Consider the following 115,343-nt stretch of genomic DNA (forward strand, 5'->3'; position numbering starts at 1 on the left):
CTATCCATGAAGGAACTGTTACGGTAACTGTAATAAAATCAATGAAAAAATGTATTGTTTATCACGGAGACGTGCTGAATACTTGTGCCAGAATCATGAGCCTTTGTAGCCAATATAACGTTGACATATTGGTTTCGGAAAATATAAAAAAATGGTCAAATACGCATAAAAAGTACGAAATTGCCCTTGCCGATAAGGTGGTTTTAAGAGGAAAAGAACAAGAAACAGAGCTATATACTGTTAGACGTAATTCATAGTTTTTATATTTATTTAAACAAATTTCTTATGGTTGTATAAACCTTATCTACTCATCCCCAAATGAGTATTGCTTATTTCAAAACCTATTAGACTCCTGCTTTCATATTTAATGTATTTATTGTCCAGCATTACCCTTAAAACAAATATTTTCTAAAATTATTAATATTTTTTCAATTAAAAAGAGTATAACAAATCCTATACCTACTATTTCAGTATGTATAGAAAAAGTATAAAACATTTCAGAAGAAAAGATGAGACATTAAAAAAAAAATTAAAACTACATGCAAATGCTTAATCGATTAAACAATTTATTAAATAAAAGAAAATTCAACCCTAACACAATAGTATATGATATTAAGCTTCAGCAAGCCATAGGAATAAAGATATACTATTCTCATTTTATCAATCATCTTCTTTCCTAAAAAAGCTTTCTTACTTACAAGGTATTGTATTGACAAAGTTCAAATAGGCTTTGAAACAGTGTATGAAAAATAAATTAAAATTCTAGAAAACGAAATTCAAAAACTAGAACTCTAAACTTAATGAAGTCTCATTCTACCTCTAAAAAACATTTTAAATATGTTTTTTACAACCATTATAATGACAGTAAAAATAATAAATGCTAACAAATGTATAAAATTTAAAAACCTTTTTGATTATGAAAAAAAGTAAATGCTTAATTGTCTTACTGACAATGATTATTATGCGTATAACTACGCTGAATGCTCAGACATTTGTGCATCCAGGTGGAGTACACACTATGGCTGATTTGGATAGAATAAAAACAAAGGTATTAGCCCAAGAACACCCGTGGATTGATGGCTGGAATAATATGATTCAGGATGCTAAGGCACAAAAAACCTATGTTGCCAACCCTTCTACTACTATTGGAGGCTCAAATGGTATTCGTCAGCAAGCTGCTAGAGATGCAACAGCAGCATATTATAATTTATTACGATGGCATGTAACAGGTGATACTACCTATGCTCGATGTGCTGTGAATATATTAAATGCTTGGTCGAACAAAATCAATGCTGTTGTAACAGGCGAACTATTTCAATTACCAATCATGACGATGGTACAAGCAGCAGAAATAGCTCGTACTTATCCGGGTTGGGCTCAGGCCGATATTGATAAATTTAAGTACATGTGTCTTAATTATTTTTATCCAGCTTGTCACAATTTTATTGGAGGTTGTGGTAGTTGGTCTAGTTGGGATTTACCGGCTGCTGCCAATATTCTTTATATTGGTATTTTTTGTGATGACCAAGCTAAATTCAACGAAGCTGTTGATTATTACAAAAATGGCACAGGCGGTGGGAGTATTCTCAATATGGTTCCATCAGTTACTGGACAAGTTGTCGAGATGGGGCGTGACCAACCCCATGCCGAAATTGGACCTGGTTGTGCTGCAGAGTTTTGTCAATCAGCCTATAATCAAGGTATTGACCTATTCAGTTATGCTGACAATAGATTATTAGCAGCCTCTGAATACTATAGTAAATATAATTTGAATTATCCAGTAGTCTGGACAGAATATAACGATTGTTCCAATAATCATTTTTATTATCTCGCTCCTTTTGGGTCTAGCAGGATTTCGGGTAATCCCCAATTAGAGATAATATACAATCATTTTGCTGTTAACAAAGGGCTTAATGTTCCTTATACTAAAGCATTGCTTAAACTTCGTGGCATTCAGCCCACATCAGGAGAATACTCTGGGTACAATGCTTTGTCATTCACATTAGATGCTACGCTGTCTCCTTTTACACCACTTTCCATTCCAGCATCGCCTACAAATCTAACGGCTAAAACGAGTATATCTCGGGTAGAATTATCTTGGAATCAACCTGCTGGAGATGTCGCAAGTGGTTATGTTATACAACGCTCAACCAGTTCTGGTAGCGGGTTTCAAACCATAGCTACTAATAATTTCGATATAAAATTATTTTATGTAGATGAAAGTGTAACAAATGGTACAACTTACTATTATAGAGTCGCTGCCATCAATAGTGCAGGAACTGGCAGCTATTCTTCTGAAATAAGCGTTACACCTGTAAACGGTAGTTCTACAATGCCACAAGATTGGGCAATAAGAGATATTGGGACAGTACCAGTAACTGCCACTGCAACCTATAATGCAGTAAACAATAAAACCTTTATTATAAAAGGAACAGGGTCTTCTTTTGGAGGAACTTCAGATAGCCATGGGTTTGTATATGTAAATGTCTCTGGAGATTTTACTATTTCTGGTCGTTTACACGATGTCGATTTATCAGGAAGCAGTGCTGATAGAGTTGGTATCGTCATGCGTGAATCTTTTAGTCCGAATGCTACAATGGCATCTATTGGACTTCATGATAATGGTTTTAGAAAAGTATGGTTTACTCGCCGTACTTCAACAGGAAGCAATGGCTCTTGGACAAACGGTAATATGTTTACTTCACTTACGGTCTGGTTTAAATTAAAACGTACAGGTAACATCTTTACAGCATATCAATCACGAGATGGCGTGACATGGTATGAAGTAGGCTCAGCTACAATTCCTATGGCAAGCTCATCCTATTACGCAGGATTATTTGTAAGTAATGGATGGACAAGCACAGTACCAACAACGGCATATTTTGATAATGTTACCACTACAGGAACTATATTAGCTGGCAACAATACCCCCATAACACCCACAGGGTTAAACCTGAATCGTTCAAACAATAAAGTATCTTTAAATTGGAATGCTGTTGATGGAGCAACTTCTTATAATATCAAAAGAGCCAATTCTAGTTCAGGTGCCTATACAACCATTGGTACTGCTACCACAAATACTTATGGAGACTCCAGTAATACGTATTGTACTGCCAATAATGTTTTTTACGTGGTTTCAGCAGTTAACCAGTTTGGTGAAAGTTCAAATGGAACAGCCAATAGTTTATCCATTCCGAATAAACTTTCAGGCACAATAATAGGAACAGCAGGTTCATGGGGAAATGTAGCTACAGCCACCAAAGAAGCCGCTGTAGATGGAAACATCAATACATTTTTTGATGCCCCTGTAGGTACTGCTTGGATTGGGTACGATTTAGGCATTTGGGGCTCTATCAATAAGGTTCGATATGCTCCACGGTCAACCAATGCAAACCGTATGATTGGGGGTGTTTTTCAAGGCTCAAATACTGCAGACTTTAGTAACCCTACTACTTTATACACAGTAACCACAGCGCCAACTGTTGGAGTAATAACAGAACAGACTATTAGCAACAATACTCCGTTTAGATATATACGTTATTTGTCGCCCAATAATGGCTTTGGTAATGTTGCAGAGGTTGAGTTTTATGGAATACTTGGCTCGGCACCACAAATAACTGGTATAACCAATGCTGTTACTTCTGTAGACTCTGTATTTAATTATACTATTGGTGCTAATAACAATCCCACACTAACTTCTACTACTAGTTTACCATCTGGGCTTACCTTAAACGCCTGTACGGGCTTAATAACTGGTAAACCAACTACAGCAGGCACTTTCCCAATAACAATTGGTGCATCTAACGGGTTTGGTTCAAATAGTACCACCATGACGATAACTGTAAAGGACAATCAAGTTATTAGCTTTAATCAAATTCCTACTAAATATGTGGGAGATACTGACTTTGACCCACAAGCCATTACTAGTGCTGGACTACCCGTTTCATACATAAGTTCTGATACAACCGTTGCTACCATTCTAAATGGGAAAATACATATTGTAGCAGCCGGAAGTACAACGATTACCGCTTTACAAGCTGGAAATGAATTATATAACAAAGCAAATAGCGTTTCTCAATCTTTTACAGTTTCAAAACTAAGTCAGACTATTTCGTTGTCATCTATCTCAGCAAAATATGTTGATGATGCTGATTTCGACATAGTAGCAATAGCTTCATCTGGTTTGGCTGTAGCCTTTATTAGTTCAGACACTTCTGTTGCAAAAATCGTGAATGGTAAGGTTCAGATTATTGGAGTTGGAACAGTAACAATCACGGCTTTGCAGTTGGGTGACGCTACCTATATTGCTGCCTCGGAGGTTTCTCAAACTTTTACGGTTCTTTCAACTATAAAAATCAAGTATCAAGATGGCGACAGAAATACAACCAACAATCAAATCAGACCATATTTAACGTTAGTGAATGAAAGCACAAAGACAATCCCATTAAGTGAAATTACTATTCGCTATTGGTTAACCCCCGAGAATTATACAGGGGTTAATACATTCATTGATTATACACCTTTAGGAAATAGTAATGTAAAAATGACTTATGTTGCCTTGCCAATGCCACGTAATGGTGCATTGGGTTATGTAGAATACAGTTTCTTACCTACAGCTGGAAACATCAATGCAAATAGTGTTTCTGGTATTATTCAATCGAGATTAGCCAATACAGATTGGAGTCTGTTAAGCGAAAATGACGATTATTCATGGATAGATGCTTCTTCTTACGTTTTTCAAAATAAAATTACTGCTTATAGAAATGGAAAATTAATTTGGGGAACAGAACCTTTGCAATCAATAGTATCACAAAGTATTAAAATTTATTCAGACTCCAAGACCATAGCTAATTCAAATACAATAAGTACTTATGTAGCTATTAATAATGAAGGAAATATTCCACTCGATTATAAAGACATAAAAGTAAGGTATTGGTTTACGAAGGATGGAGGCACAAACCTTAATGTTTATTTCGATTACGTTAAATTAGGGAATGGCAAAGTTTATGGAAATTTTGTAAATGTAAATCCTGCTGTTCAGGGTGGAGATACTTATTTTGAACTAGGCTTTAACGAATCTACTGGTGTACTTTATCCTTTATCGAGTTCAGGTAATATTAATTATAGGTTAGCAAAATCTGATTGGTCTAACTTCAATCAAACCGACGATTATTCTTATGCCCCCAATAATACTTTGCTATTGAATAAACACATAACGGTGTATCATAAAGGAGTATTGATTTCAGGAGAAGAGCCTGCATCTATTGTAGAAAATTATAACCTAGTAATGAGACCATTAGAAAGAAACCTAACCGCAAATGTATATACCTATCCCAACCCAGTCAATAGTAATACTTGCTATGTAAAAATTGCTAGTGATATTGCTATCGGATCGGAAACTCAATTACGGATCTATAATTTCTCAGGCACAATGGTTCTGGATAAGATCGTTTCAAATTCCGATTCAAATATTATAACGATAGACCTTCCGACATTTATGACAAATGGAGTCTATCTAATTCAGGTAAATCAGTTACCTGTTTCCAAGTTTATATTACAAAGATAAGTGCTATTAAGTTTTATGATAAAGAGCCGCTTTTGGTGGCTCTTTATTTGTTTAATATAAAACTCAGCAATTTTTACTAAGAGATAATATCTGTATTTTAATGGGGTATGTTGATACAAAGATTATCTCTTTAAATAGACTTATATTACATACTGTGATTTATAAAAATTGATTTATTGCCTTGCTATGAAAAAAAACGCTTTTACAATTGTATTTATATTAAATCTTTTTCACACAACTATTGCTCAAGTATGGCAATGGTCTGCTCCTGTCGAAGGAATTATTCATTCTGAAACCAATGCCAATCCTCAAGCTTTTTTATGGATTCCTGAAAATTGTAAGGAAGTGAAAGGAGTTGTACTGGGTATGCACAATATGGTTGAAGAAGGAATGTTAGAGAATACTAACTTTAGGAAAACGTTATCCAACATTGGCTTTGCTGAGATTTGGGTTACTCCTACCTTAGAATTCCCTTTTGATTTTCATGGACATGCCCCCAAACATTTCCAATCCATGATGAATACTTTGGCTGAAATATCGGGTTACAAAGAATTGTCCACCGCACCGATTGTCCCTATTGGACATTCTGCCATGGCAACTTATCCTTGGAACTTTGCCGCTTGGAATCCTGAACGAACATTGGCGGTAATCTCGGTACATGGGGATACTCCTCAAACCAACCTAACAGGGTACGGACGTGCCAATGTGGATTGGGAGAATCGAAATATTGAAGGTGTACCAAGCTTATTTATCATGGGCGAATACGAATGGTGGGAAAAACGCCTCGAACCTGGTTTTAAACATGTAGCTAAATTTCCTAAAACACCCATTACATTTTTTGCCGATGCTGGTCATGGGCATTTTGACTATAACGATGTAATGGTTGATTATGTAGCTCTTTTTATCGAAAAGGCTGCTAAATATCGTTTACCCAAAGGAAAAAATCAGCCTTTACACCCTGTATATCCTCAAAATGGCTGGCTGATAGATCGCTGGCGAAAAGATAGTTTACCAACAACACAGCCACAACCTTATCATTTGTATCAAGGTAATAAGTATGAGGCATCCTGGTGTTTCGACGAAACTCATGCTAAAGTTACAGAAGTATTCTATGCCAAAGCCAGGAGAAAAAAAATGCAGTACTTAGGTTTTTTGCAAGATGGGCAAATACTTGTTCCCGTCAATAATCATGCTGTTTATCAGCCTATTTTCAAACCTTTGGCTGATGGTATTAGTTTTCAGTTAGAAGCATTTTTCACAGACTCATTGCGTAAACATATAGTTAGCAAGCATTCTACAACACCATTATTGATTGATAGAATTTGTGGACCGGTGAAAAAGTTGAACGATACTACCTTCCAATTGAGTTTTTATCGAATGGGCTTCAAGAATCAAAAAAGGAGTAATAGTATTTGGTTGCTTGCTCATAACGATGGTGATGATACGTACAAATCGGCAGTACAACAATTAGAAATAAAATTTCCTTTAAAGAATATACAAGGAACTGCTCAAAGTATAGCCTTTGATGTAATTCCAAATCAAAAAAAAGGCATTCGTTCTATCAATTTAAACGGTTTATCTAGTGCTAATTTGCCTGTAAGTTATTATGTAAAAGAAGGTCCTGCTTATGTTGAAAACGGGCGCTTAATTTTCACAAAAATTCCGCCTAAAACTAAGTTTCCGATAAAGGTTACGGTAATAGCTTGGCAGTATGGTATTGCAGGAAAAATACAGTCAGCCGAACCTGTAGAGCAACGTTTTGAAATATATCAATAATTACACAAAGCCACATGAAACCATTCTGTTTGATAATATTCTGTTTGTACATAAGTACTGCAATTTTCGCTCAAAGAACTGACAAGCGTTTTGAACCTATTCAACAGCAAATACAGGCTTGGGTTGATAGTGGACACTATAAAGGTGCTGCCCTTTTGATTACTCATCAAAACAAAGTTGTGTATCAATCACTCTTCGGTAGTTATACACCCCAAACTGTCGTATATATAGCATCGGCAGGAAAATGGTTGGCGGCGGCTACCATTGCTGCGTTGGTAGATGAAGGTAAATTAAAGTGGACAGATAAAGCCAACCAATGGATTCCAGAGCTGAAGGATAGCAAAGGAGAAGCAACTTTAGCTCAATTACTTTCGCATACGGCTGGTTATCCCGATTATCAACCCAAAGGTAAACCAACAGATATAACTCAAGATTTGGCGACTTCTGTTGCTAATATCATTCCACTTCCTGCGGATACCTTGGTGGGGAAAAAGTTTAAATATGGAGGACTAGCCATGCAGGTTGCAGGCCGTATGGCTGAGTTGGCGACTGGAAAAAATTGGGAAGAACTTTTTCAAGAAAAAATAGCAAAACCTCTGGGAATGACACAGACACATTTTACGCCAGTAGATTCGGCAGGAGGGCACGCTCCTATGTTGGGAGGCGGAGCAAGGTCAACACTGAATGACTATGTAAATTTTTTGTCTATGATTTATAATAATGGTACTTATCAGGGGAAAAGAGTATTATCTGAAAAAGTCATCCGTTTTATGCAAGCAGATCAAGTTGGTAAAGCAAAAGTAGCCCCAGGCGAGTTTGTTGAAAGAGCAAGAGGCACAAAAGGAAACGCTATTTATGGATTAGGCGAATGGCGGGAAGAGGTTAACAACAAAGGAGAACCCACACTAATCAGTAGCCCTTCTTGGGCTGGGGCTTATCCTTGGATAGACAAAAAATACCACATTTATGGCTTTTTGATTACTCATATTACAGGCTTCAAAAAGAATTTTTCTCCATTTTATACAAGCCATCAATTAGCGTTGGAAATTAGAAAGATTATACAAGTAAAATAATACAACTAAAGTAACGAATCCATAAAAGCAAATTTGTCATTTAATCTGCTTTTATGGATTTATCTTTTTTATCTATTCACTTCTTCGAGCGTAATTGCCTGTCCTCCTTTGGCTTTAAGATTAATCGCTAATTGGTAACCTTTCTTTACTTCCAACACTCGTTTGCGGATTCCTTTAGTTTCATCATCTTCAAAGATGGTCATTTTATAGGTTTTATTAGATGTCAAAAAATCTAAAGATAAATTCCCCTCCCAATCCGAAAAACCTGTGGCATTACCCAAGTACCAAGTAGTGCCTTTTCTTCGTGCAACACTGATATATTTACCAATTTCTCCTTGTAAATAGTGGCTTTCATCCCAAACAGTTGGTACATATTTAAAAAACTCTATCTCTGTTTCATTCGTATAATCTGCTGGATTCCCATACCAAAATATGGCTTGTAGTGGACTAAAATACACTACTGATAAAGCCAATTGTTGTCCTTTACTTACAAGAAGTTTATTTGCAAAAGATTTTACACTGTTGGGATAACAATACGTATAATCTGCAGCTCCTGCAAGAAATCTGGTAAAAGGTAAGACCATATTATGATAAGCATCTGGTGCATTTTCATTACCTCTGATACCTTCTTGTGTCAATAAATTGGGATAGGTATGACTAAGACCTGTAGGTTTGTAGTTATCATGAATATTGAGGATAAAACCATAATCTAACGTTTTTTTAATGGCATTGTTTAGCCAAACTATCCCCTCTTGACTTAGCCCATCGACAAAACCAAATTTAAACCCTGCAACACCCCATTTTTTATATAATGGTAAAATTTCATCTAGATGGGCTCTCAGACCTACTTTATTTACATATAAAATCACTCCAATCCCTTTTTCTTTACCATATTGAATTACCCTGTGTAAATCTAATTCAGGGATAATCTGTGTTGGGTCAGATGCTGATCTGAATTCTGGGCCGTACCATCCAGCATCAAAAAGAATGTATTGAAAATTGTGTGCGGCAGCAAAGTCGATACCGGTAATACCATCTTGTGTATTGAGCGACAAACGAACTACTTTTCCGGGTTTAATCCATGTAGGAATGGTATCGCCAAAGCGCTTACTGAGCCGATAGGGCAAGTCGCTGAATTGGTGTAAGCCAATGGCATTATTAGCAATACTCACGGTTCTCCACGGAGTTGCGAGATCAGTAGTAAGCCTTACAGAGTCTTTGAGGAAAGCCACTGCAAGAGAATTAGCGAGTTTACCTTTGGTTAACTCTGCTTTTGTATAGCTGTTGTTTTCTGCCTCACCAATAGAAACATAATACTTTTGGCTGACTAAAGTAGCAGGGAAATCACAAGTTTTTATTAAAGAATCAATAGCTAATGGAGTAAAAACAGATTCTTGGTTGTATTGATACAAAGTATAATTATCAGTAAAATTAAAAGTACTTAGTTCTTTTTGAATTTCTTCTGATACTAATTGTGTTTGCTTAGGAACAATATAACGAAAGGCAATACTGCCATTGAAAGCCCTGAAAACTACCTGAAAATCTATTCCACTGGATTGGCAAAATAGTGTTAATTCATTAAAATGATTTGTAATGGTACTGTTTTCGCCTAGTGTCCAAGCTAATTGTTGCTTAACACTGCGCTTTTTTTGTTTTTGTACACGGATGTTCCGGCCTATTACTTTCTTTTTTAGTTGTAGCCCTAAATCTGACCAAGCGAGTATTGGACTACCTTTTTGTTCTATACTATATACCAATTCTTTTTCGCTATTAACCTTTACTATTAGTTTTGTGTCTTTTGACGGAGACCCTAATTCGTATGATTGCCCATAAGTGACATTGTTTCCTGCAACAAAGAAAATAAGAACTATTAAAATCTTTTTTATTGAAAGCTTCATAAGTATTGAAAAACAGTTTATAATTAGTGGAATATAAGTTATTTGTTAATTTGTTCTATGTACCTTACTTCTCCTGTTTTTACATTGATATGCCAAGGTTTTGGTTTAGGAATCCAAACTTTTCCTTCTTGAATCTCAACAGGCATCCATAAATAACGAGAATCCCACTGAGCTGATGGTTTCCAACGGTCGCCCATATACAAAACTGTTGTTTGTTTTTTCCCCTCTACTTTAAGTAACATAGTAGATTGTGAGCTATAAGTATTGGTTTCGGGAGGAGCTATATCACTAAAGGTACTCCAAGGTCCAGCAAGAGATGTTGCAGTTGCCACTTTATTAGGGTTAGGTGCCCAACTTGTTAAGGCAGAGCCAATAACATAATACAAGCCTTTGTAATGTACAATGGCACCGCCTTCCAAAGGAGCTTGAATAAATGAAACTTCTTTTTCAACTGTCAGGAAATCATCTGATAGCTTTGCAATATAAAAACCCTTAGAAGGACGGCTCTCAAAAATAAGATAAGCCGAGCCATCATCATCAATAAACTGCCCAATATCACGACTTTCTTTTCCTAAAGGTCTAAAGGCATTAAGATATTTAAAAGGGCCTTCTGGTTTATTACTTATAGCTACTCCTACACTTGCAAAACCATATCTTTTACCTTTTACAACGCCATCTATGTGCATGTACATTACGTACTTTTTAGTTTTTTTGTTGTAATACACCTTAGGGCGTTCTAGTACCCAATGCTTGCCTTCTAATGCTGTATCAGGTCTTGCAAGTTTTATGGCATTCCCCTTGAATTTCCAGTTGATTAAATCTTTTGAAGCATAGCAGCTCACATAATGATGCACCGTATCAATATCAAATTCTTTGCTACGCTGTTCACCGTACCAATAATAGGTTTTCCCGATTTTTATTACCCCACCACCATGAGCTTGTATATGATTTCCATCCATATCTGCCCACTTTTCTCCAGGGTTTATTACTAATTGTTTTTGTGCTAAAGTATTAAAAACTAGTAGTGTTGCAGTTGTATATAAAATAAGTTTGAATATTTTAAGCATATATCTTTCTTTAAAGTTTAGAAAACAAATTATCAGGATATAAACCTGATAATTTGTTAAAAATCTGTTTTGTTATTTAGTGATTAGGAAAATACATTTAGTTATAATCATTGTAATAGTTTTTAAAGCATAAACGTTTAAGCAATTTGGATAAAAAAAGAGAAAAATCATAATAATTAAATAGTTTAGTTGTAAACAGTATAATAATTATACCGCCTACAACTAAATTATTATTCATTAATAGCAATATTACCATCCAGGGTTTTGCATCATTTGCTTATTTCTGTCTATTTCCGACTGAGGAATTGGCCAAAAATAGTGTTTCTTATCAAAAACACGTGTTTCAAAAATAGACCTTTCATAAAACTCTATATCGGTAAAGCTTGTTCCCTTGCTGATATTCATGCCATACATAGGTCCACCTTGTGTTTCTTGAGCAATCTTCCATCTACGCACATCGTATAAACGGTGTTCTTCAAAGGCCAACTCGATTCTTCTTTCGTGTCGGATACGTTCACGCATTTCAGACTGAGTCAAGCCTGTCGGTAACGCTGGAATACCTGCTCTTTCACGAACTAGATTGATATATTTAGCTATATCAGCATTATTAGGGCTATGTTCATTTAGGGCTTCAGCATAATTCAGGTACATCTCTGCCAGTCTAAAGTAAATCCAAGACTGTTGGGTGTATCTATTATTAGGCACATCGCTATTAGGACTTACGAATTTTGTAAGCAAATAACCTGTTTTGGAATGATCGTGTGACCCATTTTTACCAGAAGCACCAGTAGCATACAATTGAATAGGTGTACCAGAAGCACCCGAAAAAACCCATGTGTCATGGTTATACAATACACTTACATAAAATCTAGGTTCACGGTTTAAATACATATTCCAGTCTAGTGTTTTGGTAAATTTAGTATCGCTAGTTGAAAGCCCTGTTTCTATATAACCAGAACCAGCATCGTTAATCCGTTTTCCATTAGCCATATGATAGGCATCTACCATTTGTTGTGTAATTGCTAAACCATTCCAGCCCTTCATTTGTCTTGGGGCAGCATGGATAGTCCATTTATTAGTATTAGCACTTGGTCTTCCCCAAATTACTTCACTATTCCAACGATCAATAAACACATCACGATAGGAAGCAAAAGGGTCTAAATCTCCATTACTTGTAAATTTTTTATATAATCCACCAGGCATCATATCTATTACAGCCTTAGCGGCATCAGCTGCTAGTTTCCATTTATTTGCATCATAAGTATTTGTCATTAGTGCCTTCCCATCTGAATTTTTGAAATCGGCATAATCTTGATTATTCCCATTAAATAAAGGACTAGCTGCATATAATAATACACGGGCTTTAATCGCCATTGTTGCACGCTTATCCATTCTGCCATAATCTATTACATTGGGTATAGTACTAGGTAAATCTTTAGCTGCTAAGTCTAGTTCATCAACAATATATTTCACACATTCATCATAAGAATTACGTGGACGAAGTGTTTCTGCACTTGTGGCATCAACAGGAATGGCATTCGTTAAAATGACTACAGGACCATATTGTTCTAACAAAAGAAAATAGTAATATGCTCTCAAAGCACGAGCTTCTGCTTTCGTTCGAATATTAATGCCCGGAGTAACGCCATCACACTCAATACAGCGTTCTACTTGATTAATATAAACCGAAGCCGCCCGAATTGCTTTGTAATAAAATGAATATCTATCATAAGGAATAGAAGTAGGACCCCAGTTACCTGTATTGATATTATTCGCCCCGATTGTTGTCCAAACAAAATCTCCTTCGTCAGATGTTGGCGTTAAATTGGCATAAGGTTCTGCTGGGTCAGGCAAGTAGCTATAGACGTTAGCAAGGTATTTTTCTACCTCTAGTCTTGTTGTGAACACAGCATCAATGGTAAGCATATCATCTGGCTGTTTGTCAAGATAATCTTCACAAGAAAAACCAATAATGCCTGCTATAAATAAAAGAAAGATGGATATTCTTTTCATAGTTTTGTACTTATAATTATGAAGCTGATTTTTATTTCAACTACCAGTTATTTAAAAATATATTTTCCTAAAAATTAATATTTACGCCCATATTTAGGTTTTTTTGAATAGGATATACTGCACCTCTTCCATCACCTAATTCTGGATCCCAGAAATTAAAGGTACTCCAAGTAAGAAGGTTCAAACCTGAAACATACACTCTAAATGTATTAACTTTTAATTTTTGAGTAAGCTTCTTAGGGATTGTATAGCCTATTTCGGCTGTTTTTAAACGTATATAACTAGCGTCTCTTTGCCACCAAGTAGATGAACGAAAGTTGTTTGTATTAGGACCAAAAGAAAGTCTAGGGAAAATAACATCCTGGCTTGGGTTTTCGGGAGTCCAACGGTTTAACACATTTGTATTGATATTTCCACGAATTCCTCCTTCTGCAAATGGGTAAAAACCAACACCTCCGAGCATAAAGCTCATTGTCCCTGCACCTTGTAAAAAAGCTGAAAAGTCAAAGCCTTTGAAGCCGAGCGATACACCAAAACCATATACTAATTGTGGAGTGCTAGGATTTCCAATAGCAACTTCATCAAATGCGTCAATTTTTCCATCTTCGTTCACATCTTTGTATTTTAAGTCTCCGACACGCACTGGTCCAAACGTTTGAACAGGAGAACTATTTATTTCGTCTTGGCTAGTAAATAAACCATCTGCAATCAGCCCAAAAGGTTGTTGATAACGCTTTCCTCGTCTGTTTTGATAAGTATATTTATAGTCTGGAGCATCATCATTAATAAGCTTATTTTGAACATAAGTTACATTCGCTTTTAAGCCTAAGTTTAATTTTCCTAGCTTTTTATTATACTCCATATTAGCATCAATACCTTTGTTCTCAAACTCTCCAATATTTCCCCAAGGGTTGTTTTGAAGACCCATTATGGCAGGTAGAGAGTTTCTTTGCATAAAGATTCCAGAACGATTTCTATGGAAAATATCTGCTTGCACGTAGAATCCACGTAAGAAACGCATCTCTATACCAATATTGCTTTCGATTTCTTTCTCCCATGTGAGGTCTGCACCCCATTGGTCTTCTCCTCGTCCCGAAAATCCATTATTTACGTCCATACCAAAAGTATATCCGCCATTCCCCCCTCCCACTGTTGTTAAGTAAGCAAAACGACGTCCGCCAATCTGGTCATTTCCCTTTGTACCATAAGAGCCTCTTAGTTTCAAATACTGTATAAAATCATTGTCTCTGAAGAACGGCTCTTGCGAAACTATCCAACCTAAAGCATAAGCAGGAAAAAACCCAAATCGACTACCTTTTGCAAAGTTTTCAGAACCATTATACCCAGCATTGAATTCGAAGAAGTATTTCGATTTGTAGTTATAAGATACACGGCTAACTAAACCTTGCAATCTATATGGTAATGAACTGATTGCATCATTGGCATCAGCCGATTGATAATCTTGTTGATTATACAATAAAAGTCCGCTAATAGCATGGTTACCAATGGTTTTATCATAATTAAAATTTGCTTGCATGTAAATACGTCTGTTCCCTCCTGAAGATTTTGAAAACCCTAAATCAGCGTTACCATTCACAAATTTATTTAGCGTTAAATCACCATTGGTATTTCTTCCCGTAGCAATATAAGTATCAACTGCAGACCTGATTCTGCCGATATTGTGAAAATTATATCCATCAAAAGCAAATTTTCCAGAGAATTTCAAGCCTTTTACTACATTAGATAAATCTTGATTAAGTGTAATATCCGATTGAATATTATTTCTCCATTCAGTAGAAAAACCTTTTCCTGTAAGAAGCATATAAGGGTTCGTTACTCCGTTTACACCGCCATATACAAATCCAGCTGGATTATTGAATGGATAAGTTGGTGCATAACCGATAGGTGTATTAAAATAAACCTCCCCCCAAATACTTGAAGCAGAAGCTCCCGGATAATTTGAGGTAATCAAAATACCGCCTAAACCTAATTTCAATTCTGTGTTTTTACCTAATCTAACATCGGTGTTGGCTCGGAAATTATATCGCTTTAAGCCTGCATTAGTATTGTAAGTATTCAGATTATCCCCTTTCCAAATTCCTTGTTCGTCATAATAGGTTGCAGATACAAAGTATTTAGCATTGCTTGAGCCTCCTGTAATATTAAGGTTTGCACGTTTAGTAGGTGTATTTTTTTTCACCATTAAATCCAACCAATTAACATTAGGATATAAGTATGGGTCTTCACCTGAAGCGTATTTTTCAATAATGGCAGGGGTATAAGGCGTTACAAAGTTTGGATTTGATGCCAACTGTGCTTCGTTATACAAATTCAAATAGGTTATACCATCAACCAACTCTGGTAACCGTGTTGGTGAGTTTAAACCTGTTTCATACTTAAAGCTCACCGTAGGTTTATCGTTATTCCCTCTTCTTGTGGTAACTAAAATTACACCATTGGCTCCTCTAATCCCATAAACAGCTGTTGCTGAGGCATCTTTTAATACCGAAAAGGATTCTATCTCTTCTGGCTCTATGTTATTGATTGGTCGCTCAACACCATCTACAAGTACCAATGGCGACGCTCCTGCTCCGAAAGTACTAATACCACGAACCCAAAACTGAGCATCGTCGTACCCCGGTTCTCCATTTCTTTGAACCGCAATAATTCCAGCTACTTTTCCTGCTAAAGCATTATTTAAAGACCGTGGTGCAGCAGATTTTATATCATTAATTTTTACTGTTGTGATGGCTCCAACTACACTTTCTTTCTTTTGTTCGCCATAGCCAACAACCACTACTTCGTCAAGTGCTTTATTATCCACCTGCATAGCAATATCTATTTTTGAGCGGTTATTTACCTCTACTTCTTGAGTAACATAACCCACAAACGAGAAAACTAACGTGCTATTTCCACTTGGTAATTGAATGGAATACTTGCCATCTGACAATGAGCTAACACCTTTGGATGTCCCTTTTATAGAGACACTTACACCTGGCATGGGCTGGCTTTTTTCGTCAACAATCGTTCCTGTTACATTTTTTTCAGTAATATAACTCCCCAATGAAACCGAAAGTGAATTCATTGGGAATAATATAGGCTTTGCCGTTCGATTCAGAATAATGGTCGAACCTACGGTTTCATAAGAAAGATCTAAGGGCTTTAGTAACCTAACAAGTACATTCCTGAGAGGCTCGTTCTGAACATCAATTGAAACAATTCTTTCAGAACCTATTACTTGGGGACTGTATATAAATTTAACAGATGTCGATTTTTGAATCTGATGAAGTGCCAAATCCAAAGACTTATTTTCTACATGCAAAGCCACCTTTTGGTTCAGGAATTCCTGCCCCAAATTATTATGAGCAATGGCAAAGGTTGCACATAGAAATGTTATTACAATTTGATAAAGAGAAAAACGCATGATTTTCAACAAAATCTTGTTTTGTTTTGTAAATTTTTTCATAACTTGATTTAACTTTTTTAATTTTTAGTAAAAAGAAATCCACCCGACCCAAAACTAAAGTTTAAGTCGGTTGTTGCTTTAAGCAACATGGAGGAGAAAATTTGTCGAAGATGCTGGCACATCTTCGACATTTTCATTTAGAAAATGTTGAAGGGATTAGTACAATTGGTTCATTATCTGCATAGTTATTTGTTTAAAGGGATTTCATTGAGACTTACTGATTTAATTACATTTATTTCCATTAATTACTATTTCTCCATCAATTATTTGGTAACTTGCATTGATAGCTCTACAGATTAATGTTAGTTTTTCATACAAAGACTGACTATCTAACTCTGCCGTAAGCTGACATTTAGCAAGTAATCCTCTATCATATTTTATTTTTATTCCATAAATTTCTTCTAAAGAATCAAAAACCTCATACACTGGTGTATTTTCAAAAACCAACATTTTACTAGTAATATCTAATGGCTTAACAGGGCTAGGCAATTCAATCAAGGTGCGCTTTAATTGTTTTTCAGCACGGTTAAATATTGCCTCTTGGTTTGGAGTAAGAGTTAGTTGGACTTGTTTTGTTGAAACTTCTTTATCTTTTTCAGAAGAATACACTGCCACCTTTCCAGTCTTTACAATAACCTTGACTTCTTTATCACTATCATAGGAGCTTATTGTGAAGCTTGTTCCTAACACTTTTGTAACAAGTTCATTCGCATAAACAATAAAAGGTTTTGAAGGATTTTTGGTAACTTCAAAAAAGGCTTCTCCACTTAAGTAAATTTCACGATGAGTGCTTGCAAATACCTTTGGATAACTAACTCTACTTTTTGCTTTCAGTGTTATTTGGCTCCCATCTGGCAGATGCACAAGTTTTTCGTTTTGGTCTTTATTTATTACTTCAACCAATGACTCCCTCTTATTATCAGTACGTTTTTCGTATGCAGTATTATTGATAAAAGGATTGATAGATAGTTGTGTTATAATATATAATAATGCAAGTATCCCAACAGTAAAAACTGCTGCAATTCTCCATAGTTTAGTTAAATTGATTAAGTGATTTGGTCTTTTATCCACAAATTCATTTCTACTCTTTGTCAAACGAATTAACTCTGTTTCCAATTCGGTTTCTGTTAATTCTTCATGAGCATTATGTATTTTCTCAATAAGCTCTTTTGCTGCCCAAACGGTCTTTGTTTGGTCTGGGTGTTGATTCAGCCAGTTTTCCCAAAATATGGTATCTTCGGTTGAATTTAGGATTACCCATCGACAAAAGAATTCATCTAAAACGAAATCTTTGATTGAATACTTTGTATAATCTTCCATAGATAAATTTGTATTTTAGCTTTTATACACTGAAATAGTATTTTAATTAAGAACAATACCCTTTTTATTTAATTTATTTTTACGATTTTTTTAAAATAAATTTCATTTCAAACATTTAGGGCTGAGTAAACACTACTCAGCCCTAAATGTTTGGCAGTAATATAATAGTTTAATTGTGACAACTAGAGAGAAAAAAACAGTGCCTTTAAGAATGGGATGATTAAAATTTCAACTGCTGTCAGCAAGTTTCTTTTTAAGTTTAAAATTGATCGATGCAAGAAGTTGGCCACAGTTTGGCGTTCAATATCCATAATTGAAGCTATTTCTTCATTAGAAAAACCCTTATAATATTTTAAATATATTACCTCCTGTTGACGCTTCGGCAGTTGTTTTATTGCCTGACGAATTGTTTTCTCATTTTCTTGTAAAAACTCCTCTGCAATCCATTCACTTTCTATTGACTCTCCATCTGTTAAGGTTGCATAATCATCAATATCGATGACATTCCCTAGGCGTTTTTCTATTTTTAATTTTCTAAATAAATTATTTTTAAATGCCTTAATAAGATAAATTGTAACATAGGGGTTTTCTGGAAGTAGCCTTTCTCTATGTGACCATAATTCAAGAAAAAGATCTTGAAGACAATCTTTGATTAACTCTTTATCTTTTGTAAAACGTGTAGCATAATTGTATAATTCTTTGTATCTCATTAAAAAAATTTGGTCAAAAGCCTCTCCACTTCCATTTTTAAAATGGAGCCATAATCGACTAAGCTCTGTTTCCTCATAGGAAACTCTATTTGCCGTTTTCATAAATATTAAAAATCGTAATAGAAGTTTTATTAAAGAGGTAAATTAAGTGCTATGATACTCTTTGACTCATGACTTTTATTCAAAAAAATATATATTTATTACAATAGCTAATAAATTTTTTGGGCAATCTAAAAATATTTGATCCCTATTTTAAACATGAATATAAGATATATTCTCTATCTTTTTGGATATTTCCATTTATCCATTTAGGGTTTATTTTTATAAAAATTAGGCACAGTATAATATTGAGAAATCTATCTGTGTTTATTTTGGATTGACTTTGAGAATTGGATTGACTTTGAGAAGAGGATAGTTTTTTAATTTGTTGCATTGCACTTAGTCCCAATTTCTCTTCTATCGTTCATTGGTATATTTCCGGCTTTCTAAAATAAAATACTGACTATGTTATCTAAAGAAATTGTTTCGATATTTTCTTATTAGATTTTAAAGAAGCTAAAAATTCTATTTCCAAGTGCGTTTAATTATACAATTTTACAATCTAATAAATTTATTGGAGAAATAATCTAAAACTATCTAATGGTACCTTGAATTGTATAAAATACTTGTATATCATTCAAAGTATAAATATCTTTACTTTTACATGAATAACTATATACAAATGAAGATAGGATACGCTAGAGTAAGTACCAAAGACCAAAACCTCGAAATGCAAACAGATACTTTAACAAAAGCTGGTTGTGAAATCATTTTTACAGAAACGGCTTCGGGTGCAAAAACAGATAGAATTGAACTTACCAAAATGCTAGGCCAGATTCGTAAAGGCGATATAGTAGTGGTTTATAAATTGGATAGATTGGGAAGGTCTTTAAAACATTTGTTGGAAGTAGTAGCTCTCCTAAACGATAAACAAGTTGGAATTCAAAGTATCAGTGATGCCATTGATACGACTACTCCACAAGGGCGTTTGTTTTTTAATATTTCTGCCTGCTTTGCTGAATTTGAAAGAGACTTAATCAGAGAAAGAACAAAAGCTGGTTTAGAAGCCGCTCGTGCCAGAGGAAGAAAAGGTGGCCGTCGCCAAGGCATGACTAAAGAAGCAGAACAAAAAGCAATTTTAGCCGAAACTTATTACAAGGAAGGCAAAATGGGTGTAAATCAAATCGCCTTAGAAATCGGAGTTTCTAAAATGACTCTTTATAAATATTTGAGGCATCGGAAAGTGACGATTGGGAGTTATCATAAAGAATTATCAACTTAATTTAGACTTTATAACTAAATACATTTAGCATTTACAAAAAAATCAAAACATCTCGATACCTTTCCTTAGACTGTGTTAAGCTAACAAAAAATACTCCCATCGTTTTATATAACAGAAAGACAATGACATGAGTAGTATCTTGCACCTGTTTAAAACTTCCAATAATGGAAAGAATAAGAAGACTATCCTAATAATATTATTTGAGACTACCTTTTATTTCTTGACTTCAGAACGAATATGTATTAGTTAATTTATTTGTTTTAAAACAATGATAAATGTATGCCATCCATTTTGGAAATCATAAGTTAAAGTCCAATGATTTAACACACAAATTTCTTTAATAATTGCTAAGCCCAAACCTGTTGATGAAGTATTCTCTGGATTCTTTGTGAATCTATCAAAAATGTATTCTTCTGGAAAACCTAAGGGAGAACCAGTATTGGAAATTATAAATACATTGTTTTTCAGATTTATTTTAACTGTACCATTTGTTGAAGTGTACTTAAGTACATTCGAAAGAAAATTTGAAATTAATATATCTATCAAATATTGATGGGAATGGATGATTGTCTTGTTTAATGTTTCTATTAAATTAATATTTTTAGCTAAAAAAAGATCTTCCATATTCCGAAGATGTGAATCTAAAACATCGTTAAAAACGATTTGATGTTGTTCTGTAAATAGCTGATTATCTAATTTTGCCAGTAATAAAAGGCTTTTGTTCATCTTTGATAGACGATTTACACCAGATTTTGCCTGTGTAATATAGCCAGCCATTTGTTCTGTAATCTCAAGCTGGCTCATCCTATCGAGCTTAGATTGAATAATACTTAAAGGTATTTGAATTTCGTGCGAGGCATTCTCTGTAAATTCTCGGAGTGCCAAATATTCTTTTTTACTTCTTTCCGTTAGGTCTTTTAGCGTAAAATTTAATTCTTTAAACTCTGTAATAGTCGAGTCATGAAGTTGAAGAGTATATGGTGAGCTAACCGAAAAGGCTTGGACATTCTTTAAGTTTTCAAAAAAAGGTTTCAGAATCTTCTTATTAGAATAATAGTTAATTAAAATACCAGACAGAGTAAGTAAAATAGCCGTTAATAGAAAAATGAAGAAAATGGTAAGATAATAATTATCCCAACCAATATGTGAACTCATCACTGTTACATGATATCTAGAGTCTCCTATTACTTGTGTTTCTTTAAGGTAATGATATTCTTCCATTTCTTTTTGAACTCGATCATAAACCATAGAATCTCCAAAAACCAGTCCTAAGGATGTATTATTATCAGTAACTTTATCTATTTTAATTAATGGTGCATTGACATGATTCCCGAGCCTGATGCTCTCAAAAATTTGATCTGCTTGCAATTCTAATTGCTCATTCATTTCATCACTTACTGCTTTTTGGAGTATCACAAAAAGAGTAAATCCCGTAAATATTAGAATAGATACAGAGGCAATTAAATAGTCTCTTGTAGTTTTATGAAGTAAAGTCATTTTCTAAACTAAAACGTTTTATTTATTCATTACGCAATCCATTTATATCCCATTCCATATACCGTTTTGATATAGTCAATTCCTGTGTATGTGGTGATTTTTTTTCGTAAATTCATCGTATAAACATATACTGTATCATAATTTTCGGCCATATCATAATGATCTCCCCAAAGGTGTTCTGCTATAGCTTGTTTACTTACAACACGATTTTTATTGACAATAAAATATAATAGCAGTTCATATTCCTTTTTAGTTAAAACAATAGATTCGTCTTTATAACTTACAGTCTTAGTAACCATATTAATAACAAGACTGTCAAACTTTACTTCATTTTCTCCATCAAAAGTTCTTCTTCTTAGCAAGGAGAAAATTCTAGCATTGAGTTCTTCCAGATGAAAAGGCTTTGTAATATAATCATCAGCACCCATTTCCAAACCTGTTATTTTGTCATACAAAGAATCTTTGGCTGATAAAATCAAGACTCCAACATTTTTATGTTGCTTTTTTAATATTTCAAGTAGTGATAATCCATTACCACCAGGAAGAGTAATATCTAATACGATGGCATCGTAATGATACAAATGTAGTTTTTCCTGCCCTTCAGTATATGTTGTTGCTTTTTCGCAACGATAACCTTGTTCAGTCAGGTAAGTATCCATTTCTTCTAAAAGAAATTGCTCATCTTCTACCAATAAAAGCTTCATAGTTTGCTAAAGTTTATAAATAAAGTGCTATTACTTGTGAACACAAGATTAAAAATATTTTTTAGTAACGCAACGAACGCTTACAATTTACCGTAAAGGGTTTTATTTAATTAAATATTCATTAGTTGCTTGACTCGTTTGAGAAAATAAAATTACTTGATTGCTCTATCCTTCTGGGTTGTATATTGGTTTTAAATATTCAAAAGTAAGCTTATCAGCAATAAAAAAGGTTTTCCAAATGATTCTAAAAGCTAAAGTCGTCAAAAATATTATTTAGAATTAGATTAATTTAAAAAAAATTCAGAATTCACTCTTTATTTTGTGACATGGAAATTCTCATAATGGAAAGTTCTGGGAAGTTTAGCGATGAGATTGCCAATGATTTATTAGGAATGGGACATAGGACAGAGTTCGTAATAAACGCCCTAGAATTGAAGCAAAAAATTAAAAATTCTATATACGATTGTATTGTAGTTGACTTGATATTCGAGGAAAACAAAGGCTTACAACTCATTAAAGAAATAAAGAAAGCTAATAAGCATGCCGGACTTATTGTTATTTCCTCTGATAATTCTTTCCAAAAAAAGATAGATGCTTTATACCAAGGTGCTGATGATTTTTTGAATAAACCTTATGAAGTATCAGAGTTAGTCGCTAGGATATTTTCGTTGCTAAGAAGAAGTAAGTTGAGCAGTAAAAATATTATCAGATATAATGAATTGCAGATTGACTTGTTAGCAAAGTCTGTTTTGGTGAATGAAGTATTGCTTGGATTAACAAAAAAAGAATTTGAATTATTGCTGTTCTTTTTAGAACATAAAAACAAAGTAATTACAAAAGATGCTCTTTTAACATATCTGTCGGGACAGTTAGAAGATTCCAAAAGTAATGCAGATATAATTTATGCACATATCAAGAATCTTAAAAGAAAGATGAATGATGCTGGATGCAAAATATACCTCAATACTATATACGGTATTGGCTATAAATGGGAGGACTAAGAGGTGCTATAAATTAGCCCTATTTTTTTGACTATTTGTTTGGAATAAGTCTAAATATAATTAACAAAGAATAAATAAATTTTTGAATATAAATAAATAACTAATTCCTTATTACAATGTTTAAGAGAACCTACAAAATGAAATTTGTGTTAGTTGCTTTGGCAATTGCAGGCATGACCTCGTGTAAAGATGATGATGCAGTAGTGGCACCATTGCGTACTACAAAAATTGATTACGCAACATTGACAGCTACCACACCATATAGTAATGCTTTTGTTGACGGAGGAAAAACTACAGTAGATTTAAGTAATGGTAATAACCGTTATAAAATGTTTCAGGCATTAAATACTTCAATGAGTTCATCAATTAGTGGTAATAAAGTGATAGATGCTACTGTGTTGAAAAATATGTTTGCTAATACTAATAACCCATTTGTTGATAGTACTAAACTAAATACTTCAGGTGTACAGTTGCGTAATACTGTAGCTTCTTCTTGGTCAACAGCCGAGGCAGAAGTAGTAAAAGCAAAAATAGAAACGCTTTTTAGTGAAATTGCTGAAGCAAGTAAATCAATTACTTCGACTGCTGAAAAAGGTAAAGCAGGAAAGTTAGGGAGTCGTTTGGTTGATGCTAAAGGTATTGAAACAAACCAAATTATTCAAAAATCATTAATTGGTGCTTTACAGTATGACTATATTGGTAATGTATTGTTAACCAAAGGGCTGGATGCTGATAATAGCAAGCTTGTAACAGGTAAAAACTATTCTCAATTAGAGCAAAACTGGGACGAAGCCTATGCTTTTTTAACATTAAACCAAGCGTATTTAGCTGGTTCTACAAATACAGTAAGAGGTACAACTGAATTTGCGTTAGGCTCTTATGTATGGGAATACAACCAAGCGGCTTATCCACAAGTTCACCTTGCCTTCTTGAAAGGTCGTGCAGCGATTGTTAATAACGACAAAACAGAATTGAAAAAACAAGCTGATTTTATTAAAGCAGCGTTTGAAAAAGCAATTGCAGCAGCAGCAGTAGGTTATTTAGGAAAATGGGGAAATAGAACCTCTGAAGCAGACAAAGTTCATGATATTGGTGAAGGTGCTGGTTTTATCTATTCTTTACGTTTCTGTACAGTTAATGGTGCAAATGCTAAGTTTTCAGACGATATTTTAACAGCATTGTTAGGTTCAGCAAATGGATATTGGGACTTAACTCCTGCTAAAATTTCAGCAGCGTCTGATGCCATCAAAGCAAAGTTCGCTTTATAAGAACTTATTTTTAATAATAGTAACCAAGTGGGTTGGTGGCAATGGTATTGCTGTCAACCCATATTATCGTTTAATGTGATGACTAGAATAGACTTAAAAAAAGTAAGTATTTTATTGATTGCAATTGTATTGATGTTGGCATGTTCAAAAACTGATGACCCACAAAATACAACGCCAGATTTGAATAAAGATCGTGCCGCAATATTGACCAATTTGGCCGATAATGTCATTGTGCCATCCTATACCAATTTTAAAGCAAAATTGGATTTGATGTCTACTAAGTCTCAAGCTTTTATTGCCAAGCCTGAGGTCGCTACACTTACTGAATTTCGCCAAGCATGGGTAGATGCTTATATCAGTTGGGAAACTGTAGAAGGCTTTGACTTTGGTCCAGGAACCAAGACAGGGATTCGTAATTATTTCAATATATATCCAACAAATGTTGCTGGTATTGCAACATACATAAGCAATCCGTCTGAAAATTTTGAAGTAACTGCCGCTTATGACAAACAGGGTTTTCCTGCATTAGATTATTTATTGAATGGAACAGGAAGTACCGATGCTGAAATCATAGCCTATTTTAAATCATCTACAGATGGTGCCAAGCGTTTGGCATACGTTAAACGAATTGTAGATCACATGAACGAGCTTATTACCAAAGTAATAAGCGACTGGGGAACTTATCGCAGTGAGTTTATTTCAAAGACGGGTACAGATATTGGTTCGCCAATGGGTGAAATGATAAATGGCTATATTTTACATTATGAAAGATTTATCCGTTCTGGTAAATTCGGTATTCCATCAGGAGCTATGCTCAATGGTGTTGTGTCGGCAAATAAAGTAGAAGCATTTTATAAAAAGGATATTTCTAAAGCATTGGCACTAAGTGCACATCAAGCAGCTGTTGACTTTTTTAATGGTAAAAATGTAAAAACTGGTGCAGAAGGCCCTTCTTTCAAAAGCTATCTTGATGGTTTAGTGGCAAAAGATGTTACTACAGGAAAATTATTAAGTGAAATAATCAATACACAGTTTGTGGCTAATAAAGCTAAAATAGATGCGTTAAAGCCTAATTTTTACCAAGAAGTGGTAGATAATAACGTAGCGATGAAGGCTGTTTATACTGAACTACAAAAAGCGGTAAGAATGCTAAAAGTAGATATGACCTCGGCTATGAGCATAACCATTACTTATACTGATAATGACGGTGACTAATCCTTGGCTTAACAACACTTTATATACTAATTATTTTAAAAAAGAGACTTCTGTTGCACCATTGGCAGTATTCAGAATTGCTCTGGGCTTTATGCTTTTCGTAAGTCTTTTGCGCTTTTGGAGCAAAGGTTGGATTTATGATTTGTACATAAAGCCTCGTTATTTTTTTCCTTTTTATGGATTCGAGTTTATTCGTCCTTTAGGGCAATATACATACATGCTGTTTATAGTATGTATTGTGTCGTCGGTTTTGGTAATGATTGGCTATTTTTATAGAATAGCCATTATTGGCTTGTTCTTGAGTTTTACTTATATAGAACTCATGGATAAAAGCACTTATCTAAACCATTATTATTTTATCAGTTTACTTTGTTTGATTATGGTGTTTTTGCCAGCACATAGGTATCTTTCAGTAGATGCTTATAAAGACAAAACTTTATTGGTAAACAAAGTTCCTACATGGTGTATAGGTGTTATCAAGTTGTTGGTTTTTATACTTTATTTCTACGCAGGGCTTGCCAAGTTAAATAGTGACTGGCTTATTCAGGCGTTGCCCTTAAAAATATGGCTTCCAGCACGTAATGATATGCCTATCATAGGTTTTTTGTTCAATTACTCATGGACACCCTATGTTTTTAGCTGGTTCGGATGTGTATATGATCTAACTATTGTCTTTTTACTATTGAACTCTACAACAAGGCCAATCGCTTATTTAACAGTTGTAGTTTTTCATTTTTTTACAGCCTTGTTGTTTCCTATCGGTATGTTTCCATATATTATGATAGTGACAGCCTTGATTTTTTTCTCTCCTAGTTTTCATCAAAGCATTATTCAACAACTTGCAAGAGTGTTGAAAGTACCAGCCAGTTTTTTACAGGCTGATAAAACTTACTCGTTTGCTCCTATAGCCAATAAGCTTTTAATAGGTGGGTTTGTGATATTCTTCACTGTCCAGTTGATATTTCCATTTAGGTACCTGATGTATCCTGATGAACTTTTTTGGACGGAAGAAGGCTACCGATTTTCATGGAGAGTAATGTTGATGGAAAAGGCAGGTAATGCACAGTTTACTGTAAAGGATAATGATGGACACCAACAAATAGTTAATAATACAGAGTTCTTGACAACGCTGCAGGAGAAAATGATGGCTACTCAGCCAGATATGATTTTATATTATGCACATATCTTGAGAGATTATTATCAAAGCGAAGGCTTTCGGTCACCTCAAGTATATGTCGATGCTTATGTTACCCTGAATGGTAGGTTGGGTAAAACATTTATTAATCCTACTACTGATTTAGCCAAAGAAATAGAATCCTTCCAGCATAAATCCTGGATTATTCCCCTCAATAATGAAATTAAAGGTTTTTAGTACAGTTATAATCTGTTTTTTTGCAACATATACTTTTGCTCAATATCGTTTGAAAGGTATTATTAAATCAAAAAACGATAGTGCCTTGGTGGCAGCATCGGCGGTTTATCTTGATGGCAATCAGAAAACGTTATCTAACCCAGAAGGCATATTTATATTCCCCTCTATCGCCAATGGCGAACATACTTTACAAATTATTTCTCCAGACTTTAGGCCTGTCAAACGAACGATTGTTATCGCAGGCAAAAATGAAGAAATAGTAATTTACCTTTCTTCACGTGATGAAACGCTGAATGAAGTTGTGGTATCGGATAAGAAAACCGATTTCGGTTTTTCAAGATTAAGAGGTGTTGAAAATATGGGTATTTATGAAGGCAAGAAGTCGGAAGTAATTACACCAGATCAACTAGTTGCTAATTTATCAACCAACAATGCCCGACAAATTTATTCAAGAGTAGCTGGTCTTAATATATGGGAAAATGAGGGTGGTGGTTTACAACTAAGTATCGGAGGAAGAGGATTAGATCCCAACCGAACATCGAATTTCAATGTTCGACAAAACGGACATGATATAAGTGCCGATGCCTTGGGTTATCCAGAAAGTTATTATACCCCTCCGGTAGAAGCCGTGGGACGAATCCAAATTGTTCGTGGAGCAGCGTCACTTCAATATGGTACTCAGTTTGGAGGGCTCATTAATTTTATCATGCGGAAACCCGTTCTTGATAAAAAACTTGAAGTAGTGGCGAGGCAAACTGTAGGTTCTTTTGGATTTTATAATGCTTTTACCAGTGCAAGTGGTACTGTAGGGAAACTTAGCTATTATACTTTTTTTCAATATAAAAAAGCCGATGGCTGGAGAGCAAATTCACATTTTAATAGCTACACATTTTATTCAGATATAGATTATAAAATATCAGAAAAAACCTCTGTTGGCTTAGATGTAACCCACATGGATTACCTAGCCAAACAACCAGGGGGGCTGTCAGATGCTATGTTTGCACAAGATCAAAGACAAACGAACCGAGAACGTAATTGGTTTGATGTAAATTGGAATATGTTGGCTGTTCATTTCGATCATAAGTTTAACGAAACCAACCAGTTTAATCTCCGTTTGTTTGGGCTGTCAGCTCACCGATATTCGTTAGGGTTTAGACCAAACCGTGTAGCAACTATTGATGATAACAGCGACCGAGATTTAATAAAAGGAGAATTTGAAAACTGGGGAACAGAAACAAGGTATTTAAAACGTTACTCTATCGCCAAAAAACAATCTATACTGTTAGTAGGAGGAAGATATTATCATGGATTCAACCACAGTTTACAAGGACTAGGAAGTACAGGAAAAGATGCGAACTTTAATTTTGTAGAGCCCGAACGCTTTATTACATACGATTACAGTTTCCCCAACCGAAATGTATCATTGTTTGCTGAAAATATTTTCTACCTAAACGATAACCTTTCGGTAACTCCTGGTATACGCTATGAATATATTAGTACTAAAGCTGATGGTTATTATGGGAGTATCATGCGTGATTTAGCAGGAAACGTAATCAATATTACCAGAACAGATGAAGTACGTGTAAATAACCGCCAATTTGTGTTGGCAGGGATTGGCATTAGCTTTAAACCATTTGAACAGACTGAAATGTATGGTAACATTTCGCAAAACTATCGTTCGATTACCTTTAGTGATATGCGTATTTCAAATCCTTCGTCGGTGATAGACCCTGATATGAAGGATGAAAAGGGATATTCAATAGACCTTGGTATTAGAAGTCACCAAACATCTTTTTACAATTACGATGTTAGCTTGTTTTATCTAAATTATAATAACAGGATAGGTGAAATACAATTTTATGACGAGAGCAACAGAATATTACGTTTACGAACTAATGTAGGGCAAGCCGTGATTATGGGGATAGAATCGTATGCAGAAGCTGATTTCTTCCGATTATTTAAGCCAGAAAATCAAGATATAAGTACAGTGCTATTCGGTAACCTTGCATTGATTAAATCTGAATATCGTGAAAGTAAGATGGTAGGAGTAAAAGGCAATGAGGTTGAATTTGTACCTAAAGTAAACCTTAAAACAGGCCTTAAAGTCGGCTACAAAAAACTGAAAGGCTCATTTCAATTTACCTACTTAACAGACCAATTTTCGGATGCGACAAATGCTAGAGATGGCGGAATATCATCTGTAATAGGATTAATTCCAGCTTATAAAATTATGGATTTAAGCTTTTCTTATGACTTCAAGAAGATTAAGCTAGAAACAAGTATTAACAATGTTGCTAATGAAATGTATTTTACCAGAAGAGCTACAGGTTATCCAGGCCCAGGGATTTTGCCGTCTGATGGTAGAAGTTTTTATTTTACTTTACAGGTTAAAATATAAAAGTATTTCTATGAAAATTTAGTATCGTTGCAAAGTAAATCTATCATGTTTGTTAAAAGCAGAGGCTGTGTCAATAAAACAGCCTCTGCTCTAATTAATTACTATTTGAGTACCTTTAGAACACAAACGTTATTGCCAGAAGTTATTCTCAATAAATAAATCCCGTTACTAAGTTTATCAGTTGTAAAAGTAAATCGCTCATTATTATTAGGATGTTCTAAAGTTTGGCTCAATACTTCAGAACCACTCATATTGATTAATGAAATGGTTGTTACAAATCCTTGAGTACCTCTAATTTCAACCGTTCCTTTGTCATCAGTAATTGGGTTGCCTATCATACTGGCTTCTAACATAAGAGATGGTTCTTCTATAGTTGCTGCAATTCTAGCATTTGGAATTACAGAAGGTTCTGTACCAGCAATTAGTTGCCCTTGATAATAAACAGAAAGTTTTTCATTCAAAATCATTTCTGTATTGCTCAGATAAGAATAATCATTCGCTTGGTTAAAACTACTCCAGTCTGTTTTAGCAATGCGATATTGAATATTCCCCGTACTACTTGATGGATATAAAATACCAACACTTGGTTTTACTAATATTTCCAGATAATTATCAGCTCCTTCTTTTACAGGACTAAGGGTCGTGAATTGTCCTTGAATATTTGAATTTCCCAAAAGAGCGTAATCCAAGTAATAATTCAAAGCTGCTGTACCTTCCTTAGTAAACCAGTAGCGTACTTTTAAATCGGTATAATTTACAGGGATGTTTCCTTCATTATTAATTTTCAGATAAGTACTGATTGTGTTTGTATTGGCTGACGATTTACTTTGTGTATATACTTTAATTTTTAAATCGCTTGGTACAACTGTTGGCTCTAAACCATAAATCAATTGTCCGTTACGATACAAAGTAATGTGGTTGTTTAAAGTATATGTACTGGCACTGATACGGGAATAATCATCACTTTCTGATAAATTTGACCAGTCTGTATTGGCAAAACGAGATTGAATTACTCCAGAATTTGAATTAGCCAATAAATTACCTGCTGATGTTTCAAAACTATATTCTATATAACCAAAAGCTCCTGTTCTTGGGTTTGGTAAGGCAATATACTTCATTTTTACTTTGCTATTTCCTAACTGAGCGTAGTCTATCCAAGTATTAATTCCTTTGAAGTTTTCAGCCGTAAACCAATATCTAACGGTTAATTCACTGTAAGGTACAGCTACTGAGCCTTCGTTGATAATTGTTAGATTAGGTTTAATTTGATTATTGCTAAGGTTATTATCGCCATCTTGATACTTCACTTTCAATACAGAAATGACTGTTAAAGTTTGACTAACATCTGGCGCTAGATTGTATGAATTACTTCCAGCTTGTGAAGCCGTAATTGTCGTAACTCCTGCACCAACTATATGGATTTTATTGGCAACAATTTTAGCCACTAAAGTATCTGAACTACTATAAGAAACTAGCAAGCCCGAATTAGTTGTTGCACCAGGGTCAAAATCTGTATCTCCAATAGTTTTATTTGCTAAAGTATTGAAAGTGATACTTTGTGAAAGCTTCGATACCGTTAAAGATTGGCTAACTGAATTTGCTACGCTGTAAAGATTATTGCCAGCTTGTGAGGCTGTAATAGTTGTCGTCCCTGCCCCAACCACATGGATTTTATTAGCAACAATTTTAGCCACTAAAGTATCTGAACTATTATAAGAAACTAGCAAGCCTGAACTTGAGGTTGCACCAGCGTCAAAATCTGTATCACCAATAGTTTTATTTGCTAAAGTATTAAAAGTGATATTTTGTGGTAAAATGAAATCATTACTTAATGTAAAAGCTCCGAATTTATTTACACCTGTAAAGCTTACATTTTTACTTGAAGCCGAAACAGTTATTGGACTTACAAATGGAGTAATAGTTTCCCAAGCAGAAGTACCTGAGTTGTAATTCATCAACTGAATATCGGCAGAAGGAGTAAAATCGACATTGCCTTGGTCATCGTTATAAGTAAACTGTAAATTGGTCGGAGAAGCAACAGTCGGCGTAATAGTCCAAGTAAGGTTAATTGCTTTTGACGGAACTAGTAAACCCGTTGGTACATTGCCTTTTTGTAAAGCTACAGCAAAGACAGTTCCTGTTGTAGGTGTAATTGCTATAGGATTATAACTTGTATTAGAAGGTTCTATCCACAAAGGAGTGGCAACATTCGATGATGCCAATTGCTTATAAGTAGCATTGGGGGCTAATGTAAACCAAAGAGAACCTGTGCCATTGCTTGTATGACCATTAGCTGAAATGGGAACTGTTGTTAAATTAAGCGCTACTGTTGAACCATCTATTATTCCACCATCTTCTACATTTACTTTAATGCTTTGCGTCGTAATATTTTTTGCCATGCGGACATTCGCTCCTAATTTTAGTGTACCTCCATTTTTAACATTAACCGTCAAAGTTTGAGTAGGAGTCGGGCTATTCGCATTAGTATTTGAGTACAAAACGAAGGAAGATAAACTTGCATCTAAAGTACCATAAATATTATACGTCATATCTCCGAAATTACCTGTACCTCCCAAAGCTAAAGCAGTATTAGTATTCGTCTCAGTAGCATTAGTCGGAGAATGAAAAGAAGCATTAGCATGCGTTAATGAAACTGTTTTCCCAGCATTAATAGTAAGGGTTTTCGCTGCTGAACCAGATAATAACGAAAAGGTATTAACACCGCTTGTAGCAGTAGTATTATTACCAAAATTCACATCAATATCAAAAACTATTTGTTGGGCAGGAGCATTATTTACGGGTTGAAATCTAGCAATATTTACTTTCCCTGTTCCAGTAATAGTCTTAGTCCCTGTTCCTCCTGTATATAAACGAATACTCTCTCCTGTTGTTTTTGTTATGGTAGACCCCAACGTTCCGTCTACTTGCAATACATCTCCGTTAAATGTTAAACTTACAACCGATCCTCCAGCAGTAGTGGTTCCTTTATAGGTTCCACCTGTATTAATAATGATGTTTTTTGAAGATGTAAGGTTATTAGAGGCTGTCCATGTACCACCAATCACAACATCGCTATTAGTAGTAATAGCCGCAGAATGGGTCATTGTACCATTCATTATTAAGATATTCGATACTGTTAAAGCAATGCTTTCTGTCAATGTAGCGCCAGCATAAACTGTTAGGTTTTTGCAAAGCCCTGCTGTAGTTGCTAAGGTAACGGTATGACCCGACAATATGTGTACATTTGTTGTAGCAGTGGGAACGTTGGTAGTTGTTCCACTATAACCTCCATTTCCATTAGCTATATTCCAAGTTCCGCCATTCCAATTCATTGTTCCTGTCGATACATAGTCTCCAGCAGCAATATTGGTTACAGCCAGTGTTTTAGAGACATTGGTTGCTGCTGAATAGTCGTCATTTCCACTTTGAGATGCCGTAATCAATGTTGTGCCAGCTCCAACAATATGCACCTGATTATTAACAATAGTAGCTACTGCCGTATTTGAGCTAGTATAAGTAACCGCCAAACCAGAACTAGTTGTGGCATTAGGGCTAAAATCTGAATTACCAACAGTTTTTACTGCCATTGAAGGGAAATTTATTGTTTGAGCTGGTAATGCTCCTAAATAACTTAACGAAAAACTATTGATTTCAAAAGTACTACTAGTCCCTAAAATTTTAACACGCATACTTTGTACTCCTGCATTTAAAGTAAAAGAAGGTGAAAGAGTAAGGGTTTTCCAGTCTTGACTACCAGTAGATTCTCCCAAAGGAATCGTTACTTCTCCTGTTTTATCAATACCATTAAATTCTATTTTGATTTTACCTCCTGCCAATAAAGCGGCATAACGTAAATCCAATTGATAACGACCTGTGTTAGGAATATTTACAGTGTAATTCAGCCATTCTCCATCTTCTAATGACGTTAAACGATACCCCCCTTCGTTGTTATTTGCTATATCCACAGGTTCGCTGTTACGATATTGACCACCAGTATTAGTACTACTAAGATCATAATAACTTTTGTTTTGTCCATCACCTACAAAATAATCGAAGTTTTCCGCTTCTAATACTCCTGGAAAATTATTCATAATAAAAGAAGGTTTGCCATCTACAAACTGACATGGGTCTCCTGCACACAAATTGGGTCTTCTGAAGGTCAAGCCACCCCAACCTGGATGGTCTACCTGAAAGCCTTGTCCTTCATAACCATATTCTTGTAATGAAATATCAAAAGCTCTTTTAGTCCATTTATATTTTTCGGCAGACAATCCGACACGGTCACGATAATGTCCGAGCGCCATTTCGTGGATAGGAGAAGAGTTTGATTTAAACGATTCCCCTCTTGTTAAATCTGTCAAATTTCCAGCATTCCAAGGGTTGACTTTCAACGATTCCCAACGTCCGCTACGGTCTTTTCGGCGAATAAACTCCCCTGATTCCACCGTTGGCTCCCATGGAGAAGTTTGGTCTGGAAAAGAATAATTCAAGGAAGCATTATAACGCATGCCAAATTCCAAGCCAAGCAATGGTCTATTATCTAAAAAGCTGTACAAATCCTCCCCTTGATTCCATGCCATTTCACACATCGTAAGGATATTCGAGACCCCACTAACAGCGTGTCCTTGGTCTCTGGATGACTCTTGACATTGTCCATTTTCCCAGATATAGTTCTGTATCAATTCATTGTATCCATAATCAGTAATAGTATTTTGAATATAGGGCGAAACCAACGAAAATTCATTATAATACTCATTTGAAGTATTAGAAGGGCTAGTAGTAGTAATAGTTGGGCCTGAGGGATAAGGTAAATCTTCTGAACGATGAGGTTCGCCTTTCAAATATTTTAAGGCACGTTCGTACATTACTCTATTATCTAAAAATACACCCATTGCCATAATTCCACGCATTGCAAAGATACCTTGGTTTCCATGACGCCCGTAATCGCCGTTATACATATACCAATAAAAAGTAGCGTCTTGACTATTGATGGCAGCTGTTGGCTCTACGGTAGTTGAATACCCAGGATACACTAACATTGCTTTAAATTTGTCAATATCCGTCTGATTCCACCCAGTATAAGTATTTTTTATAATTTCTGCTCCTTCAAGCATTTTCCAGATAACTCTTCCTGCATCCAAAGCCTTTGTTCCGTTAGATACAATTCTTGTCAGGTTTGACCAAGCATTAAAAATTTCAATAGATTTCTTCGCATGGCGTTCGTCTCCTGTAATGTACCACATCAACGAATTATAATAAGCTGCCAAAGCATCGTATTTAAATAGTTCATAGTTATAGCCAACAGTAGCATTGTTTTCTACTAACGTTGTAATGCTGGCATTACCCCTTACCGTATAGTTATAATTGGCATATTGGTTGGCTGAAAAATTTTGGAAGGATGTTTTCCAAGGATCTAAACCTGCTTGAACCATATTTTTCATTCGGTCTAAATCAGATTTTTTATGAGATAACCCAGGATGAACAAGAGGATTAATACCCTGTGTATAGCCACAAAAGCTTAGGCAAGTGCATAGCAATAGCACCCGCAATAAACGGTAAAAAACTTTCATAGTATTTGTGTTTTTGATAAAGGTTAAATAAATTTTACTAAAAAGCAGAGGATTCTCGTGTTAGTATACAAGAGCATTTTTTTGAACGCTCTTGTATATAGGTAAATGTGTGTCTAGTCTATTTTTGATACAAAACCATACTTGACATTGGTTCTAGTGAAATACTTTTGTTGGTGATTTCTTCTCCAGAAGCTACATTTACAGACTTTTTAAAACGCATTGGCACAGCTATATTGGTAATTTTGTTCTTTGAATTATTCATCACAATAAAATATTTTCCATATTCTAATTGGTAAAAATTAGCTCGCCCAGCATAAGGATTTTCGTCTCCCACTTTATATTTCATCCCAACAGGAATTTTAGCTATCGGCTGTTTTTCTCCCGCATGGGCTAAAACCAATCCATCAGGATATTTTACACCTCCGTTACCAAAAGCCATGTTGGTATAGTTGGGCATGGTATAAAAATTACCACTATCCTCAAATCTTTCATCTACTGTTACTGTAGCAATGTTATTATAGGTTGGTGTAATGTAGTGTACTCTTGCTAAATTATTAATGGCATTTCTAGCACGCCAATATAAAGAAGCATACAAGATTTCTTGTTTATTTTTAATGACAATTACACCATTTTCTTCATCCGAAAATACCAAATTAGGCTGTTTCCAGCCTAAAGGCATTTCTTCATTTAGTGGTTGGTGGTTTTTAATTTTTTCGTATTGCTCAGGTACTTCTAATAATCCTGCTGTTACTCTAAAACCTTCATTTTTCATTCTCTCCTCAACAACAGCAAAGAATTGATTATCAGATAACATTTTCTGAGAATAAGCAACAAGTTTCGGATTCATTGTAGCAGCTGCCATCTGGAATGGGCCACCATCCCATGATGGACGCTGAACATAACAAACGTCTCCCGGATAATGTGTATCTCGCCAGCCTACCACGGTCTCTACACGCATTGTTTGATTGCCTTCATTATCAACGGTTGGGTAGCGAAAGTATGTTCTTGCTAAAGCAATTTTATCTATTTGTGCTTTAATTTTAGCGTCGCCATCGGGTAGTAAATCTGATTTAGTCGCTTCATAAATCTCAGTGGTCCAGTCTAATACTTCTCCATAATTACCAACATATCCTAATTCTTTGGTTAGTCCTTTTTCTGTTAGTTGCCAGTAATTATTCCCTGCTGTTTTAGTTGGGTTACCTTCTTTGTCATCACTTCCTAACCAAGGTGTCAATCCTACGGACTGGTACAAATAATCAAGGACTTTACTCTCTGAAGAAGCCTGTTCTGGTGCAATTATTTGTAGCCCTTTATTAGCGTAATAAATTCCATAAAGATCATTAATCATCGATTGATTAGTATATAAACGGCGATTTTGTTGATGACTAATCCTGCAATCAAGCAACATTTTAGAATAAGCTTCTTTACGACTTACCGCCAAATCGGTTATGTTTTCGCTGAAGGAAGGCGCTAAATCATTACGTAATAAATAAATAATTTGCCCACAAATACCCAAACCAAACCAATCGGCATTCCATGTTGCAGGGTCTGAATAGGCTAACCTTGGGTTCTGTAAATACTTTTTATAAAGCTCATCAATACCATTTAAGGTAGCTTTTATGACTGCCGGATTATGGTATGCCTTCGTCCATTGTGTATGATACGCCTTTGCCAGAAATTGCATTTGTACTTGCGAAAGCGGTTTGCTAGATTGAAGCAAGTTCAAAACCTCTTTGTTTATTCTTTCTTTCAAATGCACCAATACATCTTCGTTAGGCGATTTCCTAATTTTGCTTGTAGGCGCTATTCCTTGCTTCTCTTTTTTGTCAGGAACAAAATCGGGGTTGGTATGTGAGTAAACAGCATAAATACCTCGGGTTGGCTCTACCATATCTTTTTGGTACTTATCCCAAGTTTGCCCATAACCCCAAATAGGCCCGTTGCTCCTAATTTCTACTTGTATTTCACTTTTACCCTTCGTTAAAGACAATGGTAAGGGTGTGGTGGTATAAAAGAACCTATCGTTATAAAAAGGGGCATCATTACCAATATCTAACATATCAATATCTCCTAAATGCCTTGACCCTATTTGTTTACCTTCACAAACTAAGTACAAACGGTTTTGAGTTACATCATTCCCCCAAAATTTTGCGGTTAAGTAATTAAGGTTATCTTTATCTATTTTTAGGGTAAACGTAACCAACCCACCCGTCCAAGACGCAGTAGTAGGGGGTAGTAAAACAATTGCGGGTTGCGCTAGTCCTCCTTGAATTGTTTTAATATTTTGCCCATTCACTTGATGTAACTTAGCAGATTCACTATCACCAAAATATAAGTTGTCAATACTTTGTGCTGGTGAAATGTTATAAAAAAGACTCAGAATAGTTGTTATGAGGATTGCTCTAGTTTTTCTCATTGCAATGGAATATCTTTTAAAATTTTAATTACACATATTTTACATTTAAGGAACTACTTGAATGGTTATTTCTCGCACAACTTCTGCATAATTTTCTGGGGAACTGTTGCTTCCGACAAACGTTACTTTGTAAGTACCTGCTTTGGTAAACTGATAAGTATAGCTATTAATTAGTTGAGACGTATTTTTAACTGCAACCCCCATATCTGGCGAAATTTTAGAGAGGTTAAATGGCTTTGTAATTGCCCAGTCATCATCTCCTCCGGGTGCGTAATCAACCAATCCCTGAACAAAAGATAATGAACCCGTTAATGTCCATTTCAATGTATCGCTTTTGATACTGGTGGTTTGTATGCCAGCCAATCTAATATCAGACGTGGAAGTATTATGGCTATAAGTAAAAGTGTTCGGAAAAACATTGCGCATCGAAAAATTACTAATTGTCCAAGACCTAGCCCTCGAAGCACTTGTAGAGGCTGAACTCTTGTATCTGAAAGCGACATACAAAGTGTCTTTTACAGAATGAAAATTTGATAAATCTATATTACCAGAAGGAGTGCTAGTAGTATTGGTCGCCAACTTTGCCTTACTGGTAATATCTGTCCAAGTAGCTTTTTTGATACTATTAGAGTCTATAGTACCTGAAAAGTCTGTAGATACCAATACACTTAAATTATTAGCTTGCCCTGTTGCTGTACATAGGGTATTAAACGACAATAAATTTGTTGCACTATCGGCTTTAGTTCTTTGTCTGTAAGTATAATATTTCCCTAATTCTCCCGAATAAAAAGTAATGTTATCGGGCGTTCCTGAAAAGGTAAAAGTAACGTTTTGCCCCACCTTAAAAGTTGTAGCTTCTGTGCTGACATCAAAAGTTGGCTCAACAAATTCTACAGTATTGCATCCTACCAGTAACATTGGTAGGATAAGTAGCAATAACGAATAATATTTTCTCATGATAATAATATTTTAAGTAGCTAATAGCTAGAAAATTAAAAACCAGGGTTTTGTGTCATTTGCGGATTTAATATTAAATCTCGAATTGGAATAGGCCAGAAAATATCTCTTGCTGAAATATTATTTACTGGTGCAAGTGCAGGGGTAGCAAACGTAGTCGCCGCCGCAGGAATGTTAGCTACTAAACCATTAATATCATTTGCCATACTTTTGATAGTAGGTACTAATATGCCCCATCTTCTTAAATCTCCAATTCGGAGAGCTTCAAAAGCTAATTCTCTGTAACGTTCATCACGGATTGCCTGTCTGAAATCTGCTTTCGAAAGCCCCATTGGCACATCTACTTCGGGCATAGCACTTATTGTAGCTGTTGCAGTAGCGGCTACTCCTGCATAAGTAAATACGGCTCCTGTTGTTCCAGCGGACGAAGCACCAGTAGTTTGGCTTGGAGCAGTATTGGTGCTTGTACCTGCTGTGGTTACGGTGTATAGCCTTCCGTTAGTAGCAACTTGTGTACCTGTTGAATAAACAGTGTTTGCTGTCCATTGATTACCAATGGTAATTGTTGGGGCACTACTAAAGCCACTACCTTGATTCGTTAAAACTAGGTGTACTCTACCAGTAACTACCGTTGCCATAATTTTCACTCCTGAACCACCACCCCCTGTTACGGTTACAGACGGGACATTAGTATAACCTACGCCAGTATAACCAGTTCCTTGATTGGTCATTGTAATGTAATCTACCACAGGAGTACTAGAGATAGCCCTTCTTCGTACTTGATTAACGGCTTCATAAGCTAACGCTGTTGGGCCATTTACTTCATTCTCAGCTTCGGCTAACATCAATAATACATCCGAATAGCGCAGTAAAGGCATATTGGTTGAATTGCTTCGTTGCTGAGATTTTGTCATAGCAGACTCATATTCTCTTCGCCATTTTGCAGGCATTCTTTCCCATAATTGTAGTGGACCTAAATAGGTTTTTACAGCATTTGTATGATTATAATTCCCAATTGTCCAGTCTCTACGGGCATCAGCAGCTTGATAAGCTCTGTATAAACGTGGATGTACCTTATGATAGCCATATACATAGCCACTATCATAATTAACTGTTCCATTAATTGTTGGGCCGTATGTTTGAGCTACCCCGTTATAAATACCTACAACTCCAGCCGAATTCAAGGTTGAAGTAGGGGAGATATAATTATAACCTGTTTCCCAAATAGACTCTCTTACATCGTATTTATCTTGAATTTGATTAATAAATATCTGTTTGAAGTCTGGGTTAAGGCTATGTCTGCCCGAATTTCTTAATTTCATCGCCCAGCTTAAAGCATCTGCAAAGCGTTTGGTATCTTTTACGGGCTCACCTGCGGCAAATAGACATACTCTTGCCAACATTCCTTGTACGGCATCTCTGGTTACTCTTTCTGAATACCCCAAAGAAGCTGTAGTTTGGTCATATAGCAAAGAATCAGCCTCTGTCATATCCAAAATAATTTGGTCATACACCTCTTTTACGGGTGTGCGTGGGCGAATACCATCTTGTGCTGACTCGCTCGACTTTAAGTGTAATGGAATATCACCAAACCATTGTGCAAGCATGAAATAATAATATCCCCTCAGAAATTTTGCTTCGCCAATTGCATGGCTTTTTACAGTTGGGGTTAAACCTGTAGATCTGCCAATATTATCAAGTAAATTATTAGTGAAATTGATGGCAGTGTAAGCGTTTGTCCAAACACCCGAGATATAGGTATCACCAGGAATATTATAATAAGTGGCTGGGCTTTGCTCTGTGGCATTGTAAAAGTATCCTTCATCTGACGATGCCGTACATCTTACCAAATAGTTCTCGCCTAATCCTGAATTTTTCAGGTTAGAGTATAACCCAGATAGTGCATAATTTATCTGTTGCTCGTTTTGATAGAAAGTCGTTGTTAACGAAAAGTCTTCTGGTGCGGGTTCTAAGAAAGATTTGCAAGAACTTATACAAAGCGTACTAATAATACCCAATATCAATAATCTTAGTTTTTCCATGATATAATGCTAATAAATGATGATAAAAAAGTGCTTATAATGTAAGGTTTAGCCCAACTACTACTACTCTTGCTCTTGGATAAGGCGAAAAGTCGAAAGCGGGGGTCAAAGCACTATTTTTGGTTGAAACCTCTGGGTCTGGGCCTTGGTATTTTGTCCAAGTTTTAAGGTTTTGTGCCGAAGCATAAAGCCTTAAGGCCGAGATACCTGCTTTTTTCAAAAATTTTGCAGGAACATTATAGCCTACAGAAATAGTTTTTAGTCGAATAAATGAACCGTCTTCTACATGACGGTCCGAATACACTCTTACTCCTCCTGCATTGGTTCTAGCACGTGGGAACTGCCCATTTTGGTTTGTAAAGCTCCAACGGTCAGCATAAGTGGCAAACATATTCATTCCTAAATCTCTATCATCGCCTGTTGTGGTACTTTCCATCATTATTCTATTTGCATTGAAGACCTCATTGCCATACGACCATTGGAAAAATACATTTAGGTCAAACCCTTTGTAGGTAAATGCATTAGAAAAGCCCCCAATATGTAATGGATAAGGGTTTCCGATAACTGTATTATCGTTATTGTTAAGTAAACCATCACCATTTAAGTCCTTGAACTTGGCATCACCCGGCTGAATATTTGCTTTTGTGCCATAATAAGGGACTCCATCTTTCAAAATATAGCTGGTATTTGCGCCATTTCTTGATACATCGAAATCAGATACTTGGTAAAGCCCATCTGCAATAAATCCATAAAATTGCGCAACAGGCTGCCCAACTTTTGCAATATATAGAGAATAACTGGTTAGGTTTCCAGAAAATGAACCAGAAACAGTCGTTAGCATTGCATTTTCGTTATTGGCTAATCTGAGTACTCTGTTTCTATTAAACGAAATGTTGAAATTTGAGCTCCACGAGAAATCTTTTGCTTTTACGTTCAAGCTATTCCAAGTAAACTCTAACCCTTCATTCTGAATATCCCCTACATTTTGAAAAGCAGAACTAAAGCCTGTTGTACTCGAAATAGTTGAGTTTAGTAGTAAGTCATAAGTTTTCTTTTTATAATAATCTACTTCAAGGTTTATTCTATTATTAATAAACCCAAGCTCAAGACCAATGTCTAACATAGAAGAGGTTTCCCACGTAAGGCTTGGGTTGGCAATGGTTGAAGGAGCTGAACCAACTGTAACAATATTATTGAAAACATATCGGCTATTAAATGGCGTTGTAACGGTAGCATAAGTAGCAAAATCGGATACTCTGTTATTACCAGTAATGCCATAACTTGCTCTTAATTTGCCATCTGAAAGTACCGAGTTCCATTTTTTCATGAATGGTTCATCAGAAAAGCGCCAAGCAAGTGCACCCGATGGAAAATATCCCCACTGGTGCCCTTCTCGGAATTTAGATGAACCATCTGCACGCATACTGGCTGTAAATGAATACTTAGATTTATAACTGTAATTGATTCTGCCTAAGTAAGACATCATAGTATTTAAAGTAGATGATACTCCTACTCTAAAGGGCGTACCCTCATCTAAGCCATTGATTCCTAGTACCTCGTTAGGTACTTGTAAGGCACTGAAAGAGCGTGAATTACTGGTGTTTTTTTGGAGTGTCATCCCTACCAAAGCACCAATAGAATGATCCTTACCAATTTTTTTGTCATAGAACAGTAAATTCTCATTTTGATAGTTGAATGTTCCTCTCGTGTTAATTGCTCCGTTTGGACCATTAGTCAAACCAAAACGTGTGAGTGGACTACCTGTTCTGGTAAGGCTGTTGTAAAAAAGGCGTTGCTCTTCGCTATTCAAAGTAATACCACCCGTAACACGTAACTTGAAGTTCTTTAAAAACTTATATTCTAAATAAGCATTTGACGAAAAGGCATTTTGGGTACGTTCATTGATTTCATTACTTGCCTGAATGTAGGGATTAAACCTATCTGAGTCTGCAATGGCACTTCCTCCATCTTCTACCATATTCTCTAACTCTGCAATACTCATCAAACCACTTAGAGGGCGATACGACCATACATTGTAAATTAAATTATAGGCGGCATCGTTTAGTGAGCCCGTATTTCCTGACACAGTTTGTGTATTTACGACATTTCCGAAACTCGATGTAACACCATAATTAGTTGTAATACCTATTTTTAAATGATTGTTTATCTCCTGATCTAGAGCCAAACGCCCTTGATAGCGGTTAAAGCCACTATTGATGATAAGTCCCTGTTGATCAACAAAATTTCCTGATAGTAAATAGGATGTTTTACCTGATTTACCAGCTAAAGACAAAGCATGGTTCTGAAATGAGGCTTCCTGATACATCTTATCTTGCCAGTCTATTGCTTCTGCATTTCTATAGCTTTCTAGTGTTTTGCTATCTGAAAAATAGTTAGTGGCCGTCCAAGTTGGGTTAATGTCAGCTTGGAGTCTTACAAATTCGTAAGCATCCATTAGCGCCATTTTTTTCGCAATTTTCTGAGTCCCAAAATAAGTATTGTAAGTAATAGTTGGTTTGGCGGCTTTTCCTCTTTTTGTGGTAACGATAATTACACCGTTGGCACCTCGTGCTCCATAAATAGCTGTAGCTGAAGCATCTTTAAGCACTTCAATAGACTCAATATCACTAGGATTTAGAGCATTATAATTAGCAGATTCTTGAATAAATCCATCAATTACAAATAAGGGAGCTGTACTTCCACTAAGTGTACCTGTTCCTCTGATAACAATATCAGCATTTGACCCTGGTTGCCCATCAGCTGAAGTAACCTGTACACCAGCTAAGCGACCAGCCAAAGCTTCATCAAATGAACGCACAGGAGCTTTTTCAAAATCAGACATTTTTACAGCTCCAGTTGACCCTGTGTAATCACGTTTTGAAACAGAACCATAGCCTGTAGAAATAACTTGTACCTCATCTAAAACACTAGTTTCTTCTTGTAAAGTAATGGTTAATACAGTCTGTTTTACTAATACAATTTCTTGTTTTTTGTAGCCAATAAAACTAAAAACTAAAGTTGATTTTTCTTTAGCAACGATTATTTTGAATTGTCCATTTTTATCTGTCAGCACTCCTTTCGTTGTGCCTTTTATACTAACAGTAACGCCTGCTAGTTTTTCTCCATCTGCACTTGTTACTGTGCCTGTTATGGTTTCGTCAACGGCATTATTTGCTATTCGTTGCCCAGACTGATTTTGCTTTGTATCAATACGAGTACTAGCAAATAGTTTTACAGCACCCAGCTGTACTACAATAAGCGTAACTCCTAAAAATAATAATAGACTATTTTTCTGCATGATTTATTGAAATAGTTACTTTTTTAGCGAATGTTTTTTTAAGAATGACTAATATTTTTTCTGTTTTTTCCTTCTATTACCACTCTGCTTTCTTACTATTTACTTTGAAGGTTTTTAATGAGTCATTACACATTAGGTTAATTTGAATGAAACCCCTTAGAGGTTTTTTTCTAGAAATCAAGCGTAGTCGTTTGTCCATAATATTTGTATTAAAGTGTCAATTTTGATTAATCGATTAGGCAAATATGTATAAATAAAAATTATTGACTTTTTTAAATTAGAAGGCTCTAATATTTTCATTTTGTCCAATAAAGTCATGAATATTTCACATTTGTATCGTATTGACGAACTGATTAAGACAAATACTTAGTCTAGTTTGAAATTTTTCTTAATATTTTTTAAAGAAGAAATGTCTTGTTAAAAAGTAAGATTGATACCCATAACAATAGATTTAGCACGAGGATAAGGTGAAAAGTCAAAACCGGGTGTTAGGGGACTATTTTTGGTAGAAACTTCTGGGTCTGGCCCTTGATAGCGAGTCCAAGTAATAAGGTTTTGGGCAGCAACATATATTCTAAATAATTCTATTCCTGTTTTTGCTAAATATTTCTTAGGGATTTTGTACCCTAAAGAAAGCGTTTTGAGACGAAGATAAGAGGCATCCTCTATTAAATCAGAAGTATAGGCACGTCTAGTACTTGGGCTTGGTAATGCTCTGGGATATTTGGCATTTTGGTTTTCGAAAGTCCAATGATTGCTATAAACTGCAAACATATTGAGCCCTAGCCCACGATTATCCCCTGTTGTTACGCCTTCCATGTTGAGCCGATTACCATTAAATACTTGATTGCCATAAGACCATTGTCCAAAAATATGGCATTCAAAACCCTTGTAATTCATGGTATTACTAAATCCACCAATATGTATAGGCAACGGGGTTCCAATAACTGTCATGTCGTTATTATTCAAAATACCGTCGCCATTAATATCTTTTAACTTTATATCTCCTGGTTGAACAGCATTTCGATTAGTACCAGCATAAGCTACACCGTCTTTCAAAATATAAGTAGTGTTTGTACTAGTGGAGATTTTGTCAAAATCGGCAATTTGGTATAAGCCATCCGCTATGTATCCATAAAACTGGGCTACAGGCTGGCCGACTTTAGCAATGTATAAAGGGATGTTTTGGAGTTCGGAAGAAAATGAGTTTGATACTGAACTTTCTAAGCGTGCTATTTCATTATTAGCTAAACCAAGCACTCTGTTTCTATTGAATGCAATATTGAAATTGCTATTCCATGTAAAGTTTTTTGTTTTAACATTAACCCATTGAAAAGTTAACTCTAGTCCTTCATTCCGTATATTACCAATATTCTGAATGGCATTAACAAAGCCTGTTGTGCTAGAAACACTGGCATCTAATAGTAAATCATTTGTCCTTTTTTGATAATAGTCTATTTCAACCGTGGCTTTATGATTTAAAAAAGCCATTTCTAAGCCAATATCCAACATCGTAGCGGTTTCCCAGCTTAAGTTTGGATTCGCCAAAGCTGTGGGGGCCGTTCCTTGAATTACCTCATTATTAAAGCTATATCTACCATTGTAATTGATACCAATACTTGTAACGGTGGCAAAATCACTCACTCGGTTATTGCCTGTCAAACCATAACTTGCTCTTAGTTTGGCTTCTGAAATAAAGCGAAGGTTTTTCATAAAAGGCTCGTCGCTAATTCGCCAAGCAATTGCCCCAGAAGGAAAATATCCCCAACGGTGTGCCCCTAAAAATTTTGAAGACCCATCAGCCCTGAAGGTCGTCGTAAACAAGTATTTATTTCGAAAACTATAATTGATTCGACCAAGATAGGAAAGCATTGCGTTGCCTGTTGACGACGCTCCAACACGATAAGGAGTTCCTTCATCTAATCCATTCACACCAAGTAATTCATTAGGTACTTGGATGGCCGAAAACCATTTTGATTTGCTCGTATTTTTTTGAAGAGTAAAGCCCGCTAAGACATTTATTTGGTGATTCTTATGAAAGCTCTTATTGTAAAACAATAAATTTTCGACCTGATAATTTATATTATTATTACTGCTAATAGACCCATTTGCGCCATTCAAAGCCCCTAATAATGAAAGTGAACTCCCTGCTTTTGTTTGGCTATTGTAAAATTGCTGACGTTCATCACTTTGTAAATTCAGACTACCAGACAGTTTCACTTTTATATCCTTACTCCAATTGTATTCCAGATAAGCATTTGATGTTAAAGTACTTACTTGATACTCATTTACTTCATTGATGGCTTGTATATATGGGTTGAATCTATCTAAATCGGTATTGCCTGCGCCAGAGTCCTCTAGGGTATTTTCAAATTCGCTTAACGGTAATAATCCACTTAATGGACGGTAGCTCCAGATATTGTACATCAAATTGTACGATGGATGATTGCTCACACCCCGCGCTGTAGGCAACGTTTGTGTATTGGCAATATTCCCGAAGGTATTGACAATACTATAGTTACTGGTAATTCCTATTTTAAAATGTTGGTTAATCTCTTGGTCTAGCGTAAACCTCCCCTGATAACGCTTAAAGCCACTTTTAATTAATATCCCATTTTGATTAATAAAATTGCCTGATAACAGATAATTGGTTTTTCCTGTAGAACCAGAAAGCGAGAGTGAATGATTTTGATAAGGAACAGTATTAAACATTTTATCTTGCCAGTCTATTGTTGGGGCATTTCGATAACTTTCTAATGTTTTTCCATTAGTAAAATAGTTTTGGGCTGTCCAAGTTGGGTTAATTTCAGATTGCAGTTTTACAAAATTATAGGCGTCCAAAACATCCATTTTTTTTATCAGACTTTGAACACCGTAATAGGTATTATAAATAAACGTTGGTTGAAGATTTTTTCCTCTTTTGGTCGTCATAACAACCACTCCACTAGAACCTCTAGAACCATATATAGCTGTGGCGGAAGCATCTTTTAAGATTTCGATAGAAGCTATATCGTCAATATTGAGTGCATTAAAATTAATATTTTCTAGAATAAAACCATCAATGATATAGAGGGGACTAGTAGCTTGTGAGATTGACCCAATTCCTCTAATCACAATATCACTATTTGCACCTGGTTGCCCATCTGGTGAAACTACTTGTACTCCAGCTATTCTTCCTCCCAAAGCTTCATCAACAGAACGCACAGGGGCTTTAGATAAATCCGACATTTTGATACTCCCTGTTGCACCTGTATGATCTCTTTTATTAATCATTTCATAGCCTGTGGAAATGATTTCAATTTCATCTAAGGTATTGGTTTCTTCACGTAAAACAATGCTAAAGTTTGTCTGATTTTCAACCAAAATCTCTTGGATTTTAAATCCTATATAACTAAAAATAAGTGTTGTATAAACTGGGGCAGATATTTTAAAATGCCCATTTTCGTCTGTATAAGTACCTTTTTGTGTGTTTTTAAGGAGGATATTTACTCCTGAAATTGCTTTACCTGTGCTGTCTTTTACAATTCCTGTAATATTGATTATACTAAGAATATTATCTGATGATTGTTTATTATTAGCTGTTTGAGGAGCGGTGTTTTCTTTAATAGAATTCGCTTTATTAGGAAAAATAACATAAACTCCTGTTTGGGTTTTGCTATAGGTAAGGTTGAAAGGCTTTAGGAGAATATCTAAATTATATTCTATTTTTTTGTGGAAATCTAGTTTTGCTGGATTTACTGTAAATCCTTCTACATTTTTGTCGAAAAACAGAATATCAATTTGATAATATTTCTTGAGCTCTTGGAGTACCTCTTTGAGCTTTTTTTTTGGTGTAAACGTGTGCTTATTATACTGTTTTTCAGTAAAGGACAAGTTAGCTTTTAGGTTATTCCTAAAAAGAAAAAAAACTACTAAAAGCAGTCCAAAACGAAAAGACAGCAAGTCTTTTTTCATGTTAAATATACTTTCGGATTTCAGTTATCACTACTGAACAATAATTACTTTTTTTCCTTCTTTTTTAAAATTAAGATTCGATGCTACCGAAATCGTTGCTAGTAATTCTTCTATATTTTTGGCTGGGAATGACCCAGAAATAGTCCATTTTGCTATTTCTTTATCAGGAAGTACTAAGGCTAATCCAAAGTTTTCTTGGATAATAAAAGCTAATTCTTCAAGGGTAGTTTCCTCAAAAACAAAGCGATGTTCTTTCCATAAAGAAAATTTTTCAGGATTTTTACTTTGTGAGAAAGCCGTTACACCATTGGCTGTCACCGTCACCAAATCACCTGGTTTCATTGTGATTTGCTTTTCTAGTCCTTTAAATTGCACTTCACCTTTTAAAAGCACAACTTTTCCACCTCGTTCCCGACTAAATATTAAAAAATCTGTCCCTAATACTTCTACTTCAAATTGATTATCTGTCCTAACAATAAAATGCTGATTATCAGGCAAATGCTTGATTGAAAAACTGGCTTCTCCTGTCAATGCAACCGAACGGGTATAATTACTAAAACCAAAGCGAGGTACAATTAAGGACGAGTTAGCATTCAAGAATACTTCTGAGCCATCATCCAATGTAATTTTTTGGGTTTCTCCGAAAGTGGTTGTATAGGTTATATTGAAAATTGTTTCTTTGAAAAAAAAACTTAATCCTATCAAACATAATAATCCAACAGATGCCGCAATTAAGAATGAGAATGGTTTCTTTTCCTGATTCGGTGCTGTTGTTTCAGCTAGATTTTTGTCTACGTTGAAATCCTTTATTCTTCCTATATGACGCTGATATCCCTGCTGTGCAGGAGCCCAATATTGCAGATGTTGTTTTTCCCATTGTGCTAAACATTCATAGAAAAACTCCATATTATCAGGATGTTTAACCCATTCATCAATGTATTGTTTCTGCAATGATGTTGCCTTGCCGTCGAAGTAATGATATAAATATTCTTTGGTGATAAGCGGTTTCATAATTTATTCCGTATTTCTTACATGACGAACGCCAAGAGACTAATACTTACTGTTTGTAAAAATTAAAGAAATAAATTTACAAAACATACTACGATTAAGCTCCATTTTCCTTGAAGAGTTTCCTTTATTTGTCGTACCGCTTGGTATAAATGTGCTTCAACCGTTCTGATAGAAACATCTAAGTCATCCGCAATTTCTTGGCTTTTCTTCCCTTCAAAACGATTTAGAAGATATATTTCTCTCCTTTTTAAAGGCATTTCATTGATGGCTTTTTCAACATCCTGATATAGTTCTTCATACTGTATTACCGAATCTGGATGGTTGTCTTTTTCTGTGGCTACATAAATGGCTTCATCTAAAGAAGTATTTTTATGGCGAATTTCTGCTCTGATATAATCGTAAGCTCTATTTCTTACACACATAAACAAATACGCTCTGAAAGATGTATTAATTGTTGTATGTAATGCTTTGGTATGAAATTCAAAGAATACATCTGATACAATATCTTCTGCAATTTCTTTTGAAGTAACATAACGAATGGCATGATTGCACAAAATGGAATAGTAATTCACAAAAAGTAACTCTATACCTTTGTCAATATTCTCTTTAAACGCTTCTTTAATCAAATATTCGGTATCAAGCATCTTGGTAGTATTCACTCGAATATTATCATTATTTACAATAAAAAAAGATTCAGGTTTTTTTTCTTGAACTGCTATTTTATCATTTAGAATACTCATTGCTTTCGTTAGTATATCGCTTTAAAATCAATAACAGAAAGCCTGAATAAACATTTATATTGAGCCTTCTATATTAAAGATAAAAAAAACTACAAATTGTACTCTTTTTCGAATACTTTTTCTTTAAAAGAACTTGAAAATTATTTTTTGCACATAGGTATTGAAGAATATTGTAAAAAATGTTAAAACACTTAACCATAGTCATACGCTTGATTTTAAACTCTTTTAATGTCTCTAATCAGCTTATAATTGGCTTTAATTGTCATTTTCTTTCAATTGTTCTTCGATTTCCTCAATAGTTGGCAAACTACTTTTTAGATTATCTGGTAAATTAGGTGTAACAATATACTCACTTACTCCTATGGGTTTTGACATATCCCTAAGTGAAAATTCGACTTCTAGATTGTTTTTTTCTTTACAAAGCAATAAGCCGATAGTTGGGTTATCATCAGGCATCTTCACCAGACTATCCACAGCTGAGAGGTAGAAATTTAACTTTCCAGCATATTCTGGCTTAAACTTGGTGTTTTTCAGTTCAATAACCACGTAGCATCTAAGACGTGTATGATAAAATAGTAGATCAAGGTAATAATCATTATCGGCAATGGTCAAATGATATTGTTGTCCCATAAAAGCAAATCCTTTTCCTAATTCCAACAAGAACTTACTTACGTGTTTAATTAATTGATTTTCAATATCTTTTTCTCTATACTGTGTATCAAGCGTCAGAAAATCAAAGAGATATGGATCTTTGAGTGTTTGTTGTGCCAAGTCAGATTGTGGATGAGGCAATGTCGTTACAAAATTGCTAATGGCTTTATTTTGGCGTAAATGTAACTGATTCTTAATTTGCCAATCAAGCGTTTCACGTCCCCATCCATTTTCAAGACACTGTTGTGCATACCAAAGCCGAGTATCAGTATCTTTTATTTTCTGTATAAGCAATATATTATGCCCCCATGGCAATTTTGCCACAGCTTGTGGCAAAATCGCCATATCAGGATATTCGTTAAAAAAAGTGAGCATTCTACTCAAATTTCGCTCAGAGTAACCTTTTTGTTCTGAAAATTCATTTTTTAGATCTGCGGCCAATCTAGGAATCACTTTAGCAGACCATCCTTCATTAGCTTGCTTTTTGGCTATCATTTTTCCAATTTGCCAATAAAGTATAATCCCTTCGGAATTTACAGCTAATGTTGCTCGTACTTGAGCTTGATGAATGGTTGACTTTATTTGATTTAAAAGCGTTTGATATTCTTGTAATTCCATACTAATCAGATATTAAAATTTATTGAGGTGTTGATATTTTTTATTATAATAGAAAATAAAGAATTTATTGAAAATTTAAACCTCTACCCTATCCACCCTAAAGTTCTAAGTTCTTGTTTCAGGCTATTCTCTTGTCTCACAAATGGCTCATCAAGCTCTTTAAATATGGTTGGATACAATTCTCTTACTTTTGTATTTAATACTGCGACAAATGAAGCCCTAGCTAAATTAGCTTCAAGACTAAGTTGCTTGTTATATTCAGCCCCAAAGGATAATCCTTCTATGATTTTTTCTTGAATATCAGGATTTTTGATGAAAAATTCTGATACTAATCTATTCTGATTTTCATAGTAATCAATTCTCAAACTTTCTAGTTCTTTTTCTTTTCTCTTAATTATTACTTTTATGTTTTCTTGTTGCTTCGTATCAGTTTTTGGACTTTTAGCTTCTTGCTTTTGAGGAATAAAAAGAACATCCTGAAGCATTAATTTTTGTAAATAACCCATTGGATTTTTAATAACCCTCCCCTCCTTTTGATACTTCTTGAGGGTTTCTATTCTTTCTATAACATATTTAGGTGGATATTTTTCTAACCACTCATTCACAGTTTTAATATTAACCCCTTGAAAATGTTCTATCAAACTATGTATTTCTTTTGATGTTATCTCTTCTTGTTGATTAGCTACTGGCACTATTTCTTCTACATTTTCAGGAAGTTTTCGTTCATCTACAACGGTTTTGTTAGATAATATGTAAAAAACAATGGAATGGACAGCTTTCCCCCTTTTATCTTCTTCAAATGTAAACTTAATGTCTGTGTAATTCTCTAAATCTTCTTGTGCTTTTAGAATTACCCGTTGTTTGAAATTGGCATACAACGGATACTTGTCCGCTACAGCCAATGTATCTTTTAGTTCTGTAAGCGTAAATGTTCGTTTCCCAATACGTTCATATTGTTTTAATAATTCGTAAATACGTACAGAGAAAGAGCTTTGTAACTGTAAAATATTGCGCACATCATACATCAAGAATTGCGTTTGCAGCTGCAAAAGAAAAGGTTTCATCTTGGGATGAAACGAAATATCTATATAACTCCCCTGACTTTTACTTGTGAAGCTATCTAAACCCACAGCAATATGCGTCAAAAACTCTTTCTCCCCTTCATCTGTATCCCTTACTATTTTTATTTCCTTTTTCATTAACTTAACTGCGCCACCTTTCAATAAATTATAGGCCTGTTTATCAGTCGTTAAGTTAAAGTCTTCTATTACATCTTTTAGATAAATTCTATATTCTTTAAAATCTTCATCATTAGGTAAGATAAGGGTTAGCATTTTAGTGAAAACACGCATTTCCCAAATATCAAATCGATATTTGCCTTCTACAAGATTGTTAGATTTTCTTATCAATTTAACTGATTGTGAACCATCTTTACCGTTATCCTTTTTTTTCATGCGCAATATTAAATTATATCCTGTAAATATACCTAAATCTGTTATAGTTAGCCCTAAATCTGTTATAGAAAACCCTAAATCTGTTATATTTAATCCCTAAAAAAGTTATAGAAAACCCTAAATTTGTTATAATAAGCCCTAAATTTGTTATAATAAATTATGTAATTAATTGATTTTAAAGTAGTTACAAAGCCTGAAAATACATAAAAAACATAAAATAAAAAGTAAAATACTCAAAACAGGAGTTTGCTGTTTTTTTCTAATTTTGTATACTTTTTTAATGATTATTTAATAAAATATACATTTGGGTAATGTTAGCTTATTATCTTTTTAAACTATCAAAGGTCAATAGCCCTAAATTTGGTATAATTGTTAATAAAGGCTAAACCATTAATTTCTCCCCTATTTTTGTTATAGATAAATAGCTCGCCAACCCTAAATTTGTTATAATATAACCTTCAATATGTATTTCTGATAGCAATTTCTTCCCTAAATTTGTTATAATAAGTCCTTTTTTTAACAAATTGACAACTAAAAATATAGAAATGATGTAAGAATAAGTCATCCCTAAATTTGTTATAGTAACTTTTTAAGCGCCTCTGAAGCTTGTATTAATTCATCACAAAGCGTTGGATTGGGATTAATAGATAATTTCTCGACTATTCCTTGAATTTTTTTCTTTATTATTGTCAGGTCATCAATATTATCTGAGTTGTTTGGTGAATTTTCTGCACTATGTTCGTCCAAAAGGTTAGATACTTCTTCTAATGATGCAATAGATTTTTGATTTACATTTTCAAGTTTAGCAAGTTGTTGTATTGAAGATTTCTTTGCTTTTACTTTTCCTGATAAAATATCTTTTTTAAGACCAGGTGCTAGTAGGTCGATACCTTCTGCAAATTCAGCATCTCTTTTTATAGTTTTTTCACTAACATTATATTGTTTGGCAAGTTTAAGTGAAGTAGCTTCTTTTTTGGCTTCTGGAGCATAAGGGACATTTTGACCTTTATGCTCTTCACGAGAATATTTACCCTTTTCGAGCTTCTCTGTATTATATCGAATACCTCTTAAATAAGAAGCCTGTTCAGGAATTAGATTTCTCCTTCCTAATTGATTATCAATCATATATTCTTTTGCGTCTTTTAATGATTCAAAAGAAACAAGGTGGATTTTAAAATTGATTTGATGTTTTTGGCAAATTCCATAACGGTTGTGGCCATCTACCAAAACATAGACAGTTGAGTTATCTGAAGTAGTATTATTAATAATGTTTTTGGTAGTTTCCCAAACCATCAAAGCTTCTCTACAACCTTCAGCTAAAATATTTTTTTCTAATTGTGAATACTCTTCTTCTTGGAGCGGTGGAATAAGGTCACGAAGTTCGTCAACGATATAAATCTGTTGTTTGATTGCTTCATGATTTAAAAGACTTTGATCTTTAATGATTGTGGCCGTTCCGAGATTGCCCATATATTTTTTTGCCATGATATTATTCTAAGAAGTTTTATGTGTTTGAGCAAAATTCTTTTGCCAAATTCATATAATCTACTGCCCCGTTTGAGTTTTGATCGTAATCAAAGATGTTGATTTGTGAAATCTGCGATTCCTTTACTGATACATTATTTCTAATCTCTGTTTTGTATATTCTGAAGTTACTTAGCGTTTTATACACATACTCAATCATGTCTCTGTGTACTTTTAAACGCTTATCTACCATTGTTAATACAATCCCTTCCACTACAAGCTCTGGATTAATTCGTTCTCGTACTTGAGAAATTCGTTCAAACAAATTGTTAATTCCTTTCATCGCAGAAACCTCTGGCTGTAAAGTAACCAGACAGCCATTTGAAGCAACCAAAGCAGAGTTTGTAAAGATATTTAAGGCTGGTGGGCAGTCAATTAAGATATAATCGTATTTATCTCTAAGTGGATTTAATTTGTTTTTAAGTTGATTGACCCCTCCTACTGCTTGAACAAGTTCTAAATCAGCAAAAGCTAATTCTAAATCACTTGGAGATAAATCGTAATTTTCTACAATTTGCACTACAGGCAAGTCTTCATTTTTTAGTAAAGCATTAACTACCTGTTTTTCAGGATTATCTATACCCAAAGCCTGAGATAAATTTCCTTGAGAGTCCATATCAACTAATAAGACTTTAAATCCTAGTTTATTTAAAGCTCTACCAAGATTAATGGTTGTAGTTGTTTTACCTACTCCTCCTTTGTGGTTAACGATAGAAATAATTCTAGCTTTATTATGCTGAACCTCATTATATCCATACTTAATTAAAATAGGATAAAGTGCATTGAGATGTTTCGTATTGAGAATTCTATCGCCGTTGAGCGCTTTTGAAAGCGTACTTGCAGGAAGTCCAGCTTCTTTTTCAAGAATTGAAACTGAAAGAGCTGGATTTTTTCTTAGAAATAAGATTGTTTTATCGTGAGAGAGCATATTTCTGATTTTATTTGTCTTAAAATTAAGATAAATATGATTATTTGTCAAGTATTTTTGACAAATAATCATAACTGTTTTAATTTTTTCTTTCTTCCTTTAGTTATTTAATCACAATTCCCTTCTCCACTTTCCTAAAATCCTCCTTCCGAATAAAATAGCTTCCTGATTGTTCATCAAACTGAATTACCTTAGCAATCTGTTTGTAATGTGCATATTGTTTTTCATTGGATTTTAGCATCACCAAACCCATCCAAAACACGGATAAAAAAATAGATATAGCCAAGAAAATACTACCATATTTGCCAATGCCAAGGATTAAAGCCGTTTTAGGATGATCACAATAAATAGCAGGAGCTTGTTGCTTCATCAAAATTTCAATCTGTTTTGATTGATGTTGAAAACCATTAACAGACTTTTCAAGACGATTTGCCATATTATCAATTGCCATTAAAATAGGAATGATAGAAGGATCTAAATCCTCAGCAGCGATGTCGTATTTATGAGCAAGTTGATGCCTAGTTTCTTTCAAATTCACCATGATGTTCAGCAATAATTAGTTTTACCTGTTCTAATACCTTCCTAAAAGTTATTTTACCCATCAGATTGAGAGCATCCTCCCCTTTACCTTCTGTTAAAATTTTAATCACATCTCTACCCGATTCAGCATTTCCTAAATTGCCAAAACCTTTGAAAAGAGCACCAGTATCTATAAAATTTTGCTTAACTAAAGTTATTGTCTCGGCATCTGAAAAAGTACCTTCGTTAATAAGTACTATCATTTGGAAGTGTGTTTCAATGAGAAATTTCAACTTTTCATAATATGAATAACAAGCTACAAAAGCATCTCTGCCAGCCATAATAATATAAAATCTAAGGTCTATCCCCATTTGAGAAAGTTCCTCTTTAAGAATATGAGCAGGAATATCAAACTCCAGCAATTTCTTGAATTCTTCAGATTCAGCCGCACCAAAATCAATAAAAATAGTAGGGGACTGTACTTTAGACAAAGACTCAAAAAGTGCAATAATTTTCTCCCGTTCTAACCTTTTATAATCGTTCAAAATATCAACATGACGAATTCTATTCTTTCCAACAACCGATTCAAGCCGATTAGCAGTTGTTTTGGTCGATTCATCCAAGTCGATAAATGAAGTTTTTTTATCTTTTTCAGCTTGAGCCACAAACCAAGTAAAAAGTGATTTGCCAACGCCCCCCTTGGCTTGTAGGATTAGATTAATTTGTTTCATGATAAAGATGTAATAAAGGGTTTTATTAAAAATCGTTTCCAAAATCAAATTCATTTGTTTTTTGGTTGGCGAGCTTCATTTGAGCAAATAACTTTTCTGCAGTCGGAGATTCTTGATTTTGTTCAATACTGGATTGAATACCCGTGCTATTATTTTTGAGAATCAATTTTGGGTCTAATATTTTCTTCGTACTCTTTTCAGTATTGTAATACCTGAATTTAATTTGGTAGAGTACCTCTTCAGAGATTACGAAATCATAGGTTTCCAAAAGGAATTTTGTGATGGCATCCATAGGCATATTTTCATCAAATAAAGGTTTGATAAATGGGAGTAATGATTTTCTCCACTTACGTTTTCCTGCTAATTTTCGTTGTTTTATTTCATCAATCGTGAGCATAAAAATTAAGTTTTGTTTGATTATTTCTCTTATAAATTTGAAGTAGGATGGTTTATAAAAGCTTAAAAAAGCACTATTGTCAAATTAATGTAAGATTAATGAAAGACTATTGTCAGATTAGTGTAAGAATGGCTGTTATGGTAATATTTATACAATAATAGTGTAAAAATGATATAAAATTAAGGAATTCAGATAAAAATATTAGTTTAATATATATTAAAATATTTTTCACTACATTTGTAGTGAAGCAAGATGGAGATTATGTATACATAAACTGGCGTGCAAGCACTTTTTGAGGAAGGAATCATTTTACAGGAAATACACATCAACCTAAAATATCACAGACCTATGGAAGCAAAGAAGCCAAAACAATCAGGACGACCTAGATTAGAAGATGCCTTGGAATGTGTTATTCCAGCGAGGTTCACCCAGACAGAATTTGAAGAGATTAAACAAAAATCGAAAGGCTTAAAAATGTCAAGGTCAGCTTATATTCGTTCCATGACGCTCAAAGGAAAGGTTCAAAATTTGTTTACGGAAGAAGAACAAAAAGCCAAAAAACAATTGATAGGTATTGCCAATAATCTTAATCAACTCTTGAAGCTTTGTCATATTCATGGCATAGATAAAATGATAAAGCAAGTAAATCTACAGCTAGGAAATATTGATAAAATCTTAGATAAGTACAATCATGGTGGGGGTAGTGAGTGAAAAAGGAAAATCATTTGAAGGCTTAATTAACTACTTGTTTGAAGGAAGACTAAAAGATAGAGGAAGTGCTAATAAACGCCCTGAAATCGTAAGTCATGCAGAAAATCTGAGAGTTCCTTTTGGAATAGAAGATAAAGTAGGTCGAAATAGGCTTATCTCAGATTTAATCAATCAAGCAAAACTACATCGCAATTATGGTGATTATAGCACGAAGTATGTTGGAGAGCATATTTTATCTTTTACGGAAGAAGATGTTAAAAAATTAGAGAAAGACAAGATAAAAGAACTTTGCGAACAGTATGTAAAAGATGCTGGTTTAGATAAAACTCAATATGTAGCCATCTCACATGCTGATACAGAGAATTATCATATTCATGTTATCTTTAATAGGTGTCAGAATGATAAAACTCTGTATCCAGATTGGAAAGAAAAAGCAAAAACAGCAGAGAGAGCTATAGCGCTTGCTTTAAAATATGATTTAGGTTTAACAGATAAGCAAGAGCAAATGGCAGATAGTAAAGGGGTTTTGGAAATAAGGGCAAATCACGGAGATATTATATATTTAGCCAAAAATCCAGTTCTCAATAGTATCAGAAATATAAAGCATTTAGAAAAAATCTGTGAAGCTCAAAACATTCCATTGTTACTAAAGAGAGACAAATTGAATGTCGGAAATAAGACCTTCAAGAAGCGAGATTTAGAGGCTGTGTTCTTTAGGAACCGTCAAATGAGCAAAGAAGAAAGAGGCAATAAAAAAGCTAATGAGTATTCATCTCAAAGAAGAAAAATTAAACAAAAACCAGCCTATACCTTCAAAAAAGAAAAGATTAAACGAAAAACAGAAGAGCAGCAAAATCAAGGAAAGAGTAATATTGACCTGAACACTCCTGATGAACTATTACAAAGTATTCCTCAACCCTTAGAAGAAAATCTGGAGTTTAATTATAAAAAGGCATACGGTAAAAGTGATAAAGAAGAAAATGTGTACTATAAAAGAAGAAAAAGGCGTTAGTATTTTGAAAAATCAGTATTTAGCTCTATAGTTCCCTTAATAATTTGAATACTTCCTATGAATGAACAAACCAAAAATGCAGAGTTTATCAAAGTGATTGGTATTACACTTATTCCTGTACACCTCTTTTTCTTTTACTATCCATTGATGCGTAAAAGCTTACACATTTCATGGCTAGATCCTATTTATTTGTCATTAAATGGAAGGCTTTCCATGGTAAATTCTTCGATACTGATGAATACGTTAGCAGTTTTTATGCTATTAGTATATGCCATTACAACGCCAATAGGTAAAGATAAAGAGCTTAAAAAATCACAAATAGTCAGGAATACTAGCTTTGGTTGTTTACTTATTCTAATGAGTGCTTTCTTGTTTTATATATTGCCTTATAACCAATGGGGATTTTACGTATACATAATAGGGTTGGTGATAGGATATTATTGCTACATGAGTAATATTGCTTTACTATTACAACTGGTTCAGCACAATCAATCAGAGGAATTCAATGTTGAAAAAGAAACATTTCCTCAGATGCTAGAAAAAGTAGAAACAGCGCATAGTATTAATATCCCATATCATTTTTACTACAAACAAAAATGGCATAAGGGCTGGCTTAATTTTGTTAATCCCTTTCGAGCCATCTTAGTAGCAGGTTCCCCTGGTTCAGGAAAATCTTTTGGAACAATCAATTTAGCCATCCATCAATTGATTCACAAGGGCTATTGTTTGTACGTGTACGATTTTAAAATACCGACTTTAGCACTAGAAGTATTCAACGGGCTATGGCATTACAAAGAACTACTCAAACAAGAGTACGGGAGCATAGCCCATTGGGAGAAAAAGACAGGAAAGCTTTTCCCTAAGTATTATCAAATAGATCTTAAAAGCCCTCTTAAATCCAACAGAATCAATCCCATAGGCTCAAACTTAATCCTAGAGGTGGTTGATGCCGCAGAAAGTGCCAAATTTATCATGCAAGGCTTAAGAGGAACAGAAGGTGGGGGAGATGGGAGTAGTAAATTCTTCGACCAATCAGCAGAAAACTTATTAACGGCTTGTATATACTTTTTAAAACGAAAGTCTAATCAATATGGAAAGGAGTTTTGTAGCCTTCCCCATGTGGTAGAATTATTACAAAAGCCCTATGAAATACTCTTTCCACTTTTAATGTCCGATCCTTATGTCAGGAATCTAGCATCAACCTTCAACAATGCTTTTGAGAAAGGTGTTTTTGAGCAGTTACAAGGGCAGGTGGATTCCTTAGTGATACCGATGGGACAATTAAGTGATCCCGGCATCTACTGGGCCTTTACAGGAGCAGATTTTGATATTAATATTTCAAATCCTAAAAACCCCTCTATTTTAGTAATTGGGAATGACCCAGATAGAGAAGATACCTATGGAATATTACTTTCACTACTCAATGGAAAGCTCACCAAAACCATTAACAAAAAGAACCAATTACCTTTAGCTGTTATTTTAGACGAATTACCCACTTTACCTTTTAATTCGGTTAGTAATCTAATAGCCACAGCACGTTCCAATAAAGTAGCCTGTATTTTAGGGATTCAAGACACTTCACAATTTGTACTGAGGTACGGACAAGAAAAGGCTAATATGATTATTAATATGGTTGGTTCTATTTTGACAGGGCAAATTCGAGGAGAATTAGCCAAGACGATTTCTGAATGTATTGGGAAAATTAATCAAGAACAGGTTTCAGAAAGTATTTCAGCACAAGGAATTTCCTATAGTGTATCGACCCAGCTTAATGAAGCAGTAACCATTTCTACGATTGCCAATTTATCGCAAGGAGAGATGGTAGGAACCATTTCAGATGATTTTGTTGCACCACTCAAATACAAACGCTTTCACGGGAAAATAGATGCCTTAGCTCATGAAGCATCACCCACGACAAAAATGCCCATCAAAGAAATTCCAGATTTGAATCCAGCTTTTCGTTTAATGAAAGGAGAAACAGAAAGCGATAGAGAAATGCGAGTAAAAATTATGGTGAGAGAAAACTATGAAGCAATCAAAAAGGATTTAGTCCTCTTACAATATTTAGAGCTGATACGCTTTCAGTTTCAAAAGGAAGAAAGTCAAGATATTAATTTAGAAGTACTAGCCGAAGGAATGCTGAATTATATCATGAAAGTGAATAAATACCTCACCAAGGAAGGCTTAAGTCCTCATGGAGAAGTATTTATGGATAAACTAGAAATCATGAATACCATCTTTCAGAACAATATTGCTAGTAAAATAGCCTTGTCAGAAACTGAAAGTCAGGATAGTTTAGTGGATGGAAAGATTGTGGCAGCTCCCAAGAAATTGTATGAAGAATATACCTCTGAAGAAGCCCAAAACTTACAAACGCATTACAGAGAGTTTTTTCAAGTGTATAGCAGTGCTTCTGTTCAAAAACCGATGAATGATTATGAAAGTTATGATGGCGATGATTTTTAGAAATATTGTTCTAATATACTAAGAATAATTTGACTTAATTTTCATTAATTTAGAAAGCAACTAACCGAATAATAACTATTTAGAGAAGTTTTTATTGATTTTTTTTTGTAAAAAGATATTAAGTAATATGTTTACAAAAAAATTATTTGTTACTGATAATCAGTAATTTATATTAATAGTTAAAGGTTTTGTGAATTGAATAAATATTTTGAGAATAATTGGTAGCTATTTTTCAATGTATGATTAATTAATATTAAATCACGTTCATTTATGCCCACATTTAGAAAATTAAAAGGATATGCTTTTGACCCTTCTTTTTCTTCAACGATTGGAAAAAGGCAAAGTAATCAGGTCGTATATAAAGTAAGATGGGAAGAAATTAATGCAGAAAATCCATTTGGGGAATACATTGATATCATAGACTACGATCCAAGTCTTGATGTTTACTATGATTTAATAAATTTAAATGACCGTGAGGTTCTTGCTGACCATGGATTAGATCCAACCGAAGGTAATCCTAAATTTCATCAGCAACAAGTATATGCTGTTGTAATGTCAGTAATATCCCAGTTTGAAAACGCCTTGGGAAGAAAGATTATTTGGTCAAGACGATATAAAGTGGATGATTCAACGAAATATGAATATATATCCAAATTAAGAATTTACCCACATGCTATCAGACAACAAAATGCCTATTATTCTCCTGAAAAATTAGCCCTTCTTTTTGGTTATTTTGAGGCAGCAAATAACTGGGGAGGAAATAATATTCCAGGTTTAGCTATTTTTACTTGCCTTTCTCCTGATATTGTAGCCCACGAAGTTACTCATGCAATAATTGATAGCATGCACCCTTATTGGAGGTTTCCAACGAATCCTGATATGCTTGCCTTTCATGAAGGATTCTCAGATATAATTGCTTTATTACAAAGATTTACCTTTACTAATGTTGTTGAAGATCAGATAAGAAGCTCTAAAGGAGATTTACTTTCAACTAAAAACTTATTAGGAGATTTAGCCATTCAATTTGGACAGGCTATTTCACCAAATAGAAGAGCTTTAAGAAGTTTTTTAGTTAGTATAGATGATAAGGGTGAAGCTAAAGCAGTAGAGCCAGATCCCCAAAAATATTATTCTACAGAAGACCCTCATAGTAGAGGTGCAATATTAGTTGCAGCGATTTTTGATGCTTTTACTCGATTGTATAAGTACCAAATTGCTGATTTACTAAGAATTGCTTCAAATGGTACAGGGATATTAGCACAAGGAGATATTTCTCCAGATTTAGTAAAGAGACTTTCAGATGAGGCTAGGGAGATTGCAACAAAACTACTTTCAGTATGTATAAGAGCTATTGATTACTGTCCACCTCTTGATTTGACATTCGGTGATTATTTAAGAGCATTAATAACTGCTGATATAGAGAATAATCCTGATGAAGAAAAAAGTTTGAGATTTGCTTTACTAGAAGCATTCAGAAGTTGGGGAATAGTTCCTTTAGGAATAAATACATTTTCTGTTGACTCGCTTGTGTGGAAACCACTAGATAATCAATTAAATGAAAACAAAATTGTAGGTAATGAAAAATTCAATAAGATGAAGCTTTTCAAACAAGCAATAAAATACATTTTCGATCCTGAAGAAAATAAGAAGATAAATAGCAGAAATTTAGCTATAAACAGTATTGAGAAAATATTAAGAGAAAATAATAGAGAAAAAATATATCAAAACTATAATTTACTAGCTGCTGAGGTACATAGAATTTTTAATTCAAAATTTGATTTTTTTAGGGATGATAAAGATCATCAAGACATTGAAAAGTTAATAGGAATGAGCTTTAATGAAATAAAATATTATATAAATAGTACAAGTGAGAAAAATATCATTAGAGCGCCAAAAAGACAAACAGCGACTGGGGATGGCATTTTTCAGGTTTATAAATGCGTACCTGTTATTAGGCATAACCAAAAAGATGGGACTCCTTCTAAATTGATGATTATTACATTACTGCAAAAAGTGTATGTTGATTTAAGTAATTCTGATTTTAAAGGATATTTCCCCAATAATCAATATTCATATCGTGGTGGAGCTACTCTTATCATAGACCTTTCAAACTTTGAGATAAAATATGCTATTATTAAGGATATTACAGATTCCAAACGATTAAACTCACAAATAGACTTTACGATTTCAAGCATTCAAAATGAAGCAGATTCGGCTTTAATGATGAAGGATAGTGAGCCATTTGCCGCTTTGCACATTCACTAAATCAATACTAATATGAAAAGTTCAATAACTGTAAGAATGTATAACCAAAATAATTTAGGGGACTGTTTCTTATTAAAAATTAGAGAAGATGATTATGAAAAGTATATGCTAATTGATTTTGGTTCATATACAAATGGTAATACTGAAAAAGAAAAAGAAATAGCAGAAGATATAAAAAATACAGTTGGGGAAAAACCCTTAACAATTGTACTTACTCATCAACACAAAGATCATTTGTCTGGATTTATCAATGCAAATAAAATTTTTGAGAGAATTAATGTTGAAGAAGTTTGGCTTTCATTTTTAGATGATCCTTTAGATTCAGATGCAACATCTATGAAAAAGATAACAGAGAAGTTTTGGAAAGTGAACAAAGAAAATAAAGACAAGCTGAAAGAAAAGTTCGGTAATCAAGAAAAATTTAAAAAAATCAATACTATGCTTCAAGCCAAAGATGGCATTGATGGGTTTGGAGAAGAACTTTATGCAGAGAAACAGTCAGGAGGTCAAGCAATTACAAATCTAAGGCAATGGTCAAATGATAATATTAGATTTCTTTCCCCAGGAGAAATAGTAAAATTGAATAACCTTAATGTATATGTTTTAGGCCCCCCAAAAAAAATTGAATATTTGAAAAAACTTAATCCTAATAAAAATGAGGCTGTGCACCATTTAAATGTGATGATGGAATTAAATCATTTAGAAGTTGCTGCGAATCTTCTAAATGATGCACTTCATCATCGAAGGAGTGATTTCCCTTTTTCGGATCAACACTCAACAAAGGCTAAAGATGTGCAAAAGCATTCACCGTCAGCTAACCAAAAACAGTCATATGAAAAAAAAGATTTAGAATGGAGGAAAATAGATTTTGATTGGCTTAACGATTTTGGTAGGATGTCTCTTCACATGGATACTCTTACGAATAATAGTAGTTTAGTTTTGGCTTTTGAGCTACCTGAATCAAAGAAAGTATTACTTTTTGTTGGAGATGCTCAAATTGGAAATTGGAAGAGTTGGTTTGAGGTAGAATTTAATGATAATAAGGTTAAAGCTAAAGACTTACTTTCAAGAACAGTTTTTTATAAAGCAGGGCACCATAGTAGCCATAATGCAACATTACTAGAAGGGTTAAACTTAATGAATGAAAAGGAATTAGTAATTATGATACCAGTAAATGAGGATGTGAGCGTTAAAAATGGATTTGCTATGTTAAAACCAGGAATGTTGGCTGGTTATAATAGGAAAAGTAGTGGTCGTGTTTTAAGATCGGATAAAATATATCAGCCCCAATTAGATATTCATACAGAATCAAACTTTATTGACTCGGATAGCGATTTTTCTAAAAATGTTATAATTAAAAAAGATTTGCTAAACCAATCACATCTTTATGTTGAGTATACAGTGTACTAAACCCCTTCAATAATGGCTAAAAATATAGTAATCTGCTGTGATGGTACTGGTAATAAATTATCTATCAGTGATAGCACAAATGTTATACACCTTTATAGTTGTCTTGAATTAAGTACTATTCAGGTAGCATATTATAGCCCTGGAGTTGGTACAATTGTTCCTACAAATACAAAAGGGTTCCTTAATAGAAATGTACAACTTACAAAGGATAAAGTTTCTGCAACAAGTCTTCATTCCAATGTAATAGACGCTTATGTATTTTTGATGGATAGCTTCAATGAAGGAGATAAAATATATCTTTTTGGATTTAGTAGGGGAGCATATACCGTTAGGATGCTAAGTGGGGTATTAGAAATGTTTGGGCTTCTTCACTCAGGGAATACGAACCATTTAAGGTACATTCTAGAAGTTTATTCTACTGGAGATAAGATGTTTCAAGTTGCAAAACAATTTAAAATGCATTTTGCCAAAAATGTAGAAATAGAATTTATTGGAGTCTGGGATACAGTAGTATCAATGGGAAGTTTGATTAAGTTTTATAAGGGATATCCTTATTCAAGACAATTAAATATTGCCAAAAATATACGACACGCTGTCTCAATTGACGAAAGAAGAAAACATTTTGACTTTACCCCTATAAACCAAAGAGAAAATAATACGTTAAAAGAGGTTTACTTTGCTGGAGTACATTCAGATATTGGAGGGGGCTACCCTGAGGAAGGACTCTCAAAAATTTCTTTAGAATGGATGTTTGGTGAAGCCAATAAGCACGGACTTATTTTTAACAAACATAAAGTTGAAAAGGTGTTATACACAACTTCATTAACAAATCCAGAGAAAAATCTTGATTATAAAGCAGATATTCATGACTCACTAACATTAGTAAATAGACTCCTTGATTTTATACCAAGGTTTAGATTTACTAAAGAATCAATGTTTAATTGGTCCCCAGATTTTAGAATTTGGCCAAGAAGAAAAATAGATGAAGGAAGTATTATTCATGAAAGTGTTTTTAAAAAAATGGATGAAACTAGCTATAAACCACCTAATATTCCCCATGAATATATCATCGAAAGAACAACTAAATTATAACAAATATTTTGTTATACATGGATTCCTTTAAAGAAGTTGAGTTAAGAAGATTGACTCCACTTTCTCCAAAACATTTCAAGGACACCCATGTTATCAACCACCAAGAATTTGCTAAAGAAGAGTATCACTAATTGAATGACACAATAGGAGAGAAAGAACTCATTAAAATACCCTTCTATATTGCTGTCAGACCAAAGCCAAATGCTTGTAATAATCATATTTTGAAGTAAATAAATGGTAAGACTTCTTCTACCAAATGGAATGAAGAAAAGAGCCAAAGAATAGTACTTTTTAATGAGTAGATAAAAGCCAATGACAAAAGATGTAGATAAAGAAAGGATATAAGTAAAGAAGAATATTTTAACCAGAGGACTTCCATTTTCAAGGATAAAAAAGAGAGTGGCTAACGCTATAAACATCATTGATAAAGAAAACCACAAGAGTGTAAACCTTTTTCTAAGAATGAATCCTTCTAAATGAAAGAAGGAGATAAAAAAGCCTATTGAAGCCATTAAAAGCATTTCTAAGTGATAACAAATAGCGAAATATAAAGAATGAAGGTTTAGGTTAATACAGTATTTGAGATTAGCTAGAAAGATAGTTGAATCATGGAAATAGTCTTTGGGGTTTCCCGCTTCATTCATATCAAATGGAATATAATAAAGTGCCAAGAAGGTCAACAAGCAAATGAATAGGAGGGAAGAAGCAGGATATTTTGCTAAAATATGACGAGCATAAAATAGTATTAAACCAATGATGGCATATTCTTTTAAAATATCTCCGTAGAAGAAAAGATTATTAAAAATTCCCAACAAAAATAGCAAAAACATCCTTTTAGAGAAGGCAGTAGGTTTGTCTTTAGATTGCTTAATCAATAGACCAAAACCATAGCCAAAGATGGCACTTAAACAGAACCATCCCTTATCGTTAATGAATAAAAGAATGGAAGAAAGAATAAGATTAGGCTGTATTGCATTAAAAACGGCAAAGGTGTTATACAAGCCAATCCACAAAATAAAGTAGCCACGAAGCGCATCAATGACGCTGCTGCGATTGTTCTTAGGATTCATGTATGATAGGTTTTAAGGGTAACTCAGTACTCATGTAGAGAGTACTGAGGAGTAAGTATATTGTGTGATTACTTCTTCAAAGACTTAGGAGTACTGATTTCATTTTTAGGTACTTCAAGCACTTCGTTCACAACCTCTTTTTTATCAAGGGGAATGGAAGGTGTTTTCTTTAAGAGCCCTGTATAGGCTGCATCCTCCAAGAGTGGAATTTTTAAGGCTTTTTCATTGGTTTTTGTCTCAGGACTTGGTACAACAGCTTGAGCTTCCCCTTTCTTAAAATTGAAAACGATTCCTTTGTCAGCATCTAAAGTAATATTAGCATCAAATAATTTACCGGTCTTGTTACTCGTAAGTCCTGTGAGAGAAACGGACTCCCCTACACGTAATTGATTTCTTTGCTCCTCAGAGAGTTCTAAACCCAACAATTTTTTAGGAACATCTTGGATGGGTTTAAGTTCCAAATGGCCATCTTTCATGGAAACAGTGGCACTAAAGAGATTTCCTGTTTTAGCAGAATGTAAATCATAGAGCAAAACAGTCTCTCCATTTTTAATTTGCTGTTGTTGCTCCTTGTCCAATTTTACGCCCAATATTTCTTTGGGAATGGATAAATCAACTTTTTTAAAGCTTAAACCTCTGTTAAGCGCATCGACACTGACGACAGCATCCCAATTTTCACCACCATCTTTTGCGCTAAGTCCTTTTAAAAGAATAGGATTACCTTGTTTGAGATTTTCTTTTTGTTGCTGGGTTAATGTTACACCAAGAATAGTATCAGCGACTGATAATTTAGAAGCACTCATGGTCGCCAAAGTATTTGTCTCTTTATCTAATGAAACATATTTAGGCGTAGCCACTCCCTTTTCGTCCACATAAATGACTCTATTGGCATTACCAAATTGCTGTAATTTATCAATATCCTCCTGACTTAAAAACTGCTTTAAGGCAGCTGGAATTTGTAAAGTTTGCTGTTTTTCAATAAAATGCAAAGTCGGTTTCTGCTCAGGATAGGTTAATACATACTTTCCTTGGCGACTTTCACCTTCAGGATTCATTTCAAGGAGAGGCGTTCTTTTCCCATCCATGAGGTTTTTCGCCATTTTACTTAAATCCCCGATTTCTTTGTAGTCATTTTGAACGACAATCAGTGCATTTTTTAAGATTTTCGCTAATTCTTCTGAAAGGGCTGTAATGTTTTGCAAATGTTCTTTTTCATTAAATTGTGCCATGAGATGAATGTTTAAAAGGTTAAATTATACCTGATTGGCAGGCTTTGAGGAATTACTTTGTGTATTGGCTCCTGATTGAGGAAGTCCGTAAATTTTACTAGCATTACTATTACCCCCGCTATTCCCGCCACCATCAGCACTATTGCCACTAGTCCTTGCCATTTCTGCTGCTTTAATAGTCCGAGCCGCTTCAACGATAGGTTTACTAATGGTCTGTGCGGTTTTAAGGGCAAGAAAACTAGTGGCAGCTACAAACGTTGAGCCTGAGATAGGAGAGTTGGTCATTCCTCCCGAAGCGCCGCTGACAATTAAAGTCACCAAAGATGGTGTTTTGAGGACAGCAAAACAGCCAATGATGGTAACACCGATGGACAGAAATACAGGAGTCCAATCAATGTATTGGATGGTATTATAAGCTTCTAGTGTACTATTAGCCGTCGCTAAAGAACCTCCAATGATGGTTCCTCCAAGAATATGCGTGTTTTCTGCAAACTTAAGCAGTACATCATAAGCATTTTGGTCAGAAATGTTTTTGAGTCGATAGGCGATGGCTAAACACATATTGGCCACAGGAAACCAGAGTAATTTACCGACATAGTTGGCATAAAAACTCTTCCAATTATCAGAAAAAGCATGAAAAACAGAAAGACCAATAGCGATAGGTCCAAAGGCAATTAAAATGGCAAGATTAATATTTTGCATGGTCAGTACTGCTAGATAACTAATTTGCAAAGCCACATTAATCAAAGCATTGATAATGCCTACAATCATTCCTATCCACCATGAAACAGCAGTAAATAGCTTGACATTGTAATAAATATTAGAAACCGTTTGCTTGATAGTACCCAAACCATCGCTAACAGCATTTTTTATATCATCCAGAAAGCCCTCATCTTGTTCTACAGGACTGTTTGTGCCATTGCTAGGTGTATTGTTGATATTATCCGCTTCTACTATTTGATTATCTTTAATTGTGTTTTCTAAATCAATTTTATACTGCTCTTCTAATGCTTGATTTTGCTCCATGTAAGAAATTGCCCAGCCTTGGGTAGAAGCGCCGACGGGAGAGATAAGAAAATCACAAAGACTAAGGGTCGTATTATAGAAAATCAGTAAAAGAGCCAGCATAAATGGACGAACAAATGCTTCTAAGTGCGTTGCTAATCCATCGACTTCTCCACTGGCCATGATTCTCCACATTTTAATGCAAATCCAAAAGAGTGAACCGACTCCTGCGATGGTTCTACCCACGGCAATAAAAGGAGAAAATGCCGATTTTATATCGGAAGTAATCACATTGATTTCTGAAACAAGGGCTGAAATATCCATCGGTTTATTGGCTAAGTAAGAAGCTACAGGTTAAGAATTCAGCGCCTAAATCAGACTTTTTGTTATCATAATACACATTCAGTGTATCCCCATGAAAACTGATAGTATGTTTATGCGGGAAAAGTAATGGAAAGAAATAAACAGTGGAATTTTGATGGTCTATTTGATGAATCTTTCTATTCGAATAAAGAGCCTTTAGGATTGATACAGCCGTATCTTTTTGATTTAAACCTCTTGTACCTATTTTTTTAAGGATTTCAAAAGCACTGTTGTCATCCTTGATTTTTATTTGATCAGTCCATTGGATTTCAGATACTTTGGTTCCATGGTCAATGATTTGAAAAGTAGCCGTTGAATCGAAAATGGTCTTTAAGTCCAAGGTAATATATTTTTCATATCGATTGCCCAGCCAATTAGCTGTTTTCCCTTTGTACCAGCGATAAATTTTATTTCCGTAACGGAAATGGGCTTCAATGCCAATGAGCTGAAAATTCTTAGCCGAATAGGCATTAATGGCATCTGAAGCAGTTTCTATCTTCGTATCATTTACTTCAGCTGTTGAAGAACAAGCTACCATAAAGATTGAAATGAGTAGGAGCGAGATTCGCGTTAAGTTAATGATTTTCATAAGCATAAGAGTTAAGAGAAATAGATTTTAAAGGTTTATTGATCGAAATTCATCATTTTGCCAGCATCCATGGCACCAGACTTTTTATAGAAATCAGATACATTAAACTTATTGTCTTTACTAAACTGAGCAGTTTCATGCTGCTGTTTAAGCGTGATGAGTTCAGCATTGAGCTTATTGATTTCGGAATCAATCTTTGTGTATAAATCAACCTGTTTATTGATTAATTGGATTCTATCAATATCGGATAATCGCCCTAATTTGGCTTTGATTTCAACGGTTTGACCTTTCCCTTTTTCATTGGCAGAGCCACCAAATATTCCTCCTAGGTTTACGCCTAATGCATCTGATAGCGTAGAAACCATTTGGTCTTGAAAATTAGAAGCTAGTTCATCAATGGAATTAGAAAGGCTTGATTCAAGGTTATTAAAAACATTGCCAAGATTGCCCCCAGCCTGAAGGGTTTGGTAGAAATTATTCAACGCTTGAGTATTGCCAAACTGAATAAGATGCTGCTCTAGCACAGCGAGTTTGATTTCTTCTGAGCCATCAGAGTTTTCAAATTCACTCTTTAAAGTACTGAGTGTTGCGAGTTGATTGGTGACGGACTGGGTAGCGGCATTAAAACTATTTTCAATCCCCTTGGTATTGACCTGTGTGCCAAGTCCCGAACCTGTCTCTCCTTGATTAGTGTAGGATGCTGGGTTGGTATCAAAAGAGATGGGGTTAGTATTACCCTGTGTATTGGTAAAAGGCTGATAACGAGTATCTATGCTGATAATTCCTTGATAGAGACCATTGAATCTTGTGATGTATAATTGCTTTTGAAGAGGATTAATAAAGGGTATGATAACCTGCTGAAAATAATTTTTTACTTGTTGTAGATGTGTTAACACCGCTTGATTTCTCCCTCTGATATTCATGTCTTTTTCATAATAGTTCTTAATTAAGTCAGAAGGATTGTTGTTGTAGTTAAACTCTGCCATCTCAAGGTTTAGCCTCGTTTTCTCGGTTGAATTCATGCCAATGACATCCGCCGTTGTTTGATTTTCTGTTTTTAATTGAGAATTTGCAATTTCTTTATGGTCTCCCTCAATTTTACTCATCAATTTTGATTGGATAACTTGTGCAATATTTTGAGCAAGGTTTGAAGGGTCAATCACTGCGGCATGGCTGGTAAAGCTTAATAAAATACCCAGTAGGAGGTAGTGTGATTTTTTCATCTTTTTTTATTTATGATTTAGAAAATAGGAAAACAGTTTTGCAAAAAAATAGGAATTACTGATGATAAAAAGTACAGGTAAAGTACATGAATTCAACAGGAAATAAATTTCAAGAAACGTAAAATGAGTCGATGCTTTCTCTTGTAAAAGCTTTTCTTTTTGCTCATCTGAGGCATTCTTTGAGGGAATTTTGAAATATTTAAGATGAAGCTTTAGCAGTACAAATCTTAGTTGCTTATAAAAAGCAACTAAGATCATTTTGTGTCTGCTTAGCCCTATCAATCCCTGAAGAATAAAAGCGATTACAAAGTAAAGGATTTGACCGAAAAGTGGCTTTATCCCATAAATAGTTTCAAGGTCATTCAAAAGGGTAATGGCATAGAAATAAGGGAGTACATATAGTCTATTATTATTATAAATCAATAAATTGAGTTTCTGTGCAAGTGGCGATGGGAACTTCATCTCATCCTTGATGATTCCCCTTCTTTCTAAAAAGGCAATGAATGCTAAAAAGCATAAGGTGGTGCTAAGGTCAATATAAAAAATAGTCATAGTTTGTTGGAGGTAGCAGATGTATGTACAACAAAAGTAAAATAAAATTATATTAGTATATACTAAACTAACATATTTATTTTATATTGGTTTTGATGACAGGCAATAAAGAAGATATTTTCGATTGGTAGGGTTATTATAAGTGTAAAATTTTGGTTCTTATATCTTTATATATGACGATTATTCAAGTATATTTGAAATTCAATTTAAGATTTACTTGAATAATGATACATAGAACGCTTTTAGATGAGATACCGCATCTACTTTCATTTTTCCCTGCATTGGGTTTAGTTGGACCAAGACAGATTGGAAAAACAACCCTAGTGAAAACCTTATCTAATATAATATCCAAACCAATATTATATCTTGATTTAGAGAATCTGAATGATTATGCTCTTTTAGAAAAAGACCCACAATGGTTTTTGGAGCAAAACATTGATAAGCTAGTGGTAATTGATGAAGTGCAAAGAATGCTATCTTTGTTTCCGTTGTTAAGGTCTTTAATTGATCAAAAACCAGAAGGGGGGAGATTTATTTTGTTGGGTTCGGCATCTCCTGAGTTATTGTCAAAAAGTTCGGAGACTTTGGCGGGGAGAATTGTGTACCGAGAGTTAACATCAATAAGGTTTGACGAAGCACAGAAAGAAGGAATAGATTTATCAACACATTGGCTAAGAGGTGGTTTCCCGAAAGCTCTTCTAGCTCCTGATATGGGCTTATGGTTTGATTGGCAGGAATCATTTATTAAGACATATATTGAAATAGACCTTAGAATGTTAGGATTGAAAGCCTCACCTGTTGTTTTGCAGAAACTGATTCGCATGCTTACAACAATACAGGGATCTACCTTAAATTATACTAATTTGGGTAATTCTATGGGTATAACAGGGAGTACTTTACAAGGGTATCTTGATTATTTAGAACACTCCTTTGTTATTCGTAGATTACCTCCATTCTATGTCAATGTTGGAAAGAGACTTGTAAAAAGTCCCAAACTCTATTTCAGAGATACAGGGATATTACACTATCTATCAAATATTATGAATTATGATGAATTGATTTCAAATATAGCTGCAGGACATTCTTGGGAAGGTTATGTAATTGAACAAATTATTGGACGTTTGGCAGGCAATGTTCAGGCATTTTATTATAGAACACAAAATGGTGCGGAAATAGATTTATGCCTTTTAAAAGGTAATGAAATGATAGTATCGTTTGAAATAAAACTATCAAATAACCCCTCGTCTAGTAAGGGAAATACGGAGGCAATTCAAGATTTGCAGACTAAACATAACTTTATAGTTACTCCCTCATCAAAAAACTATAAAGTAAATGAATATTGGGAAGTATGTAGCTTAGACGCATTGTGGGAGCGCTTAGAACCGTTGAAGTTGTTGAAATAGTTATTATGGAATTACCACGACAGATTGATAAATCGGTCGTGGTAATTCCATAATAATGTTTTTTTATTGATATAACAAGTTTACCTATTGGATTAATTACAATTAGATTTGTTAGGACTACAGAGCATCAAAAAATTTAAATTTTAGACCTACTTGTGCATTGGCTTTGATTTGCCGAGTAATCTCAGCGGTTGTCCCATCGGAATCTACTCGGGCAAAAACGGCTATTTTAGGAGAGAAAAATTTCTCAACATTAAAGCCAATTGTCAAGAATGGATAAGCCTTATTTTGATTAGCTCCATTAGCTGTTCCATTACTAAGTGATTGAAATCCAGCACCTATTCCATATAAAAAGCCGAGATATGAAAGATGATATTTTCCTTTCAGTAAAGTTGCTTCATAGCTGTATTTTAGTTGATAGTTTTTAAGCAAAGCGGCAGTATTATCTTGCATTTTCTCTTGTCTATAAGCAAAACCAATTCGATGATAATTGTCTGTAGCAGTACCAAAACACAAGGATGCGGCATAAAATCTATCACCTTGTTGCCAGTTTTGTGGGAAATTGTTATCCTCAAAAAGTAAGGGTATTCCGCTTGAAACTTCAAGGTATTTTGTGCTTTTATTCCTGATTTGTGCCTGAGCGTCAGTTAAATATCCGGTTACCAAAAAGGCTATCAAAAAGTATGTTTTCATAATTTATTCATCTGATAGTAAAAGGTTTCATAGTCAACTTTAAGGTTCATATTCCGGCTACCATCTTTCTCTACGATGTCAATTTCAAAGTTTTTGTTTTTGCCAATTGAAAACTTGGGCATCATAAACACAAAGTTGAAATAAGCACCAGCGTCTCCTAGTTTTCGTCCATCTGGAGCACCCTCTTGTTCGAGGTAAACGAAATTAGGTTTGAGTTCAATTTCTTGTGAAACTTCCTTTTTGCGCTTTGTTTTATCACGCATATAGAATTTTATGTACTCCAAGCCATAATCTAAGGGCGAGCTATTTTTCATGCTAATACATGCAATAATCTTCCCTTCCTTAGTAGCCAACTGCATGAGTTTGAACTGTACTTTTCCGACTTTATCAGCAATGTGTTGAATAGTATGTCTAGTTTTTGATAGCTCAATCATCTTTTTAGAGAAATGAATCATCTCCGTTTCCGTATAATAAGTATCGCTAAAGACTATTTTCTCAGGTCTATCGCTAACCTGTTTCTCAAAAGCATCATTTAAACCTGCTGCCATGGTAATATTGAGTTTGTTGGGAGATTCGTTATAGGAAACCAGAAAACTATAATACTTTCCATCATGCGTAATGACGGTAACATTGGTTTCAAAAATGCCTATTTGAGCCGCTTTAAGCTTTAATACATTATCGACACCTTCCACTCTATCGCAAATAATTCGGTTAGAACCAGCATCAAAATATTTAATGGGAGCATCAAATACAATATGAGTAGTCTTATAAAAAGCGATGCTCACAGGATAGCTCCCTTTGATGTTATGCTCTTTGAAAGTCAAGACTTTTTTCTGGTTGGCGGAAGTAGTGATCGCATTAGAATCTTTTTTAACCAAGTTTAATGTCTGTGCTTCCATCAAGAGCGAAAACAGCATCAAACAGCAAGAGAGTAGATATTTCAGATTTTTCATAGATTAGTTGTTGATTAAGAGGAATAGTTGTTGTCCTGTTTTAATGCTGACTTTTACATCTCTAATTTTTGCATTAACATATTGATTGGCACCATTCAGGGACTGATTGACTAAAGAACCCACCACCTGATTGCCGACGGTTTGGGCAAGACTTCCTTGGGGATTATAAACCAATAGCGGATTCATAGCACCTAGCGTACTTCCTACATTTTGTCCCCAAGCATTCTTTTGCATTTCGTTTTCAGCATCAATACTTACTTTCAAGCCTAACAAGCCATCAAGATCCATTACCTGAGCCTTAAGGGCTTGATAAACATCATTTTTGATATAGCCCTCTACAGTAAGTAATAGTCTATCTCCCTGAATATGGCTTTTTGCACCAATAATATCGCCCGCTTGATAATGAAGATTACCCAAGGATTTGCTTTCAGTCAGCATGATTTTGACTGTTGTATTATTACGCACTGTTTTAGATTCTAATAATTTCCCTTTGATTAAAATATGTTGTTTACTCTTTCCTAAGTTGCTACTGGGTTCAATGCCAATGGTTGGCATATCTTCTTTCATTTGATGATTAGCATAAAAGCGATTATTGACAGGTGATAAAAAAGGATTATCCCATGCTGTGGATTGATCGTTTTTAGCTTTTAAATCATCATCACTAAAGCTAAATCCATCGTTTTTAGATTTTTCGGAGTCTTTATTAGCTCTAAGAGGAGTAGTCACATTGTTTTTAGGTTTATTGACCGTTTCTAATACTTTGATTCTTTCCTCCAATCGCTTAATGCTTTGAAGGTTTTTATCCTGATAAGAAGACATATTTTCATTTGAATAAACCTTCTTCTTTTTCTCCAGTATTTTAGAAGAATCAACGTGAGTTTTTCCTAAATACTCAGGATTGTTCTCCCATGAATTGGGTGAATTTTGTACTGGCTCGGTAGCAAAAAAATGCTCATTCTCCATTTCCTTTTTTTGGTTAAAAGGCGTTTTTTCTTCAATCTTTTTATCAGCCGCAGGTATGTCAAAATTGATGGCTGAAAATTCATTTTCATGCGTTTGGGCAATTCCATCTTTCGGTGGAAAAATGTACAAGTAAAAGCCCACGAGAATCATATTGATTATCAGTGAAATAGGATATTTAAGAAAGCTTAGATTAAAATACTTTTCCATATTGTTTAAAGGGTAAGAGCCAACTATAACAAAATTAGGGATGGGAAAAGCCTTAAAAATCTAAGGATTGGCTGGGTTAATAACGACATCTTTTGTCCCCCGACTATTGATTTCCTTATTGCCAATGACCTTCATTTTATTGAGAAAAAAGCCATAAAGATTATTATCCGTTCTATCTCTTTCTTCCATCGAAAATTCCGTAATCAGAAAACTTTCTTTGGTAACGCCCCCTTGTCCTCTGAGCAATACTTTTCCATAAAACCGCCCCATAGAGCCTCTAAAGACAATGCTATCGACTTTGATATACTGAATGGCATTTCTTTGAACGATGTTATTATAATAGTTTTGACTGTTGTAAAATTCATACAATGGAATAAAGTCAGCATAGTAAAAACTCTTTTGAATATTACTATGGATTTGCTGTTCATCTGGTTCGAGTCGAAAGAAAAGCTCATGGGCTTTAGCCACCATCGCCTTTTTTGCTACTAATTCAAAACCATCATTATAAACATCATATACTTTACGAATCTCTCCATTTTTATCCATGATGTAGGGTTTAGGCTTTTGAGAAGTAACCGCATCTTTATACAAAACCATTGAAGTAATAATCAGGATGAGAGCAAAACTCAATACGCCAAAAACAAGGTACTTTCCCGTATGGTTAATGCTATCAATATCTCTGAGATACTTGATTTCAAAGCTTTTTTCTTTACTCATATTCATAGGAAATCATGCGAGGATTATGACTGATTTTAGAATTATAATTGAATTTTTCATCACAGAATTTGATAACTGCTTGAGGCGAACCATTGAGCATTATCATCAATTCAGCGAGGTAATTAATCGTTAATTCAAAATTTCTGTTGAACTCCCTCAGATAAAGAAATTTTACTAAATTCTTCTCAGGAGCCTCGGTAGTATATGCCCAGTATTCTTTATGAGATAATAAAATGCCATAGACACCATACACCTCATTTGTCCAAAGAATCAATAATTCTCTGAACCTGTCATCTGTTTTTAAATCACGATTAAGACTTAACAACATGGCAACGTGTTTATCTTCCAAAGAAAGTACCTGAGCGATTTTATCAATCTTCTTTATATACTTAGCCATTGAGAGAATAAACTTAATGTCTGACTGAGTAACGACGGTTTCTTTGATAATAGGAGAGGAGATGATGTCATCTAATTCCTGGGTTACTAAACCAATGGTTCCTTTAAACTTTCTGGCAGTTTTATAAACCTCTTTGATGTATTCGGCAAACATATCCGACATGATAGCCTTCCAAGCTTCTTCGATAATGAGATATTTTCTTTGGTTGAGCTTTTCTTTGAGAATCTCCTCATAAGTACCCATCATGTAAATGACGACGAGCGGGAAAAGTACTTTATTCCCTTTGATATTATCTAATTCAAAGACAATAAAACGCTCATTTTTAAGGTCAATTTGATAAGAAGCATTTAATACTTCTGCATAAATACCACCCACATGAAAAATCTTTAATACATCTAAAAAATGATTGATGTCAAAAAGCTTAGAAGTGTTCAAATGCGGTAAATCCTTATGTCTAAAAACACTCGCCATGTATTCATAATAGCTATTGAAACAAAGCGGAATCATTTCGTTTTCCTCTCTTTTCTTTGTTGCTACATAATTGTAATAATAGCTAATGGATTGTAACACAATGTTTTCATCTAGTTTACTAGGCAAGTCATCTCCTTTCCAAGCTTTGAGAAGCAATTTTAGCATCATATCCAAACGCCGTTCGGAAGGCATTTCAGTATCAATCACAAAAGGGTTAATTTGAATGGGGACTTCGTCACCAAAAGAAAAATAAGAACCTTTGAGATAGTTTTTACAAAGGTTTTCATAACTATGTCCTACATCAACAAGCATTACAAATGCTCCACTTTCTACAGCCCAGCGGACTAAATAATTCATGCTTACGGATTTTCCTGAACCCGTTGGTCCTAAGCAAAAGAAATTATACCCTGTAATGGCTTTTCGCTGTCTCGAATTGCCACTTTCCGCAAATACATCAACAATTACTCTTGCCCCATTGCGATTGACAAGTGGTAATCCCAAGGCTGACTTACCATCGAAGGCAAATGTTTCTTCAAAGTTTAAAAAAGATGAACCCACCGCATCATAGGTCAAAATCATTTGGTCAGCACCGATGTTACCAGCATTGCCCGGCATGGTATTCATAAAGACAATGGGTAATTCTTCATTACATTCAAAAGGAATTAAATCAACTTTTTTGAATCCATCATTGATTTGAGACTTGAGTACTTTTAAATCTTCATAACTATCAGCATGCCAGAAAACTAGATTGGCATAAAAGCGAATAGGAGATAAGCGTCCAGATCCATCAATCAAATTTTGAAGAAAGAGTTTGGTATCCTGTAAAGAGTGTTCATTTTCCTCTGAAAAAGAAAGAATCCCACTTTTTTGCTTGATAAGGCTTTGCAGAGATGACTTAACATTTTCAAGACTTTCTTTATAAATCACCACATTGTAAATACACTCTCCGTCTATTTTATGCGTAAAAGATTTACACAAGGCAGCAGGGAAAAAACTAATTTCAGTGGAAAGGTTTTTATCCCCCGTAAAACTTGAAATGGTATCGTTGATGGATAAGATGGAATCAATTTGATAGATTCCACAGTATTTATCACCCACTTTCAAGCAGTTTTTATCAGGCAAGTAAATAACATCCTTGATTGCATCTTGAGTATCTTGGGTGAGCATCATGTATTTTTCACAGAGATTAAGATGGCTTTTAGTGCCTAATAAATCTTTCTCATCCACCAAATGAAAAGAAAAATCCATGCCTTGTGCTAATGTTCTAAGAAAAATCTCAATACTGCTGGTAAATTTCTCAATAGACTCTTTTTGTATGTTCTTCTTATCTACTTTGATAAGCGAACTAAAAATACCATTGGTAGAGAGTGTTTTCTTAGTAGGAGGAGTATTAACCAAAGTAAAGAATAGATAACTTTTGGTTTGTTTAAACCTTTTTTCAAAAAGTAAACGTTCGTTAGCTCCTCCAAGATAAGTTTCTGAAGAAGCCTGTAAGTTAATATCACCCTCAGTATAATCGTTAAAACAAAAAAAGGTCTGCGCATGTAAAAGCGTATGAGCAGGAAGGCTCGAAAACGCATTTTTAAAATTGAGGTTAACTTGCTGATAGCTATCAGCCGATAAAGTATTTAGGTTAGCAAAAACACCTTCATAACATAAGGTTATATCACCATTTCGACTGAGTAAAGCCCCAAAATCAGTCGCACCAATGATGGGAAAGCTTTCTTTGTTATTAATAATCATAGAATAGATAATTAGGTTTAGCGGTGAAACAAACTTAGAAACCAATACCTTTTTCAAGTAAGTACAAGAATAAGCACAAGAGTAAATACAAGGACTGTGTTTAAAACAATCTTATCTTGGTCATAGTAGGTCTTCCACCTGCTATTTTATGAACCCGAAAAAAATACTTTACCAACATCTTTTCATAACCGAAAGGACCAATTTTTCTAAGGAAGACGAAAGAGAAAAAGCCAACACAAGCAACCGTAATGATTGAAAATAAAGAACCAATCAATAAATGTCCAATTTTAATAGCAATGATTAAACATACTAACATGGTTACTAGTAAGATAACAGCCCAAACAATGATTAAAGACATGGGAAAGCCTTTAAAATAAGGCGGTTGATTCACGCCTTTGTGGGTGTAATATTGGGTAATCATTTGCTAGAAAAATAAGATTTTCGAAAGCCCAACACCAATGAGGATGACCAATGAACCCATCAAAACACCCTGAAGGTTTTTAAAAGCTTGCTGATCGCCTTGTTTATACTTAAAACCAGCGGAAGTAATGCCTATGAGGAAAACCACACCCGAGATTGCCATGAGTAGTGTGGTTACACCATCAATAATACTTCTGATTTCTGTAGCCCCAGATTCAGAGGCGGAAGCCACTTTAGTCCCCCAATTAGATTGTGCTTGTATATAGCATCCATACAGATAGAAGAGAGTTGTCAGCAGTAAATGCTTAACGTTTTGCTTGTTTGTTTGCATGATAGAATAGATTTAGGTTTGAAAAATTTGCTCATAAATTCAGAAAGAAAACAATCACTGATTAATCATGGAATCAAACTCCACCTTTTCGGCTTGTATTTGAGTACGAGTATCTAATGATTTACCTAAAGAAGAAGGATTGTCAAACATAGATTCTTTGCTATGCTGACCACTGATAAAGTAATCATAGAAGAAGAAAACAGCCCAAGTACAGAGGGTTAAAGTTCCTACCCCTATTCCATATACGTTCCAGTTAAATAATAAAATTGAAGAATGATTCATAATTGTATAATTTTGGATTGACTATTTATATATCATATATCAAATATAATAAAAAAATAGATAAGTATATACTAAACTAATAAAAATGAAAGAAAATATTTTACAGTATTGTATTATCTTTTGCACTAAGTATAAAAAAACACTTTTGACTGAAGAGCTTCATGCAGATTTTTTGAATCTTACATATCGTTATTGTTATGAAAACTCCATAGCATTATTGTCATTGGACATTAGAGATAAACATACAGTAATACTTGAAATAAGTACAGAGATAGCGATGGAGTCTCCTCATGTAATCATTACCAATTTAAAGGCATACTTGGCGGGAGAATTAAAAAAGAATTATCCTCAGCTTAAATCAAAAACCCCAAGCCTTTGGACAAGGCAACATTTTATTCAAACGATAGGAGTAAGGAATGATGAAATAATGGAAGCTTTTGTATTCAATCAGAAAGGATTAAAAGATTAGCTTAGCGTTTTAAGATTAAATTTAAATATATATAATATAATCTTTTTGTTAGTTTGGTGGTAGTGTATTGAATAAATTAAACAAATTGTGTAATTTTACCAATATAACCACAATTCAATTCATATTACTTTTATGCAGATGGATTTATTGTCAGGTCTCAAAGAGCGATTCTTTGTGAGTGCTGAACAAATTGAAAAGATTAAGTTAAATGCTATTCATGATAGTATCCTTCATACAACTCCTTCTGAGAAACCAAGTTTGATTATTGTGGGTGGGCAATCAGGGAGTAAGAAGGAAGAGTTAATTCTTATGGCTAGAGAAGAGCTTGCTGGAAATACCATGCTATTGTCAGCTGATATTTTACACAACTATCATCCTAATGTTACTGAGATTAAGCAGGAATATCCCGATATGTTGTTGCCCCTAACAGCAGATTTTACCAAAGAACTTTTGCTACATATTGAGGACTATGCCATTCAAAACCATTACAATGTTGTATTGGAAGCAAGTTTAGGTAATGCAGAAAAAGCAGTTCAACGGTTAAGTAAATACAAAGAGCAGCCTTATGGGATAGCCTTGAAAGTACTATCCATCAATAAAATGTTTAGTTATTTGAATGCAGAAGAAGCATATGAACATCGGTTACTAACAGAAAAAAGCGGGCGACTTGTTTCTAAACAGTATCACGATCAGCTATGTAATAAGATTCCTCAGACACTCCAAACGTTATATGAACAGCAATTACTGGATAAAATAAGTATTTACCAACTTCATACTTTTGAAGAAAATGGGATATTAAAATCCAAGCCAACCATCTTGGAAGAAAAGAAGGAGAAGGCTTTAGAAGCTTATTTGAATGAACAGAATAGAGATTTTACTTCGACAGAATTAACTTATTTAAAAGAGAAAGCTCAAAAGGTAAAAGCCATGAAAGCAAACAGAGAAGCTAACTTTTTAGAAAAGGTACGTTTCGATTTCAACTTCAAGTTTATTTTAGAAGGTAAGGAAGGAAAAACTAAAAGTAAGAAGATGACGGTCTTGTGATTATTTGAAAGGATTGTTTTGTAAGCAGATAAACACACTCATTTGGCTTTTTTACTTGCCCGTTTTTTGACCAATAAATCAGCATCTTGTAATTTTCTACCTAAAGTATCATCATTGGCTAGGTTTAGAAAGTTTTTTTCTAAACCCAATACAAATAGTACTTGCAAGTATGCCCCCATCGTAACACTTGGTGTACCTTTTTCAATTAGCCATAATGTGGTACGACTAATATTAGCACGTTCAGCAACTTGTTCCGTACTCAAATTCCTTCTTAGACGAGCCAGTTTAATATCTTCTCCCAATTGAGCTAATATTTTAGCCGCAGTCGGTAATAATATAGTTGTTTTAGCATTCATAATGTTTGATATTATGAACAAATATCAAACTAATGTTTATAATATCAAACATTATGAATTAATCTGATTATTTCAAATTTTAACCCTCATCCCTTTCTTTTCCATCTCAACAACCTGCTCATCAGCATTGCTGGATGGAGTAATATTGATGGACTTTTCCTTCTTTTCAATGGTTTGATCAATTTTTTCTATTAGAGAATCAAGTTCTTTTTTGACTTTGATCAGCTCATATTCTCCTTTAAAGTCCTCTTGGATAAACTTTCTTAAATCATTGATGTTCTTGTTGATATTTTCAATGTTCTGTTGAACGCTTTCTAATAATACAGGAATTTTGAGGAGTGCTCTTTGAGGATATTGTACAGCAATGTCTGGCGTACGGGCAAGATAACCACTATTGAAAGCATACTTTTCATTACTCTGTCCCTGCAAGATTAAGATATTCTCTAAACTTACTCTGTTATCAAAGTCCCTTATCTTAGTCGCCTCAAAATACATTTTAAAGCCTGCATAAGTGCCTACTTCAGTAATTCCTTCTTGAGAGATGCTATCTCTTAATTTAACAAGATAGGAGCCTAATCCTTTTTCAGTCCTTATGTCAAGTTCCTTTTTATCAAAAAGTGAATCTGAATGACGAGTAATAAAACTTTCTAAGCTCTTGGAATTAATCAGGTATTTATCAAGATTAACCTTTTCTGAGTTAAAATCTACCTGCTGGTCTAAAAGGAACTTTTGATCTTTCAGCAATGCTTCTTTTTTTATTTCATTTAGCCGTAAGGAAGTTTCCAAACCCTCTATCTTTTCTTCAGCCAATCGTTGATCTTTCAAAAACATAAACTTTTCCGATTCAACCTTTCCAAGCTCACGTTCTAATTTAGCTTTATCAAGGAGCAAGGTATTTCCAGAAAGAATGGCACAGTACTCGGCATAATTCATACCATTGGCTTCGTCCATACCGCCTTCATCAATTTTTCGTACACCCAGCTGATTCGATTTAATCTGATTGATAAAAATGCTCTTGTTAAGTAGGAGATTGAACTTATAAGAATCCAGCGTCTGCTCAACGGCATAGACAAAATTATGTACTTCATTGTTATTAAACTTCATGGCATATTCATTCCCTTGTCTGGCACCTCTACCAATGCGCTGTTCAAACTCAGAAGGTTTCCATGGAATATCTAAATGGTGCATGGCAATCATACGACGCTGAGCATTTACGCCTGTACCTAACGTACTTGTTGAGCCAATCAAAACTCTCACTTCACCATTATTCATCTTTTCAAAGAGTTTTTCTCGCTGCTTATCCGTTTTGAAAGATTGGATAAAAGCGACTTCCTCTGGTTTTAACCCTTTTTCTATCAACTTATCCTTGATAGCAAAATAAACATTGAAGCCTGTACTTTTAGAAGAAGGAGTACTTAAATCACAGAAAATCATTTGAGTCGCTTTGAAGTGATTACCTTCCCGATAGTAATCTAATACTTTATGACAGCATTGATTGATTTTATTATTGACATCGTCGTTAAAGCTGGGATGAATCAAGCGCATGTCCAATGCCATTTTCTTGCTCTCGTTTGTGGCAATTAACATCTTTGCCTTTTCTTCACTTTCACTTAGGGGATTACGATAGATTAAGGTACCATCTCCAGAATTGGCAAAATCTTGTAAACGCAAAGAAAAGTCTTGTTGCTCTTTGGTTTGAGGTAAAACCACTAATTCTGTTTTAGCTTTAGCCGGGAAGATGCCGACCATATCACTTGTTTTATAATCTGTAATTTGACTATAGAAAATAGCTAATTCAGGTACTTTGATGTATTCTCGAAAACGTTCTTTCTGAATGATATTATTAGTAATGGAGATTTCGTACTCGGTTGACTTAACACCGTAAGTAGCAATCCAAGAATCGAAATTGAAAATCTGTTGTTTCTTTAATTCTTTGGGTCGAAGGTATTTGAAAAGCAAATACAGTTCATTCAAAGAATTCGAAATGGGTGTGCCAGATAGAAAAGTAACCCCTAAATCTTTCCCTTTTTTTTCTTGTAGAGTTCTTAGCGCAACTAACATATTTAAAGCTCTATCACTTCCTTCCATACTTCCTAGACCAGCGACATTATTATGCCGAGTGCTATAAGTAAGATTTTTGTAAATATGCGATTCATCGACAAAAATATGGTCAATCCCCATAGAATCGAAGTTGAGTACATCATCACGATGTTCCTTAATCGCTTCCATTTTTGTTTTAAGCTTACTTTCTAAATTAGCCTGTCGTTTCAGTAAGCCTTTGTATTGTTGTTTGGTCTCATACGTTTGAGACATCGTATTCATCACCTTCAAATCCTTGTTCAGGTTATTTAGTTCATCTCCAAGAACAGCCGAAAAGGCTTCATGGGAATGAGGTATTTTGCTAAACTGCTCATGAGTAAGAATAACACAATCCCAATTATTATTCTTGATTTGATTGAAGATATTCTCCCGATTCTTTTTACTAAAATCAACATCACCGCTATAAAGTAAGCTGGCATCAGGATAAGCCTTTTTATAGGTTTCGGCAATCTGAGCAATGTTAGCTTTCAAGCAAAGAATCAAGGGTTTATTGGCCACGCCTAAGCGTTTCATTTCATGGCTTGTTACAATCATTGTCAATGATTTACCCAAACCCACTTGATGGTCAACAATTCCACCATCTTGCTGAATCAAAGCCCAAGCGGCATCTTTCTGGGATTTATACAAATCAGGAATGCCTAAATTCTGTAGGTTTAATTGGGGGAAAGTTAAATGTCCACCATCATATTGAGGTTTAACATAGCAGTTAAACTTCTGATTATAAGTTTTGGCTAAATCGTTCTTAAAATCAATGTCTTGTTCATTCAAAAAGGTGACGAATTTGTTTCTAATATCCTCAATCTTGTTATTGACCAGAATGGTTTTATCCTTGTCAGTTACATAAATATTTTTACCTCTGTCAGCATCATAGCCAATTAACTTTTCCATTTTTGGCGTAGTATTGTACAGAGCATGTTCTAGCAAATCAATTCCATTTACTTTATTATTGTCGGCAGTAACGGCATACAAAGTATTGATATTCTCATTGCGTTCATACTTTTGGTATCTAATCATGTAGTTATCAGTATTTTCTAAATAATCTACCGTAATACTTGAACTGTTAAAGAGCTGACGAGCAAAGCGTTCATAGATTTTAGGGGAAATCCATCTTTCCCCCAGATTAAAATCTAAATCATTATAACTAATAGGAGCGGGGAGAACCTCCTTTAAACAATCTAAAGTATGCTGTAATCTTTCTTTTTTTTGTTGGTCTTCAATGTTAGGGAGATTGTTTTCTAACCAATTGATTTTCTCAACCACATTCCCTGAAATGACAGAAGCAAAACCCTCAAATCTTGCTGTTTTTGGATTAAAAGCAATAAGTTTTTCCGCTAGTAATTGCTGTTCAATGGTTGCTTCATTATGTTGACTAAGTTTAGCTATGTAAGCAGTATCAGCAAAGCCATATTGATTGAGAGAAACATAAAAAGCATCTTTAACAGAATATTCATGTACCTGATTAAAGCCAACAGGTTTATGGAAAATATCGGACTTAACAAACTCTTTATTTTCAACCCGCTCTAATCCGAAAACTTGCTTATTCTTAGGGTCTTCGTCTAAATAAATTCTATTGCTATTAAGAGAGCCATAAACACTCTTAAAGTTATCGTATAGATCATTAAGTGATTTTCTTAAAAAGGAGTGCTCAATTTTTTCGGCTAATTCGTAGCGATACAAATCATCATAAGTCTTGCGGATTTGCATCACAGCCAAATACATATTTTGCAGTTCCAAAGTATAATCAGTAGGAACAAGGTAGTTGGCACCAACATCAATTTTAAGTTTAAAGATTTTATCATTTTCAACCACAAATTGACCATCAATATCTCTTTCGGTCAGTGGCGTTTTATAAGGAATGTTCTTGGGCAATGCTGGCGTAATTGACAAAGTGGTTTCAATAGGATTAACAGGAGCAGCAGGAGCAAAGAGGTCTAACTGGAAAAGATTAGCTTTCTTACTGACGGAAGTAGCTTGAAAAAGAGAAGGTTCTGATGATTTCACAGCAAGATTAATGGTAAAGTTTTTCTTGAAATCAGATGCCAAAATTTCATCCACTGCTTTACAAATTTCAGGGAGTCCACCCGCTTTTAAATACGCTAAATTTGGTCTTCCGTATTGGTCTTTCCCGAAGGTCAACTCATCAGAAATGATAGCATTACGATTCAGATGGAAATATTCATTAAGTTGAAATTTGTGAGATGACTGCTCATTAGTGATTAAAGATGTTCGCACTAAAGATTGCTCCATTGGATTAAGCGAAGTTTTTGGCCCAGTCTTTTGTAAAATCAACAAATCAGCACCAGCCTGAGTCCCGGCATCTAAAAATGTATTTTGAGGTAATCGAATCGCTGAAATGAGATTTGCATTAGCCATAACAAATTGTCTGATGGGCAAATGGGCAGGACTATCCAAAACACCATAAGGCATAATATGCGCTAAGACCCCGCCTTCTTTTAATAAATCAAGTGATTTGATAAGGAAGAAATTATGAATATGATTGCTCGCCTGTCGTTTTACTTTATTTTTATTGAGATTATAAATTGGGTCAAAAACCTTGAAATCACCGAAGGGAATATTGGAAGAAATTAAATCATAAGTACCCATTTTATGTTTTCCAACAGTTTCAAAAGGAGCATTTACACTGGTAGGATGGAGAGCCTTTAAGATTTTAGCGGTTAAATCGTCTTTTTCCAAGAGTAAGCTATCTTTCATGGCAATTCCCAGTTTTTGAAACTCACTAAAAAATAGGCCAGAACCCGCACTTGGATCAAGATAATTATCAGCTTTCACAGCATTTTTTTGTAGGGCATTTCCAATGGATTGAATGAGTTCAGGGGAAGTATAAAAACTGGTAAGAATACTGTTTTTGATACTCTCGATATTTTGCTCGTAGTTTGGCTTTGAGGATAAGAAAGTATGTAACTCTTCAATTTGAGGCTTAATTTTTAGAGACTCTAAACTCCAAGAAGAGATATTATCCAAAGGCAAGAGTAATTCTTTTAGACCACCCCAACCTTTAAATTTCAAGAGAATGCCTTTCTCTTCATGGCTGGCAGCTCTATTTTCTTCGAGAATTTGGTACGCAGTTTTGAGTCCCTCCAAATTATCTTTGAGGACTTGCTTTTTTTGATAGGACATTTTAGTTAGATAGGAGGTTTAGAATTATGTAGTTCTATGTGTATTTAATGAAGTTGATTTAATCTAGGAAAAAGGATTCAATCAGTGTTGAGATAGATTTTTCTTCATCAATCAAAGAGCGGTATTCTTTAGAGAAATAGCGCATTTTTGCGCTAGTCTCAGCATCAAAAACATCAATACTAAAGGTGTATTGCTCCACCAGCATATCATACAGTCTCGAGTAGCTCGTCTGAAAATCAAAGAGATTTTTAGTGACCATTTCCTCAGCTTCAGCTGATTGAAAGCCTAGTAGTATAAGCCTTTCCAATTCACTGTAATAGTGTTGAATTCTCTGATTGATAAGTGTTTCCAAATCGTTTTTTGGATAATAATCCAAGATGTCAGGATTATTTGCTTCTAAAAAAGCAACGACTGTTTTCTGTTTTTCAGTAATGACAGAGTTTTTGAAAGATAATTGCGCTTGCATATAAATATAGTTTAGTGTGTATATAACTAATTTTAAAGTAAAGATAATAACTTAAAGTATTATTCAAAATTTAAAAAGAATAATTTGGAAGAATACATCAAAAAAGAAGAGATGAATTAAAAGAAGAACCTGAAAATCGGCATAACTGTTGTCCAAAGACAGCCTTCTCTGGGCTGATACACAAGGCTTACGAAGATAGTCTTTGGAAGTAATTGCAAGAGTTCCCATCATGAAATATAGGTTTGAGCTACACACGATTTCATGATGGGAACACTTGCTTGGGCTATATTAGTGGAAATAACACCTACATATTGTTGCCTATTTAGAAGGGGGATGAGCCCATAAAAGTCGTTTTAGAAGTTTAAAAACCTAGCTTACATGATAGAAATTTTCTGACTTCCGTGACAGAAGTATAATATAAACAACATCTTGCACCTTCTTCTAATTTAAGTTTCTCTGGAAGAAGATTTACAAGAAAAGAGTTGCTAAATACAACCGGAAGTTTCAATCCTTATTCTACTGGAAGTTACTCTGGAAGGACTTTAGGCTGTGGGGTATGGCTTTTGGTTTCGATGTTTCAATCCTTATTCTACTGGAAGTTTCTCTCTGAGAAGACCAATAGGGCAAATAACCTTTTTAAGTCCTTTTATTTTAATCCTTATTCTATTGGAAGTTTCTCTCTGAGCTACACTCAAGATACTCCCACTCATTTCAGCCGTCTGTTTCAATCCTTATTCTATTGGAAGTTTCTCTCTGAGTTTAATCTCTATGAGAAGCGGTTTTTGCATTCACTGTTGTTTCAATCCTTATTCTAATGGAAGTTTCTCTCTGAGGCTTAAACTGCTCATCCTTCATAATGTCAGGTGATGGTTTCAATCCTTATTCTAATGGAAGTTTCTCTCTGAGTGAAGAATTAAGACTACCTAATCCCGCATCTTTTGTGTTTCAATCCTTATTCTAATGGAAGTTTCTCTCTGAGCAATCAAAAGCCAACCAATGTGGTTTCAGTTGCTTCGTTTCAATCCTTATTCTAATGGAAGTTTCTCTCTGAGAATAGACGCTAACGTAGCAACAAATGTAGATATTCTGTTTCAATCCTTATTCTAATGGAAGTTTCTCTCTGAGGCTAAAGTTTTACAACAACACTACCTTAATTAGCACGTTTCAATCCTTATTCTAATGGAAGCTTCTCTCTGAGGAATTATTTAAAAAGCCAAAAAGACAATGAAAACAAGTTTCAATCCTTATTCTAATGGAAGTTTCTCTCTGAGCCGTAAAACCAATAGCCAAGTAAGTGGTTGAACTTGTGTTTCAATCCTTATTCTAATGGAAGTTTCTCTCTGAGTTTATACGAGATTTATAGTAACGAAAAATCAGGAACAAAGTTTCAATCCTTATTCTAATGGAAGTTTCTCTCTGAGAATTTTTTATTGATAATTATGGCAGAAGAAATACCTTAGTTTCAATCCTTATTCTAATGGAAGTTTCTCTCTGAGAAATTTATGAGCCTTGCACCTTCTGGGATGTAAACAGTTTCAATCCTTATTCTAATGGAAGTTTCTCTCTGAGGGTATTTAACGTGTTGTAAGAAAACTCAAATTGTTCGTTTCAATCCTTATTCTAATGGAAGTTTCTCTCTGAGACCATGTTATTAATCCTTTACGCATTATTACGAGATTTGTTTCAATCCTTATTCTAATGGAAGTTTCTCTCTGAGCTTGATATTTCTTATAAGACTTACTATTTATTAAAATGTTTCAATCCTTATTCTAATGGAAGTTTCTCTCTGAGAATAGTATTCATATAAGTTATATCGGCGGTGTGGATAAGTTTCAATCCTTATTCTAATGGAAGTTTCTCTCTGAGACCAGACGGCATTACGCACAAACAATTCAACATTGGTTTCAATCCTTATTCTAATGGAAGTTTCTCTCTGAGAAATCACAAAGAAAATTATGTATTGATAGTATTCTGGTTTCAATCCTTATTCTAATGGAAGTTTCTCTCTGAGATAATATTAAAAAAGAGTTTTTAGAATTAGTAGATATGTTTCAATCCTTATTCTAATGGAAGTTTCTCTCTGAGAATTAACCTCTCCAGCCTCTTCAATCCATCCACCAGGTTTCAATCCTTATTCTAATGGAAGTTTCTCTCTGAGTAATGACACCAAATGAAATGCGTTTTTCCTGCCAGCGTTTCAATCCTTATTCTAATGGAAGTTTCTCTCTGAGATGGCTTTGATACCTTTATATAATTTCCAATTTCTGTATGTTTCAATCCTTATTCTAATGGAAGTTTCTCTCTGAGTCAGCATCATATTGTTCCTTGGTGATTTTACCATGCTTGTTTCAATCCTTATTCTAATGGAAGTTTCTCTCTGAGAATTATCTATGTTTTAGACTGCCAAACTTACCGAAAAAGTTTCAATCCTTATTCTAATGGAAGTTTCTCTCTGAGGCACAATACAATCTGTTTTTAGAAGAAATGAAAATTCGTTTCAATCCTTATTCTAATGGAAGTTTCTCTCTGAGTCAATTCTGCCGAGTTCATAACAAACGACCGATTATAAGTTTCAATCCTTATTCTAATGGAAGTTTCTCTCTGAGATATAGAAAAATTATTGATGGTTGAAAATTGGAATGCTTGTTTCAATCCTTATTCTAATGGAAGTTTCTCTCTGAGATTTTACAAGTTATAAATAGTACAAAGGAGTATAAACGTTTCAATCCTTATTCTAATGGAAGTTTCTCTCTGAGGTAATTGACGATAGTTGTGTAATTATGAAAGCAGATTGTTTCAATCCTTATTCTAATGGAAGTTTCTCTCTGAGGCCATCTTGAAAAATCATTTCACCGCTGACACGGTCGTTTCAATCCTTATTCTAATGGAAGTTTCTCTCTGAGTACTTGTTCAAAAGAAAAGTTAGGAGTTTGAGTAAATTGTTTCAATCCTTATTCTAATGGAAGTTTCTCTCTGAGTTACAAAACAATTAATTACAGGACATTCAAAAGAAGGTTTCAATCCTTATTCTAATGGAAGTTTCTCTCTGAGCATTTTGCACATTGTTTGTTCGGTTTAATGTTCATATGTTTCAATCCTTATTCTAATGGAAGTTTCTCTCTGAGAAAACCGATAAAAAACGCAGATAAGGAGGTGTACACGTTTCAATCCTTATTCTAATGGAAGTTTCTCTCTGAGGAGTACATAGGGGACAGTATAACCGCCGACAGACCTAGTTTCAATCCTTATTCTAATGGAAGTTTCTCTCTGAGCCTACGCCCGCAACTTGCGACGAAACAGAAGGCGAAGTTTCAATCCTTATTCTAATGGAAGTTTCTCTCTGAGTTCTTGCGCCTTTTCAATCCCGCGATATTACTAAGATGTTTCAATCCTTATTCTAATGGAAGTTTCTCTCTGAGATATATGTCCTCAAATTCAAAACCTTCGTCGAAAAGGTTTCAATCCTTATTCTAATGGAAGTTTCTCTCTGAGCTTCCGTTGTCTTTGCGACTGTACTAGCCGTTGCGCCGGTTTCAATCCTTATTCTAATGGAAGTTTCTCTCTGAGAGCCATATTACTAATTTTTTTGTGTTTTTGTGAAAGAGTTTCAATCCTTATTCTAATGGAAGTTTCTCTCTGAGAAGAATCTCATTTTAACCAAGTGGTTATTAATACGTGTTTCAATCCTTATTCTAATGGAAGTTTCTCTCTGAGAAAGGATAAATTATGAGAAGGTGAATGATAAGGAAGGTTTCAATCCTTATTCTAATGGAAGTTTCTCTCTGAGTCTTTTTAAAATATTTTTTACAAAAGACTTGTTTTAGTTTCAATCCTTATTCTAATGGAAGTTTCTCTCTGAGAGCATTGATTGAAGAATTGACGCTTGCCAATGGAAAGTTTCAATCCTTATTCTAATGGAAGTTTCTCTCTGAGGAAAACAGCAGTTACTCCTTTTTTAATTATTAGTTGAGTTTCAATCCTTATTCTAATGGAAGTTTCTCTCTGAGCGTATTATAACAATTTTATCGAAGAGCAAGCAATTTGTTTCAATCCTTATTCTAATGGAAGTTTCTCTCTGAGTTTAGTCGAAAGATAACACGGAGGCTTTATCTTTCGACGTTTCAATCCTTATTCTAATGGAAGTTTCTCTCTGAGCTTCATTTACTTTCTTATAATGGATTTAATAGCCTTCGTTTCAATCCTTATTCTAATGGAAGTTTCTCTCTGAGGTTAATCAATAAATTGTACTTTTTTTATTTAAGTATCCAGTTTCAATCCTTATTCTAATGGAAGTTTCTCTCTGAGAATGAAACCAACAAAAGCAGATGAGCCAAAGTTGACGTTTCAATCCTTATTCTAATGGAAGTTTCTCTCTGAGACGCTGAAATTATTTGTGCCATTATTTTATTTGTTTGTTTCAATCCTTATTCTAATGGAAGTTTCTCTCTGAGAATTGAAAGAAAGATTAAAAATTGCCAATTCTGCATGTTTCAATCCTTATTCTAATGGAAGTTTCTCTCTGAGATAACTCAAGTTTGAAAACAGCAGTTAATGGAACTAGTTTCAATCCTTATTCTAATGGAAGTTTCTCTCTGAGTTGACCTATCCATGCAACTCTATTAAGAGAGTAGTTTGTGTTTCAATCCTTATTCTAATGGAAGTTTCTCTCTGAGATAAATATGGTCAATTGTTAGTTTGTATTGACCTTGTTTCAATCCTTATTCTAATGGAAGTTTCTCTCTGAGTAAATCAAGATATTCTGTAATAACTTCAATTGATTTAGTTTCAATCCTTATTCTAATGGAAGTTTCTCTCTGAGTTAATGTAAATGTAATTTTCCTCTCCTGAAAACTTGGTTTCAATCCTTATTCTAATGGAAGTTTCTCTCTGAGCGGATATGGAGTTGACTTCTTTATTAATGAGATAGAATGTTTCAATCCTTATTCTAATGGAAGTTTCTCTCTGAGTTTGCTCCACGAATATTTTCACGTTGTGGCAGATACGTTTCAATCCTTATTCTAATGGAAGTTTCTCTCTGAGTAATGATGCTTCATCGAAATACAAAGATGCTCTTGAGTTTCAATCCTTATTCTAATGGAAGTTTCTCTCTGAGACTGGGAAATTGAAGCAACAAAACGAGCCAAAGACTGTTTCAATCCTTATTCTAATGGAAGTTTCTCTCTGAGATAGAAAAGGCTGTTTTGTATTATCATCAAAATTTGTTTCAATCCTTATTCTAATGGAAGTTTCTCTCTGAGAATTAGAAATCATGACTGAATCACAAAAAAGCCTTATGTTTCAATCCTTATTCTAATGGAAGTTTCTCTCTGAGAACAATATCATAAAATGAAAACAGAAGCAAAAATACGGTTTCAATCCTTATTCTAATGGAAGTTTCTCTCTGAGCTGTAACCGAAGATAATATAGATGGATCTTTGGAAGATTGTTTCAATCCTTATTCTAATGGAAGTTTCTCTCTGAGAAATGAGCCTACTTTGGAACAATTAAGGGATACTCAGTTTCAATCCTTATTCTAATGGAAGTTTCTCTCTGAGATTTAATCAATTTTTTCTCTAATATTTACTTTTTTATGTTTCAATCCTTATTCTAATGGAAGTTTCTCTCTGAGAAAAGGTTTCTTGAATGGCAAGGTGAAACATTTTCTAGTTTCAATCCTTATTCTAATGGAAGTTTCTCTCTGAGAGCATGAAAAGTATGGATTTAAAACTACGCTAAAAGGTTTCAATCCTTATTCTAATGGAAGTTTCTCTCTGAGATTCACGGAACAACAAAAGATGTTTTTGATGAAAAAGGTTTCAATCCTTATTCTAATGGAAGTTTCTCTCTGAGTGCACAGGATTCAACAGCAAGTGTTTTTATTTTTTAGTTTCAATCCTTATTCTAATGGAAGTTTCTCTCTGAGATATTTGCATTATTCCAAGCATTTAGAATGTTTGGGTTTCAATCCTTATTCTAATGGAAGTTTCTCTCTGAGATGTTTAATGTTACTTTCATTTTTTTGTTGTTTTATTATTGTTTCAATCCTTATTCTAATGGAAGTTTCTCTCTGAGTTGGACTTACAACTACGTTTGGGTGTGCGGCTGAAATGGTTTCAATCCTTATTCTAATGGAAGTTTCTCTCTGAGAATATCATCAATACCCAATTTTTCAGCTTCTAAAAGTTTCAATCCTTATTCTAATGGAAGTTTCTCTCTGAGTTTTAAAAGACTACTTTCATTGTTAGTATTGCACCAGGTTTCAATCCTTATTCTAATGGAAGTTTCTCTCTGAGGAATGGCGTGAAAACAATAGATAACTTTGGCTTTGGGTTTCAATCCTTATTCTAATGGAAGTTTCTCTCTGAGATCTTGTAATTAGGCAAATCTGTAGTAGCTGTAATTACGTTTCAATCCTTATTCTAATGGAAGTTTCTCTCTGAGTGAAATTTGCAAAATAATTTATATATTTGTCTTGAGGTGTTTCAATCCTTATTCTAATGGAAGTTTCTCTCTGAGATCATCATCCACGCATTTTTTTAATTTGTTAATATAGTTTCAATCCTTATTCTAATGGAAGTTTCTCTCTGAGTGTTGCAACAAAAATATGATGTTGGTTCAGCAAAGTAGTTTCAATCCTTATTCTAATGGAAGTTTCTCTCTGAGAGATTGACAGTGTGAATTTATTCAACAAAGACGCAACGTTTCAATCCTTATTCTAATGGAAGTTTCTCTCTGAGATTATGATGATTCAATAATCAACAAATTTAAAAGCTTATGTTTCAATCCTTATTCTAATGGAAGTTTCTCTCTGAGCTTAACTCAGAAAAAAATGGCACTAACAAACATTAAGTTTCAATCCTTATTCTAATGGAAGTTTCTCTCTGAGCAAAAATCGCACCGTCTTATGCGTTTGTAGACTTAGGTTTCAATCCTTATTCTAATGGAAGTTTCTCTCTGAGCAAAACGCACGGTAAGATATACGAAGCGACAGCGTCGTTTCAATCCTTATTCTAATGGAAGTTTCTCTCTGAGTCAACATATTTTTTTTTCTTATCGTGAAATTTGGCGTTTCAATCCTTATTCTAATGGAAGTTTCTCTCTGAGAGGTTGGTACAGTCGATAATTACGATGCAAACTCAATCCGTTTCAATCCTTATTCTAATGGAAGTTTCTCTCTGAGAAATGTTTTAACTGATTTTAATACATTAAAAGGTGTTGGTTTCAATCCTTATTCTAATGGAAGTTTCTCTCTGAGCGTGGAGCTCAAATGTATATCAAATTGGAAGTCAGGGTTTCAATCCTTATTCTAATGGAAGTTTCTCTCTGAGAGAAGTTAAAACGTCGTAACCTTTTGATTCAACAGAGTTTCAATCCTTATTCTAATGGAAGTTTCTCTCTGAGTTTTTTATGCGTTAATTGCCATTCTGACTACGATAAGTTTCAATCCTTATTCTAATGGAAGTTTCTCTCTGAGATTCTCAAATATTGTAGCCTTCTGCTTCAATTCTTGCTGTTTCAATCCTTATTCTAATGGAAGTTTCTCTCTGAGTTTAACTTCTTTGTTTGCACTATTCCATATACCAGCAAGTTTCAATCCTTATTCTAATGGAAGTTTCTCTCTGAGCTCCTTGATTAAAATGGCTTTTCAGTAGAAAAATATTGTTTCAATCCTTATTCTAATGGAAGTTTCTCTCTGAGAAGAAGCAGAAGCAAAAAGAATAGCCGACGAACATTGTTTCAATCCTTATTCTAATGGAAGTTTCTCTCTGAGCATTAATGTAATCTATATTGTTATTACGGTCAAAGAGTTTCAATCCTTATTCTAATGGAAGTTTCTCTCTGAGGGCTAAAAGAAATTAGCAGGATGTCAAACAAAGAATGTTTCAATCCTTATTCTAATGGAAGTTTCTCTCTGAGAGCAAATAGATGCCTTAGAAGTTAATTCTATTGATGAGTTTCAATCCTTATTCTAATGGAAGTTTCTCTCTGAGATTCAATCACAAACCGCTTACACGAATACTTTGTCGAAGGTTTCAATCCTTATTCTAATGGAAGTTTCTCTCTGAGACGCAACCGTAAGTCTGGATGTTGTAGGCATTACGGGTTTCAATCCTTATTCTAATGGAAGTTTCTCTCTGAGTCGTCTGATTGGTTAATTCCTTGTAGTATAATTACTTGTATGTTGTTTTCTATCTGCTTTTTCTTCTTTAAACAGTAGGTCAAAGTACGTTTTTTAGTTTGTTTTTTGAATTTTTCCGTAAACATAACTAATTGACTTTTAGAGTCTTAATGCTTTGTTTTTCGCCTTTGAAAATAAATTGCTACACGGAAATTGATTACTTTGTGCAAATATTTCTATAAGTGCAAGTTACACATCTCATTTTAGATTTTGTAGCTTTGGGATAATAATTGTTCTCTATAATCTGATAAATTTCTCGGCTTGCTTCTTTTACTAAATGCTTGTCGCTGTCTTTTATTTCTACTTCTACTAATTTATTATTACTCCGTGTATATACCAAGTAACCTTTGTTTACTTTGCAATGAAAATTCTCTTCTATCAGCCAAGCATAACAGTACAATTGGGTTTTGTAAGTCTCAAAAACTTTGTCATCATAAGCCGCAAATTTATAGTCTAAAGGTGTCATCGTACCGTCTTCTAATTTCAATACTTCGTCGATACGTCCTCTTAGAAATTTGTTGGTTAAGTACTGGTCGTTGTATCGTTCTATTGCTCCTATACGTCTGCGTAGGTATTCTTTGTTTTGTTCTAATTTCTGGTTATGGATTTCTCGACCTTTTTGGACTTTGAAATGTCTATCTTCATACTGTGGAATGGCGATAACGTTTTCAAAATACGTAAACCTTGGGCAATATAAATATTCTATGATGTGTGAGGGTGTAAGAGTCATTGTATTAGTGCTGAGTTTTGAATGATGAATTGTGAGTTTATCGCTTTCGGAATACTAAAAAATTGACATACATGCAGGCGATTATTTGAAAATGGAATAAGGATTCTCAAAGAAAAAGTGCCATTACTTCATCTGAAACTAATTTTTTGTCGAAGGCTTGTCCCAATAAAACGGTTTCTTGTAATTCGTTTTTTGACATTGGGAAGATATAGACTGAATCTGTTTTTTCGTCTATCAAGTCCTCAATTTGTAATTGCAAACTGTCTTTCATATTGCGGTCTATTGTACCCAGAAATACAGAAAATTGTACTCTGTATAAGCCCGATTGCTTACAGATTTTGGCAACTTTGATACGAGCTTTATCGTTTTTAATATCATATAATACCCATGCTATCATTTTCTATGCTTTGTTGAATATACATTGCCAAACACTTTCTTATAAATACATTGTTTCAGATGTATCTTTCGTTTTTTCAATTAACAGATTAGCATAAGTGTTAGCCTCTTGCTGAATGATGTTTGCCCTTGTCTGGTTGCGATTTTTGTAGCGAATGCTGTCTTCTTCCAAATAATCGTTCAATGCCTTTATTAACAATTCCTTGCCTTCTTTATTCAACGTAACACCATTGGTGATTTCGTCTGTATGAGCTTTATTTACTTTTTTTGCCGTAAATAATCTAAAAACTGGTACTTCTATAAATATTCTAAATGGCTCTATAAAATCAAAAACCATAGATTTCTGGTTATAATCGTCACGGTGTAAATACCCAACGTAAGGGTCCAAGCCTGCTAAAATTAAGGCTTTTTCTATTCTCGTATAAAGAATACCGTAAGCATAATTCAAAAAAGCATTAAATGAATCTTTGGCTGGTCTGCTACTGCTACCATTAAATTGATAAGGCTGTGGCAATACGTAATTAATTGTTTCATGAAGGTCATTGTTATATGATTTCAATTGAATCTGTCTTAATCCTTATTCTACTGGATGTTGGTTTACTGGTAGACTTAAAGTAATGTCGGTATGTATTGTGACAGAACGTCTTAATCCTTATTCTACTGGATGTTGGTTTACTGGTAAATGGTGTTTTAGTATCATCAGATGATATTAAGTCTTAATCCTTATTCTACTGGATGTTGGTTTACTGGGTTATAATACATTTTATTAATGTTAATAAAAATGGTGTGTCTTAATCCTTATTCTACTGGATGTTGGTTTACTGGTTAACAAGTTGTGATAGAGTTGCTCCTAATTATTATGGAGTCTTAATCCTTATTCTACTGGATGTTGGTTTACTGGTGCAAACGGACGTGTCACTACATTTGTTGAGGCGTTAGTCTTAATCCTTATTCTACTGGATGTTGGTTTACTGGCAAGTTAAAGATAATAAGTACAAAAAGAAACTTTATCAAGTCTTAATCCTTATTCTACTGGATGTTGGTTTACTGGTGAAATTAAAGACCCTGTTGTTTTTGAATTTTGTGTCTTAATCCTTATTCTACTGGATGTTGGTTTACTGGCTGTGAAAAATGTAACAAAAGCTATAAATTCATCTGTCTTAATCCTTATTCTACTGGATGTTGGTTTACTGGGTTAGAAAATAACAAAATTGGTTTAGAAGAACTAGAGTCTTAATCCTTATTCTACTGGATGTTGGTTTACTGGTAATTCTAATGGTTTATTCAGAACTAACGAGGAAAGTCTTAATCCTTATTCTACTGGATGTTGGTTTACTGGAATTATATTCTCGAAGAGAAATTGAAAGTTTATTAAGTCTTAATCCTTATTCTACTGGATGTTGGTTTACTGGAATATCCGTTTTGAAATATAATAAATCGTGTGGGTTGTCTTAATCCTTATTCTACTGGATGTTGGTTTACTGGTTTTTATGTAAAGATTGTCACGGGAAATATGATGGTAAAGTCTTAATCCTTATTCTACTGGATGTTGGTTTACTGGGAGATAGAAAATAATATTCCAGTATTGGGGCGGTGGGTCTTAATCCTTATTCTACTGGATGTTGGTTTACTGGAAGATGACAAATCATTATCAGTAGTCCTGTTTGTAAGTCTTAATCCTTATTCTACTGGATGTTGGTTTACTGGGTTCTGGTAAATCAAGACTTGTTATGAACATAATGGCAGGTCTTAATCCTTATTCTACTGGATGTTGGTTTACTGGTTACATTAAGAGAGTTGTTAGTTAATTTTAATGTTAGTCTTAATCCTTATTCTACTGGATGTTGGTTTACTGGCTTTCTGCTATAGATTGTAATGGTAAAACAGAAAAAGTCTTAATCCTTATTCTACTGGATGTTGGTTTACTGGATACTTTTTAAATTTTTTCAATAAAAAAGTTGAAAGTCTTAATCCTTATTCTACTGGATGTTGGTTTACTGGCTGATGAACCTATAAATATGTATGACCTACCTGTAATTAGGTCTTAATCCTTATTCTACTGGATGTTGGTTTACTGGTCGTTTGAAAACAATTATAAATTTGTTGATTGGAAGTCTTAATCCTTATTCTACTGGATGTTGGTTTACTGGTATTTTATAATTACATATAAATATAACTTGATAACGTCTTAATCCTTATTCTACTGGATGTTGGTTTACTGGAAACTTTATATAGATAATTTAATAGCTAAATGTTTGTCTTAATCCTTATTCTACTGGATGTTGGTTTACTGGATATGAAGTAAAAATTCAATTTGAAAAGCTATGAATAAAGTCTTAATCCTTATTCTACTGGATGTTGGTTTACTGGTATAACTATTAAACTTTAAAATCATGAATGAAATGTCTTAATCCTTATTCTACTGGATGTTGGTTTACTGGTTATCGAAAATGGCGAAGATTTGGCTCGTGTTTATGCTACAGTCTTAATCCTTATTCTACTGGATGTTGGTTTACTGGAACTCGAAGAGGCTAACACTTTACCTGACCAAACCGTCTTAATCCTTATTCTACTGGATGTTGGTTTACTGGAAAGTATATGAAGTAGCTCAAGCAACGTTTGACAAAGTCTTAATCCTTATTCTACTGGATGTTGGTTTACTGGAAGGTCAGTTTTTAGCTTTCTACGAAGAAGCTACAATAGGTCTTAATCCTTATTCTACTGGATGTTGGTTTACTGGAATGTATATCTTCGGATATACATTATTTTTATATTTTAGTCTTAATCCTTATTCTACTGGATGTTGGTTTACTGGTTATTCCTGATGGAGTTCTGGAAGATGCTTGTTTAGTCTTAATCCTTATTCTACTGGATGTTGGTTTACTGGATCACTAGGACAAGTAGATGAAATGATATTAGCTAACTGTCTTAATCCTTATTCTACTGGATGTTGGTTTACTGGAAATATTAACACATAAACATAACTTGATATGACCATGAAGTCTTAATCCTTATTCTACTGGATGTTGGTTTACTGGTAGTCCAAAAACAGACAAACTATTCATGAACTCAGGTCTTAATCCTTATTCTACTGGATGTTGGTTTACTGGAGGGGTAAAGGCATTGCAAAATATTTTGTTGCTTTCGTCTTAATCCTTATTCTACTGGATGTTGGTTTACTGGTATCTTGAAAATTTTAAATATAAAAATATAAAAAGTCTTAATCCTTATTCTACTGGATGTTGGTTTACTGGTCCATAAACTACTGGACGAACATGAAGAGAGACCTCTGTCTTAATCCTTATTCTACTGGATGTTGGTTTACTGGTGAGCAACCCATCCACCATATCTACCTAGCCTCCTCAGTCTTAATCCTTATTCTACTGGATGTTGGTTTACTGGGTTTCTAACTTGCTAACAACCAACACAATACAACACAACAGTCTTAATCCTTATTCTACTGGATGTTGGTTTACTGGACGTGTAGTAACGTTCACTGAGGTCTTAGTTGTACCAGGTCTTAATCCTTATTCTACTGGATGTTGGTTTACTGGTAGGTGCACTCACAACGTACAGCACAGTACAGTTTGGTCTTAATCCTTATTCTACTGGATGTTGGTTTACTGGTTTCATTTCCAAGACCATTTGAAAATAATTCAGATAGTCTTAATCCTTATTCTACTGGATGTTGGTTTACTGGTTTTATAAATAAACAATATTATGTTCAAAGACAAACAGGTCTTAATCCTTATTCTACTGGATGTTGGTTTACTGGTTACATTATTTAGCCGTTAGAAACAATTTTAAATTCGTCTTAATCCTTATTCTACTGGATGTTGGTTTACTGGTTTTGTTCTAAACGAAGAGCAAGCTAATATCATAGAAGTCTTAATCCTTATTCTACTGGATGTTGGTTTACTGGGACAATAAGAAAATCTGGAAAATATTGGGGAAACAAGTCTTAATCCTTATTCTACTGGATGTTGGTTTACTGGAATGGTCGATTTCTCTTGATAATCCTAAAACATTGGGGTCTTAATCCTTATTCTACTGGATGTTGGTTTACTGGAACACAGAGAAAGAGAATTCGTTGTTATCAATCATCCTTGTCTTAATCCTTATTCTACTGGATGTTGGTTTACTGGGTTAGGCAAGCTAACAACAGCACAAGCCAATGTGGTCTTAATCCTTATTCTACTGGATGTTGGTTTACTGGCTGCTGGTGTAGCAAGAATATTGATTGATAAAGGTTGTGTGTCTTAATCCTTATTCTACTGGATGTTGGTTTACTGGAATTAGTTTATCCAGAACAGGATCGACCATTAGTTGCTGTGTCTTAATCCTTATTCTACTGGATGTTGGTTTACTGGAATGGCAGAGGGTATATTGTCACGTATTTAATTACTGTCTTAATCCTTATTCTACTGGATGTTGGTTTACTGGATTGTTAGTTAAAAAATACGTAGTATTTACTAGAGAAGTCTTAATCCTTATTCTACTGGATGTTGGTTTACTGGTAAATGAAATAAAGTTTAGTAAACCTAAATCGTTTGAAGTCTTAATCCTTATTCTACTGGATGTTGGTTTACTGGCTAATTTACTTTGCAATTTTATTTACTCTCTTGCTATGTCTTAATCCTTATTCTACTGGATGTTGGTTTACTGGGTACTACAAGGCAGACGACGGCGAAACGATTTACAGTCTTAATCCTTATTCTACTGGATGTTGGTTTACTGGAAATTAAGAAAATACAAGCTCAATCGCTTCCAAAATCAGGTCTTAATCCTTATTCTACTGGATGTTGGTTTACTGGTAATTAGACAAAAAGAAAATGAATACCATAAAACAAAAGATGTCTTAATCCTTATTCTACTGGATGTTGGTTTACTGGCATCAACATTAAGTTACTCAGACATATTTTTAGACATGTCTTAATCCTTATTCTACTGGATGTTGGTTTACTGGGTATAGCTAATAAACTATATTGATATAAGCCTAGAGAGTCTTAATCCTTATTCTACTGGATGTTGGTTTACTGGATACTAACAAACCAATGGAAATTCTAATACCTGATGGGTCTTAATCCTTATTCTACTGGATGTTGGTTTACTGGTTTACTTGTACCTTTTCATTACACGATGGCTATGAAAGTCTTAATCCTTATTCTACTGGATGTTGGTTTACTGGCTTTATGGTAAACGTAGAAGAGTGCGGACGAATGAAGCGTCTTAATCCTTATTCTACTGGATGTTGGTTTACTGGAATCCAGTAATACCTGTCATTGGCGTTAACCTGCCATTGGTCTTAATCCTTATTCTACTGGATGTTGGTTTACTGGAATCCAGTAATACCTGTCATTGGCGTTAACCTGTGTCTTAATCCTTATTCTACTGGATGTTGGTTTACTGGTGCTAAATCTGCTGTAAAAGCCTTATTTGAGACGTCTTAATCCTTATTCTACTGGATGTTGGTTTACTGGCTTCTTTTAAAGAAGAAATTGGTGCTTCTTCTATTGAGTCTTAATCCTTATTCTACTGGATGTTGGTTTACTGGGTTAGATATTACGAACAAACAATTCCATTCATCTATGTCTTAATCCTTATTCTACTGGATGTTGGTTTACTGGTTTTGCCTTGTTGCCAGAAAGTTTATTCGCTTTTTAGTCTTAATCCTTATTCTACTGGATGTTGGTTTACTGGTTAAACAAATAATAATATGGAAATTTTAAATAATATGTCTTAATCCTTATTCTACTGGATGTTGGTTTACTGGTGTTGGATGAATCCTTCAGAAGGTTATCCAAAAACAAGTCTTAATCCTTATTCTACTGGATGTTGGTTTACTGGGAAGCCGTAGAGGCGTTACTTTTCGACGAAGGTTTTGTCTTAATCCTTATTCTACTGGATGTTGGTTTACTGGTCGTGTTCATCAACAATTAGATACTAATAAACCTATGTCTTAATCCTTATTCTACTGGATGTTGGTTTACTGGTTTGAGTTTATTAACCTCCTTGAAAACATAGATGAGTCTTAATCCTTATTCTACTGGATGTTGGTTTACTGGTGATGGTTCATTAGATGATGCTTGTCTTGTAAATAAGTCTTAATCCTTATTCTACTGGATGTTGGTTTACTGGTCGTTTAGTAAGAACATTATATCGTGTAAAATCTCAGTCTTAATCCTTATTCTACTGGATGTTGGTTTACTGGTAATACTGAGGAATTTTTAGCGATGAAAGATATTGTCTTAATCCTTATTCTACTGGATGTTGGTTTACTGGAGTAACTTATATAATATGCTGAATATTAATGCTTTAGTTACCTTTAGTTGTAATATTTTATATTCATTCATTGAAATGTACAATCAAAAAAGGATAGATTTTCAATACCTATATTCAAATATACAATAAAAACTAATATTTGTTACTGTTCAAAAGGTTCAATATTTAAGGCTTTCCATCCCCAAATTCTTTTCTTGCTATCAAACGCTCTAATTGCACAGCCTTTTACGAGCCCTGAATGATTTTTCAAATGTTGTGCTTCAATAAAAACGTCTTCTACAAACCCTGTATTCCCATTGCGTTTCAAATACCCAGAAAAACTTTTCTGACAATTTACTGGATTTTTTTCTTCGGTTTGTTCCAGCGAACATACTTGCCAAAAATTTGTTTCTTTGCTCTTCACTTCTCTTAATGTAAATTTGAATATATCGCCTACCTTTAAATCTTGTTTTATTTTTGCGTACTGAAATCCTCCATTTATATTTTCGCTTACAAAAAACTGGGCCGTTCCTTTCTCTGTATTTGTTTTCCAGATAATTCCTACATGAATTGCTACGTTTAGTAACAACATTTGCTCTGCTAATACTGCATAGTTTTGGTAAATAGATTTGTTACTCGTATATGAGTTTGCGTTAGCAATATTTTCCAATTTTTGCCAATCTGATACTTGCGAAGGGATTTGCCAATTATGTTGACTGCGAGTTGCCACAATACCTTCTATTTCTGTTTTTGCAGCAGCCCAATTTTGCTTTATAATTAATAAATCTGCCATTTTTTGGCGTACTTTAACCAAAAAATCATTAGAAGTTTTACATAACAAAGCCTTAGATAAACAAGCGATTTGCTTCTCTATGTCATCAGCATATAGTTGTGATAAAACATCCCAAACCCAAAATTCTGTTTGCTTTTTTTGTGCAAAGGGGATAAAGAAATTTCGGGCTTCTTCTGGCTGCCCTAATTTTAATCTAAGAATGGCACGATAGTAAATCAGATAAATCATTTTAGGATTATTGTCTGACACTTTATCTAAATCTGAAAGAAAAACCTGTAGTTCATCTTGAAGGCTATCCTTCGGGAATCTTTGTAACTGATGAATCCAGTTTTTGGCTAAGGCAATAAATACTCTTTCCACTAAAGCGGGTACAGTTTTTCCATTCTCTAAAATTGTTGTTTGAAAATCAGAAGATTGAAAATTTTGAACTTTAAAAAGCTGATAGAAAGTAGTCAAATTAGGGATTTCAATTTGGTGTTTGATAATGGCTTTGATAAGTGTACTAAAGCCATTACTTACTTGGCATGGAAATGACGTAATACAATTTAGGCTAACAATCCATTGTTCAGCCGACGAGCTATTGTCGATACTAAAAAGTATTTTAGCGATTTGCCAACGAAGTTGCTCCCAAAAAATTTCTTCGGAGGATTCAAGCCTTAAGGCTCGAACACGAGATAAAAAAGCATTTAAACGCTCTAAGTTTTGGCATTCTTTTTTAATAAGTTCAATATATACCCAGCCCATAGCCCTGCGGTTATGAATATTATCAGGAGCATTCCTAAGTAAATCCTGAGCCAACGATAAAGCCTCATTAAGCTCACCAGCTTTGCGTAAGCGAGTTACTTCCTGAGCATTTGCGATAATTATCTGAGTATTATTGAAAGTGTTAAGGGATTTTAATGGGAGTGAAATTATATCAGAAAAACATAGTATGCTTGGGTGCTGTAATCAATTTCAATTCAAACGATTTACCTATACAGGTCAAGCTATTGAGCATATCTTCCCCAACAGGAAGCACCAAAATGCTATCTTGATTTTCGTAACAAGCTTGCATTTTTCGTAACATATCAGTTACTTCTTTCTGTAATTTTCGATGAAACCGAGCAAAATAGATAGACTTTTGTACTCTTATACAACCTTTTTGTATTAAGTACTTTGCCATCATATTTCTTATTTTGGTATTTTCAATGTCGTACATAATGAAGCAATACATATCTTCCGAGCGTTTTTGTTTTTGAGTATTGTTCAGAAAGTCAAAGAAAATCTTTAAGCCATCGGGCAAAATTTTTTCCTGATTCTCAACTAATGTTAGTTCGCTTAACTGCTTTTCAGGCAAGAATGGCAAGGCAGCTTTCTCCCATTCCTGATTCAGTGTTGCCAAAGGTTTGGGTTTAAGTGGTTTTTTTCTGGGCATTGGTTTTTATTAGTTTTGAGAAATAAAGCCAGAAAATGTAATATTCTCTACGATAGGAGTAGGGAAGAGGAAATTGTAAAGTATTTCATACAATAATTCATTCAAAGCTTTATCAGTACCAGTTTTAGGTGAAATCACGACGGAATAGCCCTTTTTCCCATAGAATATATTTACCTCTGTCTTACGGTAGCCTTGTTTAGCCATGATTTTTATGCCATATTGAATAGGCTGTTTTTCAAGTAAAACTAAACCAGCATTGGTACATAGTTTTTCAAGCTCTGGCTCAAGTAAAGTAATTTCATTCGGTACAATAATATCTTTTTTAGGACGAGTAAGCGTATTAGGATTTATTTCCTTTAAAATCGCTTTGTAAGCTGTTTGGTTTACCACAGATTTTTCCTTCACAATGGGCTTTTCAATAGCTTGAACATCAGAATCATTTTGATTGTCTGTTTCAAACAATACCAAATCATTATTAAGCTCAAGTTTAATAGCGATTGCAGACGGATTAAAATATACGTTTTCGTCATAAGATAGAAAGCAAGCCCTGCTAACATCCGAAGTTTTTAAATCCACAAACCCTGTTAATCCTACTTTGACACCAAAATTTTCAGCAAAATCACGATAGGCAGCTTGGAAGCCATCAGTAGAACAAATAGGTTCTTCTAATCTGAAAAGCACTTTGATTCCTTCGCCACTCGGAGAAACAAAAGCCAACATGACAGTATCATCGGCTTTGACAGCCTCTGGAATTTGTCCATCAAAATCGCTAAGATTATCAATGTCTAATATCAAAAAATTGACTGCTTCCAAGTTTTCCGCACGACGACTATTTCCCCTAAAAACACTTCCCACTAAATAGGGTAAACGTGTTTTTAAGTTACGATAAGCTGCTTTGTCTATGGTTCTCAATTTCTGCAAACGAGCCACTTCTTGTTTTAAAGAAGATGATTTCTTGCCAGCAATCAAATCAACAATGTCTTCAATCATCACTCTTTGAAGTGTTTCCGAAGCTGAAGTAATGGCAAAGCCTAACGAGAGTTGTTGTGGAGTATTGAAGGTTCTAAGATGTTTAGCGTGAATTGATATGCAAAGTTGCCTATATAAAGTGTAATCTATTTGCACTTTATATTTTTTTTAGCTGAGATGCCAAACGTTGTGCTTCGAGTTCAAGATGATTGAGCCTACTTCTGCTAAGTCCCTGTAAACTAACCAATTCATTCAGGTACTCGTTCATGCTTTGGATAAGGATTCTTTTGCCATAAGTATTGAGCCAATACTGTGTGTTTTCAATATCGAAAAATTCCTCAAAAATCACTTCTTGTAAACAAAGATGACAAACAACATAGTCAGCCCAATGTCTAAACTGTTCGATAAAATCATACACTAATACAGGACGATTATACTCGTCACGGTGCATTACACCAACCGCTGGGTCAACCCCTACCCGAATTAAAGCAGATTCACAATGAGCGTACAACATTCCATAACCATAATTTAAAAGACAATTAAAAGCATCCAATGCCGGATGCTGGGAACGCCTTTCAAAATGATATTGAGCAGGAATAAATTGTCTGATACCCTCGAAGTAGTTTTTAGAACAACTTCCTTCGATTCCCCTGAAAGTAGCAAAGGTTTCCGAAAAATCTTCGTGCTGATATGTTTTAAATCTTTCAATATACTTGGCTATTTTTTGGAGAGAATTGTCAATTTTCACTCCAGACAAAAGAGATAATAGCTCCAAAATATTGTATTGATTTTCAGCCTTTTTAATCAAAATACTTCTAACCCATTCTAAACCAACAATACTCTGCGAAAAAGTAAGTTGATTTTTACGAATGGTTGAAATAGAACCAAAAGTATTACCCAGAACTCTGCCAATTGGATGTCCTTTTCTATTCACAAAAAGTATGTCTGTTCCCTGCTCAAGGGCAGTTTGGACTACCTCAAAACTCAATTTCGTAGCAGTATGCAGATGAATAACTTTCACCTCGTGAACTGCCACAAAAGCAACACTTTCGCCTGAACGGACACAATAACGTCCGTTTTTGACACTGAGGCTACTGCCACGTTGATTGATAATAAGTTGAGTTGTATTGAAGGCTTTTGAGCGTTAAAGGTTGAAAACATAAACAATACTGAATTAATTATAGCTCGCCTATATGCTGAGTTATCTGAGCAATATTCCCTTTGTTCAAGAAGTTTACTTTCTGAACTTTCATTTCAGTCAGCCATTTCCTCCAAAGAGCATAAATAATATCCAATTCTTGTAAAACCATATTTTTTGGCGTTATTTCAATGATGGATACTCCTAAATGAGTGAAGTTTTTAGTTATTGGGATTAAGCCTTCGTTAGGCAAAGCCAATACTTCTTTCCAGTTTGGTAAGTTTCGTAAACGAGCAATCATCCTAGAATCCGTACTTCTGTTACCTTGTTTTCCTATATAACGATTTGATTCAAAATCAAAATAGCCATCCGTAAGGATAAACAATTTGTTCTGAGCATTCTTCTGTAAATCGGAACTCAAGTAGTCGTTGAAATAACGCCAAATATCAGTTCCTTGAAATTGCTTAGATTGAACCTTATTTTTAGTCGCTTCAGCATAAAGTTTGTTGAGTAAGGCAGGCATTTGGGCTTTTAGTCTATCCAACTGTACTCTCTTATCTTTTATTCCCAATTTAGCCATATCAATAAACAACTCTTGTGTGTAGCGTTGTTCATCAATTCCTCCCTCTTGCGGAATAATAGAAACTTTAAAAGAATCGTGCGAGTAGATGTAATAATTTTTACGCACTTGTTCCTCAAAGCTTTTAAAAATCGCTTGAATGATTGCTTTGTCTCTTTCTGGCTGCTGTGCCGTCAAAAGTCTATCTGATAAATCCAGTAATACAATATAGTTCTTGGCAGTACTTTGCCCAAAAGTAACCTGAGTTGTTAAAAATAAATGGATGAAAATCATTAAAAATAAAGTGCGAAATATTGTAGTAATCGTCGTCATAATCGTAAAGTTTTTGTTTGTTAAGTGTTTGAAAAATCTAAATAGAGCATAAAACAAGCCTAATTTATCTCGTCTGGAAGAATATACTTTTCACGAAACAAGGTGTATTTTTGTTCACACTGGCTTCTAAGCAGCTCGCCGTTGGGAATTGCACCAACCAGTTGCATCCAACCATCGTAAAACATAGCAGCATAGCGTTCTAGCTCAGCCATACTTACCTTCATGGTTTGTTTTTGTTCACGTAAACGCTTTATGTCAACTTCTAGCTGCTTCATCTTCGATTGTAAATCAAGAATACTGTTTCTCATCGTAGCGATTCTTTCACGGATTTCACGGATTTTTGTTTTCCTATGATTTACCTCTAATGCTACAATTTTGGCGAAGTCAGTTTTCCCTAATTCTTCAGTAAAAGCATAGCCCAGTCCACCCCAAACTAGTGTACCAATAAATCCCATCATTAACACTGCATAAAAGTCGCCACTTTTCCACCAGATATGATTTGGATCTTCTAAGCCCATCATCATTTTTACTTGCTGGTTAGTACTTTCAATTTTGTAAGCAATGATTGCATCCAAAGCTCCGGTGAGGAGTATTGCCAAAGTAATCACTATAATCCTTTGTTTGCCTGCTAGGCTTTTCCAAAGATGTTCTATCGTAATGGCAAACATCAGTAAAAGGATAGGAGCAAACCAGTGGAAGTTGAAAGTAGTGAATGCTTCTTTTGAAAAAATAGCGTTAAATACAGAATTCATGCTATGATTTTTCTGAGCATCCTCTAGTGTTTTGTCAATATCACGCATCATTCCCATGTAAACAGCACTCACATAAAAAGCAAAAACATAGACCAAACCCAAAAAGCACATAGTTCCTAAACGGAACAAATTGAAGCGATTCACTGTGTTAGGCTTTTGTGCTTGATGTTTTTCAAGCACCCACTCATGGATTTCAGTTTCAAGCTCCTCAATATTTTTTTCCAATTTTGGAATCTCCACAGCTGTAATTTGCTCGCTGGCACTTTCCAGACCAATTACGTCTTTCTCGAAGCCCGCAATTTTATCATCTAATTGTAATTGATATTGTTGCTGTTGTTCTATATCAGCATTTTCATCAATAATATGTCCACTTCTTATTTCTAAGAATGCGTTATACAAAGCGTCAGCATTTCCTTTGTGTGCCAAAGATTGTTCTGCACCGTATTCACGGAGATTTACTTTTTTTACAGTCGTCGTCATAATCGTAGGGTTTTGCGGTTGAACAATATTTTTATCAGCATTATTTTTATCAGCATTTTGAGCCAAAGTATCAGTAGTGTTTACTGGTGCGGGAGTATTGAAATTCGTCATGGTTGTGTGGGTTGAAAATATGAATGAAAAGTAAGTGAGATATTATTTTAATGATTGTTTAAAAGCGGTGAGCATTGTTCGTGAATAATTCACTTTTTGCACGAGTAACACCTGTATATAAAAAACGCTGGTCGGTATCAGGCATCCAAGTATTGAGTAGCACTGTATTCCATTCGCTACCTTGTGCTTTATGGCAATTGAAAGCATGAGCATAACTTACCTGCATGGCGGATAAAAATTCATCGTCACGCACGTCTTTTGAGCTACGATACGTTGGGTTATTCTTGTACGCCGATGCGAAAAGAGCCTTTTTCTTGTCGTGAGTAAACAACTTAGGATTTTCTAAAGTATCTAAAAGTATTTTCGTAGAAAGGGTATAAGCTTTATCGTCATCATTAAAAAGAGCTAATTCAACTTCCATAAAGCGAAGTTCCGCTACAATACGGACTGGCCCAGTTGCGACTACTTGAGCCACCTCACCATTGGGTATATATGTAAATAACTTACCATAATAATTACGATTCAGAACCACCAAGTCGCCCTTTGTTAAAATTCCACCCAAACCAAGTTTTTCACGTACCAACTTATTACAACGACTTACATAATCGTTAGAATAAGCGATAATTGCTACGTTTTGTGGCTGATTGAAATCGTAACGTTGAATGTACAAGTCAGTTACATGATTTGGGTTGTACATAGCTTTGCCAATATTACGTTTGAAACCTAGCTGTTTCTGGATGTAAGAACGTACTTCATAAGCCGAATCAAGAATGTATGAACCTTCTGATTGACGCATTACCCTTGATAATTGTACCTCAGTACCATTCAAATCAAAGGTTTGTTTCAAGTAAGATAATAACAATGCAGGAGATTGTGCAAAAGCTTTATAGCCAACTGGAGGCAATTGACAATCGTCACCAACAAAGACGAGTTTGTTCGCTTTATTTCCCTGTTTTACAAAGGCAATTAAATCAGAAAGCATAGGTGTTGTAGCTTCAAAGTCCTGAGAATTATTCACCAAATCGCTGAGCATAGAACTTTCATCAACGATATACACACGTTGTTCTGAAAACTTATTCACCTTAGTCTTAAAGCGTACTTTTGCTTCTTCAGTATCAGTTTCAGGAATATAAATGCAGGAATGAACAGTATCCGCTTGATAACCAGCTTTCAACGCAATATTCTTAGCCGCACGCCCAGTAGGAGCAAGTAATTCAAAACCAATATTTTGCTGATTAAGATAATCGGCAACTGCCTTCATAATAGACGTTTTGCCAGTACCTGCTGCACCCTTTACAATCAGAAAGTCTTGCTTATCAGCTAAAAAACTTTTGATGTTATCAAGGATAACAACCTGCTCCGAAGTAGGAGCGAAGGGAAGAAATGAAGTAATCGTTGGAGTTGTATTGAAGTTGGTAGGGGTTTATGTGATTGACTTGATGACAAAATTACGATTCTAAAATGTAAGATAGTTACACGATTTTCAGTTTGATAAAGTCTTTAATTTTGTTTTCCTGTTTTGAATTTCTGAAACAGAATTAGTATAGATTTGTATAATCTATTTACACTAAAAGAAAGCTAAATGCCAAATACAAAAGATCAATTCAAACGATTTCAAATTTTAGATGAACTCCTCTCTAAATCGCCAAATGGAGTTGGTTGGGAACTAATAGATATTGCCTACAGGAACAAGGGGGTAAGAGTATCTAGGAAAACAGTTTTTAATGATATTAAAGCATTGAAAGAAAATGAGAAAGCTCCAATTAGAAATAATAAAGGAAAATATTATTATACAGAACCTTTTTCACTATATAGCCAATATAACCCTAAGGATATAACCTTGGCTCAAGAGTTAGGTAATTTGTTGCAGCAATTTTCAGAATTTCCTGCTTTTAAAGGATTAGAAGATATTTGGCTTAAATTAAAAGAACGCCTTCCTCAAGTATCACAAAAACAAATCGTTCAGTTTGAACAAAACGATGAATATGTAGGGCTGAAAAGACTAAACGAAATATATGAAGCTATCAAAAATCAAACAACACTAAAAATTAAATATCAAGATTTTGATAAAGAGCTGCGAGAATATAGTATCAGTCCATATATACTTAAAGAGTACCATAACCGTTGGCACATTTATGGTTACGAGCATAAAAAGGGAAAAATTTATAATTTAGCCTTAGATAGAATTCTTGCTATCGAAAACTCTCGGTTAGGCTTTAGGCAACAAAAACCAAATGATTTAGCCTTTTTAAATGACATCATCGGTTTCACGTATTTATATAACCATAGAACTAATACCTATGCAGAACTGGAAGTAGTCAAAATAAAAGTAGAAGCCAAAAGAGCTAATTATATCAGGACCAAACCTTTGCATTATAGTCAACAAGAAGTAGAAGCCGAAAGTACAGAAAGGCATAAAGTCTTTACTTATCAGGTACGTTTCAATAACGAGTTACTTGCCAAACTCCTTGAATTTGGGAAAGACCTTGAAGTAATAGAGCCGCAACATTTAAGAGATAAAATGATTGAGCATATAAAAGAAATGGGGGCGAAGTATGGGATTTAGGTATATTGAAGTCGTTTAACCATTATTGTTCTTTCAATGAGTGGGCGAATTAATTTGCTACTCATTGAATAGTTTTACCTAATAAGGTCTAAACTGAATAAATTCAAAACGAGAAGTTTTAATATCGCCTATTTGTTCGGTAATTCTTTCGGTAGTACTGGCAATGCACAAAATGCCAGCGGATTTCAGTTTTTGAACTAAGCGAAAACTAAAAGTCATTTCACCCATTACATGAACAACAGATGGGTCTATTTGACGAATTTTATGTTCATATTCTTCCACTAAAAAATCAAGCGAGGCTGAATCTAAAGCAGGTGAAATTTGTGGGAAAGGCAAGTCTTGTACTTCTTGGTAAAGTTCAATAGCATGGTCATATTGTTTGGCAGACCATTGTTTACTGGGGTGATTGGTGAGATTGAGGAGCATAAATAATTTCTTCGGTATTTTTGATATATGAATTAAGGTTATCTCTAAAAGATTTACTGTTAGCATTAGCAACATAACCAGCATGCTGAATATCATTTCTACTACTTGTGATTTTTGCAAATAAACTAACAAATTGTGTAATTAACGGATTTGTCATAAGTAGATAAACTCTGTCTTTTTCTTTTTTTAGCACAGAGTTCCACTCTGTTTCGGGAATCTGTTTACTAATTACATTTACTAAAGATGAAATAAATATTCTTGATCCTTCATCATAACAATTGTAAAAGTTATCACTGTAATTTGCTTTTAATTGGTCGAGTAAATACGTGATTATACCTTCTTGTAATTGTGTAATACCTTGTTGTATAAGATTATGTTTATAGCACCATTTCGCTGATTCTAACCAAATATGTTGTGTTTGAAGGAGTGGACTTACTTTATTTTTGATAATTTGAAAAAGAGGTTTAAGTGGTTTTATAAATAAGTCAGACGACTCGATATTTTCTATTATAATATTCAAATTAGTCGAATCAAATTCTTTTAGTACTTTACCTCTATTAGTAAAAATATTGGAAATCAACGTATTTAAGATAGACCCTAAACCTTTTAAACTCTTTGATAACTCATCCTTTCCTTGTGTCTGTACTAAAATAGGCTTTACATTTTCATTGGTTAATTCAAAAATACCATCAACAAACCCATAATGATTAAAAATATTGGCTGCTTGTGTCCAGTGTTGAAGCTCAATTAAAGGCAAAAGATTGATAATTGGAGCGTTACGCTCTTCAATAGGCATACTAAGTACTTTTGCTTGAACTCCCAATTTTTCAAAAGCACCATAAAAAACACCTTTCACTGTGATATTTTTTGTTACCTTCAAAAAATCAATTAGCGTTACGCCAAGCATAGGTAAAAACCTAAAGGCGTGAGTTATATCTAAAATCAGTTCATCTCCATTTTCAATAACATTCGATACTGTTTCAAATATTTCCCAAATCTCTTTTTCGGAAAAACCTTCTTTGATTGATAAAGACTGATATTGGGAACTGTTTGAACCTCCTAAAATATTCTTGTAAACTGTTTGCAAACCTATATTAGGCAAGTTGTATTGCTGACTTTTAGTATTCCACTGACCATTATCCAAATAATTCATTTGATGAGCCAGCGATGTTGTAAATGTGAAAATTATATCGTTTTGAGTGAAATCATTACAAAATAACTTTATAATAGCTTCCTGTACATACTTTACATTACTCACTTTTTGTGAAATATCTTTCTCTATAAAATAGTTACAAGGAACATAATTATTAGTCCCCAAAAACGAAATAAAAACTTTACGTCCCATTTTAAAAGTTGAGTTTAGTTAACTGATTAAAACCATATACCGTTGCATCACTACGTTTTTGAAATTGGTCTCCGCCATACACTACATACGAATTGGTAGTAGGATTGATTTTTTTTAGGTAATTCAAACCCTTGAAAAAGTCAGGCTGAATCGTTTTTCCTGATTTAATTTCTATGGCTTCGAGCTGTACACCATTCTGTACCAATAAGTCTATTTCATGTTGTGCAGTATCTCGCCAAAAATAAAACTGTGGTCTTTTCCCACGATTCAATGACTTCTTCATTAACTCAGTTATAACCAGATTTTCAAATAAATTCCCTTTAGAAAAGTGTATGTCTAATTCTTGTATATTTTTGATTCCTAATAGATGAGCCGCTAAACCTGTATCATAAAAATATACTTTTGGGGTACTAACCAAGCGCTTACTAAAGTTTTCAAAATAGGGATTCAATCGAAAAGCCACAAAAGACGTTTCCAAAACCGACATCCAAGCGTTAATCGTTTTGTTATCTAAACCCAATTCTACCCCAAGACTATTCTGATTAAACAACTGTCCAATGCGTCCGGCTAACAGTCGAATAAAACGCTGGAACAAGTCAAGGTTCATTATATTCTTTACTTGTCGTACATCTCGTTCGATATAAGTCTGCAAATAACTATCGTAAAAATCCTCAGAACTAATACTATTCACCAGTTTTCGAGGATAAAAACCTTGTATCAACTGACTTTCCCAATCTTCAGACAAGTAAGCTGTACCTTGTAATTCTTCTACAGCAAAGGGCAATAAATTAAAAATGGCAACACGACCAGCTAAGGACTGTGTGATTTTTTCCATGAGCAAAAAGTTCTGAGAACCTGTCAAAATATATTCACCCATTCGTTGCCGAGCATCTGTATATACCTGCAAATACGAAAATAACTCAGGCACATACTGTACTTCGTCGAGAATAACTCCATTTTGATAGGTTTCCAAAAAACCAACAGGATCTTGTTGAGCAAAAAGTCTATCAGAAGGATTTTCGAGTGATACATACTGGTAATCAGGACGTAAAAGCTTCGTCAAAGTAGTTTTACCAGACTGCCGAGGGCCAGTAATACTTACGATAGGATATTTTCCTAATAGTTCATTTACTTTATGTGCAATGGTACGAGCTATCATTTTATTGTATATTTAGGAATTAAATTCCTAAATATACAATAAAAAACTACAAACTAAAGCTCTCACTCTGCAAAAATGATTTATCAATGAGTTTAACATTAAATGCCTCGGCTCTTT

At 34.4% G+C, this 115,343-nt stretch carries 74 protein-coding genes and 2 CRISPR repeat arrays (2 of these 76 cut by a window edge); of the genes, 20 read left to right on the forward strand and 54 right to left on the reverse strand.

Annotated elements, in window-relative coordinates; translation table 11 throughout:
* From VB776_RS07435 to VB776_RS07450, 4 genes are all read left to right on the forward strand, one after another.
* Positions 1-257 carry the 3' portion of an adenylate/guanylate cyclase domain-containing protein gene (locus VB776_RS07435; protein ID WP_323327585.1) on the forward strand. 817 nt of this gene lie to the left of the window's left edge, so only the last 257 of its 1,074 coding nucleotides appear in the window; the start codon falls outside the window, past its left edge; the stop codon is at positions 255-257.
* A 659-nt stretch (positions 258-916) separates the two neighbouring features.
* A complete protein-coding gene (locus VB776_RS07440) occupies positions 917-5,566 on the forward strand; it encodes a cellulose binding domain-containing protein (RefSeq protein ID WP_323327587.1) in 4,650 nt (1,549 codons plus the stop codon).
* A 186-nt stretch (positions 5,567-5,752) separates the two neighbouring features.
* Positions 5,753-7,342, forward strand: a complete 1,590-nt coding sequence (locus tag VB776_RS07445; RefSeq protein WP_323327589.1) for a hypothetical protein — start codon at positions 5,753-5,755, stop codon at positions 7,340-7,342.
* Positions 7,343-7,356: 14 nt separating this feature from the next.
* Entirely contained in the window at positions 7,357-8,415 is a 1,059-nt protein-coding gene (locus tag VB776_RS07450; protein WP_323327592.1) for a serine hydrolase domain-containing protein, read from the forward strand.
* A gap of 68 nt (positions 8,416-8,483) precedes the next feature.
* Here VB776_RS07450 and VB776_RS07455 read toward each other — a convergent pair whose 3' ends face one another.
* The 6 genes from VB776_RS07455 to VB776_RS07480 all read right to left on the reverse strand — a co-directional run bounded on the left by VB776_RS07455 (position 8,484) and on the right by VB776_RS07480 (position 18,991).
* On the reverse strand, positions 8,484-10,313 hold the full coding sequence (locus VB776_RS07455; protein WP_323327594.1) for a glycoside hydrolase family 97 protein: 1,830 nt from the start codon (positions 10,311-10,313) through the stop codon (positions 8,484-8,486).
* 38 nt (positions 10,314-10,351) lie between these two features.
* Positions 10,352-11,380, reverse strand: a complete 1,029-nt coding sequence (locus VB776_RS07460; RefSeq protein ID WP_323327596.1) for a family 43 glycosylhydrolase — start codon at positions 11,378-11,380, stop codon at positions 10,352-10,354.
* Between the two features lie 249 nt (positions 11,381-11,629).
* Entirely contained in the window at positions 11,630-13,393 is a 1,764-nt protein-coding gene (locus tag VB776_RS07465) for a RagB/SusD family nutrient uptake outer membrane protein (RefSeq protein ID WP_323327598.1), read from the reverse strand.
* A 67-nt stretch (positions 13,394-13,460) separates the two neighbouring features.
* Positions 13,461-16,859: a TonB-dependent receptor gene (locus VB776_RS07470; protein WP_323327600.1), complete on the reverse strand. Its 3,399-nt coding sequence runs from the start codon at positions 16,857-16,859 to the stop codon at positions 13,461-13,463.
* Positions 16,860-17,081: 222 nt separating this feature from the next.
* Positions 17,082-18,179 (reverse strand): FecR family protein, encoded by a 1,098-nt coding sequence (locus tag VB776_RS07475; protein WP_323327601.1) that lies wholly within the window; start codon positions 18,177-18,179, stop codon positions 17,082-17,084.
* A gap of 182 nt (positions 18,180-18,361) precedes the next feature.
* Positions 18,362-18,991, reverse strand: coding sequence for an RNA polymerase sigma factor (locus VB776_RS07480; RefSeq protein ID WP_323327603.1), 630 nt, complete (start codon positions 18,989-18,991; stop codon positions 18,362-18,364).
* Positions 18,992-19,610: 619 nt separating this feature from the next.
* On the opposite strand from VB776_RS07480, the gene VB776_RS07485 reads away from it, so the two are divergent.
* Positions 19,611-20,210 carry a recombinase family protein gene (locus tag VB776_RS07485; RefSeq protein WP_323327605.1) on the forward strand — a complete coding sequence of 200 codons (600 nt, stop codon included), beginning with the start codon at positions 19,611-19,613 and terminating at the stop codon, positions 20,208-20,210.
* Between the two features lie 246 nt (positions 20,211-20,456).
* Here VB776_RS07485 and VB776_RS07490 read toward each other — a convergent pair whose 3' ends face one another.
* Complete coding sequence (locus VB776_RS07490; RefSeq protein WP_323327607.1) at positions 20,457-21,707, reverse strand: sensor histidine kinase; 1,251 nt, start codon at positions 21,705-21,707, stop codon at positions 20,457-20,459.
* Between the two features lie 29 nt (positions 21,708-21,736).
* A complete protein-coding gene (locus VB776_RS07495; protein ID WP_309922145.1) occupies positions 21,737-22,411 on the reverse strand; it encodes a response regulator transcription factor in 675 nt (224 codons plus the stop codon).
* Positions 22,412-22,737: 326 nt separating this feature from the next.
* Between VB776_RS07495 and VB776_RS07500 the strand changes: the two genes are divergently transcribed.
* The 5 genes from VB776_RS07500 (at position 22,738) to VB776_RS07520 (ending at position 29,665) form a co-directional block, all read left to right on the forward strand.
* Positions 22,738-23,412 (forward strand): response regulator transcription factor, encoded by a 675-nt coding sequence (locus tag VB776_RS07500; RefSeq protein ID WP_323327609.1) that lies wholly within the window; start codon positions 22,738-22,740, stop codon positions 23,410-23,412.
* Between the two features lie 116 nt (positions 23,413-23,528).
* Positions 23,529-24,680 carry a DUF4856 domain-containing protein gene (locus tag VB776_RS07505; protein WP_323327611.1) on the forward strand — a complete coding sequence of 384 codons (1,152 nt, stop codon included), beginning with the start codon at positions 23,529-23,531 and terminating at the stop codon, positions 24,678-24,680.
* 78 nt (positions 24,681-24,758) lie between these two features.
* Complete coding sequence (locus VB776_RS07510) at positions 24,759-25,895, forward strand: imelysin family protein (protein ID WP_323327614.1); 1,137 nt, start codon at positions 24,759-24,761, stop codon at positions 25,893-25,895.
* Positions 25,882-27,267 carry an HTTM domain-containing protein gene (locus VB776_RS07515; protein WP_323327616.1) on the forward strand — a complete coding sequence of 462 codons (1,386 nt, stop codon included), beginning with the start codon at positions 25,882-25,884 and terminating at the stop codon, positions 27,265-27,267. The genes VB776_RS07510 and VB776_RS07515 overlap by 14 nt, the downstream gene beginning before the upstream one ends.
* Positions 27,248-29,665 carry a TonB-dependent receptor domain-containing protein gene (locus VB776_RS07520; protein ID WP_323327618.1) on the forward strand — a complete coding sequence of 806 codons (2,418 nt, stop codon included), beginning with the start codon at positions 27,248-27,250 and terminating at the stop codon, positions 29,663-29,665. The genes VB776_RS07515 and VB776_RS07520 overlap by 20 nt, the downstream gene beginning before the upstream one ends.
* A 101-nt stretch (positions 29,666-29,766) precedes the next feature.
* Here the strand turns inward: VB776_RS07520 and VB776_RS07525 are convergent, their stop codons facing one another.
* The 15 genes from VB776_RS07525 to VB776_RS07595 all read right to left on the reverse strand — a co-directional run bounded on the left by VB776_RS07525 (position 29,767) and on the right by VB776_RS07595 (position 56,475).
* The gene (locus VB776_RS07525; protein WP_323327620.1) at positions 29,767-35,235 is read right to left on the reverse strand and encodes a cellulose binding domain-containing protein; all 5,469 of its coding nucleotides are present in this window, start codon (positions 35,233-35,235) and stop codon (positions 29,767-29,769) included.
* Positions 35,236-35,353: 118 nt separating this feature from the next.
* Entirely contained in the window at positions 35,354-37,651 is a 2,298-nt protein-coding gene (locus VB776_RS07530; RefSeq protein WP_323327622.1) for a hypothetical protein, read from the reverse strand.
* A gap of 45 nt (positions 37,652-37,696) precedes the next feature.
* A complete protein-coding gene (locus tag VB776_RS07535) occupies positions 37,697-38,608 on the reverse strand; it encodes a DUF5017 domain-containing protein (protein WP_323327624.1) in 912 nt (303 codons plus the stop codon).
* Positions 38,609-38,643: 35 nt separating this feature from the next.
* On the reverse strand, positions 38,644-40,650 hold the full coding sequence (locus VB776_RS07540) for a RagB/SusD family nutrient uptake outer membrane protein (RefSeq protein WP_323327626.1): 2,007 nt from the start codon (positions 40,648-40,650) through the stop codon (positions 38,644-38,646).
* Positions 40,651-40,684: 34 nt separating this feature from the next.
* Complete coding sequence (locus tag VB776_RS07545) at positions 40,685-43,948, reverse strand: SusC/RagA family TonB-linked outer membrane protein (protein ID WP_323327628.1); 3,264 nt, start codon at positions 43,946-43,948, stop codon at positions 40,685-40,687.
* A gap of 417 nt (positions 43,949-44,365) precedes the next feature.
* Positions 44,366-47,902 (reverse strand): SusC/RagA family TonB-linked outer membrane protein, encoded by a 3,537-nt coding sequence (locus VB776_RS07550; protein WP_323327630.1) that lies wholly within the window; start codon positions 47,900-47,902, stop codon positions 44,366-44,368.
* A 30-nt stretch (positions 47,903-47,932) separates the two neighbouring features.
* Positions 47,933-48,913 (reverse strand): FecR family protein, encoded by a 981-nt coding sequence (locus VB776_RS07555; RefSeq protein ID WP_323327632.1) that lies wholly within the window; start codon positions 48,911-48,913, stop codon positions 47,933-47,935.
* Between the two features lie 62 nt (positions 48,914-48,975).
* Positions 48,976-49,653: an RNA polymerase sigma-70 factor gene (locus tag VB776_RS07560; protein WP_323327634.1), complete on the reverse strand. Its 678-nt coding sequence runs from the start codon at positions 49,651-49,653 to the stop codon at positions 48,976-48,978.
* 255 nt (positions 49,654-49,908) lie between these two features.
* Complete coding sequence (locus VB776_RS07565) at positions 49,909-50,922, reverse strand: PDDEXK nuclease domain-containing protein (RefSeq protein WP_323327636.1); 1,014 nt, start codon at positions 50,920-50,922, stop codon at positions 49,909-49,911.
* Positions 50,923-51,005: 83 nt separating this feature from the next.
* Complete coding sequence (locus VB776_RS07570) at positions 51,006-52,376, reverse strand: replication initiation protein (protein WP_323327637.1); 1,371 nt, start codon at positions 52,374-52,376, stop codon at positions 51,006-51,008.
* Between the two features lie 576 nt (positions 52,377-52,952).
* Entirely contained in the window at positions 52,953-53,861 is a 909-nt protein-coding gene (locus VB776_RS07575; RefSeq protein ID WP_323327639.1) for a ParB N-terminal domain-containing protein, read from the reverse strand.
* A gap of 19 nt (positions 53,862-53,880) precedes the next feature.
* On the reverse strand, positions 53,881-54,828 hold the full coding sequence (locus VB776_RS07580) for a ParA family protein (RefSeq protein ID WP_323327641.1): 948 nt from the start codon (positions 54,826-54,828) through the stop codon (positions 53,881-53,883).
* 103 nt (positions 54,829-54,931) lie between these two features.
* The gene (locus VB776_RS07585) at positions 54,932-55,369 is read right to left on the reverse strand and encodes a hypothetical protein (RefSeq protein WP_323327644.1); all 438 of its coding nucleotides are present in this window, start codon (positions 55,367-55,369) and stop codon (positions 54,932-54,934) included.
* Positions 55,347-56,078: a P-loop NTPase family protein gene (locus VB776_RS07590; protein WP_323327646.1), complete on the reverse strand. Its 732-nt coding sequence runs from the start codon at positions 56,076-56,078 to the stop codon at positions 55,347-55,349. Before VB776_RS07590 ends, VB776_RS07585 begins: the two co-directional genes overlap by 23 nt.
* Positions 56,079-56,103: 25 nt before the next feature.
* A complete protein-coding gene (locus VB776_RS07595) occupies positions 56,104-56,475 on the reverse strand; it encodes a hypothetical protein (RefSeq protein ID WP_323327648.1) in 372 nt (123 codons plus the stop codon).
* A gap of 348 nt (positions 56,476-56,823) precedes the next feature.
* Between VB776_RS07595 and VB776_RS07600 the strand changes: the two genes are divergently transcribed.
* The 6 genes from VB776_RS07600 (at position 56,824) to VB776_RS07625 (ending at position 65,431) form a co-directional block, all read left to right on the forward strand.
* Positions 56,824-57,186 carry a plasmid mobilization protein gene (locus VB776_RS07600; protein WP_323327650.1) on the forward strand — a complete coding sequence of 121 codons (363 nt, stop codon included), beginning with the start codon at positions 56,824-56,826 and terminating at the stop codon, positions 57,184-57,186.
* On the forward strand, positions 57,167-58,198 hold the full coding sequence (locus tag VB776_RS07605; protein WP_323327652.1) for a relaxase/mobilization nuclease domain-containing protein: 1,032 nt from the start codon (positions 57,167-57,169) through the stop codon (positions 58,196-58,198). Before VB776_RS07600 ends, VB776_RS07605 begins: the two co-directional genes overlap by 20 nt.
* Positions 58,199-58,255: 57 nt before the next feature.
* Positions 58,256-60,664 (forward strand): type IV secretory system conjugative DNA transfer family protein, encoded by a 2,409-nt coding sequence (locus tag VB776_RS07610; RefSeq protein WP_323327654.1) that lies wholly within the window; start codon positions 58,256-58,258, stop codon positions 60,662-60,664.
* 270 nt (positions 60,665-60,934) lie between these two features.
* Positions 60,935-62,929, forward strand: a complete 1,995-nt coding sequence (locus VB776_RS07615) for a gluzincin family metallopeptidase (protein WP_323327656.1) — start codon at positions 60,935-60,937, stop codon at positions 62,927-62,929.
* A 12-nt stretch (positions 62,930-62,941) separates the two neighbouring features.
* The gene (locus tag VB776_RS07620) at positions 62,942-64,339 is read left to right on the forward strand and encodes an MBL fold metallo-hydrolase (RefSeq protein ID WP_323327658.1); all 1,398 of its coding nucleotides are present in this window, start codon (positions 62,942-62,944) and stop codon (positions 64,337-64,339) included.
* Positions 64,340-64,351: 12 nt separating this feature from the next.
* Entirely contained in the window at positions 64,352-65,431 is a 1,080-nt protein-coding gene (locus VB776_RS07625) for a DUF2235 domain-containing protein (protein ID WP_323327660.1), read from the forward strand.
* A gap of 41 nt (positions 65,432-65,472) precedes the next feature.
* Here VB776_RS07625 and VB776_RS07630 read toward each other — a convergent pair whose 3' ends face one another.
* The 6 genes from VB776_RS07630 to VB776_RS07655 all read right to left on the reverse strand — a co-directional run bounded on the left by VB776_RS07630 (position 65,473) and on the right by VB776_RS07655 (position 71,462).
* Complete coding sequence (locus VB776_RS07630; protein WP_323327662.1) at positions 65,473-66,501, reverse strand: DUF418 domain-containing protein; 1,029 nt, start codon at positions 66,499-66,501, stop codon at positions 65,473-65,475.
* A gap of 68 nt (positions 66,502-66,569) precedes the next feature.
* Positions 66,570-67,730, reverse strand: coding sequence for a DUF3945 domain-containing protein (locus VB776_RS07635; RefSeq protein ID WP_323327664.1), 1,161 nt, complete (start codon positions 67,728-67,730; stop codon positions 66,570-66,572).
* A gap of 24 nt (positions 67,731-67,754) precedes the next feature.
* On the reverse strand, positions 67,755-69,059 hold the full coding sequence (locus tag VB776_RS07640) for a hypothetical protein (protein ID WP_323327666.1): 1,305 nt from the start codon (positions 69,057-69,059) through the stop codon (positions 67,755-67,757).
* Between the two features lie 4 nt (positions 69,060-69,063).
* A complete protein-coding gene (locus tag VB776_RS07645) occupies positions 69,064-69,687 on the reverse strand; it encodes a hypothetical protein (RefSeq protein ID WP_323327668.1) in 624 nt (207 codons plus the stop codon).
* 35 nt (positions 69,688-69,722) lie between these two features.
* Entirely contained in the window at positions 69,723-70,910 is a 1,188-nt protein-coding gene (locus VB776_RS07650; protein WP_323327671.1) for a hypothetical protein, read from the reverse strand.
* 6 nt (positions 70,911-70,916) lie between these two features.
* Positions 70,917-71,462, reverse strand: a complete 546-nt coding sequence (locus VB776_RS07655; protein ID WP_323327673.1) for a hypothetical protein — start codon at positions 71,460-71,462, stop codon at positions 70,917-70,919.
* A gap of 224 nt (positions 71,463-71,686) precedes the next feature.
* Between VB776_RS07655 and VB776_RS07660 the strand changes: the two genes are divergently transcribed.
* Positions 71,687-72,865: an ATP-binding protein gene (locus VB776_RS07660; RefSeq protein WP_323327675.1), complete on the forward strand. Its 1,179-nt coding sequence runs from the start codon at positions 71,687-71,689 to the stop codon at positions 72,863-72,865.
* Between the two features lie 117 nt (positions 72,866-72,982).
* Here the strand turns inward: VB776_RS07660 and VB776_RS07665 are convergent, their stop codons facing one another.
* The 8 genes from VB776_RS07665 to VB776_RS07700 form a co-directional block, all read right to left on the reverse strand.
* Complete coding sequence (locus tag VB776_RS07665; RefSeq protein ID WP_323327679.1) at positions 72,983-73,558, reverse strand: hypothetical protein; 576 nt, start codon at positions 73,556-73,558, stop codon at positions 72,983-72,985.
* Positions 73,555-74,511 (reverse strand): conjugative transposon protein TraN, encoded by a 957-nt coding sequence (gene traN, locus VB776_RS07670; RefSeq protein WP_323327681.1) that lies wholly within the window; start codon positions 74,509-74,511, stop codon positions 73,555-73,557. The genes VB776_RS07665 and traN overlap by 4 nt, the downstream gene beginning before the upstream one ends.
* Before the next feature lie 3 nt (positions 74,512-74,514).
* Positions 74,515-75,681 carry a conjugative transposon protein TraM gene (traM, locus tag VB776_RS07675; protein ID WP_323327683.1) on the reverse strand — a complete coding sequence of 389 codons (1,167 nt, stop codon included), beginning with the start codon at positions 75,679-75,681 and terminating at the stop codon, positions 74,515-74,517.
* A gap of 60 nt (positions 75,682-75,741) precedes the next feature.
* Positions 75,742-76,398 (reverse strand): hypothetical protein, encoded by a 657-nt coding sequence (locus tag VB776_RS07680; RefSeq protein ID WP_323327684.1) that lies wholly within the window; start codon positions 76,396-76,398, stop codon positions 75,742-75,744.
* Positions 76,391-79,009 (reverse strand): TraG family conjugative transposon ATPase, encoded by a 2,619-nt coding sequence (locus tag VB776_RS07685; RefSeq protein WP_323327686.1) that lies wholly within the window; start codon positions 79,007-79,009, stop codon positions 76,391-76,393. The genes VB776_RS07680 and VB776_RS07685 overlap by 8 nt, the downstream gene beginning before the upstream one ends.
* Before the next feature lie 100 nt (positions 79,010-79,109).
* Positions 79,110-79,430, reverse strand: a complete 321-nt coding sequence (locus VB776_RS07690) for a hypothetical protein (RefSeq protein ID WP_323327688.1) — start codon at positions 79,428-79,430, stop codon at positions 79,110-79,112.
* Positions 79,431-79,433: 3 nt separating this feature from the next.
* On the reverse strand, positions 79,434-79,760 hold the full coding sequence (locus VB776_RS07695; protein WP_323327690.1) for a DUF4134 family protein: 327 nt from the start codon (positions 79,758-79,760) through the stop codon (positions 79,434-79,436).
* Positions 79,761-79,814: 54 nt separating this feature from the next.
* Positions 79,815-80,042, reverse strand: a complete 228-nt coding sequence (locus tag VB776_RS07700; protein ID WP_323327691.1) for a hypothetical protein — start codon at positions 80,040-80,042, stop codon at positions 79,815-79,817.
* Positions 80,043-80,127: 85 nt separating this feature from the next.
* Between VB776_RS07700 and tnpA the strand changes: the two genes are divergently transcribed.
* Positions 80,128-80,511, forward strand: coding sequence for an IS200/IS605 family transposase (gene tnpA, locus VB776_RS07705; RefSeq protein ID WP_323327693.1), 384 nt, complete (start codon positions 80,128-80,130; stop codon positions 80,509-80,511).
* A 138-nt stretch (positions 80,512-80,649) separates the two neighbouring features.
* A complete protein-coding gene (locus tag VB776_RS07710) occupies positions 80,650-81,555 on the forward strand; it encodes a zeta toxin family protein (protein ID WP_323327695.1) in 906 nt (301 codons plus the stop codon).
* A gap of 38 nt (positions 81,556-81,593) precedes the next feature.
* Here the strand turns inward: VB776_RS07710 and VB776_RS07715 are convergent, their stop codons facing one another.
* The 13 genes from VB776_RS07715 to VB776_RS07775 form a co-directional block, all read right to left on the reverse strand.
* A complete protein-coding gene (locus VB776_RS07715; protein ID WP_323327697.1) occupies positions 81,594-81,911 on the reverse strand; it encodes a helix-turn-helix domain-containing protein in 318 nt (105 codons plus the stop codon).
* A 72-nt stretch (positions 81,912-81,983) separates the two neighbouring features.
* A complete protein-coding gene (locus VB776_RS07720) occupies positions 81,984-87,149 on the reverse strand; it encodes a helicase-related protein (RefSeq protein WP_323327699.1) in 5,166 nt (1,721 codons plus the stop codon).
* Positions 87,150-87,207: 58 nt separating this feature from the next.
* Complete coding sequence (locus VB776_RS07725; RefSeq protein ID WP_323327701.1) at positions 87,208-87,615, reverse strand: hypothetical protein; 408 nt, start codon at positions 87,613-87,615, stop codon at positions 87,208-87,210.
* Between the two features lie 501 nt (positions 87,616-88,116).
* Positions 88,117-95,755: a CRISPR direct-repeat array (repeat unit 37 nt; unit sequence GTTTCAATCCTTATTCTAATGGAAGTTTCTCTCTGAG).
* A 196-nt stretch (positions 95,756-95,951) separates the two neighbouring features.
* Positions 95,952-96,524, reverse strand: coding sequence for a CRISPR-associated protein Cas4 (cas4, locus tag VB776_RS07730; protein WP_323327703.1), 573 nt, complete (start codon positions 96,522-96,524; stop codon positions 95,952-95,954).
* Positions 96,525-96,630: 106 nt separating this feature from the next.
* Positions 96,631-96,921: a CRISPR-associated endonuclease Cas2 gene (cas2, locus tag VB776_RS07735; RefSeq protein ID WP_323327705.1), complete on the reverse strand. Its 291-nt coding sequence runs from the start codon at positions 96,919-96,921 to the stop codon at positions 96,631-96,633.
* Positions 96,922-96,960: 39 nt separating this feature from the next.
* On the reverse strand, positions 96,961-97,479 hold the full coding sequence (gene cas1 / locus VB776_RS07740) for a CRISPR-associated endonuclease Cas1 (RefSeq protein ID WP_323327707.1): 519 nt from the start codon (positions 97,477-97,479) through the stop codon (positions 96,961-96,963).
* A gap of 8 nt (positions 97,480-97,487) precedes the next feature.
* A CRISPR array of direct repeats spans positions 97,488-103,202; the repeat unit is 37 nt; unit sequence GTCTTAATCCTTATTCTACTGGATGTTGGTTTACTGG.
* 142 nt (positions 103,203-103,344) lie between these two features.
* On the reverse strand, positions 103,345-104,772 hold the full coding sequence (locus tag VB776_RS07745; RefSeq protein WP_323327709.1) for a tetratricopeptide repeat protein: 1,428 nt from the start codon (positions 104,770-104,772) through the stop codon (positions 103,345-103,347).
* A 118-nt stretch (positions 104,773-104,890) separates the two neighbouring features.
* Complete coding sequence (gene cas2, locus VB776_RS07750) at positions 104,891-105,388, reverse strand: CRISPR-associated endonuclease Cas2 (protein WP_323327711.1); 498 nt, start codon at positions 105,386-105,388, stop codon at positions 104,891-104,893.
* Positions 105,389-105,397: 9 nt separating this feature from the next.
* On the reverse strand, positions 105,398-106,513 hold the full coding sequence (locus VB776_RS07755) for a CRISPR-associated primase-polymerase type B (RefSeq protein ID WP_323327713.1): 1,116 nt from the start codon (positions 106,511-106,513) through the stop codon (positions 105,398-105,400).
* A 1-nt stretch (position 106,514) separates the two neighbouring features.
* On the reverse strand, positions 106,515-107,471 hold the full coding sequence (gene cas1, locus VB776_RS07760) for a CRISPR-associated endonuclease Cas1 (protein WP_323327781.1): 957 nt from the start codon (positions 107,469-107,471) through the stop codon (positions 106,515-106,517).
* A gap of 64 nt (positions 107,472-107,535) precedes the next feature.
* Positions 107,536-108,387, reverse strand: a complete 852-nt coding sequence (locus VB776_RS07765; protein WP_323327715.1) for a hypothetical protein — start codon at positions 108,385-108,387, stop codon at positions 107,536-107,538.
* A gap of 59 nt (positions 108,388-108,446) precedes the next feature.
* Positions 108,447-109,730, reverse strand: coding sequence for a hypothetical protein (locus tag VB776_RS07770; protein ID WP_323327717.1), 1,284 nt, complete (start codon positions 109,728-109,730; stop codon positions 108,447-108,449).
* A gap of 58 nt (positions 109,731-109,788) precedes the next feature.
* Positions 109,789-111,123, reverse strand: a complete 1,335-nt coding sequence (locus tag VB776_RS07775; RefSeq protein WP_323327783.1) for an ATP-dependent DNA helicase — start codon at positions 111,121-111,123, stop codon at positions 109,789-109,791.
* Between the two features lie 189 nt (positions 111,124-111,312).
* Between VB776_RS07775 and VB776_RS07780 the strand changes: the two genes are divergently transcribed.
* A complete protein-coding gene (locus VB776_RS07780; protein WP_323327719.1) occupies positions 111,313-112,296 on the forward strand; it encodes a helix-turn-helix transcriptional regulator in 984 nt (327 codons plus the stop codon).
* Between the two features lie 78 nt (positions 112,297-112,374).
* Here the strand turns inward: VB776_RS07780 and VB776_RS07785 are convergent, their stop codons facing one another.
* The 4 genes in view from VB776_RS07785 to VB776_RS07800 are tightly spaced (at most 46 nt apart) and all read right to left on the reverse strand, a layout consistent with a single transcriptional unit that may run on beyond the window.
* A complete protein-coding gene (locus VB776_RS07785) occupies positions 112,375-112,722 on the reverse strand; it encodes a hypothetical protein (RefSeq protein WP_323327721.1) in 348 nt (115 codons plus the stop codon).
* Positions 112,691-114,067, reverse strand: coding sequence for a TIGR02221 family CRISPR-associated protein (gene csx2, locus VB776_RS07790; RefSeq protein ID WP_323327723.1), 1,377 nt, complete (start codon positions 114,065-114,067; stop codon positions 112,691-112,693). Before csx2 ends, VB776_RS07785 begins: the two co-directional genes overlap by 32 nt.
* A gap of 1 nt (position 114,068) precedes the next feature.
* On the reverse strand, positions 114,069-115,226 hold the full coding sequence (locus VB776_RS07795) for an ATP-binding protein (protein ID WP_323327725.1): 1,158 nt from the start codon (positions 115,224-115,226) through the stop codon (positions 114,069-114,071).
* A 46-nt stretch (positions 115,227-115,272) separates the two neighbouring features.
* On the reverse strand, positions 115,273-115,343 hold the 3' portion of the coding sequence (locus VB776_RS07800) for a Card1-like endonuclease domain-containing protein (RefSeq protein ID WP_323327727.1). It continues 1,018 nt past the right edge of the window; the window shows 71 of its 1,089 coding nt (coding positions 1,019-1,089); its start codon lies off the right edge, out of view — the gene reads right to left on this strand; it ends in the stop codon at positions 115,273-115,275.

Origin of the sequence: Arcicella gelida, assembly GCF_034931025.1 — a bacterium.
Taxonomy (GTDB): domain Bacteria; phylum Bacteroidota; class Bacteroidia; order Cytophagales; family Spirosomataceae; genus Arcicella; species Arcicella gelida.

Excerpts from the sequence above, each read along its gene's own strand:
- VB776_RS07440 (WP_323327587.1), top strand. The coding sequence starts at position 917 with ATGAAAAAAAGTAAATGCTTAATTGTCTTACTGACAATGATTATTATG.
- VB776_RS07445 (WP_323327589.1), top strand. The coding sequence starts at position 5,753 with ATGAAAAAAAACGCTTTTACAATTGTATTTATATTAAATCTTTTTCAC.
- VB776_RS07450 (WP_323327592.1), top strand. The coding sequence starts at position 7,357 with ATGAAACCATTCTGTTTGATAATATTCTGTTTGTACATAAGTACTGCA.
- VB776_RS07455 (WP_323327594.1), bottom strand. The coding sequence starts at position 10,313 with ATGAAGCTTTCAATAAAAAAGATTTTAATAGTTCTTATTTTCTTTGTT.
- VB776_RS07460 (WP_323327596.1), bottom strand. The coding sequence starts at position 11,380 with ATGCTTAAAATATTCAAACTTATTTTATATACAACTGCAACACTACTA.
- VB776_RS07465 (WP_323327598.1), bottom strand. The coding sequence starts at position 13,393 with ATGAAAAGAATATCCATCTTTCTTTTATTTATAGCAGGCATTATTGGT.
- VB776_RS07470 (WP_323327600.1), bottom strand. The coding sequence starts at position 16,859 with ATGAAAAAATTTACAAAACAAAACAAGATTTTGTTGAAAATCATGCGT.
- VB776_RS07475 (WP_323327601.1), bottom strand. The coding sequence starts at position 18,179 with ATGGAAGATTATACAAAGTATTCAATCAAAGATTTCGTTTTAGATGAA.
- VB776_RS07480 (WP_323327603.1), bottom strand. The coding sequence starts at position 18,991 with ATGAAAACGGCAAATAGAGTTTCCTATGAGGAAACAGAGCTTAGTCGA.
- VB776_RS07485 (WP_323327605.1), top strand. The coding sequence starts at position 19,611 with ATGAAGATAGGATACGCTAGAGTAAGTACCAAAGACCAAAACCTCGAA.
- VB776_RS07490 (WP_323327607.1), bottom strand. The coding sequence starts at position 21,707 with ATGACTTTACTTCATAAAACTACAAGAGACTATTTAATTGCCTCTGTA.
- VB776_RS07495 (WP_309922145.1), bottom strand. The coding sequence starts at position 22,411 with ATGAAGCTTTTATTGGTAGAAGATGAGCAATTTCTTTTAGAAGAAATG.
- VB776_RS07500 (WP_323327609.1), top strand. The coding sequence starts at position 22,738 with ATGGAAATTCTCATAATGGAAAGTTCTGGGAAGTTTAGCGATGAGATT.
- VB776_RS07505 (WP_323327611.1), top strand. The coding sequence starts at position 23,529 with ATGTTTAAGAGAACCTACAAAATGAAATTTGTGTTAGTTGCTTTGGCA.
- VB776_RS07510 (WP_323327614.1), top strand. The coding sequence starts at position 24,759 with ATGACTAGAATAGACTTAAAAAAAGTAAGTATTTTATTGATTGCAATT.
- VB776_RS07515 (WP_323327616.1), top strand. The coding sequence starts at position 25,882 with ATGACGGTGACTAATCCTTGGCTTAACAACACTTTATATACTAATTAT.
- VB776_RS07520 (WP_323327618.1), top strand. The coding sequence starts at position 27,248 with ATGAAATTAAAGGTTTTTAGTACAGTTATAATCTGTTTTTTTGCAACA.
- VB776_RS07525 (WP_323327620.1), bottom strand. The coding sequence starts at position 35,235 with ATGAAAGTTTTTTACCGTTTATTGCGGGTGCTATTGCTATGCACTTGC.
- VB776_RS07530 (WP_323327622.1), bottom strand. The coding sequence starts at position 37,651 with ATGAGAAAAACTAGAGCAATCCTCATAACAACTATTCTGAGTCTTTTT.
- VB776_RS07535 (WP_323327624.1), bottom strand. The coding sequence starts at position 38,608 with ATGAGAAAATATTATTCGTTATTGCTACTTATCCTACCAATGTTACTG.
- VB776_RS07540 (WP_323327626.1), bottom strand. The coding sequence starts at position 40,650 with ATGGAAAAACTAAGATTATTGATATTGGGTATTATTAGTACGCTTTGT.
- VB776_RS07545 (WP_323327628.1), bottom strand. The coding sequence starts at position 43,948 with ATGCAGAAAAATAGTCTATTATTATTTTTAGGAGTTACGCTTATTGTA.
- VB776_RS07550 (WP_323327630.1), bottom strand. The coding sequence starts at position 47,902 with ATGAAAAAAGACTTGCTGTCTTTTCGTTTTGGACTGCTTTTAGTAGTT.
- VB776_RS07555 (WP_323327632.1), bottom strand. The coding sequence starts at position 48,913 with ATGAAACCGCTTATCACCAAAGAATATTTATATCATTACTTCGACGGC.
- VB776_RS07560 (WP_323327634.1), bottom strand. The coding sequence starts at position 49,653 with ATGAGTATTCTAAATGATAAAATAGCAGTTCAAGAAAAAAAACCTGAA.
- VB776_RS07565 (WP_323327636.1), bottom strand. The coding sequence starts at position 50,922 with ATGGAATTACAAGAATATCAAACGCTTTTAAATCAAATAAAGTCAACC.
- VB776_RS07570 (WP_323327637.1), bottom strand. The coding sequence starts at position 52,376 with ATGAAAAAAAAGGATAACGGTAAAGATGGTTCACAATCAGTTAAATTG.
- VB776_RS07575 (WP_323327639.1), bottom strand. The coding sequence starts at position 53,861 with ATGGCAAAAAAATATATGGGCAATCTCGGAACGGCCACAATCATTAAA.
- VB776_RS07580 (WP_323327641.1), bottom strand. The coding sequence starts at position 54,828 with ATGCTCTCTCACGATAAAACAATCTTATTTCTAAGAAAAAATCCAGCT.
- VB776_RS07585 (WP_323327644.1), bottom strand. The coding sequence starts at position 55,369 with ATGGTGAATTTGAAAGAAACTAGGCATCAACTTGCTCATAAATACGAC.
- VB776_RS07590 (WP_323327646.1), bottom strand. The coding sequence starts at position 56,078 with ATGAAACAAATTAATCTAATCCTACAAGCCAAGGGGGGCGTTGGCAAA.
- VB776_RS07595 (WP_323327648.1), bottom strand. The coding sequence starts at position 56,475 with ATGCTCACGATTGATGAAATAAAACAACGAAAATTAGCAGGAAAACGT.
- VB776_RS07600 (WP_323327650.1), top strand. The coding sequence starts at position 56,824 with ATGGAAGCAAAGAAGCCAAAACAATCAGGACGACCTAGATTAGAAGAT.
- VB776_RS07605 (WP_323327652.1), top strand. The coding sequence starts at position 57,167 with ATGGTGGGGGTAGTGAGTGAAAAAGGAAAATCATTTGAAGGCTTAATT.
- VB776_RS07610 (WP_323327654.1), top strand. The coding sequence starts at position 58,256 with ATGAATGAACAAACCAAAAATGCAGAGTTTATCAAAGTGATTGGTATT.
- VB776_RS07615 (WP_323327656.1), top strand. The coding sequence starts at position 60,935 with ATGCCCACATTTAGAAAATTAAAAGGATATGCTTTTGACCCTTCTTTT.
- VB776_RS07620 (WP_323327658.1), top strand. The coding sequence starts at position 62,942 with ATGAAAAGTTCAATAACTGTAAGAATGTATAACCAAAATAATTTAGGG.
- VB776_RS07625 (WP_323327660.1), top strand. The coding sequence starts at position 64,352 with ATGGCTAAAAATATAGTAATCTGCTGTGATGGTACTGGTAATAAATTA.
- VB776_RS07630 (WP_323327662.1), bottom strand. The coding sequence starts at position 66,501 with ATGAATCCTAAGAACAATCGCAGCAGCGTCATTGATGCGCTTCGTGGC.
- VB776_RS07635 (WP_323327664.1), bottom strand. The coding sequence starts at position 67,730 with ATGGCACAATTTAATGAAAAAGAACATTTGCAAAACATTACAGCCCTT.
- VB776_RS07640 (WP_323327666.1), bottom strand. The coding sequence starts at position 69,059 with ATGGATATTTCAGCCCTTGTTTCAGAAATCAATGTGATTACTTCCGAT.
- VB776_RS07645 (WP_323327668.1), bottom strand. The coding sequence starts at position 69,687 with ATGAAAATCATTAACTTAACGCGAATCTCGCTCCTACTCATTTCAATC.
- VB776_RS07650 (WP_323327671.1), bottom strand. The coding sequence starts at position 70,910 with ATGAAAAAATCACACTACCTCCTACTGGGTATTTTATTAAGCTTTACC.
- VB776_RS07655 (WP_323327673.1), bottom strand. The coding sequence starts at position 71,462 with ATGACTATTTTTTATATTGACCTTAGCACCACCTTATGCTTTTTAGCA.
- VB776_RS07660 (WP_323327675.1), top strand. The coding sequence starts at position 71,687 with ATGATACATAGAACGCTTTTAGATGAGATACCGCATCTACTTTCATTT.
- VB776_RS07665 (WP_323327679.1), bottom strand. The coding sequence starts at position 73,558 with ATGAAAACATACTTTTTGATAGCCTTTTTGGTAACCGGATATTTAACT.
- traN (WP_323327681.1), bottom strand. The coding sequence starts at position 74,511 with ATGAAAAATCTGAAATATCTACTCTCTTGCTGTTTGATGCTGTTTTCG.
- traM (WP_323327683.1), bottom strand. The coding sequence starts at position 75,681 with ATGGAAAAGTATTTTAATCTAAGCTTTCTTAAATATCCTATTTCACTG.
- VB776_RS07680 (WP_323327684.1), bottom strand. The coding sequence starts at position 76,398 with ATGAGTAAAGAAAAAAGCTTTGAAATCAAGTATCTCAGAGATATTGAT.
- VB776_RS07685 (WP_323327686.1), bottom strand. The coding sequence starts at position 79,009 with ATGATTATTAATAACAAAGAAAGCTTTCCCATCATTGGTGCGACTGAT.
- VB776_RS07690 (WP_323327688.1), bottom strand. The coding sequence starts at position 79,430 with ATGATTACCCAATATTACACCCACAAAGGCGTGAATCAACCGCCTTAT.
- VB776_RS07695 (WP_323327690.1), bottom strand. The coding sequence starts at position 79,760 with ATGCAAACAAACAAGCAAAACGTTAAGCATTTACTGCTGACAACTCTC.
- VB776_RS07700 (WP_323327691.1), bottom strand. The coding sequence starts at position 80,042 with ATGAATCATTCTTCAATTTTATTATTTAACTGGAACGTATATGGAATA.
- tnpA (WP_323327693.1), top strand. The coding sequence starts at position 80,128 with ATGAAAGAAAATATTTTACAGTATTGTATTATCTTTTGCACTAAGTAT.
- VB776_RS07710 (WP_323327695.1), top strand. The coding sequence starts at position 80,650 with ATGGATTTATTGTCAGGTCTCAAAGAGCGATTCTTTGTGAGTGCTGAA.
- VB776_RS07715 (WP_323327697.1), bottom strand. The coding sequence starts at position 81,911 with ATGAATGCTAAAACAACTATATTATTACCGACTGCGGCTAAAATATTA.
- VB776_RS07720 (WP_323327699.1), bottom strand. The coding sequence starts at position 87,149 with ATGTCCTATCAAAAAAAGCAAGTCCTCAAAGATAATTTGGAGGGACTC.
- VB776_RS07725 (WP_323327701.1), bottom strand. The coding sequence starts at position 87,615 with ATGCAAGCGCAATTATCTTTCAAAAACTCTGTCATTACTGAAAAACAG.
- cas4 (WP_323327703.1), bottom strand. The coding sequence starts at position 96,524 with ATGACTCTTACACCCTCACACATCATAGAATATTTATATTGCCCAAGG.
- cas2 (WP_323327705.1), bottom strand. The coding sequence starts at position 96,921 with ATGATAGCATGGGTATTATATGATATTAAAAACGATAAAGCTCGTATC.
- cas2 (WP_323327711.1), bottom strand. The coding sequence starts at position 105,388 with ATGCCCAGAAAAAAACCACTTAAACCCAAACCTTTGGCAACACTGAAT.
- VB776_RS07765 (WP_323327715.1), bottom strand. The coding sequence starts at position 108,387 with ATGACGACGATTACTACAATATTTCGCACTTTATTTTTAATGATTTTC.
- VB776_RS07770 (WP_323327717.1), bottom strand. The coding sequence starts at position 109,730 with ATGACGAATTTCAATACTCCCGCACCAGTAAACACTACTGATACTTTG.
- VB776_RS07780 (WP_323327719.1), top strand. The coding sequence starts at position 111,313 with ATGCCAAATACAAAAGATCAATTCAAACGATTTCAAATTTTAGATGAA.
- VB776_RS07785 (WP_323327721.1), bottom strand. The coding sequence starts at position 112,722 with ATGCTCCTCAATCTCACCAATCACCCCAGTAAACAATGGTCTGCCAAA.
- csx2 (WP_323327723.1), bottom strand. The coding sequence starts at position 114,067 with ATGGGACGTAAAGTTTTTATTTCGTTTTTGGGGACTAATAATTATGTT.
- VB776_RS07795 (WP_323327725.1), bottom strand. The coding sequence starts at position 115,226 with ATGATAGCTCGTACCATTGCACATAAAGTAAATGAACTATTAGGAAAA.